At 32.3% G+C, this 115,279-nt stretch carries 111 protein-coding genes, 5 tRNA genes, 1 other RNA gene and 1 pseudogene (1 of these 118 cut by a window edge); 64 read left to right on the forward strand and 54 right to left on the reverse strand.

Annotated elements, in window-relative coordinates; translation table 11 throughout:
* On the reverse strand, positions 1-285 hold the beginning of the coding sequence (locus C8D80_RS02060; RefSeq protein ID WP_133606856.1) for a hypothetical protein. The gene continues 339 nt to the left of window position 1, outside the view; the window shows 285 of its 624 coding nt (coding positions 1-285); its start codon is at positions 283-285; the stop codon falls past the left edge of the window.
* Positions 286-372: 87 nt separating this feature from the next.
* Here C8D80_RS02060 and C8D80_RS02065 point away from each other — a divergent pair, with 87 nt between their 5' ends.
* From C8D80_RS02065 to hisIE, 21 genes are all read left to right on the forward strand, one after another.
* Entirely contained in the window at positions 373-723 is a 351-nt protein-coding gene (locus tag C8D80_RS02065) for a DUF1801 domain-containing protein (protein WP_133606858.1), read from the forward strand.
* Between the two features lie 80 nt (positions 724-803).
* Entirely contained in the window at positions 804-1,241 is a 438-nt protein-coding gene (locus C8D80_RS02070; protein WP_133606860.1) for a thioredoxin family protein, read from the forward strand.
* The gene (locus tag C8D80_RS02075) at positions 1,238-2,221 is read left to right on the forward strand and encodes an FAD:protein FMN transferase (protein WP_133606862.1); all 984 of its coding nucleotides are present in this window, start codon (positions 1,238-1,240) and stop codon (positions 2,219-2,221) included. Before C8D80_RS02070 ends, C8D80_RS02075 begins: the two co-directional genes overlap by 4 nt.
* A complete protein-coding gene (locus C8D80_RS02080) occupies positions 2,222-2,431 on the forward strand; it encodes a DUF4266 domain-containing protein (RefSeq protein ID WP_133606864.1) in 210 nt (69 codons plus the stop codon). It abuts the gene before it with no gap.
* A 9-nt stretch (positions 2,432-2,440) separates the two neighbouring features.
* Positions 2,441-3,763 carry a DUF3570 domain-containing protein gene (locus tag C8D80_RS02085; protein ID WP_133606867.1) on the forward strand — a complete coding sequence of 441 codons (1,323 nt, stop codon included), beginning with the start codon at positions 2,441-2,443 and terminating at the stop codon, positions 3,761-3,763.
* Between the two features lie 12 nt (positions 3,764-3,775).
* Entirely contained in the window at positions 3,776-4,441 is a 666-nt protein-coding gene (locus C8D80_RS02090) for a response regulator transcription factor (RefSeq protein ID WP_133606870.1), read from the forward strand.
* A 72-nt stretch (positions 4,442-4,513) separates the two neighbouring features.
* Entirely contained in the window at positions 4,514-5,959 is a 1,446-nt protein-coding gene (locus tag C8D80_RS02095; RefSeq protein ID WP_133606873.1) for a DUF3570 domain-containing protein, read from the forward strand.
* Between the two features lie 200 nt (positions 5,960-6,159).
* A complete protein-coding gene (locus C8D80_RS02100) occupies positions 6,160-7,044 on the forward strand; it encodes a cation diffusion facilitator family transporter (RefSeq protein ID WP_133606876.1) in 885 nt (294 codons plus the stop codon).
* 2 nt (positions 7,045-7,046) lie between these two features.
* Positions 7,047-8,435, forward strand: coding sequence for a sensor histidine kinase (locus C8D80_RS02105; RefSeq protein ID WP_133606878.1), 1,389 nt, complete (start codon positions 7,047-7,049; stop codon positions 8,433-8,435).
* An 81-nt stretch (positions 8,436-8,516) separates the two neighbouring features.
* Entirely contained in the window at positions 8,517-8,891 is a 375-nt protein-coding gene (locus C8D80_RS02110; protein WP_133606880.1) for a hypothetical protein, read from the forward strand.
* A gap of 88 nt (positions 8,892-8,979) precedes the next feature.
* Positions 8,980-13,314: a CusA/CzcA family heavy metal efflux RND transporter gene (locus C8D80_RS02115; RefSeq protein WP_133606882.1), complete on the forward strand. Its 4,335-nt coding sequence runs from the start codon at positions 8,980-8,982 to the stop codon at positions 13,312-13,314.
* Positions 13,315-13,322: 8 nt separating this feature from the next.
* Positions 13,323-14,435, forward strand: coding sequence for an efflux RND transporter periplasmic adaptor subunit (locus C8D80_RS02120; RefSeq protein WP_133606884.1), 1,113 nt, complete (start codon positions 13,323-13,325; stop codon positions 14,433-14,435).
* 12 nt (positions 14,436-14,447) lie between these two features.
* Positions 14,448-14,948 carry a hypothetical protein gene (locus tag C8D80_RS02125; protein WP_133606886.1) on the forward strand — a complete coding sequence of 167 codons (501 nt, stop codon included), beginning with the start codon at positions 14,448-14,450 and terminating at the stop codon, positions 14,946-14,948.
* A 252-nt stretch (positions 14,949-15,200) separates the two neighbouring features.
* Positions 15,201-16,058 carry an ATP phosphoribosyltransferase gene (hisG, locus tag C8D80_RS02130; protein WP_133606888.1) on the forward strand — a complete coding sequence of 286 codons (858 nt, stop codon included), beginning with the start codon at positions 15,201-15,203 and terminating at the stop codon, positions 16,056-16,058.
* A gap of 35 nt (positions 16,059-16,093) precedes the next feature.
* Positions 16,094-17,368 (forward strand): histidinol dehydrogenase, encoded by a 1,275-nt coding sequence (gene hisD / locus C8D80_RS02135; RefSeq protein WP_133606890.1) that lies wholly within the window; start codon positions 16,094-16,096, stop codon positions 17,366-17,368.
* A gap of 5 nt (positions 17,369-17,373) precedes the next feature.
* Positions 17,374-18,435, forward strand: a complete 1,062-nt coding sequence (gene hisC, locus C8D80_RS02140; protein WP_162845023.1) for a histidinol-phosphate transaminase — start codon at positions 17,374-17,376, stop codon at positions 18,433-18,435.
* Positions 18,407-19,546: a bifunctional histidinol-phosphatase/imidazoleglycerol-phosphate dehydratase HisB gene (gene hisB, locus C8D80_RS02145; RefSeq protein ID WP_133606895.1), complete on the forward strand. Its 1,140-nt coding sequence runs from the start codon at positions 18,407-18,409 to the stop codon at positions 19,544-19,546. The genes hisC and hisB overlap by 29 nt, the downstream gene beginning before the upstream one ends.
* Positions 19,546-20,127, forward strand: coding sequence for an imidazole glycerol phosphate synthase subunit HisH (gene hisH / locus C8D80_RS02150; RefSeq protein ID WP_133606898.1), 582 nt, complete (start codon positions 19,546-19,548; stop codon positions 20,125-20,127). The genes hisB and hisH overlap by 1 nt, the downstream gene beginning before the upstream one ends.
* Before the next feature lie 30 nt (positions 20,128-20,157).
* Positions 20,158-20,901 (forward strand): 1-(5-phosphoribosyl)-5-[(5-phosphoribosylamino)methylideneamino]imidazole-4-carboxamide isomerase, encoded by a 744-nt coding sequence (hisA, locus tag C8D80_RS02155; protein WP_133606900.1) that lies wholly within the window; start codon positions 20,158-20,160, stop codon positions 20,899-20,901.
* Positions 20,902-20,970: 69 nt separating this feature from the next.
* Positions 20,971-21,726: an imidazole glycerol phosphate synthase subunit HisF gene (gene hisF / locus C8D80_RS02160; protein ID WP_133606903.1), complete on the forward strand. Its 756-nt coding sequence runs from the start codon at positions 20,971-20,973 to the stop codon at positions 21,724-21,726.
* Positions 21,727-21,798: 72 nt separating this feature from the next.
* Entirely contained in the window at positions 21,799-22,398 is a 600-nt protein-coding gene (hisIE, locus tag C8D80_RS02165; protein ID WP_133606906.1) for a bifunctional phosphoribosyl-AMP cyclohydrolase/phosphoribosyl-ATP diphosphatase HisIE, read from the forward strand.
* Between the two features lie 81 nt (positions 22,399-22,479).
* Here the strand turns inward: hisIE and C8D80_RS02170 are convergent, their stop codons facing one another.
* On the reverse strand, positions 22,480-23,130 hold the full coding sequence (locus tag C8D80_RS02170; protein ID WP_133606909.1) for a hypothetical protein: 651 nt from the start codon (positions 23,128-23,130) through the stop codon (positions 22,480-22,482).
* Positions 23,131-23,201: 71 nt separating this feature from the next.
* On the opposite strand from C8D80_RS02170, the gene C8D80_RS02175 reads away from it, so the two are divergent.
* Together C8D80_RS02175 and C8D80_RS02180 are read left to right on the forward strand one after the other, a co-directional pair.
* Positions 23,202-23,591 (forward strand): acyl-CoA thioesterase, encoded by a 390-nt coding sequence (locus C8D80_RS02175; protein ID WP_133606912.1) that lies wholly within the window; start codon positions 23,202-23,204, stop codon positions 23,589-23,591.
* A 5-nt stretch (positions 23,592-23,596) separates the two neighbouring features.
* Positions 23,597-24,262, forward strand: a complete 666-nt coding sequence (locus tag C8D80_RS02180) for a DUF2461 domain-containing protein (RefSeq protein ID WP_133606915.1) — start codon at positions 23,597-23,599, stop codon at positions 24,260-24,262.
* Here C8D80_RS02180 and C8D80_RS02185 read toward each other — a convergent pair.
* The 6 genes from C8D80_RS02185 to C8D80_RS02210 all read right to left on the reverse strand — a co-directional run bounded on the left by C8D80_RS02185 (position 24,259) and on the right by C8D80_RS02210 (position 28,687).
* Entirely contained in the window at positions 24,259-24,645 is a 387-nt protein-coding gene (locus C8D80_RS02185; protein ID WP_133606918.1) for a glyoxalase, read from the reverse strand. The two genes, C8D80_RS02180 and C8D80_RS02185, sit on opposite strands and share 4 nt — an antisense overlap.
* An 89-nt stretch (positions 24,646-24,734) precedes the next feature.
* Positions 24,735-25,985 carry an OmpA family protein gene (locus C8D80_RS02190; protein ID WP_133606920.1) on the reverse strand — a complete coding sequence of 417 codons (1,251 nt, stop codon included), beginning with the start codon at positions 25,983-25,985 and terminating at the stop codon, positions 24,735-24,737.
* An 81-nt stretch (positions 25,986-26,066) separates the two neighbouring features.
* Positions 26,067-27,308 (reverse strand): mechanosensitive ion channel family protein, encoded by a 1,242-nt coding sequence (locus C8D80_RS02195; protein ID WP_133606922.1) that lies wholly within the window; start codon positions 27,306-27,308, stop codon positions 26,067-26,069.
* A gap of 3 nt (positions 27,309-27,311) precedes the next feature.
* On the reverse strand, positions 27,312-27,596 hold the full coding sequence (locus C8D80_RS02200; protein WP_133606924.1) for a DUF3817 domain-containing protein: 285 nt from the start codon (positions 27,594-27,596) through the stop codon (positions 27,312-27,314).
* The gene (locus C8D80_RS02205) at positions 27,593-28,201 is read right to left on the reverse strand and encodes a YqaA family protein (RefSeq protein WP_133606927.1); all 609 of its coding nucleotides are present in this window, start codon (positions 28,199-28,201) and stop codon (positions 27,593-27,595) included. The genes C8D80_RS02200 and C8D80_RS02205 overlap by 4 nt, the downstream gene beginning before the upstream one ends.
* A 117-nt stretch (positions 28,202-28,318) precedes the next feature.
* Positions 28,319-28,687, reverse strand: coding sequence for a hypothetical protein (locus C8D80_RS02210; protein ID WP_133606929.1), 369 nt, complete (start codon positions 28,685-28,687; stop codon positions 28,319-28,321).
* Between the two features lie 194 nt (positions 28,688-28,881).
* Between C8D80_RS02210 and C8D80_RS02215 the strand changes: the two genes are divergently transcribed.
* Together C8D80_RS02215 and C8D80_RS02220 are read left to right on the forward strand one after the other, a co-directional pair.
* Positions 28,882-30,801, forward strand: a complete 1,920-nt coding sequence (locus C8D80_RS02215; RefSeq protein ID WP_133606932.1) for a DUF294 nucleotidyltransferase-like domain-containing protein — start codon at positions 28,882-28,884, stop codon at positions 30,799-30,801.
* Position 30,802: 1 nt separating this feature from the next.
* Positions 30,803-31,411, forward strand: coding sequence for a 3'-5' exonuclease (locus C8D80_RS02220; protein ID WP_133606934.1), 609 nt, complete (start codon positions 30,803-30,805; stop codon positions 31,409-31,411).
* Between the two features lie 56 nt (positions 31,412-31,467).
* Here C8D80_RS02220 and acs read toward each other — a convergent pair whose 3' ends face one another.
* The 10 genes from acs to C8D80_RS02270 all read right to left on the reverse strand — a co-directional run bounded on the left by acs (position 31,468) and on the right by C8D80_RS02270 (position 43,549).
* A complete protein-coding gene (gene acs, locus C8D80_RS02225; RefSeq protein ID WP_133606936.1) occupies positions 31,468-33,375 on the reverse strand; it encodes an acetate--CoA ligase in 1,908 nt (635 codons plus the stop codon).
* Between the two features lie 121 nt (positions 33,376-33,496).
* Positions 33,497-35,392 (reverse strand): acetate--CoA ligase, encoded by a 1,896-nt coding sequence (locus C8D80_RS02230; protein ID WP_133606938.1) that lies wholly within the window; start codon positions 35,390-35,392, stop codon positions 33,497-33,499.
* 141 nt (positions 35,393-35,533) lie between these two features.
* Positions 35,534-36,256 (reverse strand): DKNYY domain-containing protein, encoded by a 723-nt coding sequence (locus C8D80_RS02235; RefSeq protein WP_158633778.1) that lies wholly within the window; start codon positions 36,254-36,256, stop codon positions 35,534-35,536.
* A 9-nt stretch (positions 36,257-36,265) separates the two neighbouring features.
* Positions 36,266-36,628 (reverse strand): response regulator transcription factor, encoded by a 363-nt coding sequence (locus tag C8D80_RS02240; RefSeq protein WP_133606942.1) that lies wholly within the window; start codon positions 36,626-36,628, stop codon positions 36,266-36,268.
* Positions 36,625-39,327: an ATP-binding protein gene (locus tag C8D80_RS02245; RefSeq protein ID WP_133606944.1), complete on the reverse strand. Its 2,703-nt coding sequence runs from the start codon at positions 39,325-39,327 to the stop codon at positions 36,625-36,627. The genes C8D80_RS02240 and C8D80_RS02245 overlap by 4 nt, the downstream gene beginning before the upstream one ends.
* Complete coding sequence (locus C8D80_RS02250; protein WP_133606946.1) at positions 39,320-39,514, reverse strand: hypothetical protein; 195 nt, start codon at positions 39,512-39,514, stop codon at positions 39,320-39,322. Before C8D80_RS02250 ends, C8D80_RS02245 begins: the two co-directional genes overlap by 8 nt.
* Positions 39,515-39,600: 86 nt before the next feature.
* Positions 39,601-41,349: a sodium:solute symporter family protein gene (locus C8D80_RS02255; RefSeq protein ID WP_133606948.1), complete on the reverse strand. Its 1,749-nt coding sequence runs from the start codon at positions 41,347-41,349 to the stop codon at positions 39,601-39,603.
* A 23-nt stretch (positions 41,350-41,372) separates the two neighbouring features.
* Complete coding sequence (locus tag C8D80_RS02260; RefSeq protein WP_133606950.1) at positions 41,373-41,633, reverse strand: DUF4212 domain-containing protein; 261 nt, start codon at positions 41,631-41,633, stop codon at positions 41,373-41,375.
* Between the two features lie 22 nt (positions 41,634-41,655).
* On the reverse strand, positions 41,656-43,032 hold the full coding sequence (locus C8D80_RS02265) for a porin (protein ID WP_133606952.1): 1,377 nt from the start codon (positions 43,030-43,032) through the stop codon (positions 41,656-41,658).
* Between the two features lie 97 nt (positions 43,033-43,129).
* A complete protein-coding gene (locus C8D80_RS02270; RefSeq protein WP_026725866.1) occupies positions 43,130-43,549 on the reverse strand; it encodes an IS1/IS1595 family N-terminal zinc-binding domain-containing protein in 420 nt (139 codons plus the stop codon).
* Between the two features lie 232 nt (positions 43,550-43,781).
* On the opposite strand from C8D80_RS02270, the gene C8D80_RS02275 reads away from it, so the two are divergent.
* The 8 genes from C8D80_RS02275 (at position 43,782) to C8D80_RS02310 (ending at position 52,794) form a co-directional block, all read left to right on the forward strand.
* Positions 43,782-44,387, forward strand: a complete 606-nt coding sequence (locus C8D80_RS02275) for a flavin reductase family protein (RefSeq protein WP_133606954.1) — start codon at positions 43,782-43,784, stop codon at positions 44,385-44,387.
* A gap of 64 nt (positions 44,388-44,451) precedes the next feature.
* Positions 44,452-46,746 carry an oxidoreductase gene (locus C8D80_RS02280; RefSeq protein WP_133606956.1) on the forward strand — a complete coding sequence of 765 codons (2,295 nt, stop codon included), beginning with the start codon at positions 44,452-44,454 and terminating at the stop codon, positions 46,744-46,746.
* Positions 46,747-46,755: 9 nt separating this feature from the next.
* The gene (locus tag C8D80_RS02285; RefSeq protein ID WP_133606958.1) at positions 46,756-48,345 is read left to right on the forward strand and encodes an AMP-binding protein; all 1,590 of its coding nucleotides are present in this window, start codon (positions 46,756-46,758) and stop codon (positions 48,343-48,345) included.
* A gap of 28 nt (positions 48,346-48,373) precedes the next feature.
* Positions 48,374-48,793 carry an acyl-CoA thioesterase gene (locus tag C8D80_RS02290; protein WP_133606960.1) on the forward strand — a complete coding sequence of 140 codons (420 nt, stop codon included), beginning with the start codon at positions 48,374-48,376 and terminating at the stop codon, positions 48,791-48,793.
* 61 nt (positions 48,794-48,854) lie between these two features.
* On the forward strand, positions 48,855-49,835 hold the full coding sequence (locus tag C8D80_RS02295) for a carbon-nitrogen hydrolase family protein (protein WP_133606962.1): 981 nt from the start codon (positions 48,855-48,857) through the stop codon (positions 49,833-49,835).
* A 48-nt stretch (positions 49,836-49,883) separates the two neighbouring features.
* Positions 49,884-50,996, forward strand: a complete 1,113-nt coding sequence (locus C8D80_RS02300; protein WP_133606964.1) for a cupin domain-containing protein — start codon at positions 49,884-49,886, stop codon at positions 50,994-50,996.
* A gap of 85 nt (positions 50,997-51,081) precedes the next feature.
* Complete coding sequence (locus C8D80_RS02305) at positions 51,082-51,990, forward strand: fumarylacetoacetate hydrolase family protein (protein ID WP_133606967.1); 909 nt, start codon at positions 51,082-51,084, stop codon at positions 51,988-51,990.
* A gap of 54 nt (positions 51,991-52,044) precedes the next feature.
* On the forward strand, positions 52,045-52,794 hold the full coding sequence (locus C8D80_RS02310; protein WP_317125863.1) for a maleate cis-trans isomerase family protein: 750 nt from the start codon (positions 52,045-52,047) through the stop codon (positions 52,792-52,794).
* On the opposite strand, the gene C8D80_RS02315 is transcribed toward C8D80_RS02310, so the two are convergent.
* Positions 52,791-53,408, reverse strand: coding sequence for a matrixin family metalloprotease (locus tag C8D80_RS02315; protein ID WP_133606969.1), 618 nt, complete (start codon positions 53,406-53,408; stop codon positions 52,791-52,793). The two genes, C8D80_RS02310 and C8D80_RS02315, sit on opposite strands and share 4 nt — an antisense overlap.
* 60 nt (positions 53,409-53,468) lie before the next feature.
* Between C8D80_RS02315 and C8D80_RS02320 the strand changes: the two genes are divergently transcribed.
* Together C8D80_RS02320 and C8D80_RS02325 are read left to right on the forward strand one after the other, a co-directional pair.
* On the forward strand, positions 53,469-54,044 hold the full coding sequence (locus tag C8D80_RS02320) for a Crp/Fnr family transcriptional regulator (protein ID WP_133606971.1): 576 nt from the start codon (positions 53,469-53,471) through the stop codon (positions 54,042-54,044).
* Positions 54,045-54,112: 68 nt separating this feature from the next.
* Positions 54,113-54,835 (forward strand): sterol desaturase family protein, encoded by a 723-nt coding sequence (locus tag C8D80_RS02325; RefSeq protein WP_133606973.1) that lies wholly within the window; start codon positions 54,113-54,115, stop codon positions 54,833-54,835.
* A 58-nt stretch (positions 54,836-54,893) separates the two neighbouring features.
* Here C8D80_RS02325 and C8D80_RS02330 read toward each other — a convergent pair whose 3' ends face one another.
* The 7 genes from C8D80_RS02330 to C8D80_RS02355 all read right to left on the reverse strand — a co-directional run bounded on the left by C8D80_RS02330 (position 54,894) and on the right by C8D80_RS02355 (position 60,358).
* Positions 54,894-55,583 (reverse strand): Bax inhibitor-1/YccA family protein, encoded by a 690-nt coding sequence (locus C8D80_RS02330; RefSeq protein WP_133606975.1) that lies wholly within the window; start codon positions 55,581-55,583, stop codon positions 54,894-54,896.
* Positions 55,584-55,673: 90 nt separating this feature from the next.
* Positions 55,674-56,636: a sodium-dependent bicarbonate transport family permease gene (locus C8D80_RS02335; RefSeq protein WP_133606977.1), complete on the reverse strand. Its 963-nt coding sequence runs from the start codon at positions 56,634-56,636 to the stop codon at positions 55,674-55,676.
* A gap of 24 nt (positions 56,637-56,660) precedes the next feature.
* On the reverse strand, positions 56,661-57,614 hold the full coding sequence (locus C8D80_RS02340) for an L-threonylcarbamoyladenylate synthase (RefSeq protein WP_133606979.1): 954 nt from the start codon (positions 57,612-57,614) through the stop codon (positions 56,661-56,663).
* Positions 57,615-57,618: 4 nt separating this feature from the next.
* Positions 57,619-58,473 carry a DUF6671 family protein gene (locus C8D80_RS02345; RefSeq protein WP_133606981.1) on the reverse strand — a complete coding sequence of 285 codons (855 nt, stop codon included), beginning with the start codon at positions 58,471-58,473 and terminating at the stop codon, positions 57,619-57,621.
* Complete coding sequence (locus C8D80_RS02350; protein ID WP_133606983.1) at positions 58,463-58,741, reverse strand: hypothetical protein; 279 nt, start codon at positions 58,739-58,741, stop codon at positions 58,463-58,465. Before C8D80_RS02350 ends, C8D80_RS02345 begins: the two co-directional genes overlap by 11 nt.
* A complete protein-coding gene (locus tag C8D80_RS12740) occupies positions 58,719-58,916 on the reverse strand; it encodes a hypothetical protein (protein WP_162845024.1) in 198 nt (65 codons plus the stop codon). The genes C8D80_RS02350 and C8D80_RS12740 overlap by 23 nt, the downstream gene beginning before the upstream one ends.
* An 11-nt stretch (positions 58,917-58,927) precedes the next feature.
* The gene (locus C8D80_RS02355) at positions 58,928-60,358 is read right to left on the reverse strand and encodes an NADP-dependent isocitrate dehydrogenase (RefSeq protein WP_133606985.1); all 1,431 of its coding nucleotides are present in this window, start codon (positions 60,356-60,358) and stop codon (positions 58,928-58,930) included.
* Positions 60,359-60,442: 84 nt separating this feature from the next.
* Here C8D80_RS02355 and C8D80_RS02360 point away from each other — a divergent pair, with 84 nt between their 5' ends.
* On the forward strand, positions 60,443-61,366 hold the full coding sequence (locus tag C8D80_RS02360; RefSeq protein WP_133606987.1) for a LysR family transcriptional regulator: 924 nt from the start codon (positions 60,443-60,445) through the stop codon (positions 61,364-61,366).
* Between the two features lie 163 nt (positions 61,367-61,529).
* On the opposite strand, the gene C8D80_RS02365 is transcribed toward C8D80_RS02360, so the two are convergent.
* From C8D80_RS02365 to C8D80_RS02410, 10 genes are all read right to left on the reverse strand, one after another.
* Entirely contained in the window at positions 61,530-62,627 is a 1,098-nt protein-coding gene (locus tag C8D80_RS02365) for a slipin family protein (protein ID WP_133606989.1), read from the reverse strand.
* A 258-nt stretch (positions 62,628-62,885) separates the two neighbouring features.
* Positions 62,886-62,961 (reverse strand) — tRNA-Lys (locus tag C8D80_RS02370).
* A gap of 10 nt (positions 62,962-62,971) precedes the next feature.
* Positions 62,972-63,039: transfer RNA gene (locus C8D80_RS02375), tRNA-Leu, on the reverse strand.
* A gap of 421 nt (positions 63,040-63,460) precedes the next feature.
* A tRNA-Pro gene (locus tag C8D80_RS02380) sits at positions 63,461-63,533 on the reverse strand.
* A 126-nt stretch (positions 63,534-63,659) separates the two neighbouring features.
* A tRNA-Arg gene (locus tag C8D80_RS02385) sits at positions 63,660-63,733 on the reverse strand.
* Between the two features lie 2 nt (positions 63,734-63,735).
* A tRNA-Asn gene (locus C8D80_RS02390) sits at positions 63,736-63,810 on the reverse strand.
* A 761-nt stretch (positions 63,811-64,571) separates the two neighbouring features.
* Complete coding sequence (locus tag C8D80_RS02395; protein ID WP_133606991.1) at positions 64,572-69,635, reverse strand: DUF5724 domain-containing protein; 5,064 nt, start codon at positions 69,633-69,635, stop codon at positions 64,572-64,574.
* 27 nt (positions 69,636-69,662) lie between these two features.
* Positions 69,663-70,097, reverse strand: coding sequence for a hypothetical protein (locus tag C8D80_RS02400; RefSeq protein WP_133606993.1), 435 nt, complete (start codon positions 70,095-70,097; stop codon positions 69,663-69,665).
* Positions 70,098-70,695: 598 nt separating this feature from the next.
* Positions 70,696-71,094 carry a hypothetical protein gene (locus tag C8D80_RS02405; RefSeq protein WP_133606995.1) on the reverse strand — a complete coding sequence of 133 codons (399 nt, stop codon included), beginning with the start codon at positions 71,092-71,094 and terminating at the stop codon, positions 70,696-70,698.
* 90 nt (positions 71,095-71,184) lie between these two features.
* Positions 71,185-72,606, reverse strand: coding sequence for an RtcB family protein (locus C8D80_RS02410; RefSeq protein WP_133606998.1), 1,422 nt, complete (start codon positions 72,604-72,606; stop codon positions 71,185-71,187).
* 171 nt (positions 72,607-72,777) lie between these two features.
* On the opposite strand from C8D80_RS02410, the gene C8D80_RS02415 reads away from it, so the two are divergent.
* Together C8D80_RS02415 and C8D80_RS02420 are read left to right on the forward strand one after the other, a co-directional pair.
* Positions 72,778-73,389 carry an HD domain-containing protein gene (locus C8D80_RS02415; RefSeq protein WP_133607000.1) on the forward strand — a complete coding sequence of 204 codons (612 nt, stop codon included), beginning with the start codon at positions 72,778-72,780 and terminating at the stop codon, positions 73,387-73,389.
* 40 nt (positions 73,390-73,429) lie between these two features.
* Positions 73,430-74,455 (forward strand): helix-turn-helix transcriptional regulator, encoded by a 1,026-nt coding sequence (locus C8D80_RS02420; RefSeq protein WP_133607002.1) that lies wholly within the window; start codon positions 73,430-73,432, stop codon positions 74,453-74,455.
* 155 nt (positions 74,456-74,610) lie between these two features.
* On the opposite strand, the gene C8D80_RS02425 is transcribed toward C8D80_RS02420, so the two are convergent.
* Entirely contained in the window at positions 74,611-76,587 is a 1,977-nt protein-coding gene (locus C8D80_RS02425) for an alpha-ketoacid dehydrogenase subunit alpha/beta (protein ID WP_133607004.1), read from the reverse strand.
* Positions 76,588-76,961: 374 nt separating this feature from the next.
* Between C8D80_RS02425 and C8D80_RS02430 the strand changes: the two genes are divergently transcribed.
* The 10 genes from C8D80_RS02430 to C8D80_RS02475 all read left to right on the forward strand — a co-directional run bounded on the left by C8D80_RS02430 (position 76,962) and on the right by C8D80_RS02475 (position 84,197).
* Positions 76,962-77,915 carry an isopenicillin N synthase family dioxygenase gene (locus C8D80_RS02430; protein WP_133607006.1) on the forward strand — a complete coding sequence of 318 codons (954 nt, stop codon included), beginning with the start codon at positions 76,962-76,964 and terminating at the stop codon, positions 77,913-77,915.
* A 118-nt stretch (positions 77,916-78,033) separates the two neighbouring features.
* Positions 78,034-78,363, forward strand: a complete 330-nt coding sequence (locus tag C8D80_RS02435; protein WP_133607008.1) for a translation initiation factor — start codon at positions 78,034-78,036, stop codon at positions 78,361-78,363.
* 75 nt (positions 78,364-78,438) lie between these two features.
* The gene (locus tag C8D80_RS02440; protein ID WP_133607010.1) at positions 78,439-79,305 is read left to right on the forward strand and encodes a nucleoside phosphorylase; all 867 of its coding nucleotides are present in this window, start codon (positions 78,439-78,441) and stop codon (positions 79,303-79,305) included.
* Positions 79,306-79,396: 91 nt separating this feature from the next.
* Positions 79,397-79,951: a GNAT family N-acetyltransferase gene (locus tag C8D80_RS02445; RefSeq protein WP_133607012.1), complete on the forward strand. Its 555-nt coding sequence runs from the start codon at positions 79,397-79,399 to the stop codon at positions 79,949-79,951.
* A 1-nt stretch (position 79,952) separates the two neighbouring features.
* On the forward strand, positions 79,953-80,450 hold the full coding sequence (locus C8D80_RS02450; protein ID WP_133607014.1) for a hypothetical protein: 498 nt from the start codon (positions 79,953-79,955) through the stop codon (positions 80,448-80,450).
* Between the two features lie 15 nt (positions 80,451-80,465).
* Positions 80,466-81,311, forward strand: a complete 846-nt coding sequence (locus tag C8D80_RS02455) for a substrate-binding domain-containing protein (RefSeq protein ID WP_133607016.1) — start codon at positions 80,466-80,468, stop codon at positions 81,309-81,311.
* Between the two features lie 27 nt (positions 81,312-81,338).
* The gene (locus C8D80_RS02460; protein WP_133607018.1) at positions 81,339-82,268 is read left to right on the forward strand and encodes a transglutaminase domain-containing protein; all 930 of its coding nucleotides are present in this window, start codon (positions 81,339-81,341) and stop codon (positions 82,266-82,268) included.
* Positions 82,269-82,306: 38 nt separating this feature from the next.
* Positions 82,307-82,900, forward strand: coding sequence for a hypothetical protein (locus C8D80_RS02465; protein WP_133607020.1), 594 nt, complete (start codon positions 82,307-82,309; stop codon positions 82,898-82,900).
* Positions 82,901-82,911: 11 nt separating this feature from the next.
* Positions 82,912-83,442: a hypothetical protein gene (locus C8D80_RS02470; protein ID WP_133607022.1), complete on the forward strand. Its 531-nt coding sequence runs from the start codon at positions 82,912-82,914 to the stop codon at positions 83,440-83,442.
* Positions 83,443-83,453: 11 nt separating this feature from the next.
* Positions 83,454-84,197, forward strand: a complete 744-nt coding sequence (locus C8D80_RS02475) for a DUF3667 domain-containing protein (RefSeq protein WP_133607024.1) — start codon at positions 83,454-83,456, stop codon at positions 84,195-84,197.
* A gap of 46 nt (positions 84,198-84,243) precedes the next feature.
* Here C8D80_RS02475 and ung read toward each other — a convergent pair whose 3' ends face one another.
* Positions 84,244-84,906 carry a uracil-DNA glycosylase gene (gene ung, locus C8D80_RS02480; protein ID WP_133607026.1) on the reverse strand — a complete coding sequence of 221 codons (663 nt, stop codon included), beginning with the start codon at positions 84,904-84,906 and terminating at the stop codon, positions 84,244-84,246.
* An 83-nt stretch (positions 84,907-84,989) separates the two neighbouring features.
* Between ung and C8D80_RS02485 the strand changes: the two genes are divergently transcribed.
* On the forward strand, positions 84,990-87,158 hold the full coding sequence (locus tag C8D80_RS02485) for an endonuclease MutS2 (protein WP_133607028.1): 2,169 nt from the start codon (positions 84,990-84,992) through the stop codon (positions 87,156-87,158).
* A gap of 16 nt (positions 87,159-87,174) precedes the next feature.
* A complete protein-coding gene (locus C8D80_RS02490) occupies positions 87,175-87,597 on the forward strand; it encodes a thiol-disulfide oxidoreductase DCC family protein (protein ID WP_133607030.1) in 423 nt (140 codons plus the stop codon).
* A gap of 251 nt (positions 87,598-87,848) precedes the next feature.
* On the opposite strand, the gene C8D80_RS02500 is transcribed toward C8D80_RS02490, so the two are convergent.
* Together C8D80_RS02500 and C8D80_RS02505 are read right to left on the reverse strand one after the other, a co-directional pair.
* The gene (locus C8D80_RS02500) at positions 87,849-88,595 is read right to left on the reverse strand and encodes a T9SS type A sorting domain-containing protein (RefSeq protein ID WP_133607032.1); all 747 of its coding nucleotides are present in this window, start codon (positions 88,593-88,595) and stop codon (positions 87,849-87,851) included.
* A 70-nt stretch (positions 88,596-88,665) separates the two neighbouring features.
* Positions 88,666-89,832 carry a proline dehydrogenase family protein gene (locus C8D80_RS02505; protein ID WP_133607034.1) on the reverse strand — a complete coding sequence of 389 codons (1,167 nt, stop codon included), beginning with the start codon at positions 89,830-89,832 and terminating at the stop codon, positions 88,666-88,668.
* Between the two features lie 95 nt (positions 89,833-89,927).
* On the opposite strand from C8D80_RS02505, the gene aroB reads away from it, so the two are divergent.
* The 4 genes from aroB to C8D80_RS02525 all read left to right on the forward strand — a co-directional run bounded on the left by aroB (position 89,928) and on the right by C8D80_RS02525 (position 94,149).
* Positions 89,928-90,995, forward strand: a complete 1,068-nt coding sequence (aroB, locus tag C8D80_RS02510) for a 3-dehydroquinate synthase (RefSeq protein WP_133607036.1) — start codon at positions 89,928-89,930, stop codon at positions 90,993-90,995.
* Between the two features lie 290 nt (positions 90,996-91,285).
* Positions 91,286-92,695, forward strand: coding sequence for an arginine decarboxylase (locus C8D80_RS02515; protein WP_133607038.1), 1,410 nt, complete (start codon positions 91,286-91,288; stop codon positions 92,693-92,695).
* A gap of 11 nt (positions 92,696-92,706) precedes the next feature.
* Positions 92,707-93,681 carry a deoxyhypusine synthase family protein gene (locus tag C8D80_RS02520; RefSeq protein ID WP_133607040.1) on the forward strand — a complete coding sequence of 325 codons (975 nt, stop codon included), beginning with the start codon at positions 92,707-92,709 and terminating at the stop codon, positions 93,679-93,681.
* Between the two features lie 87 nt (positions 93,682-93,768).
* A complete protein-coding gene (locus C8D80_RS02525) occupies positions 93,769-94,149 on the forward strand; it encodes a DNA primase (RefSeq protein ID WP_133607043.1) in 381 nt (126 codons plus the stop codon).
* A 41-nt stretch (positions 94,150-94,190) separates the two neighbouring features.
* Here C8D80_RS02525 and C8D80_RS02530 read toward each other — a convergent pair whose 3' ends face one another.
* From C8D80_RS02530 to C8D80_RS02540, 3 genes are read right to left on the reverse strand one after another with little or no spacing between them, the layout of a single operon-like run.
* Complete coding sequence (locus C8D80_RS02530) at positions 94,191-94,700, reverse strand: DinB family protein (protein WP_133607045.1); 510 nt, start codon at positions 94,698-94,700, stop codon at positions 94,191-94,193.
* A 46-nt stretch (positions 94,701-94,746) separates the two neighbouring features.
* Complete coding sequence (locus C8D80_RS02535) at positions 94,747-95,226, reverse strand: Lrp/AsnC family transcriptional regulator (protein WP_026726210.1); 480 nt, start codon at positions 95,224-95,226, stop codon at positions 94,747-94,749.
* Positions 95,227-95,283: 57 nt separating this feature from the next.
* Positions 95,284-96,438, reverse strand: a complete 1,155-nt coding sequence (locus tag C8D80_RS02540) for a M14 family metallopeptidase (RefSeq protein ID WP_133607987.1) — start codon at positions 96,436-96,438, stop codon at positions 95,284-95,286.
* A 301-nt stretch (positions 96,439-96,739) separates the two neighbouring features.
* Here C8D80_RS02540 and C8D80_RS02545 point away from each other — a divergent pair, with 301 nt between their 5' ends.
* The gene (locus C8D80_RS02545) at positions 96,740-97,201 is read left to right on the forward strand and encodes a helix-turn-helix domain-containing protein (protein WP_133607047.1); all 462 of its coding nucleotides are present in this window, start codon (positions 96,740-96,742) and stop codon (positions 97,199-97,201) included.
* A gap of 49 nt (positions 97,202-97,250) precedes the next feature.
* Here the strand turns inward: C8D80_RS02545 and C8D80_RS02550 are convergent, their stop codons facing one another.
* Both C8D80_RS02550 and C8D80_RS02555 read right to left on the reverse strand, forming a co-directional pair.
* Positions 97,251-98,288 carry a hypothetical protein gene (locus C8D80_RS02550; protein WP_133607049.1) on the reverse strand — a complete coding sequence of 346 codons (1,038 nt, stop codon included), beginning with the start codon at positions 98,286-98,288 and terminating at the stop codon, positions 97,251-97,253.
* A gap of 104 nt (positions 98,289-98,392) precedes the next feature.
* A complete protein-coding gene (locus tag C8D80_RS02555; protein ID WP_133607051.1) occupies positions 98,393-98,950 on the reverse strand; it encodes a 1-acyl-sn-glycerol-3-phosphate acyltransferase in 558 nt (185 codons plus the stop codon).
* A 56-nt stretch (positions 98,951-99,006) separates the two neighbouring features.
* On the opposite strand from C8D80_RS02555, the gene C8D80_RS02560 reads away from it, so the two are divergent.
* Together C8D80_RS02560 and C8D80_RS02565 are read left to right on the forward strand one after the other, a co-directional pair.
* Complete coding sequence (locus tag C8D80_RS02560; RefSeq protein WP_133607053.1) at positions 99,007-99,669, forward strand: spermidine synthase; 663 nt, start codon at positions 99,007-99,009, stop codon at positions 99,667-99,669.
* Positions 99,669-100,373 carry a potassium channel family protein gene (locus C8D80_RS02565; protein ID WP_133607055.1) on the forward strand — a complete coding sequence of 235 codons (705 nt, stop codon included), beginning with the start codon at positions 99,669-99,671 and terminating at the stop codon, positions 100,371-100,373. Before C8D80_RS02560 ends, C8D80_RS02565 begins: the two co-directional genes overlap by 1 nt.
* Here C8D80_RS02565 and kdsB read toward each other — a convergent pair.
* From kdsB to C8D80_RS02585, 4 genes are read right to left on the reverse strand one after another with little or no spacing between them, the layout of a single operon-like run.
* A complete protein-coding gene (gene kdsB / locus C8D80_RS02570) occupies positions 100,370-101,098 on the reverse strand; it encodes a 3-deoxy-manno-octulosonate cytidylyltransferase (RefSeq protein WP_133607057.1) in 729 nt (242 codons plus the stop codon). The two genes, C8D80_RS02565 and kdsB, sit on opposite strands and share 4 nt — an antisense overlap.
* A gap of 33 nt (positions 101,099-101,131) precedes the next feature.
* On the reverse strand, positions 101,132-101,503 hold the full coding sequence (locus tag C8D80_RS02575; RefSeq protein WP_133607059.1) for a hypothetical protein: 372 nt from the start codon (positions 101,501-101,503) through the stop codon (positions 101,132-101,134).
* Positions 101,500-102,066, reverse strand: a complete 567-nt coding sequence (locus C8D80_RS02580) for a DUF4126 domain-containing protein (protein WP_133607061.1) — start codon at positions 102,064-102,066, stop codon at positions 101,500-101,502. The genes C8D80_RS02575 and C8D80_RS02580 overlap by 4 nt, the downstream gene beginning before the upstream one ends.
* A 3-nt stretch (positions 102,067-102,069) precedes the next feature.
* Positions 102,070-103,494 (reverse strand): ATP-dependent DNA helicase, encoded by a 1,425-nt coding sequence (locus C8D80_RS02585; RefSeq protein ID WP_133607063.1) that lies wholly within the window; start codon positions 103,492-103,494, stop codon positions 102,070-102,072.
* Between the two features lie 122 nt (positions 103,495-103,616).
* Here C8D80_RS02585 and C8D80_RS02590 point away from each other — a divergent pair, with 122 nt between their 5' ends.
* The 3 genes from C8D80_RS02590 to rsmD are packed head-to-tail and all read left to right on the forward strand — an operon-like array spanning position 103,617 to position 105,749.
* Positions 103,617-104,378: a hypothetical protein gene (locus tag C8D80_RS02590; RefSeq protein WP_133607065.1), complete on the forward strand. Its 762-nt coding sequence runs from the start codon at positions 103,617-103,619 to the stop codon at positions 104,376-104,378.
* Positions 104,362-105,174 (forward strand): DUF3822 family protein, encoded by an 813-nt coding sequence (locus tag C8D80_RS02595; RefSeq protein WP_133607067.1) that lies wholly within the window; start codon positions 104,362-104,364, stop codon positions 105,172-105,174. Before C8D80_RS02590 ends, C8D80_RS02595 begins: the two co-directional genes overlap by 17 nt.
* Positions 105,171-105,749: a 16S rRNA (guanine(966)-N(2))-methyltransferase RsmD gene (gene rsmD / locus C8D80_RS02600; protein WP_133607069.1), complete on the forward strand. Its 579-nt coding sequence runs from the start codon at positions 105,171-105,173 to the stop codon at positions 105,747-105,749. Before C8D80_RS02595 ends, rsmD begins: the two co-directional genes overlap by 4 nt.
* 14 nt (positions 105,750-105,763) lie before the next feature.
* On the opposite strand, the gene rnpB is transcribed toward rsmD, so the two are convergent.
* Positions 105,764-106,087: RNase P RNA component class A (rnpB, locus tag C8D80_RS02605), an RNA gene on the reverse strand.
* Between the two features lie 117 nt (positions 106,088-106,204).
* Here rnpB and C8D80_RS02610 point away from each other — a divergent pair.
* The 3 genes from C8D80_RS02610 to C8D80_RS02620 all read left to right on the forward strand — a co-directional run bounded on the left by C8D80_RS02610 (position 106,205) and on the right by C8D80_RS02620 (position 108,390).
* Complete coding sequence (locus tag C8D80_RS02610; protein WP_133607071.1) at positions 106,205-106,513, forward strand: hypothetical protein; 309 nt, start codon at positions 106,205-106,207, stop codon at positions 106,511-106,513.
* A 114-nt stretch (positions 106,514-106,627) separates the two neighbouring features.
* Positions 106,628-107,701 (forward strand): DNA polymerase III subunit gamma/tau, encoded by a 1,074-nt coding sequence (gene dnaX, locus C8D80_RS02615; protein WP_133607073.1) that lies wholly within the window; start codon positions 106,628-106,630, stop codon positions 107,699-107,701.
* A 122-nt stretch (positions 107,702-107,823) separates the two neighbouring features.
* Positions 107,824-108,390 carry a DNA polymerase III subunit gamma/tau gene (locus tag C8D80_RS02620; RefSeq protein WP_242004788.1) on the forward strand — a complete coding sequence of 189 codons (567 nt, stop codon included), beginning with the start codon at positions 107,824-107,826 and terminating at the stop codon, positions 108,388-108,390.
* A 148-nt stretch (positions 108,391-108,538) separates the two neighbouring features.
* Here the strand turns inward: C8D80_RS02620 and C8D80_RS02625 are convergent, their stop codons facing one another.
* From C8D80_RS02625 to C8D80_RS02640, 4 genes are read right to left on the reverse strand one after another with little or no spacing between them, the layout of a single operon-like run.
* Positions 108,539-109,165, reverse strand: coding sequence for a hypothetical protein (locus C8D80_RS02625; RefSeq protein WP_133607077.1), 627 nt, complete (start codon positions 109,163-109,165; stop codon positions 108,539-108,541).
* Between the two features lie 27 nt (positions 109,166-109,192).
* Entirely contained in the window at positions 109,193-110,083 is an 891-nt protein-coding gene (locus C8D80_RS02630) for a Ppx/GppA phosphatase family protein (protein ID WP_133607079.1), read from the reverse strand.
* A 10-nt stretch (positions 110,084-110,093) separates the two neighbouring features.
* Positions 110,094-112,178, reverse strand: coding sequence for a polyphosphate kinase 1 (gene ppk1, locus C8D80_RS02635; RefSeq protein ID WP_133607081.1), 2,085 nt, complete (start codon positions 112,176-112,178; stop codon positions 110,094-110,096).
* Positions 112,159-112,662 carry a SixA phosphatase family protein gene (locus C8D80_RS02640; protein WP_133607083.1) on the reverse strand — a complete coding sequence of 168 codons (504 nt, stop codon included), beginning with the start codon at positions 112,660-112,662 and terminating at the stop codon, positions 112,159-112,161. Before C8D80_RS02640 ends, ppk1 begins: the two co-directional genes overlap by 20 nt.
* A gap of 350 nt (positions 112,663-113,012) precedes the next feature.
* Between C8D80_RS02640 and C8D80_RS12745 the strand changes: the two are divergent.
* A pseudogene (locus C8D80_RS12745) lies at positions 113,013-115,279 on the forward strand (hypothetical protein); the annotation flags it as partial.

Here is a 115,279-nt window from a genome sequence, read left to right on the forward strand (position 1 = left end):
CGCTTTACTGATGCTTAACACAATTCCAGTTACAATTGACAACACCAAAACGGATGTTGCTATTATCAATAATCGAATTACAGCAGCTTCAGAAATGATTAAATCACGATAAGCACCCATTGTTGAAGTATCAAAGTAAATGGTTTTATAAGCTAACCATGCTCCAATTAAAGCATAAAAACCTGCTAAAATTCCAGATAAACCACTCAAAGATATAAAACGTGATGATTTGTTCATCAAATTTTTGATTTCGGTAATGTCGTTAAGATATTTCTCGTTTTCCATTTTTAAAGTACTTTGAAAAACAAAGTAAATGATAAATAATTAGTTGACCAAACATTTTTTACATTATTTTTGAAAAAATCATTTTCTATGAAACCCACAGAAGCATATATACTCCGTCAACCCGAACAATACCAAGCGATGATGTTACATGTATTAGCTGTAGTAGAGCAGGAGTTACCCCATTCAGAATTACTTTTCAAATGGGGCATTCCGTATGTGTATTATAAAAAAAAGCCATTTTGTTATTTGGCTCCCAATCATAAAAAATGTTTTTTAGATCTTGGCTTTGCCAAAGGTTTTGAATTAAAAAGAAACCAGAGAATACTAGTTGATGAAAAGAGAAATACAGTTAAATCGTTGCGTTATTTTTCTATTGAAGAAATAGATAATGCTGTTTTAATAGATGTAATTTCGGAAGCGAAAGGCTTATACACCTAACTTAATTTTCGCTTAATTTCCTTTTAATAAAATACAAATCAACAGATATTCTCGTTACATTTGATATAAATTTAAATGAAATGAGAAAGTTACTTCTATTATTTGCATTAGCAATTTCCAATTTCGCCGCTTCACAAGAATGGCAAACTAATTTTGAAGAAGCAAAAAAAATAGCAACCGAACAAGATAAAAATGTAGTAATTGTTTTTTCAGGTTCAGATTGGTGTGCACCTTGCATCAAATTAGATAAAAATATTTGGCAATCTGAAGCTTTTAAAAAAGAGGCAAAAGAAGAATGGGTTTTGGTTAAAGCCAATTTTCCAAGAAAGAAAGCCAATGAATTACCAAAAGAACAAACAGAACACAACAGAAAATTAGCAGAAAAATACAATATGGAAGGTAGTTTTCCATTAGTTGTAGTTTTGGATAAAAACGGAAAAGTATTAGGGAAAATGGGATTTAAAAATGTTTCTCCTGAAGAATATATCAAAATGATTCACGCATTAGAGAAAAAATGAGAGTAGTAGCAATTCTTTTATTTGCTTTAGCAACAAGTAGTTCATTTGGTCAACAAATTTTTAAGAAAAAACAAAATTTGTTAGGAAGTCCATTTGAAATTACGGTTGTCGCTACTGATTCAATTCAGGGAAATCAATACACTGATTTGGCTATAGCCGAAGTAAAACGAATTGAAAATTTAATTTCTGATTGGATTCCAACGACTCAAATTTCAAAAGTGAATCAAAATGCTGGAATTACTCCAGTTAAAGTAGATAAAGAAGTATATGATTTGGTTGAAAGAGCTACTAAAATTTCAAAATTAACTTCAGGAGCATTTGATATTAGCTATGCATCAATGGATAAAATTTGGAAATTTGACGGAAGTATGAAGGAAATGCCATCTCCAGAAGCTATTAAAAAATCGGTTGAAAGAGTTGGTTATCAAAACATAATTCTAAATCCAAAAGACACCACAATTTTCCTTAAAAACAAAGGAATGAAGTTGGGTCTTGGTGGAATTGGTCAAGGTTATATAGCAGATAAGATTAAAGTTTTACTTCAAGAAAAAGGGTGTAAAAGCGGAATAGTCAATGTTTCAGGCGATATCAATACTTGGGGAAAACAACCAAGTGGTGAACTTTGGACAGTTGGAATTATTAATCCAATGAACAAAAATAAAGTATTTGCCACGTTTCCATTAGATAATAGTGCGGTTGAAACTTCAGGAAGTTATGAAAAGTTTGTTACCTTCAATGGAAAACGCTATTCACATATTATCGACCCGAGAACTGGTTATCCTGCCTCAGGAATTGTAAGTGTTTCCGTTTTTTCAAAACAAACCGAATTAGCAGATGCTTTAGCCACAGGAATTTTCGTTTTAGGAGTTGAAGTTGGTTTAGATTTAATCAATCAATTAAACGGAATAGGTTGCATTATTGTTGATGATAAAGGCACAATTCACGTATCAAAAAATATAGACATTAAAAAATATCAGTAAATGAAAAAGATAATTTTAGTTGTAATAGTTGTTTTTTCAGCTATTTCATGCAATTCAGTAAAAGAATACGACAAACAATATATCAATGATCCAGAAATGAAACTTTCTGCCAGAAGTTCAGAGCGTTTTGAAACTACTTTTCAAGTGTATCGCGAAGCTGCTTCTGGTGCAAATGGTGGAAAAACAGGTGGTGGTTGTGGATGCAATTAATTGAAAAAAATGAAAAATAAAATAACCCTACTATTTGCATTTTGTGCGCTAATTGGTTTTTCTCAAGAGAAAGATTCAACTGATGTAGCGTATAAAAAACGTGTTTTGGAATCTATCGAGGTAGATTTTTTAATGAGTTATTATAAACAAGACGGTATTCATTCTGCAGTTTCTGGTGGAAATGGTATGGAAGAATTAACAAATCTTACCCCAACATTTGTAGTAGCAATTCCTTTAAATGACGATGACGTATTAACCGTTGATGCCGGAATTTCAGCGTATTCGTCAGCTTCCTCAGGAAATATTAATCCGTTTGATAGTAATACGCCAAGTCCGTGGCAAGCGAGTTCTGGAGCTTCTGCTCAAGATGTGTTAACTTCTTTGGTTTTAAATTACAGTCATAGTTCTGATGATAGAAATACCATTTGGAACGGACATATTTCGGGTTCAGTGGAATACGATTATTCATCCATTGGTTTTGGTGGTGGTGTTTCGAGATTATTTAACGGAAAAAACTCTGAAGTTTCAGTTGCTGCAAACGTTTATTTAGATACTTGGAAGCCTATCTACCCAAAAGAATTACAGGATTTTGTCGATTATGGTGGAATGAATGGTGGAATTTATGACGATTTCGTAATTACACCAGGTCAAATTTCTTCAGAAGTTTACAATCCTGCTAATTTCAAAGAGCACAATCAAAAAAATAGAAATTCATTTGCTTTGAGTTTAGGTTTTTCGCAAGTGGTGACTAAAAAAATACAGGGTTCGTTTTTCTTAGATGTTTTATATCAAAATGGCTTACTTTCAACACCATACCAACGTGTTTATTTTGCTGACAAAGATGATTTCTTTATTAATGAATTCCAATTAGCAGATGACATTGAACGTTTACCAGATTCGAGATTTAAATTACCAATTGGTACACGATGGAATTTCTATTTGAATGAAAAATTAACATTGCGAACTTATTATCGTTATTATTTTGATAATTGGGATATTACATCACACACGCTTAATGTTGAATTACCTTATAAATTGACAGAGAAATTTACTGTAATCCCGATGTATCGCTTTTATTCGCAAGGAGCTTCAAAGTATTTTGCGCCATATGAAGGTCATATTTCAACAGATGAATATTATACTTCAGATTATGACTTGTCGACTTTTAACGCGCATCAATATGGTGTTGGGATTAGTTATACCGACATTTTTACCAATGCAAAAATTTGGAAGTTTGGACTAAAAAATATCGATTTACGTTTTAATCATTACGACAGAAATGATGGTTTAAGTGCTAATATTGTTAGCTTTGGGGTTAAATTTGTACAATAACATTAATTTATCATGCATATTCTAATTATTGAAGACGAAAAAGGAATTGTTGATTTTCTAAAACAAGGTTTAGAAGAGGAAAATTATACCGTTTCTTCAGCTTTTGATGGTGCAGATGGATTAAAAAAAGCCTTAGAACTTCCAATTGATTTAGTTTTATTAGATTGGATGTTGCCAAAAATGCAAGGAGTAGAGGTTTGTAAAAACATCCGTAGAGAAAAATCAAATTTGCCTATTATTTTTTTAACGGCTAAAGATACAGTTCAAGAAACCATTGAAGGTTTAAAAGCAGGTGCAAATGATTACATAAAAAAGCCTTTTTCGTTTGATGAATTGCTTGAAAGAATCAAAATTCATTTCCGAACAAAAGATGAAATAAAAGTTTTAACTTTAGGAAATATTAAAATTGATAAATCAAAATTTCAAGTTTTTGTAGACAATAAAGAAGTATCATTGACACAACGAGAATTTGAATTACTTGAATATCTAATTAAAAATAAAGGTCAAGTTTGCACCCGAACCAATATTATTGAAGATGTTTGGGATATTCATTTTGAATACGATACAGGAGTCATTGATGTTTTTATGAATGCTATTCGCAAAAAATTAAATCTTACAAAAGACCAAGAATTAATTAAAACCATTAGAGGAGTAGGCTATATCGCTAATGAAATTTAGCATATAGAACACCGAAATCAAAATCAAATCTACCATACATAAACAACGGTTAGTTGATGAAATTAAGCTAAGATGATTCATAGAATAATTTTTTTATTTACTCTAATTAATAGTTTTGCTTTTTCTCAAGAAAGTGACTCAACTGGTGTGGCTTATAAAAAAAGAGTTTTAGAAGGAATTGAGGTTGATTTTTTAGTAAGTTATTACAAACAAAATGGAGTTCATTCTTCTGTTTCGGGAGGGATAGGTTCTGAAAAACTAACAGATTTGGCTTCAAATATTGTTGTCGCAATTCCTTTAAACGAGGATGATGTATTAACAGTTGATATGGGAATTTCAGCTTATACCTCTGCTTCATCTAGTAATATTAATCCATTTAATGCTTCAGGTGCATCTGGTGGTGGTGACGATGATGATGACGATGATGATGACAGAGTAAATCCTATTGGTCCATATGGTACACCGTGGCAAGCTTCTTCTGGAGCTTCAGCACAAGATGCCTTGGGCACTGTTGTAGTAAATTATAGCCATAGTTCTGACGACAGAAATCTAATTTGGAATGCTGATGTGGCATTTTCAAACGAATATGATTATACTTCTATTGGTTTTGGAGGTGGAATTAGTAAATTATTCAACAATAAAAATTCGGAAGTAAGTATTAAAGGCAATGTTTATTTAGATCAATGGCGTCCTATTTATCCAACAGAGTTACACGAATATGCACAATACGGAAACAATTTTTTAAATGAAGGTTTTTTTCAAGGTATTATCGTTTTAGATCAAAATGAAAATGCTACAACAAGTTACCTTCCTAGCGATTTTAATCAATGGGATAAAACAAATAGAAACTCATATTCACTTTCTTTTGGTTTTTCACAAGTAGCTACAAGAAAAATGCAATTTTCAGTATTCTTTGATGTTTTGCATCAAGAAGGAATGCTTTCAACACCATATCACAGAGTCTATTTTGCAGATAAAGCCAATTATTACATTGGAGAAGCACAATACATTCCAGTTTATGAAACTACCCAAAACACAGGAGTTTATCAACTAGCTGATGATATAGAGCGTTTACCTGGAACTCGTTTTAAATTACCATTTGGAGGTAGATTAAACTATTACCTAAATGAAAGATTAACAATAAGAACTTATTATCGCTATTATTGGGATGATTGGGGAATTACTTCTCATACCGCAAGTATTGAGTTGCCTATTAAATTAACGGATAGATTTACGGTATTCCCAATGTATCGTTATTATGTGCAAGTTGCATCTAAATATTTTGCTCCTTTTGAAACGCATTTATCTACAGAAAAATATTATACGTCTGATTATGATTTGTCAACTTTTAACGCAAATCAATATGGATTTGGAGTTGGATATACTGATATTCTTACCAATGCTAAAATTTGGAAATTCGGTTTAAAAAGTATGGATTTGAGATTCAATCACTATGATAGAAATGATGGTTTAAATGCGAATATTGTCACTTTTGGAATTAAATTTGTTCAACAATAAACTATTTTAGGATAAAAAGAGTAGTAGTAAAAGATTAAATCAAAATGCAATTCTCGTTTAGTGAATTATTAAATCGGATTAAAATGTTTTTACTAAAATAGATGAAATAAAAGTTTTAACTTTAGGAAATATTAAAATTGATAAACAAAATTTTAAGTTTTTGTGGACAATAAAGAAGTATATAGCAAACGAAATTTAGCATGCCAAACACAGAAAAAGCAATCAAAGCCACTTACTTTAGCATCATTGGAAACACCTTATTAGCATTAATAAAAGGAATAACGGGTTATTTTGGTAATTCTTATGCAATGATTGCCGATGCAATTGAATCTACGACTGATATTTTTGCTTCGTTTTTAGTGCTTTTCGGTATCAAATATTCTAATCGACCTGCCGATGAAAATCATCCGTATGGACATGGTAGGGCAGAGCCTTTGATTACATTTTTAGTTGTTGGGTTTTTAATAATTTCAGCTACAATTATTGCTTACGAAAGTATTAATAATATTGGAACACCACACGAATTACCAAAGCCTTTCACACTTTTTGTTTTAGGTGCAATCATTATCTGGAAAGAAATTTCTTTTCAAATTGTAATGAAGAAAAGCATAGAAACTAAAAGTAGTTCATTAAAAGCCGATGCTTGGCATCATAGAAGTGATGCTATTACCTCTGTTGCCGCTTTTATTGGTATTTCAATTGCACTAATTTTAGGAAAAGGTTATGAATCAGCTGATGATTGGGCGGCTTTATTAGCTTCTGTTTTTATTCTGTATAACTGCTATAAAATTTTTCGTCCAGCTTTAGGAGAAATTATGGATGAGCATTTGTATCATGATTTAGAAGCCGATATCAAACGTATCTCTCAAACAGTAAATGGTGTAATTTGCATCGAAAAATGCTTTATTAGAAAAGCTGGTATGAAGTATCACGTCGATTTACACGTTATGGTTGATGGTACTATTTCGGTAAAAGAAGGACATGATATCTCACATATTCTGAAAGATACACTACGAGAACAACTAATGGAATTAGGTCATGTTTTAATACATATTGAGCCTAATTTTGAATCCATCGAACGCTAATTATGTTATCTTTTTCATTTAAAAATAGAATTGCTTTTAACTACATTGTAAGTGGTTCCATTCTTATTGCTATAGTTTTTTTATTCATTTATAATATTGTAAAGTATAGTGTTAATAAACACGTTAATGAAGAAATTCAGGAAGAATTATACAAACATTTAGATGATGTTTCTACAGATTCAAATGATACTTATTTAATTCAGGTGGACCAATGGAGAGCAAGAGAACACAATTCTATTAGCGTGAATCCTGTTTTTGTTGAATTTTACGATAATAACAAACTTCTAATTGATAAATCTCCAAATCTAAAAAGTTCGAACCTAAAACTTTTTCCAAATAGCAACAACGAATTTATCGATACCAAGTTAAATAATATTCCGGTAAGACAAATACAAACTGCAATTATAAATAAAGGGGAAGTTGTTGGTTATTTAGTAGTTGCGATGTCATTAGAAGATTTTGAAATTGTTCTGATTTTAAAGAATATTCTACTAATTACCTTTCCATTAATCCTCATTTTACTGTTCTTAATTGCTCGATTTTTTGCAGGAAGAAGTATTAAACCTGTCCGAACAATTATAGAAACTTCAAGCCAAATCACCAAAGATAATTTACAAACTCGTATTCCGTTACCTCAAAATAAAGACGAATTATTCGTTTTATCTGAAAACATAAATAATCTGCTTAGTCGTATTGAAAACGCCATTGACCGCGAAAAACAATTCACTTCTGATGCTTCGCATGAATTAAGAACACCTCTAGCGGTGATTAAAGGAACAATGGAGGTTTTAATCAGAAAGCCTAGAAATCAACAAGAATATGAAGAAAAAATTCAATTCTGTATTTCTGAAGTCGATCGATTAAATCATATGGTAGACCAATTATTGCTTTTGGCTCGTTTTGAAAATCAAAAGCAAAATGTAAAGCAAGAAACTATTTATCTGAATGCTTTGGTTTTAGATAATTTAACTCGTTTTTCGGAGAAATCGGAAAGTAAAAAACTTAAAATTAAAACCCAGTTTTCAGAAGATTATTACCTGATTTCTGACAATTATTTAGTTTCAATCATTATTAGTAATTTAATTTCAAACGCCATAAAATACTCAAACCCTAATGGTGAAATTGCAATTGAATTAGAAAAAACAAGTGATGTAGTTACTTTTTCAATTACCGATTATGGTGTTGGAATTGCCAAAAATGATTTGGATAAAATTTTCAATTCGTTCTATCGTTCCGATGTTTCTAATCATCCAGAAATTAAAGGAACTGGGTTAGGTTTGTCTATTGTAAAAAGACTTTGCGATTTATTGAAACTGGAAATCACAGTTGAAAGCAAATTAAACCAAGGAACAAAATTTGTTTTAAACTTTCCTTTATCTAAACTTAAGTAGCTCTTAAGTTTTTTCTTATTTTTATTCTTTAGATTTGTAATGTAGTTTTTAGTATATTTATAACTACTTAAAAAATATAAAGTGAATAAGTTAATTGTCTATTTCCTAATTTCAGTATTTATGTGTGCCAACACATCGATAGGACAATTATTGAAGGTTCCTAACTTAATTGAACATTACAACGAGCATAAAAATGAATTGACAACAGATTCAATTTCATTTATTGATTACATTGTTTCGCATTATTCTAAAAATGCCGAAAACAATCATGATCATCAAGATTTACCTTTTAAAACATTTGATAATTCGTCAAGCATACTATTTGTGTTTTCTATGATTACCTATCAAATTCAAGTAGTAAAGCCTTTAATTTCAGCTAAAAAGAAATTCTTCTATAATATATCTTTTGAATCCAATTTGATTGCTTCAATTTGGTTACCGCCTAAATTATTCTAATATTTTTTTTAATTGATTCATTTATGATGATTCAGTTGTGTTTATCTTAAAATGATAAATGCTATTTGTTTATTTTAAATTTAATAAAATGTTAGAAAAAATAATTGCTTTTAGTTTACGAAACAAACTTATTGTTTTACTCTTTACTTTAGGAGTATTTGGGTTTGGATTGTTTTCTGTTTTTCAAATTTCTATTGGTGCTGTTCCAGATGTAACAAACAATCAGGTGCAGGTTATTACAACATCTCGAAATTTATCAACTCAAGACATTGAACAATATATTACGTATCCGGTAGAAATTGAAATGGCCAATTTGCCAAGTGTGAAAGAAATTCGTTCTATTTCAAAATTTGGTTTATCTGTTGTAACCATAGTTTTTGAAGACGAAATAGGAACTTACTTACCAAGACAACTTATCGCCGAGAAAATAAAAACCGCTTCAGAGAAAATTCCTGAAGGATTTGGAACTCCAGAAATGGGACCAATCACAACAGGTTTAGGCGAAATTTACCAATATACTTTAGAAGTCAAACCAGAATTCAAAAATCAATATTCTGTTACCGATTTACGTACCATTCAAGATTGGGTAGTAAAGCGTCAATTGTCTGGAATAAAAGGAGTTGTTGAAATTAATACTTGGGGAGGTTTTTTAAAACAATATGAAATTGCTATTAATTCAGCTAGTTTAAAAGCTATGAATATTTCAACTTCTGATGTGTTTACAGCTTTAGAAAAAAATAACAGCATCGCAGGAGGTTCGTATATTGAAAAAACCAATGAAAGTTATTTTATTCGTGGTGAAGGGAAAGTCAACTCAATTGAAGACATTGAAAATATAGTTGTTAAAAACGAATCAGGAACTCCTATTTACATTAAAAATGTGGCGAAAGTACAATTTGGTCATGCCAATCGTTTTGGTGCGATAACTGGAAATGGAGAAGGAGAAAAAGTATTAGGACAAGTCATGATGCTTAAAGATGGAAATTCAAAAAAAGTAATTGAAGATGTAAAACATAGAGTAGCAGAAATTGAAAAAACATTACCAGATGGCGTTTACATCAACGGATTCTTAGAACGAAGTGAATTAGTAGGAAAAACAACATTTACCGTTGCCGAAAACTTAATTTTAGGTTGTTTAATCGTAATTTTTGTTGTTGTTCTTTTATTAGGTAACTGGCGTTCTGGATTAGTCGTAGCTTCCGTAATTCCGCTTTGTTTGTTGTTTGCAATTTCGTTTATGAATATTTTTAATATTGATGCCAACCTAATGAGTTTAGGAGCAATCGATTTCGGAATTATTATTGATGGAGCTGTAATTATTGTAGAATTCATTGCTTTTCAAATCGTAAGTAAGTCAAGTCATTTGGTTGGTTTGGATAAAAAAGAACGTCAATATGAAATTGATCAAATTACGTATAAAAGTGCTTCTAAAATGATGAATTCGGCCATATTTGGTCAGTTAATTATTTTGATTGTATTTATCCCGATTTTATCGCTTTCTGGAGTAGAAGGAAAAATGTTCAAACCAATGGCAATGACCTTTAGTTTTGCGTTATTAGGAGCTATGTTGTTCTGCTTTACTTATGTTCCAGTGGCAGCATCATTATTTCTAAAACCACAAAAGGAAAATCCAAATTCGTTTTCACAACGATTAATCAATAAATTAAATTCATGGTATCTGCCTGTAATCAAATGGGCTTTACACAATACCAAAAAAGTTTTATATGGTGCGGTTGCATTACTTTTCATGGCGATAGCTTTATTTTCAACCATGGGTGGCGAATTTATTCCTCAATTAGATGAAGGTGATTTTGTAATTCAACCCGTTTTAAAAACAGGAACTTCACTATCTAAAACCATTGAAACTACGACTAAAATCGAGAAAATAATTCTTAAAAATTTCCCTGAAGTTGAACAAGTGGTGAGTAGAATTGGTGCTGCCGAAGTACCAACCGATCCAATGAGTATGGAAGAAAGTGATGTCATTATAAAACTAAAACCAAAATCAGAATGGGTTTCAGCTGAAACAAAAGATGAATTGGCAGATAAAATTAAGGAAGCTTTAGAAAAACAAATTCCAAATATGGAAATCGAGTTTACGCAACCTATCGAAATGCGTTTTAACGAATTAATTTCAGGTTCTCGTTCTGATGTGGCGATTAAAATATTTGGTGAAGATTTAGATATTTTAGCCAAAAAAGCGCATGAAGTAGAAAAAGCTATACGAAATGTAGAAGGTGCATCGGATATCATCATTGAAAAAACAGAAGGTTTACCACAAATGTTTGTGCAATACGATAGAAGTAAAATCGCTCGCTATGGCTTAAATATTGCCGATTTGAATGAAATGATTGCTTTAGGTTTTGCTGGAAAAGTAGTAGGAAATGTATTTGAAGGCGAAAAACGTTTTGATATGGTCATTCGTTTAGATAAAACCAATAGAACGGATATTGAAGATTTACGCAATTTATATGTTTCTACTCCAAATGGAGCGCAACTTCCATTACGAGAACTAGCTAAAATTGAATATACAGAAGGGCCAGCAAAAATTTCAAGAGATAACACCAATAGAAGAATTGTGGTAGGAATAAACGTAAGAAACCGCGATTTACAAAGTGTTGTTGATGACGTTAAGAAAATTATTGAAGCTAAAGTTGATTTGCCTCCAGGATATCGTGTTACTTACGGTGGTCAATTTGAAAACTTAGAAAGCGCTAAAGCTAGATTAATGATTGCCGTTCCAATTGCTTTGTTTTTAATTTTTATCTTACTGCATTTTGCTTTTGGTTCTATCAAAGAAGCAATGATGGTTTATACCGCTATTCCGCTTTCTGCTGTAGGAGGAATTTTATTTCTATGGATACGCGATTTACCATTTAGTATTTCAGCGGGTGTTGGTTTTATCGCTCTTTTCGGAATTGCAGTGCTAAACGGGATTGTATTAATTGAACATTTCAAAGAATTAAAACACAGCGGCATGAAAAACATGAATGAACTGATTTTAAAAGGAACAACAGATAGACTTCGTCCAGTATTATTAACAGCCGCCGCAGCTGCATTAGGATTTTTACCAATGGCCATTTCAACAGGAGCAGGAGCAGAGGTGCAACGTCCGTTAGCAACCGTTGTAATTGGTGGATTAATAACTGCAACTCTTTTAACATTAATAGTTTTACCTGTTTTATTCAAAATTTATGACGAAAAAGAAGAGAAAAAACTAAAATTCAAAAAAATGAAAAACAATAATATCATCATCTTTTTGTTATTCAGTTCGTTATTAGGCTATAGCCAACAAAGTAATCCAGAATTAGATAGTTTGGTTTCAAAGGCAATTACCAACAATAAAAATATAAAATCTGGTCAATTGCAAGTTGATAAAGCAAAAGAAGCAATAAAACTAGCATATGATTTTGAAAAAACGAATGTGTATTACAGTTACGATCAGAATAATTTAGCTTTAAATAATCAGCCTTTGAAAGTATTTGGAGCGCAACAATCATTTGCTTTTCCAACAGTTTATGGTGCACAACGAAAAGTATATTCGGCTGAGTATGAAAAAGAAAAAGCAGGTTTTGAAATCCAGAAGAATAAACTTTCTCTTGAAGTTTCAAAAGTATATAATGAAATCGTTTATTTAAAGCATCAAGAAAAATTGTACCAGTATTTGGATAGTTTGTATCAAAATTTCTCTAAAGCAAGCGGCAGAAGATTTGAATTAGGCGAAACTAACTACTTAGAAAAAATTACAGCTGAAGCAAAATTTAGACAGATTAGAACCAAGTTATCTCAAATAGATAAAGCCAAAGCAGCTCAGTTAGAATTGTTACAATCATTAGTACAAAGTGATGAAAAAATAGTGATAGAATCATTAGAAATTAAACCATTAATTAATTTAAAAAATACTTCAAGTAAAGAATTATATACTTCTTATTTAGAAAGTGTTACAAAAAAGTATAAATCAAATGAAAGTTTACAAAAGCAAAACTGGTTACCCAATTTAAATCTGGAATATTTTCAAGGGAAAAATACTGGAATTTCACAATCTTTGTATGGTTTTCAAGTTGGATTATCAGTTCCAATTTTGTTTAATGGAAACATAGCCAAATCAAAAGTAGCTAAATTAGAATCTCAAGCTTGGGAGCAACAAAAGCAAAACGAACAAACAAAAATTGATGCTTATATTAATCAAAAGAGTAGCGAGTTAAATCAATACCAACAAGCCATCGATTACTATAATCAATACGGAAAGAAAGTATCTGAAGAAATTATTAAAGTTGCCAATAGTAGCTATAAACATGGTGAAATTGACTTTTTTCAATACATTTTAAGTTTAGAAAATGCTACAACTATTCAAGTGGAATATTTAGACGCAGTTATTCAATACAACAAGACACAATTAGATTTACAATATATCAATTTATAAAAATTCAAATGAAAAAGATTTTATACATACTAGCTTTAGTAACTTTTACTATTTCATGTAAAAACGAAGTAGTAGAAGAAACGGTAAAAGATGATGGATTAATAACGGTTACTGCAGAACAATTTAAATCCTCAGGAATGCTTGTTGGTTCACCATCAGAACAAGATTTTGATGTTACAGTAAAAGCATCAGGTAAAATAGATGTTCCACCACAATATCGAGCTAAAATAACACCTTTTATTGGCGGTTATGTAAAAGCAACTAAGTTATTGGTTGGTGATAAAGTTTCAAAAGGACAAGCTTTAATAACATTGGAAAACACAGAATATTTAGACATTCAAAAAGACTATGTAGAAGTAGCTGAACAAATTAATTATTTAAAATCAGAATTTGAGCGTCAGAAAACGTTGTATAATGAAAAAATTACATCACAAAAGAATTACCTAAAAGCAGAAAGCGATTACCGCCAAGCAAAAGGAATGTATCAAGGATTACGCGAAAAATTACTTTTACTAAACATCAATCCAGCAAATGTTGAAAAGGGAAGATTTACATCCGTTATCACGTTAACATCACCAATTTCGGGAGACATTACCGTTATGAATGCTAATGTTGGGATGTTCATGTCACCATCTGATGTAATTTTAGAAGTTGTAGATACCAACTATTTACACTTAAATTTAAGCATTTTCGAAAAAGATATTTTACATGTAAAACAAGGCCAAAATATTAGTTTTACCATTCCAGAGGCTAGTAAGGATGTTTTTACTTCAAAAGTACAATTGGTTGGAAAATCGATTGAAAATAAAGATAGAACCATCTCCGTTTTTGGAGTTTTAAATCCAACTGACAAAGTTAAATTACTATCAGGAATGTTTGTTGAAGCTGGAATAGTGATTAGTTCTAAAAAAGGGTTAGGAATTCCTATTGATGCATTAATCACTGAAAACAACAAAAATTTCGTACTTTTATTACAAGAAAATAAAGGCAATTATATTTTTAAGAAAACATTGGTAAACATTGGCGAAAAATCAGAACAATTCGTTGAGATTTTATCAAACGAAGCCATCAATGAAAACTCAAAAATTCTAACCAAAGGAGTTTTCGATTTAACTAATTAAAAAATAAAAATTATGAACGACGCACATTTACACATGGTTTTTAACCATTTTCCGATTATTGGATTATTCTTTGGAATAGGAATTTTAGCTTATGGAATCATTAAAAAACAAACTATTTTAGTTAATACAGCTTATGTCATTTTTATTGTTTGTATGATTATGGCAAAAGCTACTATGATGACAGGAGAAGGAGCTGAAGAAATTGTTGAAGAATTAGGTATTTCAAAAGAAATCATCCACGAACATGAAGAAATTGCTGAAACCTTTATGAAAGTTCTTTATGTTTTAGGAATTCTTTCGATTTTAGGCTTAGTTGCCAATGTGAAAAAACATGCAAAAGCATCAATTGTTTCTTATGTTGTCTTGGTTTTAGCAATTGGCGCTGCAGTTTTGTCTAAGTCTGTTGGAACTTCTGGTGGTGAAATTCGTCATACCGAAATTAGAGCTAATGCTAATAATAGCAACGCTTCAATAGAAAATAAAGAGCAAGAATTAGACAACGATGATCACTAAACAAAATATAAATTTTCAAAAACTTTTGTTTATTCGAAAAATTAGTTGTTACATTTGCAGTGTTAAATAATAACAGAAATTATGTTTTTAAATCAATTACATCATCATCATCATACCTCCGCTCAAGCGAAGTAATGATGCTATGTAATTAATCCATATAATCAGTAACCCGTTTGAGTACATCAAGCGGGTTTTTTGTTGTTAAGCATTTTTAAAATCCCTTGGTGTACTTTTTTAAAACAAAAATTAAAAATGAACACATTAAAAATTGCTATTCAAAAATCAGGCCGCCTTCACGATGAAAGTATTCAAATCTTAAAAGATTGTGGAATTTCAGTGTACAATGGAAATGACCAACTCAAAGTTACCGCTTCCAATTTTCCTTTAGAAGTGTATTATTTACGTAATTCCGATATTCCTCAATATTTGATTGATGGTGTAGTTGATATTGCAATTGTAGGCGATAATCTTTTGGTTGAAAAAGGTCAAAATATTCAAATTGCAGAAAAATTAGGTTTCTCCAAATGTAAAGTTTCGGTAGCGGTTCCAAAGAATTTCAACTACAATTCTATTCAAGATTTAAACGGACTACGTGTTGCCACTTCATATCCAAAAACGGTTGTGGATTATTTTTCTTCAAAAGGAATTTCTGTAGACATTCACCAAATCTCAGGTTCGGTTGAAATTGCCCCAAACATCGGACTTTCAGATGCGATTGTAGATATCGTTTCAAGCGGAAGTACATTATTTAAAAACGGTTTAAAAGAGGTAGAAGTGATCTTAAAAAGTGAAGCTGTTTTAGCGGTTTCACCTCAAATTACAGAGGAAGCTAAACAAGTAGTAGCTAAATTACAATTTAGAATCCAATCGGTTTTACGTTCAAGAAAATCAAAATATATTTTGATGAATGTACCCAATGATAAAATCTCAGAAATCAGTAAAATTCTTCCTGTATTGAAAAGTCCAACAGTTATGCCATTAGCAGAAGAAGGTTGGAGCAGCGTTCATTCTGTTATCGATGAAGATAAATTTTGGGAAGTCATCGACCAACTAAAAGAAGCTGGAGCAGAAGGAATTTTAGTCTGCCCAATTGAGAAAATGGTCCTTTAAAAGAGAAACGAGAATAGAATTAAGAATATAGACTTATGAAAAAAATATATAATCCACAACCTGAAACTTGGTCAGAAATTTGCAAAAGACCAACGCAAACATTTTCAGATGTTGAAGAAACGGTAAAGCAAATCTTCAAAGAAGTACAGCAAAAAGGTGATAAAGCCATAGCAAAATATGCATCTTTCTTTGATGGTGTAACTTTAGAAAATATTCAAGTAACTCCAGAAGAAATTGAAATAGCTAAAAAAGAAGTTTCTGCCGAATTAAAAGAAGCGATTCAATTAGCCAAATCGAATATCGAACAATTTCACGCAGCTCAAAGAACAGATAAAATTGTAGTTGAAACTACTATTGGAGTTACGTGTTGGCAAGAAAAACGTCCAATTCAAAAAATCGGTTTATACATTCCAGGTGGAACGGCTCCTTTGTTTTCTACGGTTTTAATGTTAGCAGTTCCAGCAAAATTAGCAGGTTGTAAAGAAATTATTATGTGTTCGCCTTCTGATAAAAATGGAAAAATTAATTCTGCAATTTTGTATGCTGCTGATTTATGTGGTGTAACTAAAATCTATAAAGTGGGCGGAATTCAAGCGATTGCCGGAATGACATTTGGAACAGAAACTATTCCACAAGTATATAAAATTTTCGGACCTGGAAACCAATTTGTAACGATAGCTAAACAATTTGCTTCTCAAAATGGTGTAGCTATTGATATGCCTGCTGGTCCAAGTGAATTGCTAGTGTATGCAGATGAAACAGCCATTCCAAGTTTCGTAGCCTCTGATTTGCTAAGTCAAGCCGAACACGGAAAAGATAGCCAAGTGATTTTGGTTACAACCAATAAAAATGTTTTAAACGATGTTGAAGAAGAAGTGTACAAACAATTAAAAGAACTTCCGAGACAAGAAATCGCTCAAGTTGCTATTAATAATTCCAAATTAATCTTCGTTGAAACCGAAAAGACAGCTTTATCGTTAATTAACGAATACGGTCCAGAGCATTTTATCGTATGTTCCAAGAATGAAGATTATTTCGTTGATGGCATTCAAAATGCAGGTTCGATTTTTATTGGAAATTATACTCCAGAAAGCGCAGGAGATTATGCTTCAGGAACCAATCACACTTTACCAACAAACGGCTATTCCAAGAGTTATAGCGGTGTAAATCTAGATAGTTTCTTAAAAGCGATGACATTCCAAAAAATATCAAATGAAGGAATTCAAAACATCGGAAAAGCGATAGAAACAATGGCAGAAGCCGAAGGTTTACAAGCACACAAAAATGCAGTTACATTAAGATTAAAATAAGAGCTATGAATTTAGAAAATCTAATCAGAGAAAACGTAAAAAAACTGAGTCCCTATTCCTCAGCACGTGATGAATTTGAACAGTTTACCAAACCAATGATTTATTTGGATGCCAATGAAAATCCATTCACAAATGGAATGAATCGCTATCCAGATCCGCAACAAAAAGAATTAAAAACTATTATAGCGGATAAAAATAACGTTCAAAAAGAAAATATTCTTTTAGGAAATGGTAGCGATGAAGTCTTAGATTTGATTTTCAGAGTTTTTTGCGAACCGAATCGCGATAATATCATTACATTGCCACCAACGTACGGAATGTATGGCGTTTTAGCAAATATCAACGCTATTGAAAATCGTGAAGTATTTTTAAATGAAGAATTTCAACCCAATGTAGATGCTATTTTGAATGCAGTTGATAGTAATACAAAAATCATCTTTTTGTGTTCGCCAAACAACCCAACTGGAAATTCTTTTGATGATTCGGCAGTAATAAAGATTCTGAATCAATTTAAGGGTTTGGTGGTGATTGATGAAGCGTATATTGATTTTTCAAATGAAGTAAGTTGGTTAACCGTTTTGAAAGATTTTCCGAATTTGATTATTACGCAAACTTTATCAAAAGCCTATGCAATGGCAGGTTTACGTATTGGAATTTTATATGCATCAAGAGAAATTATTTCGGTTTTGAATAAAATTAAGCCTCCTTACAATATCAACGGTTTATCGCAAGAAACTGCGGTGAAAAAATTATTGCAAAACACTTTGTCAACTCAAGTTAGAAAGATACTAGTGGAACGAAATAAGTTAATTGAAGCACTTTCAAAATGTGAATTTGTTGAAAAAATTTATCCATCAGATGCTAATTTTATTTTGATTAAAGTAGATGATGCTAATTTCAGATACCAACAATTTATAGATAATGGAGTAGTGGTTCGCAACAGAAGCAATCAACCATTATGCGAAAATTGCTTACGAATTAGTATTGGAACGAAAGAAGAAACCGAACAAATTATTGAATTATTAAAAACCTTCAACAATGCCGAAAAGAGTATTATTTATAGATAGAGATGGAACTTTGGTTTTAGAACCAGAAAATTATCAATTAGATTGTTTATCCAAATTAGAATTTTATCCAAAGGCTTTTCAATTCTTGAGTAAAATAGCTAAAGAATTGGATTTTGAATTGGCAATGGTAACCAATCAAGATGGTTTGGGAACAACTAGCTTTCCAGAAGAAACGTTTTGGCCAACCCAAAATTTTATTGTAAAAGCATTCGAAAATGAAGGTGTAACATTTGATGAAATTTTTATCGATAAAAGTTTTCCAGAAGACAATGCTCCAACCAGAAAGCCAAGAACAGGAATGTTAACGAAGTATTTGAATAATCCTGAATATGATTTGGAAAATTCATTTGTAATTGGTGATAGAATTACCGATGTGGAATTGGCAAAAAACTTAGGTTCAAAAGCGATTTTTATTAAAAACGAAGAGAATTTGGGCGGAAATGAAATCGCAACTTCATTGGAAGAATTACAAAATGTAATAGCTTTACAAACTATGGATTGGCAGAAAATTTACGAGTTTTTAAAATTGGATGAAAGAACGGCTTCTATTTCCAGAACCACAAATGAAACGGATATCGCTATCTCTTTAAACTTAGACGGAACAGGAAAAAGCAACATCAACACTGGAATTTCCTTTTTCGATCACATGTTAGACCAAATTGCACGTCACGGTCAAATGGATTTAGACATTCAAGTAAAAGGCGATCTAGAAGTTGACGAACACCACACGATAGAAGACACTGCGATTGCTTTAGGAGAAGTTTTTGCAAAAGCTTTAGGAAATAAATTAGGCATCGAACGTTACGGATTTTGTTTACCAATGGACGATTGTTTAGCGCAAGTAGCTATTGATTTTGGTGGAAGAAATTGGTTAGTTTGGGAAGCCGAATTTAAACGTGAAATGATTGGTCAAATGCCAACGGAAATGTTTTTTCACTTCTTCAAATCATTCACAGATGGCGCAAAAGCCAATTTAAATATCAAAGCTGAAGGCACAAACGAACACCACAAAATTGAAGCGATTTTTAAAGCCTTCGCAAAAGCAATAAAATTAGCGGTAAAACGCGATACAGAAAAAATGATTTTACCTTCAACCAAAGGAATGTTGTAATGAAAATAGCTATTATAGATTACGGAGCAGGAAATGTTCAAAGTGTTTTATTCGCTTTGGAACGACTTGGCTTTGTAGGAATTGTTACGAACGATTGGATTACCATAAAATCAGCCGATAAAGTTATTTTTCCTGGTGTAGGCGAGGCGAGTAGTGCTATGAAAATGTTACAAGAAAGTGGTTTAGATGTATTAATTCCAACATTAAAACAACCGGTTTTAGGAATTTGTTTAGGCATGCAATTGATGTGTAAACATTCTGAAGAAGGTAACACAAACGGATTAGGAATTTTTGATGTTAATGTTGTGAAATTTTCTCAAGAAGTAAAAGTGCCTCAAATGGGTTGGAATACGATTTATAATCTGAAAACGCCATTATTTGAAGGAATTAAAGAAAACGAATTCATGTATTTGGTTCATAGTTATTATGCATCTCTATCTGATAACACAATTGCCACTACGAATTACGAACTCGAATATAGCACGGCATTGCAACGCGAAAACTTTTTCGGAGTACAATTTCACCCAGAAAAAAGTGGAATCTTCGGAGAACAAATTTTGAAAAACTTTTTAAACTTATAATTTGAGCTTGAAATTGCTCTTGAAATTGATATGAGAATAATCCCAGCCATAGACATTATCGACGGAAAATGTGTCCGACTTTCTAAAGGCGATTACGATACGAAGAAAATATACAACGAAAATCCGTTAGAAGTAGCCAAATCATTTGAAGCACACGGCATTGAGTATTTGCATTTAGTAGATTTAGATGGCGCAAAATCAAGTCGAATTGTGAATTATAAAGTTTTGGAACAAATAGCTTCGAAAACGAATTTAAAAATCGATTTTGGTGGTGGTTTAAAATCTGATTCCGATTTAAAAATTGCTTTTGAAAATGGTGCAAATCAAATTACAGGAGGAAGTATTGCCATAAAACAACCAGAGGTTTTCAAAAGTTGGATTCAGCAATACGGAGCAGATAAAATCATTTTAGGAGCTGATGCTATGAATGAAAAAGTAGCTATTTCAGGGTGGTTAGAAGAATCTAAAGAAGAAGTTATTCCTTTTATTCAAAGTTATCAACAAGAAGGTATTCAATACGTAATTTGTACCGATATTTCAAAAGACGGTATGCTTGAAGGCCCAAGTTTTGAATTATACCAAAGAATTTTAGATTCCGATTTGTCAAATCGAGCGGAGTCGAGATTAAAACTAATCGCTTCTGGAGGAATTTCCACTTTCGATGAATTGCCCAAGTTAGCCGAATTAGGTTGCGAAGGCACCATCATCGGAAAAGCCATTTACGAAGGCAGAATTACTTTAAAGCAATTAGAAAACTATATTATTAATAAGTAAAAAGTGAAAAGGAAATAGTGAAAAGTTTGGAAAGCTAATCACTATTTACTTATCACTAATCACTAAATCATGTTGACAAAAAGAATCATTCCCTGCTTAGACATCAAAAACGGGCGAACCGTTAAAGGTGTCAATTTTCTGGATTTAAAAGATGCTGGTGATCCAGTAGAATTGGCAAAGAAATATGCAGAAACAGGTGCTGACGAACTTGTTTTTCTAGACATTTCCGCAACAGAAGAACGTCGCGCCACTTTAATCGACTTGGTTCGAAAGGTTGCTGCTGCGATTAATATTCCATTTACGGTTGGTGGTGGCATTTCATCAGTTGCTGATGTGGATGTATTGCTTCGTAATGGCGCAGATAAAGTTTCGATCAATTCCTTAGCTGTTAAAAATCCAAACTTGATTAATGAAATTGCAGCAAAATACGGAAGTCAGTGCGTGGTTGTTGCTATAGATGCCAAACAAATTGATGGCGATTGGATTGTACATTTAGTTGGTGGAAAAGTACCTACAGAATTGAATTTATTTGATTGGGCAAAAGAAGTAGAGCAACGTGGTGCTGGTGAAATTCTGTTCACTTCCATGAATAATGACGGAACTAAAAATGGATTCGCTAATGAAGCTTTAGCCAAGTTATCCGAAATTGTAAACATTCCCATTATCGCTTCTGGTGGTGCGGGAACTATGGAACATTTCGCGGAAACATTTATCATCGGAAAAGCAGATGCCGCTTTAGCAGCTAGTGTTTTTCACTATCAAGAAATCGAAATTCCAGAATTAAAACAGTTTTTAAAGAATCAAAATATTGCAATTAGAGTGTAACTTTTATGAACTTAAAGACCAACTCAATTTAACGAATCAACTTATATGACTTATATGTTTAAAAATAAAACTATGAATATCAATTTCAACAAAACTCCAGACAACCTTATCCCAGCCATCATTCAAGACAGCGAAACCAAAAACGTCTTAATGTTGGGCTACATGAACCAAGAAGCATTAGACCAAACGTTGGCAACCAATAAAGTAACTTTTTTCAGTCGTACTAAAAACCGATTATGGACAAAAGGCGAGGAGAGTGGCAATTTCTTAGAACTGATTTCTATTAAAGAAGATTGTGATAACGACACCCTTTTAGTAAAAGTAAAACCTGCTGGTCCAACTTGCCACACAGGTTCAGATACTTGCTGGCAAGAAGCTAATAATCAAGATTTTGGCTTTTTATCAAAATTAGAAAACACAATTGCAAAACGCAAAGAAAATGCCGATGCTGAAAAGAGTTATGTTGCCTCATTATTTGCAAAAGGCATTAATAAAATAGCACAAAAAGTCGGTGAAGAAGCAGTTGAAGTAGTCATTGAAGCCAAAGACAATAACAACGATTTGTTCTTATCTGAAAGTGCCGATTTATTGTTTCACTACTTAATTTTATTGCAGGCGAAAGGTTTTCAGTTGAAAGATGTTGTGGATGTTTTGAAGGGAAGGGAGAAATAAGGTTTTATATTTTGTTTTTAACAAATACTTTGAAAATCAATTTCGTTTAGGAATATTTACAAAAACAAGTTTTTTAAATATTTAAAAAGAGAAAGTTTTTATAATTTTATTATCTGGAACAACAACATTAATATTGGCTTCATCAACTGAATTAAGTTCAACCGTAACATTTATTTCTCCATTGAAAAAAGTCGTGCTTTTTACAATTCCTCCCATTTCGATATTAAGATTTTTACTATTTTCATAAGGATGAATACACATAAATCTATAAATATTGAAATAGTTGATGTCGCCTTTTAAAACAGTAATACCATGTTTGTTAACCATTTTTTTCTTTTTCTTGTCCTTGTAAATTTTTATAAAACCCTTTGACTGGATAGAATCTTCTGTAATTATTTCATATTCAAATGTTTGATTTCCAATTTCATAAGTTTTAATCTTATTAGTATATTCATATATAAAATTTAGATGAAGATTATTTTCTACTCTTGTGGTATCAATTTTAAATCTATGATATTCGTTTTTATTCAAATCTGTAAGTGACGCATATAATCCATAAACGTCATTTCTAATTTCTAGAAAAATATTTTTATCAATAGAATTACAATAAACGTTTCTAGGTTCTTTCTGTAAGGAAGATTGATAAGTAAATAGCTTGTTAAATTTGTAGTCTTGAGAAAAACCAGAAATGTGTGTTAAAGTTATAATAACTAGAAGTAGTATTTTATTCATGTTTTTTAAATGATTTCTCAAATATATCCAAATTTCTCCAAAAATTCTTACCTTTAAAATAAAAATTCAAGATGCGATTTCATACGAGAAAATGGGTTAAACCCGAAGATTTGAATGCCAACGGAACTTTATTCGGTGGTAAATTATTAGCTTGGATAGACGAAGAAGCTGCTTTGTATTCGATTGTACAATTGGAAAATCCTAAAGTGGTAACCAAGTTTATGAGTGAAATTAATTTCATGAGTGCCGCCAAACAAGGAGATATAGTTGAGATTGGTTTGGATGTGGCGCACTTTGGAAAATCATCGTTAGTATTGAAATGTGAAGTTCGTAATATGATGACCCGTGAAAAAATCATCACGATTGATAACATTACGATGGTCAACTTAGGTGAAGATGGAAAACCAAAACCACATGGCAAAACTCAAATTGAATTTATTGAAGACCGATTGAAAAAATAAAGAATATGCTACAAAAATCAACCTTAGAATTCCTAACGCAGCTTAAAGAAAACAACGACCGCGATTGGTTTGCGGCTAATAAAAAAGCCTTTGAAACCGAACAAAAGTTAGCTAAATCGTTTTTTACATCGGTTGGTGAGCAATTGGGAAAGATTGATAGTATTGAACGCGTTCAAATTTTTAGAATTTATCGCGATGTGCGATTTTCAAAAGATAAAGCGCCTTATAAAAATCATTTCAGCGTTGGGTTCACTCGAACAAAACCCATGCTTCGTGGCGGTTATTATTTGCATATTGAACCTGGAGGAAGTTTTGTAGGTGGCGGTTTTTGGGAACCAAATGCTGCCGATTTGAATCGCATTCGTAAAGAATTTGAAATGGATGATGAAGAAATCAGGACTATCATAGCTGATGAAACATTCAAGAAATTCTTTGGAGAATTGAAAGGCGAGGAGTTAAAAACAGCGCCAAAAGGTTTCGATAAAACGCATCCAGCTATTGATTTGATTCGTAAAAAGCAATATTTATTGACTCGAAACTTTTCGGATAAAGAAGTATTGGCTCCTAATTTTCAAGAAGAAGTTTTAGCTACTTTCCAAGCCATGCGACCTTTCTTCGATTATATGAGCGAAGTATTGAGCACCGATTTGAATGGAGAATCGATTTATTAAATAATCTGAATTTGACTTTTTAAGCGTTCAATTAGTAAATTCATCATTCTTTTGTTTAAGTTAGATGAATTTTGAATGTATTCTTTGTATTCCGAAACGGTAAACATTCCAAAAACAATTCCTTTTAATGAATTTCGGAATTTAATATCGCGTTGTATAGCGTTTTCAATGTAATTTTCTTTCTTTTCTGGAGAAAGTGTGAAATATACACCTTTTTGTTTGACAGCGTAATTTCTAAAAACTTCAATAAACAATTCATTTTGGAATTTCAAAATAGGTCGCAATGTCTGATTTTGAAACTTTTCTTCGGAACTTGATTGTTCGGTAATTACACCAATACTTGCCCCTCTAATTTCTAAAAGCGATTCGTCTTTCGTTTTCATAATAAAGTGAATTATTTTGTATTAAAGTTAAAAAAAATAACCTTCAAGAAATTGAAGGTTATTTTAAGTTATTAAGAATCAGTTGTTAATTACTTCAACTTGAAAATTACTTTTCTAACTAATCTTCTTGCATCTGCAGATGAAGCGTCAACTGAAGTATCTTCTCCTTGACCTGCAACGGTTAATCTTGAAGCATTAATTCCTGCTTTTGTAATTACATCTTTTACGAAATTTGCTCTTGAAGCAGAAAGTGTTTTATTGTATTCTGAATTTCCAATTTCATCTGCATATCCAACGATTTCAACACTTGAATTTGGATTTGATTTTAAGTATTGTGTAACAAAATTGATTGCACTGTATGAATCAGCTGTTGGTTTAGAAGAATTAAAGTCGAATAAAACCGTAATGTAACCACCATTAATCATGTCTTCAATAGATTGACCTTCAGTAGGCGTAACTTTAGTTTTACCATCTACATAAGCTTCAACCTTATCGTCTACACCATTATTGTTTCCATCAATAGTTCTTCCTTTTGTATCAACAATTGCATTTTGAGCTGAATTTTTTTCTTCGTCTAAATAATCTGCAACTCCATCCTTATCTGTATCTAAAAGTTTTGTTTCTAATTCCGTAACTCTTCTTTCTAATTCGTCTAATTTAGAGTTTGAAGTAACCCAATCCGCGTGTTTTCCATGTTTTCCTAAATATATAGATAAACCAATACTAGCGTTATAAATAGTACTATTAAAACCTCTATCTTCTTTAACAACTGGCTCTTCAATACCATCAAAAGTATATTGTTGGTTTACATTGTTAATCATTGAGAAGTCCGCATTTAAAGCCACTCTATTAGATAATTTGAATTGTGCTGTTAATCCTAATATGAAATTAGTCATATCATCGTTACCTTCAAAATTATCATTAGTCATGAATGAAAATCCAACACCCGAATGCGCTTGAAGATTAATTGTATTAGTCCAATCTTCAAAATTTAAAACTCTACCTAAGTTTACAACACCTTGAATGCTTGTTCTGTAGTATTTACCTTCAAATTCAAAACTTTCTGAATCATTTTTGAATGAATCTAAACCAAAGTCTAATTTAAGACCAAATTTATTATTCATCATGTAACGAACACCTAAGTCACCATGGATAAAATTTGTGTTACTTGAATAATAATTCGTTGAAAATGGAGCAGTTGGTTTGCTGAATCCAGCGTTAACATCGATTGACCATTTGTTGAATTCAGAAGAAGTGGTTTCTTTTTGAATTTTAGTTTCTTGAGCGTTAATCTCTGTTATTGCTACTAATAGTGTAGCTATAAAAATAATTTTCTTCATTGTTATGATTATTTGGGGAGCAAAAGTAGTCTTTTTATGTTTTATTTTACAATTTATGTAAGATAAGTTTGTCTAAATTAACTAATTATTATTTTTTTGGTTTGTTATGGATTCGAAAATTTCTAAATCAAAATGTGCAACTGAAGCCATGATATGATCAAAAATATCCGCCATAATGTGTTCGTAATTGAGCCACGTTTTATCTTTAGAGAAACAATATATTTCTAAAGGAATTCCTTTTTCTGTAGGTTGTAAATGACGCACCATCATGTGCATATCTTTATTAATTCCTGGATGAGATTGAATGTATTGATTAATGTATTTTCTAAACAAGCCTAAATTAGTTAGATTTCTTCCGTTTACAATTACAGATTTATCGATTCCGTTATTGGCATTGTATTTATCAATATCCGCTTGACGATGTTCTATATAAGCTGTTAAATGTTGTATTTTTTTGAAATTTTCTAATTCTTCTGATTGAATGAATCGAACCGAATTAGCTTTTATCAAAATATGGCGTTTTATTCTTCTTCCATCCGAATCTAACATACCACGCCAGTTTTTAAAACTATCCGATATTAAGCTATAGGTTGGAATAGTCGTAGTCGTATTATCAAAATTACGAACTTTTACAGTTGCTAAGTTAATCTCAATAACATCACCATCGGCACCAAATTTATCCATTGTAATCCAATCGCCAATTCGAACCATATCATTCACAGAAACCGAAATACTGGCTACAAAACCAAGAATTGTATCTTTAAAAATAAGGAAAATTAAGGCAGAAATGGCTCCGAAAGTAGTTACTAATGTTTTTACATTGGTATCAAACATTATCAATACAAAGGAAGTAATTCCGAAAATCCATAAAACAATCATAATTACTTGAATGTAACTATCAATTGGTTTGTCACTAAAACGAGGCTTTTGTTTTAAATAATCTTTCAACGCATTGAAAATACTTCGCGTAATCCAAAGTGAAAGTATAATGATGTAAATTTTTACTCCTTTTTCAAAAAAATCTTCCCAATACGTGAATTTTTTTAGGATTACTGGTACAGTTTTATAAATAAAAAGAAGCGGCAGTAAATGGGCTAAATATTTTGCGGTTTTGTTTGCTACTAAAAAATCGTCAAAAGAGGATTTTGTTTTTGCTGCAACAATAGCTAGAATAATAATAAATACCTTTTTAAATATAAAATCTAAAATATAGGATACAACAACTAATATGATAATATTTACTCCCAAATTTAAATAGGAAGAAACATCATCACTAAAGTTAAGACTTTTAAATATGTCGTATGCCCAGTTAAAGATTTTCAAGTTTTACACTTCTTTAGGTTGTAAATATTTTTTGTCAATATAAAAAGTTGCAAACGGAAATAAAGATGCTAAACAAATGATAGCAAATTCTTTAAGTGTCCATTTTTGAGGATTTTTATTCAAAATTGCAAAAGCAATATATAACATAAAAAGAACACCGTGAGCCATTCCTATGTTTTTTACATAAATAGGATCACCAGCAATGTATTTCATTGGCATTGCAAAAAAGTATAATGCAAGAGTAGAAATACCTTCTAAAAGAGCAATTGATCTAAATGATTTCATCATGATAAAGCAGAATATATTACAAATCCATAAATAGCAAACCTAAAAAAGCGAAGTAAACCAAACAAGAAGAAGTGTTTTCTTGAGTAATTAATCATTCCTGCGGCCAAACAAGCAATAGCAAAAGGTAATGGAAGTAAAGCACCAACAGCAATTAAAAATCCGCCCCATTTTTGCATATTAATAATATGTTTAGACATTTTGCCATATAAATGCTTATTTACAGAAGGAATTGCCACGATAGCCATTCCCATAAAATAAGCAATTACTCCGCCTAAATACGATAAAAAAGCTAAAATAGATAAGTAGAGTAGTGGTGATTCGGTATTTTTTGTCCAAGCGATAAAAATATCTGGTGGAATTAATCCTAAAACGCTTTCAGAGGCTAGGAAAACACCAAATATGAATAAATCACTAAAGTTTTGTGTAATATATAATAATCCTTCATTTAGGTTGATTACCTTGTAATTGACATAAAAAAGAACAGCAACTACAATTACAGTTGGCAATATAGCACTTTTAACACCTTGCCATATAAAGGAATAGAAACCAGTATATTTATAGTATTGATGTAGTAGTTTTACTCTCGATTTTTTTACTTTAGACATTGGGTAATTATATTTACTACAAAATTAGTTAGTTTGTTAGAATAATAGCGTTAAGGAAAACAAAAAAATCGGTAAATACTTTTACCGATTTATATTATGTAAAATAGAATTTAGGACTTAGTAAGCTAAAAACGCTTTGTTATATTCTTTTAAGTCTAAAACATTATTTTTCTTTTCTAAATCAGTTAATAATGATAGGAAATAATTGAAACTTTCTACATTATTTTCATCTGAAATTTTCACTTCTAATTCAGCATCTTTGCTGTCAATTGGTTCATCATCTGGAATACCAATAAAAAATCCATTATTATTTTCTAAATGTTCGTAGGCTAAACGTAATGCTTTAGTTACAACTGGATTATTTAGTTCTAAAGTAATCTCTCTAAGTTTTTTTAAATCGGTTACAATTTCAGAAACTTCAAAATTATCTTTAAATAATTCTTTCTGAATCTTTTCGATTAATTTAAGGGCTTGTCTGTTTTCCATGATTCGTAATAATATAGAATGCAAAACTAAACTTTCTCATAGTTTTAAACAAACGTTTTGAGTAGTATTTTAACAAATTTTGAAGTAATTCATATTTGACTTATAATATACATTATGTAAAATAGAAAATTTAAACAATTACTTCTATAAGCCAAACAAACTTTGTATCTTCGTTTAATAAATTAACAGTGTTTATGAAAAACCCTATTGCCGAACGCATCACCGATTTTTTAAAGCATTATCCACCCTTTTCAAGTTTATCCTATCTAAACTTATTAGAGATTGCTAAAACATGCCAAGTAATTTACTTAGAAAAAAATCAAACTTTATTCAAAATTAATGATGCTACGCATTCCTTTTTTTATGTTGTAGCTTCTGGTGCTGTTGGTTTATCTGTAACTTCTGATGCTGATGATGTATTAATAGATAAATGTGATGAAGGCGATATTTTAGGTTTGAGACCCTTTTTTGCTAAGAATAATTACTTAATGACGGCAAAAGCTCGTGAAGAAAGTATTATTTATGCTATTCCTATTGAAACATTTAAACCTTATGTAATTGCAAATCCAGAAGTTTTAAGCTTCTTATTAGAGAGTTTTGCATCTAACACTAGAAATCCATACGATAAAAATAACAAAGGTAAATTGATTTCAGAAAACGTTATTTACAATGACCAAAGCTCTGAGATTCAGTATTACCAACCCATAAAATATACTTCTAATCCGATAACTGCTTCTCCTAATGATGTTGTGAAATTTGTTGCACAAACTATGTCGAGTAGCAAAATTGGAAGTATGATTATTCACGAAAATAGAAAACCAATCGGAATTGTAACTGATAAAGATTTGCGTTCTAAAATAGCAACCGGACTTTATTCTATTGATGTTACGATTGATAAAATTATGTCTTCTCCTGTAATTACAGTAGCTGACAACTTGTCTATTGCTGAAGCACAAATTATAATGCTTAAGAATAATGTATCGCATTTATGTGTTACAAAAGATGGTTCTACTGATTCTGAAATTACTGGAATTATTACCGAACACGATATTGTAGTGGCTCAAGCAAACAATCCTGGTGTACTTTTAAAACAATCAAAACGCGCACAAAAATCAGCTGATTTAAAAGAAGTTAGGGAAAAATTAGCCGATTTGATTCAGCATTCGTTAGATAAAAATGTACCTATTAATCATATTGGTTCTATTGTAGGCGAAATTAATTTAGCGATTACCAAACGTGCTATCGAATTAGCTATTGAAAAAATAGGAACTCCTCCTCCAGCCCAATTTGCTTGGATGAACATTGGAAGTCAAGGTAGAAAAGAACAACTTTTACTAACGGATCAAGATAATGCCATTGTTTTTGAAGATGTTCCAGAAGATAAATACGATACTGTTAAACAATATTTTATCGAATTAGCTGAAAAAGTAACTAAAACACTTAATAAAGTTGGTTACGAATATTGTCCTGCCGAAATGATGGCTAGCAATCCGCTTTGGTGTAAATCGGTTAGCGATTGGCAAAATCAATTTAAAGGTTGGATTACAGCTCCGGGTGAAAAAGGTATTCTGATGTGTACCATTTTCTTCGATTACGATTTTGTGTACGGAAATGAAACTTTAGTAGATGCTATTACCAAAACAATTCACGAAGAAACTCATGAAAATCAGTTGTTTTTTGCCTATTTAGGTGCAGATGCATTGAAAAATCCGCCACCATTAGGTTTCTTCCGTCAGTTTTTAGTAGAAAGCGATGGCGAACACAAAGATACTTTCGATTTAAAAGGAAGAGCTTTAATGCCTTTGATTGATGCTGCACGAATTTTATCATTGAGTAAAGGAATTAAAAACACAGCCAATACCATTTCGAGATATGCAAAACTAGCTGAATTAGAACCGCAAAACGCTCCAATTTATGAAGCTTGTGGTGATGCTTTTGCTGAATTATTAAAGTTTAGAACAGAAGAAGGTTTGAAAAGTGAATCCGATGGTAGGTATTTGAATTTAAGTGAGTTATCGAAGTTAGATAAAGTAAAACTTAAAAACGATTTCCAACCAATAAATGATATTCAGGAAGTGATTAAAAACCGATTCCAATTAACTTATTTTACGTAATATGAAGTTCAATTGGTTTAAGAAAATAGTAAAAGATTATCCTAAATTTTGGGAAACTTACCTAAGTTACTTTAATGAAAATCAGAGTAAAGAAAAGCGTTATGTAGTTTTTGATTGCGAAACTACCGGATTGGATTATAAATCGGATAGAATTTTATCTATCGGTGCAGTTGCTATTCAAAACAACCAAATTATTGTAGGGGATTTTATGGAAGTTTTTCTACAACAAGACGTTTTTAAACCAGAATCGGTGCCAATTCATGGTATTTTAAGAGAAGGAAAAGAAGAAAAAATCGTGGAAGCCGAAGCTGTAATACGTTTTTTAGATTTTATTAAAGATGCAACATTAATAGGTCATCACGTAGATTTTGATATTGAAATGATTAATCAAGCATTGAATCGTTTGGATGTTGGAAAATTACAAAATCAAGCTATGGATACTGATATTATGTATCAGAAATTGAAATACTTACCACAAGAACAGCACAGTTCTTTAGATGAATTATGTGATATCTACAAAATCAAAAAATCAGATAGACACACAGCAAGTGGTGATGCGTTTATAACTGGTTTGTTATTTTTAAAGTTGAAGAGAAAATTAGAGATTTAAAATAAAAAAAACTGCCCCATTGCTGAAGCAGTTTCTTAACCAATAAAACTAAAAAACTAGAGCTTGCCGTTTTTAATTTCTTCCACTATTTCAGGATTCAATAAAGTGGAAATATCTCCAAAATTAGAGAAATCTCCTTCAGCAATCTTTCTTAATATTCTACGCATGATTTTACCTGAACGTGTTTTTGGTAAACCACTTACAAATTGTATTTTATCTAATTTCGCAATTGGACCTATTTGGTCAGAAATCAATTGATTAATCTCTTTTGCTAGGTTAGCTCTATCACGTCCTTCACCCGTTTCTTTCAAAATAATGAAACCATATAATGCATTTCCTTTTATATCGTGAGGGAAACCTACAATTGCACTTTCTGCAACAGCTGGATGTTCGTTGATAGCATCTTCAATTGGCGCCGTTCCTAAATTATGTCCAGAAACAATGATAACATCATCTACTCTACCGGTAATTCTATAATACCCAACTTCATCGCGTAAAGCCCCATCACCAGTGAAATATTTACCTGGGAAAGCTGTAAAATACGTTTCTTTATAACGTTGGTGATCGCCCCAAATTGTTCTTGCCATTGAAGGCCAAGGAAATTTAATACATAAACTTCCGGTTACTTGATTACCTTCAATTTCATTACGTAATTCATCCATTAAAACAGGCTGAATTCCAGGCAATGGTAACGAAGCATATGTTGGTTTTGTAGGTGTTACAAATGGAATTGGTGAAATCATAATTCCTCCAGTTTCGGTTTGCCACCAAGTATCTACTAGTGGACAGCGCTTTCCTCCTACGTGGTCGTTGTACCAGTGCCATGCTTCTTCATTAATAGGCTCACCTACTGAACCAATGACTTTTAATGAACTTAGTGGGAATTTTTGAACATAATCTAAACTTTCTTTTGCTAAAGCACGAATTGCTGTTGGAGCGGTATAAAACTGTGTAACTTTATGTTTTTCAATCACTTCCCAAAAGCGACTAAAATCTGGATAAGAAGGAACACCTTCAAAAATTACAGTTGTAGCACCATTTAAAAGTGGTCCGTATAAAATATAAGAGTGACCTGTAATCCAACCAATATCTGCGGTACACCAATACACGTCGTTTTCTTCGTAATTGAATACGTTTTTGAAGGTATAAGCGGTGTAAACCATATATCCGGCAGTAGAATGTACCATTCCTTTTGGTTTCCCTGTAGAACCCGAAGTATACAGTATAAATAACGGATCTTCCGCATCCATAATTTCAGCGACATTGTTACCTATAGCAGCATCCATTAATGGTTGTAACCATAAATCTCTGCCTTCTTTCATAGTTACTTCTGTATTGGTTCTATTTACTACCAAAACAGTTTCTACACAAGGACATTTTTCTAAAGCTTCATCAACAATTCCTTTCAAATCAATTGATTTATTACCTCTATAACTTCCGTCAGAAGTAATCACCATTTTACATTCACTATCATTAATACGACTAGCAACTGCCGAAGATGAAAATCCAGCAAAAACAACAGAATGTATAGCACCAATTCGAGCACAAGCTAATACAGCAACGGCTAATTCTGGAATCATTGGTAAATAAATACAAACTCTATCGCCTTTTTTGATACCTTGATCGCGCAAAACATTTGCCATTTTAGACACACGAACGTATAATTCGTTGTACGAAATATGTTGTGCTGCTTCGCTTGGATCATTTGATTCAAAAATGATAGCGGTTTTATCACCTCTTTTTGCTAAATGTCTGTCGATACAGTTTTTAGTGATATTTACTTTTGCATTCAAAAACCATTTAAAGTTGGCTTCTTGCATATCTACTTCAAAAACTTTGTCCCATTTTTGGTACCAAGTAAAGTTTTCATCAGCAATACGATCCCAAAATTTTCTTGGTTCACGCACCGATTTCTTATACATTTTAAAGTAATTTTCTAAATCGTGTATTTTATAATAACTCATTTTTTAGCTTTATTTTAATTGATAATGTAAAGATAACCAATCTGTTTTAAGAATTTTATATTTTCTTGCTAAATAGATATAGTTAAGTGATTAGTAAAAAGTAATTAGTGATAGGTCAAAATTATTTAAAACAACCAATTTTAGCATGTTCTAAAACATCTCTAATTTCATCGATAATAGCTTCATCATCAATAGTTGATGGAACTTGAAATTGTTCACCATCAGCAATGCTTCGCATCATTTTACGAAGAATTTTTCCAGAACGTGTTTTGGGTAAACGTTGAACAATAACTACATCACGCAATGAAGCCACCGCTCCAATTTGCTCACGAACTAAATGCACCACTTCATGTTGTAATTGAAAATGTTCAATATCTTCTCCAGATTTAGCTACTACTAATGCTAAAGGAATTTGACCTTTTAATTCATCATTAATACCAATAACTGCACATTCTGCTACGGAATGATGTGAAGCTACAATTTCTTCCATTTCAGCAGTTGAAAGTCGGTGACCTGCTACATTAATGACATCATCTACTCTACCTGTGATGTAAATATAATCGTCAGTATCTTTAAATCCGCCATCACCTGAGAAATAATAACCCGGAAACTTGTTTAAATATCCTGCTTTAAAACGTTCGTTGTCTTTCCATAAATCTAATAAAGTTCCTGGCGGTAATGGCAATTTGATAACTACATATCCTTCTTCATTTGGACCTAATTCTTGTCCGTTTTCTCCAAAAATTCTAATATCATAACCTGTAACCGCTTTTCCTGCCGAGCCTGGTTTTATAGGCAAATACTCTACTCCCATCATGTTAGCAATCATTGGCCAACCTGATTCTGTTTGCCACCAATGGTCGATAGCTGGAACTGGAATATGTTCGCGATACCATTCTAAAGTTGCTACATCACAACGTTCACCTGCTAAGAATTGAATTCGTAAACTACTTAAATCATATTGTTTGATGAACTCTCCATTTGGATCTTCTTTTTTAATAGCACGAATGGCTGTTGGAGCCGTAAACATGATATTTACTTTATGTTCAGCAATAACACGCCAAAATGTACTCGCATCAGGAGTTCGGATTGGTTTTCCTTCGAAAAGAACCGTAGTATTTCTATTCATTAAAGGTCCGTAGACAATATAACTATGTCCAACTACCCAACCCACATCAGAAGCTGCCCAAAAAACATCACCTTCTTTTGCATCGTAAATATGTTGCATTGAAAATTTAAGTGCGGTAGCATAACCACCTGTATCTCTTACAATTCCTTTTGGTTTCCCTGTTGTTCCAGAAGTATATAAAATATATAAAGGATGCGTAGCATTTACAGGAATACAAGGCGTTTCTTCGGAACCATAAACTAAAGCATCGTAATCGACATCGTATTTTTTAAAGGGAACTCTTGCTCCTAATTTTCTATTGAAAACTACCACTTTTTCAGGTTTGTGATTGGCTAATTCAATAGCTTCATCTACTAAAGGTTTGTAGGCAATTAATCTGTCGATTTCAATTCCAGATGATGCGGTAATAATGGCTTTAGGTTCGCAATCATCAATACGTATGGCTAATTCATGCGGTGCAAAACCTCCAAAAACTACGGAATGCGTTACTCCTATTCGAGCGCAAGCTAACATAGCAAAAGCTGCTTGAGGAATCATTGGCATGTAAATTACAGCGGTGTCGCCTTTTTCTAATCCAAGTGATAATAAACCGCCAGCTAATTTAGCTACTTCGGTTTTAACTTCATTAAATGTATACTTTTTAACAGTTTGTGTAACGGGTGAATCGTAGATGATAGCTACTTGATCTCCATAACCATCTTGGATGTGTTTGTCTACTGCAAGATAGCAAGCATTCAAATCTCCATCGGTAAACCAAAGTGGATAACCGTTTTCATCGGTTGATAAAATGTTGGAAGGTTGATTATACCATTCTAATTGATTGGCTTGTTCTTTCCAGAATTCTTCAGAAGAAGTTATACTTTTATTATAAATATCGCAATAATTCATTTGTATTATTCAATTTATGTGATTTATTTTCTTTAGTAAATGTAGAAAATAAAATAATGCTAAATGAATTAATCTTGCTAAATAGGTATAGATTAAAGGTAAAAAAACAAAATAATTTTTGAATATTACTGATAAAGGGTTTTACTCACATTTTTCTCTTCCATGGTAAACGTTGAAACAACTAAACTTGTCTCTACATTCTATATAACCGGTAACTTTGAAAGAAGCTACATCAATAGTATCTACAACTTTCTTTCCTTCAATATTATAATTAAGCTTATGATCTAGAAAATAAACCCAATTTTTATCTTTTGAAATCCCTCCACTTTTTGGATAAATTGTTAAATTATCATAATCATCCGATGGTACTTTATATTGATTGTAATAATAATATTTTCCGTCTGTTGTCCAAGTATCGTTATTATTTTCACCTTCAACAATTTTAAAATTTTTAGGTTCAATCATTTTTAAAGGTTCAGTAGTATAAAATACGTCATTTCCATCTGTAGAAAAATAACTATTAATCACTTTAAAAGTCTTACCATTTGAAGTTTTTATTGTATCAGAACCATACCAACCGTAGTTTTTATCTTTTGCATAAAATTCATCAATTGCTTCAAAAGTTTTTGCGTCTGCACCAATTATCTTTACACCTTGATAGAAAACGAATTTGTCATCTTTTGCATAATTACTGAATTCTAAAACTTTAAAAGTTTTTGGATTAGCATCAAGTATTTTTTTATGTTGTCCGCTTCCTTCATTCCAATGTTCATAATAAACTACATCTCCATCGTTTTCATAACCAGTTGAGCAGCTTACAAATAAGAAAGAAAAAACAATAGTGATTATTAATAATATTCTCATACTTTTCATTTAACTCAATAACTCCTCCACTTTCTCCACCACTTTCTTAATCGAAAACGGCTTCGTCATATAAGCATCAGCACCAAGTGCTAAACCTTTTTCAATGTCACTTTCTTTATTTTTTGCGGATAAAAACATGACTTTGGTATGTTGTAAATTAGCGTCTTTTCTGATTTGTTCTAAAGTGGCAAAACCGTCAACCATGGGCATCATGATATCTAAAATAATAACATCAGGGAAATTAGTTTTTAAAATATCTAAAGCTTCTTGCCCGTCGCGCGCTATGAAAACTTCGTAATTACTTTTCTTGAAGGTGTATTCCAGCGTCATTACGATATTAGGTTCGTCGTCTACTATTAAAATCTTTTTCATAAATCTGTATTTTCAATATTTTTTATCGGCAAAGTGAATACAATACAAGCGCCTTTTACACTTGGTTCTACCCAAATTCTACCTTTGTGATGTTCTATAATTTGCTTACAAATCGCCAATCCTAATCCGCTACCCACCGGTTTTTTGAAATTCTGGTTGGAAGCTTGATAAAATTTGTCAAATATAACGTCAAAATCGTTAGGATTTATACCTTTTCCGTTGTCTTGAACCGAAGTTTCTATGAAATTATCTTTCTTTTTGACTTGAATCGTGATTAAGCCATCAGTTTCGGGACAGAATTTAATGGCGTTTGAAAGTAAATTGGTAACCACTTGAATGATTCTGTCTTCATCATAAAAAGCCAAAACCGTATCTTTACTTTCAACATAAACGCTGATATTTCGGTTTTTAATTAATTGTTTTAGAGGTTCTATCGAATGTTCAATCGTTGCAATTAAGTTGTTTTGACTTGGATGAATGGTTTGTTTTCCGGTTTCGAATTTTTCTAAATCCAAAATTTTATCAATCAAACGATTCAATCGGTCGGATTCGGAAATGATATTTTGTAAAAACTGTTTTCGTAATTCTTCTGGAATTTCGTCATCATCATGTAAAATCTCACTCGCAGCACGAATAGCAGTAATTGGCGTACGAAGTTCGTGAGTTACCGTGTCTAAAAATTCGTCTTTTTGAACATCTTTTCGAACCAAAGTTTCATTCGCTTTTTGTAATTCCGAAGTGATTTTTTGGAGTTGGTTCGAAGTTTCGGTCAATTTTTTATTGATGGTGATATTTTCTTTCGATTCTTCCAGAATTTTCAAAACTTCAGGTAAAGTGACTTTTTCTTCTTTCACCACACTCGAAATCAGAATTCGCGCGGAAGCCGTTCCAATGTGACCCGTTAATAAATTCTCAGCGAATTTGACCAAACGAGCATCAGCCAATTCTTGATCTTTGTCCACATTGTACTTCACATTAAAGATATTCATAGCGCGTTTGGTACGTTCTTCTCCTAAAAATCGGATTAAGACTTTTTCAATATCGCGTGTATAAGCCGTTCCTTTCCAAACAAAAGCGTTTTCATGATTGGTACTGTATTTATCGATGTCAACGTACATTTCGGCATAATTGCGTTCGCGATAATTTCCTTTAAAACTCACCGAAACCGCGAAATAAGTCAGCGTATTGAACAACATACTCCAAAACAAAGCATGAGGAACAGGTTGCAAATAATCCAATCCAAAAAGTTGGAATGGTTTTAAAAGCCCAATTTTCATGAAACCTTCGGAAATAAACGAACTTTCATTATTGGTTAACCCAATAGCATAAGGCAATAACAACGTATAAATACAAATTAAAAATCCTATTAAAATTCCATAAATAGCTCCCATTCTTGAACCTCTTCTCCAAAAAATGGCTCCGAAAAAGGCTGGTGCTAATTGAGCAATAATCACAAACGAAATCAATCCAATAGAAACCAAACTGTAATCTAATGCGAAGAATCGGTAAATGAAATAAGCTCCGATAATTAATGAAAAGATTCCGATTTTACGAATGTTGACAATCTTTTTGTTGTTGATAATTTGTTCTTCGTTCTTTAATTTTCCTAAGAAAGTATACGGAATTAATAAATTGTTACTCAACATCGTAGACAAACTGATACTCGAAACAACAATCATTGATATCGCAGCTGAAAATCCGCCAAGAAAAACTAAAACAGTTAAGGTTTTATTATCGAAAAATTGAGGAATTAAAAGTGAATACGTATCAGCATTTACATTTTGACCTTCAAATAAAACATTTCCACCCCAAGCAATTGGGTAGACAAAAAGGTTGAACAATAATAAGTACAAAGGAAATAACCAAATCGCGGTTTTAATATGGCGTTCTCTGTTATTTTCCACTACCGACATTTGGAATTGTCTTGGCAATAAGAAAATAGCAAAAAGCGAAACCATACTCAAAAAGAACCAGTTTAATCCTTGTTCTAATCCACCAATGGTATTTTTCTCTTTGAAGTTTTGTAAAAGAGAGGCTTTAGCATAAATATCATCGTATCCATCAAAAACGAAGAAAGTAACGTAAACTCCAACGATTAAGAAGAATACTAACTTTAGAATACTTTCTAAAGCTACAGCAGTTACAATTCCTTTACGTTTTTCCGAAGCATCTACATAGCGTGTTCCATAATAAGAAGCAAATAAGGCTAAAGCGATGGCGACATAAGTCGTGGTGTCATCAAAAATATAAGAACTTGTATTCGTTTTTGTTACAATATGAAATGTTTCTGAGATTGCTTTTAATTGTAAAGCGATGTAAGGAGTAATTCCGGCCAAACAAACGACAGTTACAATGGCTCCTAAAAAACGACTATTACCATAACGAAGGGAAATAAAATCAGCAATACTTGAAATTTTATTCACTCGAGAAATGCGAATGATTTTCTTTAAAATAATAATCCATGCGGGAATTATGATGATAGGTCCAATATATATAGGCAAATATCCTAAACCCGAATTTGCTGCTACTCCAATACTTCCATAGTACGTCCAAGCCGTACAATACACCGCTAATGATAAAGAATAGATGTATGAATTATTAGTCCATTTGATATTTTCTTTTTTTTCAGCCCAATGCGCTATAAAAAAAAGAATACCCAAGTAGCCTAATAAAATAAGTAATAAAACAGCACTATTCATAATAACGTTGTACTACAATCCATGACATTAAAACCGAAAATAACCAAACTGAAAAAATGTAAATGTAAATTACAGGTAATCCCAATACATTATCGGCACTATCAAATAGTAAAACGATTGGTAAATTGAGTACCAATAGTAATAAAAGTGATAATACAACTAATTTTTGCTGATGTCTTTTTTTCATATTGAATTGCTTACATTTTTTAAAAATACAAACTCTGCTCTCGAAAAACAAGAGCAGAGTTATAAAATAGTAGGTAAACCAAAAAATTAATGTGCAGCCCCAGCTTCTGCAGCACCAGAAGGAATACGGATATTTTCAACAATATCTTGTACTTCTTGAGGTGGAGCTGGAGTAAATTTACTTACTACTAAAGCAACAATAAAGTTAGCAATCATCGCAACCGTTCCAAAACCTTCTGGAGAAATTCCAAACCACCATTCTGATTTGTCTGGCATTTCGCCTATCCATCCTAATTTGAATTTAGCCATATAGTATAACATTAATGCCATACCAACAACCATACCTGCAACAGCTCCTTCTTTGTTCATTCTTTTATTAAAAATTCCCAAAATAATAGCTGGGAAGAAAGATGCAGCAGCTAATCCGAAGGCTAATGCTACCACAGCCGCAACGAATCCTGGTGGATTAATTCCAAAATATCCAGCTATAATTACAGCCACAGCAGCAGAAATACGTGCTGTCCATAATTCCCCTTTTTCAGAGATATTTGGATTCACCATTTTCTTGATTAAATCATGAGAAACAGCAGCAGAAATTACTAATAATAATCCAGCAGCAGTTGAAAGTGCAGCTGCTAAAGCTCCAGCAGCAACTAATGCAATAACCCAGTTAGGTAATTTAGCAATCTCTGGATTTGCTAACACCATAATATCATTATCAATATATAATTCGTTTTTACTTTCAACGTTTGGTTGGTCTTTTTGTGGTTTACCATCTTTCAACATAAAAGCATCACCTTTTACATATTGGATTTTACCATCGGCATTCTTATCATTAAACATTAAAAGCCCCGTTTTTTCCCAGTTTTTGAACCATTGAGGCATTTCTGCATACTCTTTATTACTTACAGTTTCGATTAAATTAGTTCTTGCAAAAACAGATACAGCAGGTGCAGTTGTATATAAAATAACAATAAACACTAAAGCTAAACCTGCAGATTTACGAGCATCTTTAACGTTTTTTACAGTAAAGAAACGAACAATTACGTGTGGTAATCCTGCTGTTCCAACCATTAAAGCTAAAGTAATTGCAAATACGTCTAACATTGATTTTGAACCATCTGTATATTCTGCAAAACCTAATTCTGTAGATAAACCATTTAATTTATCAAGTAAATAAGTGTCTGTTCCTACTACCGTTCCACCCATTCCTAATTGTGGAATTGGGTTACCTGTCATTTGAATCGAGATAAAAATCGCAGGTACCATGAAAGCGAAAATCAATACACAATATTGTGCTACTTGAGTATAGGTAATACCTTTCATTCCTCCTAAAACAGCATAGAATAAAACAATTATCATCCCGATGATTACACCAGTATTAATTTCAACTTCTAAAAATCTTGAAAATACAACTCCTACTCCACGCATTTGACCAGCTACATAAGTAAACGATACAATCAAAGCACAGAAAACAGCTACTGAACGCGCAGTTTTTGAGTAATATCTATCTCCAATGAAATCAGGCACTGTGAATTTTCCAAATTTTCTCAAATAAGGTGCTAAAAGTAATGCTAAAAGCACATATCCTCCGGTCCAACCCATTAAGTAAACAGCACCATCGTAACCAGCAAAAGAAATAATTCCGGCCATTGAAATAAATGATGCGGCAGACATCCAATCGGCAGCAGTTGCCATACCATTTGCTAATGGGGAAACGCCTCCACCAGCTACATAAAACTCTTTAGTAGAACCCGCTCTGGTCCAGATTGCAATTCCAATATATATAGCAAACGTAATTCCTACGATAATATAGGTCCAAATTTTTACATCCATGATTTTAATATTTTAAAGTTAAATTAATCGTTATCAAAACCATATTTTTTATCTAATTTGTTCATCAAACGAACATAGACAAAAATTAAGATTACGAAAACATACATTGATCCTTGTTGGGCAAACCAAAATCCTAATGGAAATCCACCTAATTTGATTGCGTTTAATTGGTCTACAAATAGAATTCCTGCTCCGTACGAACATAGAAACCAAATGCTTAATAAAATTAGAAGGTATCGTAAATTTTCCTTCCAATATGCCGTAGCGTGTTTTTGATCACTCATAATGAATAGTTTTATTAGTTGTTTATAAATAGATTTGTAATTGTATGATGAATTCTCCTTTATACTTGTCAATTTTATCAACTGCTGTGTAAACAGGTCGTGTTGAATATTGGGTAGTAATTTTTGCATGATGACCGTCTAAGAAAAAGTTAGCACCTAAGTCAAATTGGCTACTTGCTTTTTCTAAAGCTTCAAAGTTTTTATAAGTATAAGCTCCAAATGGTTGAATTCTTACTTTTGGTTTTTCACTTTTGCTTGGCAATAAAACCCCTGCTTGTGTGTACCAAATATTTCCTGTACCAATCATAGGTTGTAAATTCCCTGCTCCTGCTAATGCTGGTGAACCTGAAAATGATGGATCCGCAATACTTTCATTCATAATTCCAAGATTTCTTAAATAATTTGGTCCGAAATTATAATTATAGAAAACACTGTAAGCAGTAATTGCCATTTTTTTCTCTTTAGCTCCAATTGGCATATCCAAGAAAACATCACCAGCAAATAAGTTGATTGGATGTTCTTCAATTACTCCGTTTACTGAAGTTTGCGTTCCTTTTGGTGCATTGTAAAAACCTGCTCCAATATTGAACATTTTTTTAGTTCCTAAATAAGTTCCCACTTTATAAGGTAAAAAGTTAGCTTCTTTATCAAAGAATTGATATTCCACATAACCCGCTTTTGACCATTGAGTAACATTGTTATTATCTACAGCTCTTGCAATGCTTGCATCGGTAACATTTGTTGGTGTTTGATTTGTAGAAAAAGGTTTATTGATACTAAAACGATATTCGAATTTGTTATATTTTCCTTTAGCGAAAATTCCAATTTGTCTTGCAAATTGATCTGAATTTTCAATTAAAGGCCAATTGAAAATCGGAGCATCAACAGTTAAATAATTTAAAGTGGAAGACATAGTCATGCGAGATAATCCCATATAATAATGTAATCCAGCTCCAATAGATAAACTAAAAGGTTTTGATTCTTGAGGTAAAACTACAGCATATTCATTCCACGCATCATGGAAAAATATTCCCGGTTTTTTTCCTGCTCCATATCCACCAGTTCCAGCCGAACCTGAAGCACCACCATTAATAAAAGTTTGATTGTTAATCCCAATATGAGTCAAAATCATATAACGAGGTGAAATTTGCGCATAAGCTAACAATCGTAAACGACGTAAGCCAGCATCTTCATAAGAAGAAACAGATTCATCTCCAATCATAGAACCTGGATTCAAATCGGTTGAACGAAGCCAAACTTGATTCCATGCAATAAAACGCATGTATTTGCTTCCTTCTGGATTTAAATTAAATTTTAAACCTCCACCGTAATCAGGTGAACCCTGAGCAGATACTAGCAGAGATAAAAATAATCCTGAAATAGTTAGTAATTTTTTCATAATTAAAATTTGGTTAGTTGGGCATTTCTGCATGACCAAATTCTGAATTTCTGTTAACGAAAAAAATTACGGTATATATTTTTGTAAACTGCTATAGTTAATCTTTAAATCGTTCCCATTTTATCAACATGAATTTATCCCCAAGTTCAGTAATAATCATACCTGCACCAGATAGTTGGTCTTTATTCTGTAGGAATTCAACCAATTCATTATGTTTAAAAATCTTATATGTTGGATGGTAATTAGGATGTGGCGGCTTCTTGATTTTAAATTCTTTTACCCAATTACTAATTGAAACGTGCGAAACCCCAATAATACGCTCAATTTCTCTAAAACTTAAACCTTCTAGATACAATTGCAAAGCCTTGGTTACATAGTAATCATCTATCTTTTTTCCTAATTTATTGACAGTGAAGTAATAATTACAGGATTTACATAAATAGCGCTGTCTATCTTTGATGATACCACTTTTAACGATATTGTCGCTTTGACACTTTGGACAGGATAAAATCTCCATATATATAATTTTTGCATAAATATACTAATTTTGCAAAATATACAAAAAATAATATGATAAAAATTTCAATTCATTTTTTTACTTCTTTCAATTTTTAGGTTTTAAAATTGTGAATAGTATAAATTAAACTCAAAATCACTACATTTTTAATTTTGTTAAAATGAAAAAAAATGCATTTTTGTTATGAAATAGTATAGTTATTTTATTTAATTTGTAGAAACAACACTAAACCATGCAATTCGATATTACTAATACGGAATCTTCCGCTTTATATAAACTATTAACAGGAACTGTAATTCCTAGACCAATAGGTTGGATTTCAACAATTGATGCCAATGGAATTAATAACCTTGCGCCTTTTTCCTTTTTTAATGTAGTAAGCGAAGATCCGCCACACGTTATGTTTTCAACTGTTAGAACTGGAAACAAAAACAAAGACACCTTAAATAATATACTAGACAACAAACAATTCGTTGTCAATTTAGTCACTGAAGATATAGTTGAACAAATGAATACTACGTCTCAGTCTGTAGCCTCTGATATTGATGAATTTGAATTGGCAAATGTAACACCAATGAATTCAGTATATATTCAACCAAAACGAGTAAAAGAAAGCTTAGTCCATTTTGAATGTGAAATGGTACATCATTATTTCATTGAAAAGCATCAAAATGGTGGTGCTTGTATTATTATTGGTAAAATTATCACAATGCATATCGATGATTCTATTCTAATGGAAAATCACAGAATCAACTTAGACAAATACAAACCTGTTGCTCGTTTAGCAGGTTCAAATTATAGTAAATTAGGAGAAATTTTTTCAATCAAAAGACAATAAATTAAAAATCTGCGGAAATCAGGGTTTTGCAAAGCAAATCAGTTTTATCCGCGTGCTAATCAATATGAAAATAACAGTTATAGGTGGTGGTCCAGGCGGACTTTACTTTTCGATATTAACCAAAAAAGCAATGCCTCATTGCCAAATCGATATTTACGAACGCAATAAACCTGATGATAGTTTTGGTTTTGGAGTCGTTTTTTCAGACGAAACGCTAGGTGAATTCCTAAAACGCGATATGCAATCCTATGAATTAATTCGTAGCAAATTTGCGTATTGGGACGATATTATCGTGGCTCGTGATGGTGAATCAGTAAACATTGCTGGAAATGGCTTTTGTGGTTGTTCGAGAAAAACATTGTTACAATTATTACAACAACGTTGTATTGAAGAAGGTGTGAATTTGCATTTCGAACAAAATGTAGAAGACTTATCGCAATTCGCAGATTCTGATATAATTCTTGCAACAGATGGAATTGCAAGTGCTATTCGAACAAAATACCAAAAGGAATTCGGAACTAAAATCGAATTAAAGAAAAACCGCTTTGTTTGGTTAGGTTCTACAAAACCGCTGGATGCATTTACTTATTTCTTCAGAAGTACACCTCACGGAACTATAGTTGCTCACTCCTACCAATATGAAGAAGACATGAGTACATGGATTTTTGAATGTTCAGATGAAACGTGGCAAAAACACGGCTTTGAAGTCACAAATGAAGAAGATACGATGACCAAAATCGCAGAAATCTTCAAAGAAGAATTAGATGGTCATCCGCTAATCTCAAACAAATCACATTGGCGTCAATTTCCGCATGTAACGAATGAAAATTGGTATCATAATAATATTGTTTTGTTAGGCGATGCAAAAGCAACCGCCCACTACTCTATTGGCTCAGGAACCAAATTAGCAATGGATTGTGCTATCGGATTATCAGATGCCGTAATTGCGAATCCAAATAACGTGCAAGCGGCTTTTGAGCAATATGATAAAACCAGAAGAAATACAGTAGAAATGATTCAATATGCCGCAATCGTTTCTTTAGATTGGTTCGAAAATATGGATCGTCACATGCAACATTCCTTCCAACAATTTGCTTTTGGATGCATGACCCGATCTAAAAAAGTGACGTATGAAAATTTACGTTTAAGAGATAGTTCGTTTACAGATAAAGTTTTAGAAGAATTCAATGACAATTGCAAAGTCAATGAAAAAAATCAATCAGCAGCTTTTTCAAAATTCAAATTAAGAGAACTAGAACTCCCAAACCGCATCGTTATGGCGCCAATGGGACAATATTCCGCTACTGACGGATTGGTTTCTGATTGGCATTTAGTACATTACGGAGGTCGCGCTACGGGTGGTGTAGGATTAATCATTACCGAAATGACCGCCATTTCTGAAACTGGAAGAATCACAGAAGGTTGTGCAGGAATTTACAATGCAGAACAATTGAACCAATGGAAAAAAATCACCGATTTTATTCATGATAATACTTCAACTAAAATCGGAATTCAATTAGGACACTCAGGACGAAAAGGTGCTACTAAAAAACCTTGGGAAGGCAACAGACCATTGGAAACACCTTGGAATTTAATTTCCGCCTCTCCTATTCCTTTCAATGAAAATTTTGCTACTCCAAAGGAAATGACTTTGGAAGATATGGAGGAAATCAAAGCACAATTCGTACAAGCTACTAAAAATGCAGACGAAGCAGGATTTGATATGATTGAATTACAAACGCACCACGGATTTTTATTAGCTTCATTCTTATCGCCATTGACTAATATCCGTACGGACGAATTTGGGGGAAGTATCGATAATCGTTTGAAATATCCATTAGAAGTATTTAAAGCGATTCGTGAAGTATTTCCAACTGAAAAACCTATTTCAGTGCGGATTTCAGCAACAGATTGGGCAGAAAACGGAATTTCGGAACAAGAAGTTATCACTATTGCAACTGCTTTTAAATCTGCTGGAGCTGACATTATTAATGTTTCAACGGGAAATACGGTCGCAGGTCAAAAACCATTAACGGGTAGAATGTGGCAAACACCTTTTTCGGATGCTGTTCGAAATACCGTTCATATTCCAACCATTACCACTGGATATATTCAAGATATTGACCAAATCAATACCATTCTTTTAAACGGAAGAGCCGATTTAGTAGCTTTAGGAAGACCTTTATTGTTAGATGCTAATTTCGTTAGAAACGCACAAGCTTACGAACAATTTCAAGCGAATGATATCCCAAATCCATACAAAATGGGAATTTCGCATTTGTATCCGCTAAAAGCTTCGGAAAGAAAACAAGTGGAAGGAATGAAAAAAGCATTAAAACCGAAAAGTAATAAGAAGTAATTAGGGATTATGAAACATTACGAAGATAATTTCGCTCACAATAGCTTACCTGCTCTGGAATTACAACCAGAATATACCTTTTTGGATTTACCTCAATTCCAACATTCAGAAATGCTGAATTGCGTAGAAAGATTGTTAGATAGCCATGTTCGAGAAGGTCGCGGAAATAACATTTGCATTCGTACGTTTGAGGAAACTTGGACGTATCAAGATTTATATGAAAAAGCGAATCAAATTGCTCACGTTTTGGTGGATGATTTAGGATTAAAATCGGGTAATCGTGTTTTGATTCGTTCGGCTAATAATCCGATGATGGTGGCGTGTTGGTTCGCTATTTTAAAAGCGGGTGGAATTGTTGTGGCAACCATGCCATTGCTTCGTTCTAAAGAATTGACTACAATTATCGATTGTGCTGAAATTTCGCATGTGATGTGTGATAAGGAATTGGAAGAGGAAATCCATTTGGTAAAATCCGATTTCTTAAAACAAACGTGTTTTTATGGGAATTCACAATTAGAAGTATTAATGGCTTCTAAGTCTAAAATATTCGACAATTATCATTCAAAATCAGATTCGGTGGCTTTGATTGGTTTCACTTCTGGAACAACAGGTTTACCCAAAATGACGGCACATTATCACAAAGATATTTTGAATATTTGCGAAGCGTTTCCACAATATTCACTACAAGCCACTCCAAATGATATTTTTACAGGAAGTCCACCTTTAGGATTTACTTTTGGTTTAGGCGGATTAGTATTATTTCCAATGTATTTCGGAGCTTCAACATTTCTTATCGAAAAACCAAGTCCAGATTTATTGTTGAAAGCGATTCAAGACTTCAAAATCACGATTTGCTTTACCGCTCCTACTGCTTGGCGCATCATCACTACAAAAGTTCAGGATTACGATATTTCGAGTTTGAGAAAATGTGTATCTGCTGGTGAAACCTTGCCTTTGAAAGTTTGGCAAGATTGGTACGACGCTACAGGTTTAAAAATCATTGACGGAATTGGCGCTACAGAAATGTTGCATATTTTTATTTCGTCAAATGAAGAAAATATGAAACCAGGCGCTACAGGAAAAGCGATTACAGGTTACGAAGCTAAAATCATAGACCAACAAGGCAACGAATTACCAAGAAACGAAGCCGGAAGGTTAGCAGTTCGAGGAATTACAGGTTGTAAATACCTAAACCGAGAAGAAAAACAACGAGAATATGTAGAAAAGGGTTGGAACATCACAGGCGATATTTTCCGTCAAGATGAAGAAGGTTATTTTCATTTTGTGGCTCGTGGCGATGATATGATAATTTCTTCTGGTTACAATATTGCGGCAATTGAAGTAGAATCCGTACTTTTAACCCACGAAGATATTTTGGAATGTGCCGTAGTAGGTTTACCCGATGAAGAACGAGGCATGTTAGTTTGCGCTCATATTGTATTACATGACAATGCTAAAGCAACAGATGTAATGAGAAATCGTATTCAACACTGGTTCAAAGAAGTAGCTGCTCCGTATAAATATCCAAGATTAATTAATTTTGTGGAATGTTTGCCGAAAACAGAGACTGGGAAAATACAGCGATTTAAGTTGAAATAAATTAGAAATAGTAACAGAAAGACATATAATGAGTCAATTCACAAAAGAAGAAAAAGTACGTTTCCAACATGTTGATTATGCTGGAATTGTCTTCTATCCAAGATTTTTAGAAATGCTAAATTGTTTAGTAGAAGATTGGTTTGAAGAAGCCTTAGATCGTCCTTTTTCAAAAATGCACGAAACCAATGGTATTCCGACGGTTGATTTAAAAATTCAATTCAAAAATGCTGCAAGATTGGGAGAAATCTTAACCAAAAAACTTTGGGTAAAAGAATTAAAAAACTCGTCAATACTCTGCGGATTTCAGTTTGTAAATGAATCAGAAAACACCGTTTTAGAAGGCGAAGTTACCTTAGTAAACGTAGCTTTCAATCCGGAAAGAAACGGTATTAAAGCTGAACCTTTCACAGAAGAAATGAAGAATAAAATTATGAATTACCAATTATGAATTACGACTTAATCTCGTTTCTATTCATAATTCGTAATTTTAAATTCGTAATTATATAACTATGGAATTCAAAAAATTCAAAGCCGCAACCGTTCAAACTTCTCCTGTATTTCTTAATGTTGAAAAAACAGTGGATAAAGCCATTTCTTTTATTAAAGAAGCTAGTAATAACGGAGCAAAATTAATCGCTTTTCCAGAAGTATTTATCGCTGGATATCCGTATTGGAATTGGATTATGACGCCTGTTCAAGGTAGCAAATGGTACGAAGAATTATATAAAAATTCGGTTGATGTAGCAGGTCCTGAAATCAAGAAACTTTGCTTAGCTGCCAAAGATAACGATATCCATATAGTGATGGGAATCAACGAACGTGGCAAAAGCTATGGAGAAATATACAATACCAATTTAATCATCGACAACAAAGGCGTTATCGTTGGAAAACACAGAAAGTTAGTCCCAACATGGGCCGAAAAACTAACCTGGTCTTCAGGTGATGGTTCATCTTTAAAAGTCTACAATACCGAAATCGGACCAATCGGAACTTTAGCTTGTGGCGAAAACACCAATACTTTAGCGCGTTTTACGCTACTTTCTCAAGGCGAATTAATTCATATTGCGAATTATATTTCGCTTCCTGTAGCACCACCGGATTACGATATGGCGGAAGCAATTAAAATTCGTGCCGCTGCACATTCGTTTGAAGGGAAATTATTTACGATTGTTTCTTGTTCGACTGTTTCGCAAGAAATCAAAGATGCTTTACGTGCCGATGTTCCGAATGTAGATGAATTATTGGATAGAAAAAGTTCCGCTTTCTCTGGATTTATAGGTCCAAATGGCGCTGTTATTGGGCAACCCCTAATCGACGAAGAAGGAATGGTATATGCCGAAATTGACTTAGCAAAATGCATCCAACCCAAACAAATGCACGATATTTTAGGACATTATAATCGTTTTGATATTTTTGATTTGCGTGTAAACACTGCGCCTACAAGAAAAATTACGTTTATTGATAATCCCGAAGAATTTAATAAAAGATAAATAATTGGCGACTGAGGCTCTCGAAGTCACCAATTAAAATATAAGATTATGGAAGAAAACAACTATTCAGACGACCAATACGGAAGAGCTCGAGTTCAAGACTCTCCCGAATTAATTGCGTACTACAAAGAATTAGAAACACTTGGCGCTGGTGCCTTATGGACAGTTGCTAATGATATAGAACCTTGGGAACCACGTTCTTCATCCGTTCCAATGCTTTGGAAATATGACGATTTACGCGATTTAGTGCTAAAATCATCCGAATTAGTAACACCTGAACAAGCTGGAAGACGCGTAGTGTATTTGGTTAACGATAACCGAAAAGATGTTTCGGCAGCTGTAGGTTGGTTGTATACTGGAATTCAAGTCACTCGCCCTGGAGAAAGTACTTCGGCACATCGTCATCGTGCTTCTGCCCTACGTTTTATTATGGAAGGCGAAAAAGGATATACCGTTGTAGATGGGAATAAAATTATGTTGGAAGTGAATGATTTTGTCATTACTCCTAATTCCACTTGGCACGAACATGGCGTGGAAGAAGGCGGAAAAACCTGTATTTGGCAAGATGGATTGGATATTCCCTTAGTAAATGCTTTAGAAGCTAATGATTATGCGGTTTATGATGGAAAACAACCCTTAACAGCACCATTAAACTTCTCACCCATGACTTATGGTGGTGCAGGATTAATTCCAGCAGATAAAACTTGGGACAAACCCTATTCTCCACTATTCAAATATTCTTGGAAAAACGTTTATCCAGCGTTATTAGAAGCCCAAAAAGTCAATGAAGTCAATCCGTTTGATGGGATTTTTATGCAATATTCGAATCCGTTAACTGGCGGACACGTAATGCAAACTATGGGAGCTTCTATGCAATTATTACCAGCAGGATTCAAAGGAAAAGCACACAAACACACGGGTTCATTTGTGTACCAATGTGCGAAAGGAAAAGGCTACACCATTATCAACGGAAAACGTTTTGATTGGAAAGAGCGCGATATTTTCTGTGTTCCGAGTTGGGCTTGGCACGAACATCACAATCTTTCTGAAACAGAAGATGCTTGCCTTTTCAATTTCAATGATTTACCGGTGATTGAAGGTTTAGGATTATTTCAAGGAAGAGAATTAACAGAAAACAACGGACATCAACAAGTTCAATAACAATATCAAGTTCAAAAATCAATAATAATTAAAACTTTGCGAACTTAGCGCAAAACTTAGCGCTCTTTGCGTTTAAATAAAGAATATGAAACTACTTACTTACAAAACACAAGACACCGAGCCACGTTTAGGCTTCATTCATAACAATCAAGTAATTGACATGGAAGATTTTGGAGAGATATCAAATTTCCCATTACCTAACGATATGTTGGAATTAATTGATATGGGATTTGAAATTATTCCAGAAATCACAGAAATGATTGCGGAGACACCTGAAAATTTCTTCGAAGAAATCGCTTATGAAATGAACGAAGTAACGATTTTAGCACCAATCGAAAAACCAAGAAAAAATATCATCGGAATTGGTTTGAATTATACCGAACATGTGGCAGAAAGTGCTCGTACTTTAGATACCACTGGAAAACTTCCAACAAAACCAATTATCTTCTCAAAACCACCAACAACAGTTACGGCTACGAATACTGAAATCATCAAAAATACGAAGTTGACTTCGCAATTAGATTGGGAATGTGAATTAGCTGTAATTGTCTCAAAGAAAGGAAAATACGTGCCAAAATCTGAAGCATTAGATTATGTATTTGGTTACACAGTTATCAACGATATCTCAGCGCGTGATTGTCGTCGTGAAGGACAATGGATTGTTTCCAAAGGACAAGATACTTTTGCTCCAATGGGGCCAGTTATCGTAACAAAGGACGAAATTGAAAATCCACACAACTTGAATTTGTCATTAAAAGTAAACGGAGTTGAAAAACAAAATTCGAATACTAAATTAATGTTATTCAACATCAACGATTTAATTGAAGATTTAAGTACCGTTTTTACTTTAGATGCTGGCGACATCATCGCAACAGGAACACCAGCAGGTGTTGGAGCAGGAAGAGATCCTCAAGAATGGATGTATGATGGAGATGTTGTGGAAGCTACTGTGGAAGGAATTGGTACAATAGTAAATACAATTAGAGAAATATAAAAACTTTGCGAACTTTGCGAAAACCTTTGTGTCTTTGCGGTTAAAATAAGAATAATGAAAAAATACAGAATAGGCCAAATAGTTCCATCATCAAACGTAACGATGGAAACCGAAATACCAGCAATCTTTCGTTCACGCGAAACCATTTTACCAGAACGTTTTACGTTTCACAGCAGTAGAATGCGCATGAAAAAAGTTACCAAAGAAGAATTGGAAGCTATGGATGCCATGAGTTTAAAATGTGCGCAAGAATTATCTGATGCTCATGTTGACGTAATGGGTTATGCTTGTTTAGTAGCCATTATGAGTATGGGTCGCGGTTATCATTGTGTATCAGAAGTAAATTTACATCAAGAAACGGTAGCAAACGACTTCCCTACTCCAATTGTAACTTCGGCTGGTGCTTTGATTAATGGATTGAAAGTTTTAGGTGCGAAACAAATTTCAATTATCACACCATATATGCGTCCATTAACCGACATGGTGGTGGATTATATCGAAAATCAAGGTATCAAAGTAAAACAAAGCATTGCATTGGAAATTCCAGATAACTTAGAAGTGGCTGCTCAAAATCCGATGAATTTATTGGAGATTTATAAACAATTGGATTTAACCGATGTGGATGTTTTGGTTGCTTCAGCTTGTGTACAAATGCCATCGCTAGAAGCGATTGATTTAATACAAGCAGAATGCGGAATTCCTGTCACTTCAGCAGCGGTTTGCACAACATACGAAATGATGAAGAAATTAGGAATCGAAGCCAAATCAGCTATTGGTGGTGAATTGTTAAGTGGAAAGTATTAATTCAATTGCGCTTTACATTTCCCACACAACGCCAATTTCGCATGATCAATAGTTTTCACACTTTCCACAGCATCTGTCATAACGCAGGTTTTGTCTGGACAATGCGGTAATCCTAAATTATGCCCAAATTCATGAACTGCAACTTTCTTAAAACGTGTAAAATGTGTTTTTGAATTGGGATGTTGAATGCGAAAAGTCGAAACAATACAACTATTCCCTGGGCAATACGCCAAACCCATAATTCCCCAATCAGCATATTTGTAGGTTGGGGTTTTTATTTTTCCCCATTTGTCTTTCTTTGTTACCGAAATATCTTTTGAAGTCAATCCTAAAACAAAATCTATCGAATCTACTATATTCTTTTTCTGTAAATTAATCATTTTATCTGCACGATAACGAGGTGATTTCACTTCTGTAAAAGCTTCTTTATATAATTCTTTAGCAGGAAGAATAACCGTTTTAATCTGATAAAAATCGGCAATTGTCTTAGCGATAGTGTCAGTTTTATCTTCTGGAAATATGCCATAAGGTTGAATGCCAACGGTTAACTTTTCGGTTTCGTTGGATTGGCAACTAAAAAATAGAATCGCAAGAATAATTATAAACTTTTTCATACTTTTATGAAACGTGAAAACAATTAAAAAAGTATTTCTCAATTCAACTTCAATGACTTTATGCAAAATTCTGATATTCTTTTACAAACATTAAAACAGATTACCAATTTAGAAGCCCATGAAGAACAATTGTTCTTAGATGCTTTCAAACCTTACAAGTTGAAAAAGAATGAACACTTTTTACAAGCTACAGAAGTGTGTACTAAACTTGGTTTTTTGTGTAAAGGATTGGTTCGTTATTACGTTTTTAGAAATGATGAAGAAGCAACTTTGGAATTTACCAAAGAAGGTGAATTTGTTGCAGATTATGGAAGTTTTATTTCTAAAGAACCGTCAATACAAAATATTCAAGCATTAGAGGATTGTGAATTTTTAGTTATTGATTATGATAAATTACAAGAACTCTATAAGATTTCAAAAAATGCCAATTTATTAGGGAGAATTATTATTGAGCATCGATTTATTATCATGGTGAATCAATTGTTGACGGTTCATCGTTATAATCCAGAAGATCGTTACCGCTATTTTTTGGAACATTACAAGGATTTGACCCAACGTATTCCTCAATATTTAATTGCTTCCTATGTTGGAGTAAAACCGCAATCGTTAAGCCGCATCCGAAAACGCATTTATTAACTTAGGTGCATCAATTGTATCTTTAGTGGATAGTAATTTTGGTATAGAAATCAATTAAAAAAATTACTATGACACTTACCATCATCTTTATCGTTTTTGGAGGTTGCTTTTTATTAGAGCGATTAATTCCGGGTTGGAAATTACCAGAAGTTCCTACTTGGACTATCAGAGTTTTAGCAGTAAACTTTATTCAATTAGGTGTTGTGACTTTAGCAGGTTATACTTGGGAAATTTGGCTTTCACAATATTCCTTATTCCATCTTTCAAATCATGTAAACCCATTTTTAGGCGGACTTATCGCCTACTTTATTGCAACATTTATCTTTTATTGGTGGCACAGATGGAGACACAAAATCGATTATTTATGGACGCATTTTCACCAAATTCATCATAGTCCACAACGTTTAGAAGTTATTACTTCATTTTATAAGCATCCTCTGGAAATGACTGTAAATTCAATTATTGGAAGTCTATTAGTGTTTACCACTTTAGGATTAGATGTTGAAGCTGGCGCTGTTTATACACTATTTACAGCTTTGGGTGAATTCTTTTATCATACTAATGTAAAAACACCGCAATGGGTTGGGTATATTTTTCAACGTCCAGAAATGCATAGAATTCACCATGAATACAATAAGCATACGAATAATTATGGCGATATTGTTTGGTGGGACATGCTTTTTGGAACTTATGAAAATCCAAAAGAATTCAAATCAACATGTGGATTTGACAATGAAAAAGAACAACGATTATTTGAAATGCTTCAATTTAAAGATGTTCATAAAGAGTAAAAAACGAAAAACCCTGAAATTTAGTATTTCAGGGTTTTAAATATCTTTTGAAAATCAATTATTTTCTGCTCATTAATATTCTTAAAATATACCAGAACAATAACATAATCGAAGCAAACAATTGTAATGAAGCACCTACGTATTGATCTGTACTGAATTGGTCTTTAATTTGACTAGTTTGATATAAAATACTTGCCGAAGCCAATACCACCATACCAACAGAAAACCATAATCCTAAATTAAATCCAAAAATTGCACCTACAACAATTACTCCTAAAGCTACAAAACCACCGATAGTTATTGCAGTTCTTAAAAAAGAAAAGTCCGTTTTTGTCATAAAAACAACAGCGGTTAATCCAGAAAACATGAATAAGGTGATAATCGCTGCTTGCATAATCATTTCGCTACCAGAATATAAAACAGCCATAGCAATCATTGGTAAGAAAACAATTGCTTGTAATAGCACGTATAATCCTAAACCTAAATATTGTTTGTCTCTATCAGGATGAAAAACCAATCGGTCTGATAAGGTAGAACCCAACCAAAATAATCCTAAAATAAATAACCAAACGAATTTCCCACCCATCATAGCTAATATCCAATCCATAGGAACAATTCGCAATAAAATTGATTCTACTAGCATAAAAGCTAAAATAGCGTAAGCAACATGACTATACGTCTTTTTAAAAAAAGTAGCTCTGTCCGCATCGGTTGCATAAGAAACCACCACATTGTTTTCTGAGTTCATAAAATTTAGTTTAAAGTTTATCGAATTTAAGATTTTCAATCAAATAAAAAAACTTTAAATCTATTTTAATCCTTGAAAAGTATCTAAAATTTAAAAATGTTGAGCTATGTAAAAGTATATAGGCATTCCAATGGTAATATTAACAGGAAATGTTATGGCTAATGCCATGGGTAAAAACAAACCTGGATTAGCTTTAGGAACCGTTATTTTCATAGCCGCAGGAACAGCAATATAAGAAGCACTTGCTGCAAGAATGGCAAAAATGAAGCGATTAGATACATCATCCGTGACAAATCCACTCAACCAAGCAAAAATACCTCCATTTACTAACGGAATTAATAAGGCAAAAGCAAACGGAAACCAACCATGAGCAAAGAAGGATTTCAATTTTTTTCCGCTTGTGATTCCCATATCCAATAAGAAAATAGCTAAAAACCCTTTAAACAAATCATTGGTAAAAGGTTGAATTCCTTGTGCTTCTTTGGCACTTGTAAGATAACCAATAATCAAACTTCCCAAAATCAACAACACGCTTCCATTGGTAAACGAGTGGCGTAAAATTTCAGTTTTATTAATTTTTTGCGTTTTTTCTTTATTAAAAATCGATATTAATACCAAACCTACAATAATGGCAGGCGATTCCATGAGCGCCATAATAGCTACCATATAACCGTGAAGTTCCAATTGATGTGATTCTAAATAGGAAACAGCAGTTACAAAAGTTACGGCACTAATTGAACCATAAGCTGCAGCAATGGCTCCAGCATCATATACATTCAATTTACGTTTTAGTATGAAAAAGGTATACAATGGAATCACTATTGCAATGGACATTCCGAATAGCATGGACCAAATAATTTCACTGTTAATCGTTTCATGTGATAATTCTTGACCTCCTTTAAATCCAATAGCAAACAGTAAGTATAAAGAAATGAATTTAGACGAATTATTAGGAATTTCTAAGTCACTTTTTAAGCTAACTGCAATAATTCCTAAGATAAAATAAAGTAAGGCCGGATTGGTTAAATTTTCAAATAATAAGCTAAAATCCATTTTATAATTTTTATTTTGTTTTGTTTATTTTTTTGAGGCTCTTTCTAATCTGTCGTTTATTGAAATACCTAATCCATATTCAGGTAAGCGTTCTGCAATGATTAAATCCAAATTCATTTTATCCAATTTATGCATCGCATGGTATAATTTGGATGCCGCAATTTTTAAATCGCTTTCCTCCGATAAAACGATTTGATTTTTTCTCTCAAAATCAGGCATGAAAGAATTGTAAAGAAGCAATCCAATTTTCTTATCAGAATACCAATCTAATTCTTCTTGAACATTTCGAGTTAGAATAAAATCGGTTTTTGGAGCGTAATGTTTCAGTAACATTCCGGGTGCGATTGGTTTTTTATCTTTTTTGTTTAATAATGTTACACTTCCTGATACTTTTTCAATTTCTTCCAATGCCAATGCTCCCAAGCGATATACTACTACTCTATTATTTTCAAATCCAATAATAGTTGATTCTATTCCTGCCGAACATTCGCCGCCTTCTAAAACCATATTGATTTGATTTCCAAAGTAATTTTCAACATGTTCAGCGCTTGTTGGACTTATGCTCTTAAAAGGATTCGCACTTGGAGCTACCAAAGGAAAATCTAATTGATGCAAAAGTTCTAAAGCCACAGGATGATTAGGCACTCGAACCGCTACTGTATCTTGATTGGCTGTAACTAAATCTGGGATATAAGGTTGTTTTTTTAATATTAAAGTTAAAGGTCCTGGCCAAAAAGCATTAGCTAATTCATAAGCTATTGGTGGTATTTCTGTAGCGACTTGTGTTAAATCTTCAATTCCTTTAATATGAACAATTAAAGGATTAAAAGTAGGACGTTTTTTTACTTCAAATATTTTATGAATGGCTTCTGTGTCAAAAGCATTTCCTGCCAAACCGTAAACAGTTTCTGTTGGAAAACCTATTATGCCGTTTTGGTTGAGATGCTGAACAGCTAAACTAATATCTTTACTAATCATTTTTTTATGGGTTACAAAAATCACAATACATTGGGTCTTCCGTTTTCTTTCCGTTAGGATATAAAACTTTCGATTTGTAATTGCAATGTTGACATTGGTAAATATGTGCTGATGTGGAACGTGTAGGCATTGAACAACTACTACATAATAAACCGGCTTCGGCACCAACCACGCCAAAGCCGGGGAAAAGGCATTCGGGACAAACCGATTGCGCCTTTTTTATTAACTTTAAACTAACTTCCTTTATAATTTTAATTCGAGTTGGATTGAACATAGCACGCATATCCGTTTCTATAAAACACGAATTACTCGAAACAACTATTTCATTATATATCTTTTCAACCGAATCATAATCAGTAATTCCTTTGTAAATTTTAGTCCAATTTTCAGCAGCATTTTTCATAATAACAGCATGCGAAGGAAATTGAACTTTATCTAAAAATGCCTTTAATTCTTCCTTTGTATGAATTTCAGAACTATCAAAATTGGTATCCATACTCAATACTCGTTCAACAATTTCGAGATTATTTTTTTGGTCTACCAGCATGATTAATTCGTCATTTGCAGGTGCGAAAAAAACAGTAGGATGATTCCCAAACGAACCCTCAGTTGCTATTGCCAAATCAAAACCTTCTGATTGCATACCTTCCAAACATTTTTTTCTGAGCGTAGTTAAAGCATCATCTTTTCTTGCGATTTCTCCCGAAAAGGTGCCTAAACTATCCGTATCAAAGTCTTTCGAAACAAAACAAGTTACTCCAAGAGCTTCTTCAAGTAAAGGAGCAATAACTTCTTCCTTTTGATGTTTCGTCACGATGAGCAAACGTCGACCAGAAAAAAAATCGGAATTAGTCTTCATACTCGATTTCGATGAATGATTTTATTTTGAGTTTTCTATTATGTGCTTTCGCTTCTTCTAAAATTTCAGAAATATGAGCCACACTTTCTTTTAATTGATCAATTCGATGAAGGGCTTGTTCGTCATCTTCACCAAAACGAATTTGAGAACTAAAATTTTGAACCTTATTAAAATTGATATTTTTATTACACATATCCATCAATATTTCACGCGCTTCAAACGAATTAAATTCGCCATTAATCAAATTAATTTTCTTCAGGGTTTCCATAAGTAATGTCTGTTAAATTATGTATTAAACGAATTATTGTAAGCAAAACCAAAATAGCTAAACCAGCGTAAAACTCTTGGTAGATGATGTCTGGTGATTCCATCATTTTAAAAACAAGCACTGATTCGACAATCACACATAAAATCAAAACGAGTTGTATTGTTATTTTTTTCATGATGTTTTTATTTATTGACCTTGTCCCATGGAATATGCTTTCACACCATTGAATTGGTAAAGATTTTCAGTTTTAATAACATCAATTCCTAAATCAATTGCTTTACCTAACAGCGTAACAATTACAATCTTTTCTAGAGGTTGGTTGGATTGAAAACGACATCTCCAATGATCGGTACAAAATGTTTCCGAAAATCCGTTTGGCCAAACTTTAACGCCTCGGTTAGAAATCATAACCAAATCCATGCTCTCAGTAGTTAAAGCTTTCAGTTTTTCAGCTAAAACATTGGCATCCAATCCACTCCAGTGAACAAACAAATCTACACCTAGCAAATCTTTTTGAGATGCTTCTTTTCTTTTGTATTCCGGTAATTGAATTACTGAATTTTTTGGAGGTGTTACAGCTTTTAAAATATTTGGTACTTTATCAAAGTTCGCAATTACGGCATCAGCAAATTCAGAAGTTCCTACCAATTGCTTGCTTAAAGCATCATTATAAACATCGGCCGTGTGAATTCCATCTTCTAACGTTTTTAACCAAGCGTTTTGAATTCGAGTAGCTTCTGTGGTAAAACCTAAGTGATAAAGCATCGCAATCGCCGCTTGAAGTAAACCTGATGGATTGGCAATGTTTTGTTCAGCAATATCAGGAGCAGAACCGTGAATTGCTTCAAACATCGAACATTCACTTCCAATGTTTACGGAACCAGCTAAACCAACTGAACCTGCAATTTGTGCTGCAACATCTGAAATGATATCACCATATAAATTCGAAGTCACAATGACATCAAATTTCTCTGGATGATCCGCTAAATAAGCGGTTCCGATATCGATAATCATATGATTTGCTTCGATGTTTGGATATTCCATCGCAATTTCTTTGAAAACTTGGTGAAATAAACCATCGGTTTGCTTCATGATGTTATCTTTACTAAAACAAGTCACTTTTTTACGGCCGTAGTTTTGCGCATATTCAAAGGCATAACGAATGATTTTTTCGCAACCTGGGCGACTAATCAATTTTAAACATTGTACTACTTCGTCGGTTTGTTGATGTTCAATTCCAGCATATAAATCTTCTTCATTTTCACGAACAATTACTACATCTAAATTTGGAAAATTTGTGGCAACAAAAGGATGTAACGATACACAAGGTCGAATGTTAGCAAATAAACCTAGAGCTTTTCGCATAGTAACATTTAAGCTTTTATATCCTCCACCTTGAGGAGTTGTGATAGGCGCTTTTAATAACACTTTGTTTTTTCGAATGACATCCCATGAAGCATCAGAAATACCTGAAGTATTACCCGCCAAATACACTTTTTCTCCTATTTCAATTTCTTCAAAATCAATTGGAGCATTCGATTTTTTGATTATCTTTAGAACAGCTTCCATAATTTCTGGACCAATTCCGTCTCCTTTAGCAATCGTTACTTTTTTCATGATTTGATTATTTTTATGCAAATCTCCATACTTTATTTCATATATTTTTATTTATCTTTGCTATACATTATATAAAATATTTTTATGAATTACACTTTAAACCAATTACGAATTTTCTTGAAAGTAGTACAAAATCAGAGTGTTACCAAGGCTTCTGAGGAACTACATTTGACCCAACCAGCGGTGTCAATTCAATTAAAAAATTTTCAAGATCAATTTGAAATTCCCTTAACCGAAGTTGTGGGTAGAAAAATTTACGTAACTGATTTTGGTAAAGAAATAGCAGAAGCAGCCGAACAAATATTGCAGCAAGTCAATACTATCGATTATAAAACCTTGGCTTATAAAGGACAGCTTTTTGGGAAAATAAAAATCTCGGTTGTATCAACAGGTAAATATGTAATGCCTTACTTCTTAGCTGATTTTTTAAAAATGCATCCTGGAGTAGAATTAGAAATGGATGTAACCAATAAAAATAAAGTAGTTAAAAGTATGCAAAACAATGAAGTAGATTTTGCTTTGGTTTCGATACTTCCCGATAAAATGAAAGTAGAAAAAATAGATTTGATGCAAAACAAATTGTTTTTGGTTGGGAATATGGAAGAAGATTTTACCAAGAAAAAGAAAATTGAAGATATACTACAAAATCGTCCATTATTGTTTAGAGAAAACGGTTCTGGAACACGTCAAACCATGGAACGTTTCATTGTACAACAAGATTTTAAGATTAGTAAACGAATGGAATTAACCTCAAATGAAGCAGTTAAGCAAGCAATTTTAGCAGGTCTAGGATATTCAATTATGCCTTTAATTGGGATTCGTAAAGAAATACAAAACAAGGACTTACAAATCATTCCGTTAAAAGGATTACCTATTAAAACCGACTGGAGTTTGATTTGGGTAAAAGGTAAAAACCACAACCCAGCCGCCCTAGCCTATTTAGATTATTTAAAAAAAGAAAAAGAAGCAATTATCCATTCCAAATTTAGTTGGTACGAGACGATGTAGCTTCTTTTTTTCAGTTATTTTCAATCCAATTGGCTCAACACCATTGCAATTTTTACAAACATGATAGCGACTTTTATCAACGTCATTATCATATCGTTATTATTATTTTCTTTCATTTTTCTTAGTTTTTAAAAACCTCGAAAAATAAATTCCGAGGTTTTGATTATTTAACGAAAATGTCTTTCAATTGACTGATTACGTTACCACTTCCTGAAATGGTGATTTCACCAATTCTATCTGCGATTTTTTCTACGTATTCCATCTCTTTTAATTTCCACAACATTTCGTTTTCTTCCATTAATTTAGCGGTATTCAACATGCTACGCATCGCAGCTGTTTCTTCCCGTCTCATAATACTGTTGGCTTGTGCTTTTTTCTCTGCTACCAATACCTGATTCATGATTTCTTTCATATCACCAGGCAAAATAACATCTCTAATTCCAGCATCGGCAACACTTAAACCTAAGGCATTGATTTTATCCAACATGTTTTCCAAAATTTCTTTTGAAATTGTGTCTTTTTTGTTCAACAACTCATCTAATGTGTAGCTACCAACTAAAGCTCGTAAAGCCAATTGCATTAACACATACAACTGTTTGTCGTATTCTTTGTTGTTTACCAAAGCTTTAACCGCGTCAATTACTTGGTAACGAACAAAGAAGTTAATCCGCAACGTTGCTTTATCTTTTGTCAATAATTCTTGACCTGCAATTTCCATTTGTTGTTGACGAATATCTACGTTTTTAACTTCAATTGGAATGGCGTTGTTCCAGAAATAGTAATTTCCAGCGGCCAATTCTTTTACAAAAGCACCATTTACAAACAACAAACCTTTTTCAAAGTTCAATACTTGATATTTTCTGGTGTACGCTCGCACTTTGATGTTTTCTAACAAAGCCACTGGAACCGCTTCCGTAATTTCTACCTTAGACAAATCAATATTTGTAAAAGTATTGTCTAAATATCCTTTCCAAAAGGCATATCTACCAGTAGTTAATACCTCTTTAAACATGCCATTTACATAGTATAAAGCGATTTCGTTATCGGCAATTTCGATTACTTCTAATAGAGAAGCTAATTTTTCATTTTGCAATAAAATGGTCAATTCTATTGGCGCTACAAACGATTGTTTCATTTCATATATATGAACTTGTTTATTGCCAAAAATCCAATAAGAACCGGCTTCTAATACGTTAATTAATTTTCCTTTTTCAAATACCAAACCTACTTGGTATGCTTGAATTGTAATTCTGTTGATCATAATTTATATAGTTATCATTAAACATTCTTTTAAAAAGAAAACCTTCAGTTCTTCGTCCAAAGTCCAAAACGGAAAAAAGTTAGTAATCAAAAGCATTCTAATGGGTTTCTATTCTATTTTGAAGTTAGCCTTAGCGAACAACAAGCAAATACAAAAGCAAAAGAACGGTTAGGAATACGAAGCCTTTTTCAGGTCTTTTCCTAAGTGTTTCTTTACGAACAAGTCGAGCAAAACTGACAAAGTCCGAAGATTTTCTTATGGTGCATCATTTTTAGGAGTGATGCCACTCACCTACATTAAAAGTGTAGTGCTCTACCAACTGAGCTAACGCATCCTGAATTGCGTACGGGAATCGAACCCGCGCCACCTAACTGTTACAAGAACCTAAATCTTGCGCGTCTACCATTCCGCCATACTACTTTCGTAACAGCAGGATTCGAACCTGCATAACATTGAGGATGATTTTTTGGAAAACCACCAAAACCTCCAACCCAAGTTGAACAGTACAACATCATCCGCAACTGCGAAACGAATACTGCAATAGTGCTATACCGAAACACCCAACAAGACTTGCTTGATATTTTATTTCTCAATCCTCCTAACGACTGTCATTTCGAGCGAAGTCGAGAAAGACAAGAAAGACGAGAATCTATTATTTTCAAATTCAAAGAACGATTTCTTTATTGCTGAACAAAGATTCAAAACCTACTGCGCAATTAATCTGCGTAGAAAAAAATAGTTTGTGGAAGTAGTAGGATTCGAACCTACTCAGTCATAAGACAACGGTTTTACAGACCGCCCCAACTCTCCTACTTTGGCGTACTTCCATTTTGTCTGGGAAACAGGACTCGAACCTGTAACCTCCTGCATCCAAAGCAGGTAAACAACCAATCGTTATCTTCCCAGATGTAACTAATCAAAAGATCAGTTAATTGCGGCTTATACGGGGATCGAACCCGTTTCTCCCGAGAGACAGTCGGGAAGGTTAGCCAGTAACCCCAATAAGCCTTGTTCCTTTCTAAAGAACTCGTGTGATTTTGGAAGGACTCGAACCTTCAACCCTTTGCTTCGTAGGCAAATACTCTTTCCAATTGAGCTACAAAATCAGTGGCGATTCTGGTAAGATTCGAACTTACAACCTTTGAGTTAACAGCTCACTGCTCTACCCTTGAGCTACAGAATCAATATTTTTGGACATAAAAAAAGCACCTCGTAAAAGGTGCTTCATATCATAACAATGGAATACTACTATTCCAAATACCTACTAGTTTGCACCTGTTTATTCTTATATCCGAAATCAAATTTCGGAGCTACATTACGTGAAGGATTAAAACAATCTATCATTGTTGTAATATTTAGTTTTTGAATGTTATATCGTGTTCTCATTATTATTTGTTTTTTTAAATCAATTCTGATTTTTGAATTCTAAATTCTTACTTCTAATTTTCTGTGGCAAAGATAAAGTCAAAAAAAAGTAACTTCCAAATCTTTTTTAAAATTATTTTATTGACTTTCAGGTAGTTATGATTAAATTTAGGCATTACAAATCCTGTCCGTTTTCCAACAGATACTTCAGATTTTACAAATGACTGTCTCTCATTTGGTTACGCATTTACCCTTATTTTTTACTATTTCGTTTAATCATGAAACATTTTTTTACTTTTTTTTCTATTTCTGTCATGCTGAACTCGATTCAGCATCTAAAACTCTACTTTCAATCATTTTTTAAACAAAAAAAACGCCCTTTTTGCAAAGGACGTTTCGTATATTTTGGTGAAATTTTACTAAAAACAATAACTATTCTTCATAAAAACACATACAACGTCCATTATTCTCCATAGGAAAATCTATCGAAGAGCGATATAGATTTAGACTATTATGTTGCTTTTGTGTTTTCATTTCGAGGGCAAATGTAGGGATTTTTTTAAAAAACTACATTTTTATTTATTTTCTATCAATTTGACTCAGTACTGTTGGGTCTTGAATTTCATTGTCTTTTGCTAACATTAAAACTTTAGACATTACTTCTGCTGATTTAGGATCATCATCTGCAAATGGCAAAAATAATCTACCTCTATGCTGAGATTGGACTGGTAAAATTGATAAATACTTACCTGGAATTTGATGCACAATAGCACTACCTAAGTGAACGCTATATTTAGCAATTGTACCTTCTATTAATGCATGATTTTCAATAATTTCAACATTTTTCACTTTGAATAATCGTAAAGTTTCTCGTAATAAGACACTTCGCATTTCAATTGATGAATGACTTGCTTCTGGGTCTACTCCACCAACATGAGCCACACTAACAACCAAATCAATATCACGCATTACTTCAGAAAACAGCCTTGGGTTAACAGCTTCAAAAGGAATGTTTTTATAATCTTTTAAAGAGTGAAACTCAATTGTTTCGAGAGTTGGGCTTTCAACATCTGCCGGTGAAAACCAATCAGCCATAGCATATAATTTGACCTGATATCCTTCTTTATGAAATACTTTTTGAAGCCCTTCTTCATAATCAACTTTCCAACCTCTAGTTTTTAATAATGCTAAAGTTTGCTTTGGATGTACTTGATGACCAGCATATCGACGAGAAATTGATTTCTCCTTCAATTCGTCTGGTGTTGGAACATATAGTTCTCTAAAAATTTGTTTGAAAGGTTGTTTTAATTTGTTATCAAAACAATAGCTTTGAAAATCAGTCCATACATTATTCTTATGTAAATCATAACAATGAGCTATTCGGAAAGTTGTATCATCATTAGCTTCAAATACTTCTCCTTTAGCCGAAGTCAATTTTCCATCTATAAAAAATCCGATTTTATCCTCATTTGAAATAAAAACCAGTTTTTCTAGATGTTTTGCAATTACTGGATGCTCTAATAAATTAATAATTTCAGAGTATGAAAATACATCACCACGTATCATTGCTTCTTCTAAACCTTTTTTAGAACGAGTCCACTGTTCGCGTAATACTTTTCTGTGTTTATTCAATTCTAAAACATCAGGATTCTTCTTAAATTTTGCCGGAATAGCTTTTAATTCTTTACCATCTTTCAAAGCCACTACATCAGCTTTTCCTTCTTTATCTATGGTAAGACCGATAGTTGTATCTTCAATGGTGAATTGTGTATCTTTTGACAAAATACTCTGAACTTGCTTGGTCTCCATAGCCCAAGTTAATCTTACGGGATCAGGATAGCCAGCATTTCTTGCTAAATTTTCCAAAGCAACTACAACAGCTAAAGCTTCACTTGTTTGCTTCATAGAACCAAACTCTTTACTTTCTTTCTTGAACTGTTGTAAATATTCATATCTATTTAAAACATCTTTTTCAGGATTTGTTTTACTTAACGGAACTAAACCATATACTCGCAAATAATCCTGATCTCTTTTTTCTTTTACTTTAGCAGTAACTTCTCTAATTTTTAAATCACCAGTTAAAGCATCCGCATATAATCTTGCTCTTCTATGTCCATTTCCTTCCGAAACATATTTTGCTGCGTCATATAAAAGTTCCCATTTAACTTTACCAAGCTTTTTATAGGCTGACATAAACCAATCTTTATCAACCGCTCCATCTTTAAAATCTTGAATATCAACAGCTGAGTATTTTGCGATTTCACTCTCTAATTCAGAATTTACTTCACTATAACTTGGAGTCTTAGTATGTGCGTGCAGCCACCAAATTCCTTCATCTAATCCTTTCCAATCTAAATACTGACTAATAAATTTCTGCCATTGTGGAGCATAGATTGCAGCTTGTATTAAACGCTCTTCTGTAAATTTTTTATCTTTTATTGCAACTTCAAAATCTGCATAAGTTTCTGTATCTTTAGGAAAACAGGATTTAATCAAAGAACTAAACAATCTGTATTTTGATAAATCTTCGTTACTCCAATAATAGATATATCCTTTATGTAAATTATTTTTACCTAATCCTTGCAACAAATCAACAAAACGGTTAATACCATAAATTCTTTGAAAACTTGTTACAAATTGAGTCACAGCAGTACTGGAATCACCTCGTTTTAATTCAATATCTAAACATACATCACGAACATGATCTATCATGGGCTGTAAAAACTCATATTTTTTTAACAAATCTTCTGTATTACAATTCGTATAATGAACACGTCTATTTTTCTTGTCAGTTATTAATCTTAGATTTTCTGTGTTTACAATAGCCTCATAAATTTCACTTTGTGTGATTAAATTTTGCTCATAGGCTTCGCAATATAAATGCAAAGGTGGCATACTATATTTCTCATTCTCTTTTAACCCCGAAAATTGTCTCCAACGATACAACTGCCACATTTTTGCTTTCTCGGCTGTAGTAAGTGCATCATAATCATTGATAGCTTTTAAGTACACATCAAAATCGCCTTCTGATTGCCAACCATTTCCTTCACGATTATAATAGTAATCTCCTTTTTTAGGAACAAATTTATAGTTTAGTATCGATTTAGGTAAATTCGAATACAAATAGGAACAAGCATCAATAATAAAAGCGTTTTCTTCTTCAAATGGAAATTTAAAACGTAAACACTCTAATATATTGACGATAGGATTGTTCCAATAATAACCATCTTTGTTAGGGTTTACAATAAAATCTTTATAGTAGAACACAAAAGGCTTAAGAACAGCTCTAAATTCCTTTTTATCACATTCAGTAGTAAAAGTTAAAAGAAATAAATCGCTACCTGTTAATCCAGAAGTTTCCATCCATTCCTGCCATACATCGTGTAGAGGATAATTTTTAAATCGCTGTTCTGCCGTCATAGCATCAGTTTTACGATTAAATGGAGAAAAGTCGTTACCTAAAAGAACAGTTTCTTTGCTTCCATTCCAATTTTCAGTAACATACTCATAATTTACATTTGATTTATATAACTGAGTTAATCGTTCAATCTCCTTTTTAATTTTAGAAAGTGGTTGAGAAAAGCCATAAGATTCGTTTTTAGTGAGTTGTAAATAAATGGAATTGGCTTCAAGTTTAGGTAATGAATAGGGAGAAATACAAGTAGGATCATAAAAACCATAACCGTTTGCTTCAGACAGTTGTTCTTTAGCACTCGAAGGCGAAATTTGATCTAAAAACTTACTTTCTTTCTCAGATAATTTTGGACGTTCTGCATATAAGGTAACCCATGATTTAATTTTTGAAGTTAACTTATTATTTTTTTGAAACTGTAATATGATATCTAAAGCTGATAAACGTTGTTCTAAATCTCCATTTTCAATTAAACTATAAATAAAATCTTCTATTACAGATTCTTTTTGTTGCAATAAAATTGAAATGAGATGCTTCTTTAGAGTAGAATTCTTCCTTTTAAATAATTGTTGAAAAAAATCTAATTCGACAGAACTTAAAGCTACTTTTTTCAAAGTACAAAGTGCAGAAGCTACAATGGCTTCTCCTCTATCTTTTAAAATGCGAAGTGCAAAATCTCGTTGTTCTGTTGTTGGTAATTTTTGTGCTTTATTTTCACTTATATAGTAGTAGGAATAACAATAAAAATCACCTAAAACTTCTCTTGTTAGTTTTTCTCTAATAGGTAAAGATAAGTTTTCAAAATCTTTCAAAATAAGATTGAAGTGTGTTTTATTAGATCCCATTAAATGGATAGCACAAGAATTCAAAACATCTTTTTGAAACTTAACTGTTAACCAAGAAAATACTTTTCCTTCAAAAGTTTTTTCTTTTTCATTTATTTTTTGGGTTAATTCGTATACTTTATTGAAAAAGTTGGGATAATCTAAGTTATCAATAAAAAATTTAGATTTTGAATTAGCATCTAATAAGGCTTCCATTCTATGTTGAGCAAATGCTAAAACTTGAAGATTATCAGCTTCTAAAGCTTTATAATACAATGGCATTTCGATATAAGGATCATTTGTTTCACCAGCAAACTTTAGCGCCAAACATTTCTTTTCTATAGAACCGTTTTCCATTAAATCTTTTAAATACGGAACTGTTTTTTCAATATCTAAAACACCTTGTGCCCAAAGTGCCATATAAACTTCAGTATTATTTTTACTCTGTATAGCAATGGCTATTGTTTCTGGATTTGTTAAATAACCATTAGCCAATTGGATAATATTACGTACTGTGGTTTCTTTCTCTGATTCCCAACCTAAACCTGTCCAAGTATCAATTGCACGAACAACAGATGAAAATCGAGTAAGTTTATTAGTAACCAAAACATCAATCATATGAGTTAAAGCACCAATACTAGTTTCATCTAAAGATTCTAAAATGGTTTGGCGTAATCCTTCTTGACGTTGAGCAGCAAGAAGTAACTTTTCTACTAATTCCCAACATTCTTTTTTGTCACTGTTCAACAAGGCTTTGATAATTCCTCTTGATACCTTACCAACTGCGTCTTTATTAAAAATAATGTCCTCCATTAATTGGTAAACTTGGGAATTACCAGCATCCAAAGCAGCAGACCATATTTTAAATTGGTTGGTATTATTGGTTACATCATTATCATAACGTACTTGTTCTAAAAGCGTTAAATTGTAATAAGTAGATTCTGCATAATTATAAATATGTGGCGCTTCAATTAATGAACGAAGTAAATTTACCTGACTTACTAAAAGCTCACGATGATTATTTGGCGCTCTAAAGGATCTCCTATCATAACCTGTTTGGTACATTTGATAAGGTAATTTACTCCAAGCGAGTTTAACATATGGAGCTTGCTCAGCACCATAAAAATAAACCAAAAGCTCATAATAGTTTTTATTGTCCCAAACATTTTGACTTAAATGTTTACTAAAAAAATTCAGCTTTTCAGAACCCAAGTAAACATAAGTTCCTGAATAACTATGATCTAATTTTAATAGCGCCAAACCTAATTCTGCTACCTCTTTTTTGAGCTTAGATTTAGAAAATAACTTCGTTAGTATATTTCCTTCAACAATTTCTTTTAATTCCTTCTTAAATTCCTTTACAGGATTTTTAATTTTTTTTGCGGCTAAAATGTTTTCCAATGACATAATATTTTGAGCTTTGTTCCATTCGATTTACCAATAACTTCCTACTAAAAAAGTTAATCGAATAAAAGTTAGTGTTTTGTTTTCTTCTAAATCTATTGTTTGTTTTAATGTTTCCAAAGCATCATCACCATAAAAAACGGCAAACATTCCATCTTCAAATGCTTGAATGGCTGTTTCTTGTGCCTTTTTTAAATCAGGAAGGTTATGATTGTAAATAGCACCAAAACTCATTTTTCCCGAATCTAAAAGAATAGGTAAATAATGATCGTTTGGTAAATGGGTTTTATCTTCATCATCAACTTCAAAAGACGATTTTGAAAATTGATCTACTTGTTGCGCAACAACTAATTCTAATAATTGCGTCACTGTGACTACTGTGGATGTAGTAGCTAAAACTATAACATTATCCTGAAGTATCGGATGTTTTTTTCCTAATTGTTTGACTGAAATAGTGAGGTTCATATTCAATACACTAAGTTTTTATTGGTTCAACAAGATATGGTTTTTTTAGTAACTGTTTATAGAGTTATATTAAAAAAATATTATTTTTTTCTAAATAATTCCTCTCTCATTTGATTACGCATTCACTCTTATTTTTTACTATCTCGTTTAATCATGAAACATTTTTTTACTTTTTTTCTATTTCTGTCATGCTGAACTCGATTCAGCATCTAAAACCCTATTTTCAATCATTCATAAAACAAAAAAACGCCCTTTTTGCAAAGGACGTTTCGTATATTTTGGTGAAATTTTACTAAAAACAATAACTATTCTTCATAAAAACACATACAACGTCCGTTATGCTCCATAGGAAAATCTATCGCAGAGCGATATAAATTGTTGTTTTTGTGTTTTCATTTCTAGGGCAAATATATTAGAACTGGCGGACTTTTATATAAAAAAGCGCTACTTTTTCAATATCATCATATAACTTGAATACAACATAATACCAATTCAGTTCTGGAACATCAACTGTGAAGATATCTCCTTTTTTATGTTTTTTTACTGCTTGTCTAAATGTTGATTCAACATCCAATTCATCTCTCCAACCAAAATTCCCTCATGGTTTTACATTATGATCCATAGTAAATTGAGCAACTAAATCATCTGAAGAACTTCCTTTTTGATGCATACTCAAAATTTCTTTACGTTTAGAATCTATTGCCTTTTTTGAAAGTTTTGTACCATCAAAAAAAATGTAATTTACTTTTATAGCTACAATAGCTTTTGATTCTAAAAACTTAATATTTTCATTTTTTGCTCTTTGTTGCAATTGGCTTTGGTAATACGTTAAACTATCTTTTGTAGTAGCAATGTAATCAACAAACGCAAAAACAGTTGAATCTCTTTTAATGAATTCTTCTGCATCGGCAACTGAATTTAAATTACTTAAATCAACATTCTGAGCATTTGATATTGAAAATGCAATTAGTAAAACTATCTTATAAAGTTGTTTCATTTTATTTTTAAGATTAATCCAAATATACCAAAAACCCAACTACAAACCGTAAGTAAATACAACGATTTATAATTGAGTTTTCAACATTTTTTAATCCTCTCTTCTCCCATCATCCGCCATTCGTACCATTTTTGGCATAAACTTCGCAACCACATCTACCAAATCTTCTTGGGCAGCCATAACTTGATGAATATCTTTGTAAGCCATTGGCGCTTCGTCTTTTCCTGCTCCAAGAAGCGTTACACCATGATCTTTCAAAATGGCTTGCATTTCGTTTTTAGTAATGGTTTTAATGGCTTGGGTTCTACTCATTTGTCTTCCAGCACCATGCGAAGCAGAGTTGATAGCGTTTTCTTCGCCTTTTCCACGCACTAAAAATCCAGGTGCCGTCATACTTCCTGGGATAATTCCCATTACACCTTTTGCGGCAGGAGTAGCTCCTTTTCTATGCACAATTACTTCTTCTCCATTGTAGGTTTCTTTCCAAGCAAAATTATGATGGTTCTCTACTTTGGCTAAAACAGTTGCTCCCAACGCTTTTTCCATTTTTGTATGAATAATTTCATGACAAGCCGAAGCGTAATCTCCTGCCAAATTCATCGCAATCCAATATTCTTGTCCTAAATCAGAACCTAAATCCAAATAGGCTAGGTTTCTGGCTACTTCTGGAAGTTTACAAGTTTCTTTTGCAATTTTAGTATAATGTCCAGCAATGGTAGCTCCAAATCCTCTCGAACCTGAATGCGTCAACAAAGCCACATATTTTCCTTTCGGAATATTTAATGCAGCATCATCGGTTGCAAATTCTATAATACCAAATTCCACAAAGTGATTTCCACCACCAGAAGAACCCAATTGCGACCAAGCCTTATCTTTTAAGTTTTTAATAAAAGTGTGTTCCGCAAACTCATTTCTATCCAAAACTTCATGATTCGATTTGTATTGTCCCTGAAAACCGTGTCCCGCTCCAAATTTAGAATGGGCAACCAATTCTCTTTTGAATTTTGCTTCATTTTCATAATAAAATAACTCCGGAATATCATAAATTGACAATGCCATTCTACAACCAATATCCACTCCCACACCAAAAGGAATCACCGCATTATTAGTCGCTAAAACGCCACCAATTGGCAATCCATAACCTTGATGCGCATCAGGCATTAAAGCGCCCGCAACAGTAATAGGTAACTGCATAGCAACTTGCATTTGTTTAATAGCACCTTCTTCAATTTTATCGGCACCATACAAAGCAAAATCAGCTGGATTTGGATTTAAAGCGATGAAATCTTCTGGTTTTTCATTGTCTTTTTCAATAATGGCTTGTGCTAATTTTCCAAAGATTTTATGTTCTAAAAATGCTTCAGGATTTTCTAATACCAAGGCATAATTAGATAACATTTCCTCTTTAGTAAATCCTGTTCTTTTGGCATTAGCTTTCAAAGCTACACCTATTAAAGATCCCTCTGGATATCCTAAGGCTAATAAATCGGTTCCGTTAATTTTAGTTTCCATGACGTTAAATTTATATTTTTTATTTGAATTTTATTGCTTTCGAGAGCCTGATGCATGTCCAACGATACATCAGGCTAACTACCCTTTGTTTGATGAAGCAAAGGTTTTACAGTTCTACGCAATTATTTTGCGCACTAAAAAAAGAATTGTATTTTTGAATAAATTCTGATTATGAATCTAAAAGAAATATATACAAACCTATTGCTTAAAATAGGCTTTACTCCCAATGAAATCAATACTTTATGGTTGGATTTAGAGAAAGCGTATTCCAAAAAATCACGATACTATCACAATCTGACTCATTTGGAAGAAATGGTGTTTTGGTTCTCGAAATACAAAGAGCAACTACAACAGCCAAGCGAAGTACTTTTCAGTGTATTTTATCACGATTATGTGTACAAAGTCACGAGAAAAGACAACGAGTTAAAAAGCGCTGAACACGCAATTGCACTATTAAAATCAAATCATAAACTCAACAAAAAGCAGGTTTTTGACCATATTCTAGCTACACAATTGCACCAACACAACGAAAACGAAGATAGCAACTGGTTAATCGATTTTGATTTAAAAATCCTTTCTAAAGATTGGGAAGATTATAAAATCTATTGCCAGCAAATCAGAAAAGAATACAAAATCTATCCCGATTTTCTCTACAATCCCGGCAGAAAAAAGGCTTTAGAACATTTCCTAGAAAACAAAAACATATATCAAACCCAAGAATTCAGAACACTTTTTGAAGCTAAAGCAAGAGAAAATATCCAAAAAGAAATAGCTACTCTGTAGAACTGAACACTAAAAACTGAACACTGAACACTTCAAAAAAATGGCTCAAAATAAAAACGCTCTCATCCGCTACAAAACCATTGACAAATGTTTGCAAAACAACTACCGTCAATGGACTTTAGAAGATTTAATGAACGCTTGTAGCGAAACTTTGTACGAATACGAAGGCAAAGAAAATCCAGTAAGCAAACGCACCATTCAATTGGATATTCAAATGATGCGCAGCGAAAAGTTGGGCTACAATGCCCCTATTGAAGTCTATGACAAAAAGTATTACCATTATGCCGAAGAAGATTTCTCCATTACCGATATTCCCTTAACCGAAACCGATATTAATGTCCTAAGTGAAACGGTTTCTATGTTGAAGCAATTCAAAGATTTTTCTTTATTCAATGATGTTTCAGACATTCTGCAACGCTTAGAAGATAAAATCTATGCCGAAAAATCACATACCCAACCCGTAATTCATTTGGACAAAAATGAGAGTCTAAAAGGCTTGCATTTTTTAGATGAAATTTATCAAGCGATAGTTAAAAAAATAGTTTTAGTAATTACCTATAAGTCATTCAAATCCAAAGAAGAAAATCAATTTCACTTTCATCCCTTCATTTTAAAAGAATTCAATAATCGTTGGTTTGTAGTAGGGCGAAAAAAAGTCAGTCAACCAATCGCTAATTTAGCCTTAGACCGTATTATTAAAATTGATTACGATTTTCAAATGCCATTTTTGGAGCAACCTTTTAATCCAGAGAACTATTATAAAAATGTAATTGGTGTTACTGTAAATTCAGGCTTACAGCCAAAACCTATTCAACTTTGGATAGATCAATACAACGCACCTTATGTACTAACCAAGCCACTCCACCGTTCCCAAAGATTACTAAAACAAAACGAAGACGGAAGCATTATTATCAACCTATTTCTAATCGAAAACTACGAAATGGAGCGCATTCTTCTAGGTTTCGGAGATGGCTTAGAAGTCCTAAAACCAGAACGTTTACGATTACGAATGAAAAGTATTTTAGAAAAATCATTAAAACGATATGAAAGAAGCCCGGAACTCTAAAAATTTCTTTTCTTTCATAAAGTTATAGGTAGACACTAGGTAGATACTCCGTACATACTCCATAGATAGTGTATAGATAAAGTATGGATAGTGTATGCAAACCAAAATAAAAAAAGACACCCGAAAGTGTCTTTTAAATTATTTATGATGATGAATTAATAAGCTAATAATTCCTTTAATTCGGTTTCAAATCTAACCTTTGGTAAATATTGATCTTCTAATGATTTCATAAACGGAATAGCCGATTCTAAACTTCCAACTCTTCTAACTGGAGCGTCTAAGTATTCGAAACAGTTTTCCATAATCATTGCTGAAATATCGCTGGCAACACCACCAAATAAAGTATCTTCTTGTAAAATGATTACTTTGTTTGTTTTCTTAACCGAAGCGTAAATCGCATCCCAATCCATTGGTTGTAAAGTTCTTAAATCTAATAAGTCTGCTTTAATTTCTGGATTTTTAGCCAAAGTTTCTAAAGCCCAATGAACTCCTGCTCCAAATGAAATAATCGTAACATCTGTTCCTTCTTTAATCAATGACGCTTTTCCGAAAGGTAACGTGTAATAATCTTTTGGTACATCTTGATACACACTTCTATACAATTGTTTGTGTTCGAAGAATAATACTGGATTTGGGTCATTAATTGCGGTATTCAATAATCCTTTCGCATCATGAGGAAATGCTGGATAAACTACTTTTAATCCTGGTGTTTTGGTAAACCAAGCTTCGTTGGTTTGTGAGTGGAAAGGTCCTGCTTGAGTACCACCACCACAAGGCATACGCACCACTACATCCGACTTTTCTTGCCATCTGTAATGTTGCTTAGCTAATAAGTTTACGATTGGATTAAAACCAGTAGAAACAAAATCCGCAAATTGCATTTCCATTACAGCTTTAAATCCGTTTATTGACAATCCGTTAGCTGCTGAAACTACAGCACTTTCACAGATTGGTGTATTTCTAACTCTTTCTTTTCCAAATTGCGCTACGAATCCGTCCGTAATTTTGAAAGCACCACCATATTCTGCAATATCTTGTCCCATGATTACTAAATTCTCATGGCGTTCCATCGACTGACGTAAACCATTCGAAATAGCATCAATCACACGTATATTTTCAACTTCCGAAGATGGATTAAATTCTTCAAACGTATAAGGTTGATAAACATCACCTAACTCTTCTTCTAATGAAGCTACAATTTCTGGCTCTTCTTGAACTTTTGCCCAATCCGTATCGATTTCTTTCTTAATTTCAGCTCTAATTGCTTCATCTTCTTCCTCTGATAAAACTGCTGTAGCTTTTAAGTAGTTTCTATAATTCTCTACTGGATCTTTGATTGCCCACATGTCCATTAATTCTTGAGGAACGTATTTCGTTCCACTCGCCTCTTCATGTCCACGCATTCTAAACGTTTTGAACTCTAATAACACCGGACGCGGATTTTCTACCATTGAAGCTTTTAATTCCGATATCAAATGCACTACTTCTAATAAGTTATTTCCATCTACAATGTGGCTTTCCATTCCGTAACCTACACCTTTATCTGCAAGGTTTTCGCAACGGTATTGCTCATTGGTTGGAGTTGATAATCCGTAACCGTTATTTTCAATCACGAATAAAACTGGTAATTCCCATACTGCAGCAATATTCAAAGCTTCGTGAAAATCTCCTTCCGAAGTAGCTCCTTCACCAGTAAAAACTGCAGTTACTTTTCCGTTTTTTCTTAATTTATTGGCCAAAGCAATTCCGTCAGCAATCCCTAATTGAGGACCTAAATGCGAAATCATACCAATAATCTTATATTCTTGCGTTCCAAAGTGGAAACTTCTATCACGACCTTTTGTAAATCCGTTTTTCTTTCCTTGCCATTGAGAAAACAAACGGTGCAACGGAATTTCACGAGTAGTAAACACTCCTAAATTACGGTGCATTGGTAAAATATATTCATCTTTATCCAAAACCGAAGTGATTCCGACAGAAATTGCTTCTTGTCCAATTCCAGAGAACCATTTCGATACTTTTCCTTGACGGATTAGAATCAACATTTTCTCTTCAATCAAACGCGGTTTTAAGATTTTCTTATATAAATCAAGTAGTTGCGAATTCGATAATTCTTTTCTTTCAAAGTTCATGATAGTGGAACGATTAAATTTTGCTCAAAAGTAATAAAAATAACATTTTGAAAGCGAATTGTTATAAAAAAAGAAAGTTAAAAAATCAAAGTCAAGGACAAGAACAAATTCAAGTTCAAATTTTAAACGCAAAGTCGCAAAGTTTTTTTTGCAAAGTTTACAAATGAATTAATCATAAAAGTAAAACCTCTCTGTGTAGCTCTCTAAACACAAAGTATTTCAAAAAAACTCAGTGTAGCTCTGTGTAATCAAACTTTTTACTTTTCACTTTTCCAATTGTTAATAACTTTACTTTTTTGAATTTAAAATATTTAATTACATTTGTATTTACTTGGGTTATAACCCAAATGATTTATTAACAACAAAGCTTAAGTATGCAACAAATTCCTAGTGTTGACTTACGTGATTTCCTGTCGGATGATCCGGCACGTAAACAAAAATTTGTAAATGAAATCGGAAAAGCCTACGAAGAAATCGGATTCGTAGCATTAAAAGGTCATTTTTTAGATGACAAATTAGTTGAAGGATTGTATTCAGAAGTGAGAAACTTCTTTACACTTCCTTTAGAAACCAAAGCAAAATACGAAATCCCAGGCATTGGAGGACAACGTGGTTATGTTTCTTTTGGTAAAGAACATGCTAAAGGTCGCTCTGCTGGAGATTTGAAAGAGTTTTGGCATTTTGGACAATACGTTAGCGAAGGCTCAAAGTACGCTGGCGAATATCCAGACAACGTGGAAGTAACGGAATTACCTAAATTCAATGAAGTAGGTAAAGAAGCTTACCAAATGTTAGAAAAAACAGGTGTATATGTGTTAAGAGCGTTAGCACTTTACATTGGTTTAGACGAATTCTACTTTGATAAATTTATTAAAGACGGAAACAGTATTTTACGTCCAATCCACTACCCACCTATTACTGACGAACCTAAAGACGGAGCCGTTCGTGCAGCAGCACATGGTGACATCAACTTGATTACCTTATTAATGGGAGCTCAAGGAAAAGGATTACAAGTACAAAATCACAATGGAGAATGGATTGATGCTATGGCACAACCAGACGAGTTGATGATTAATGTTGGGGATATGTTATCAAGACATACCAACAACAAGTTGAAATCAACGATTCACCAAGTGGTAAATCCACCAAGAGAATTGTGGGGTTCTTCTCGTTATTCAATTCCTTTTTTCATGCATCCAGTAAGCGACATGAGTTTAAATTGCTTACCAGAATGTATCGATGAAAATAATCCAAAATTATATGAAGATATCACCGCTGGTGAATTTTTACATGAACGTTTGGTAGAATTAGGATTGATTAAGAAGTAATTTATTTTAAAATAGATAGAAAAGGCATTAAGTTTTCTTGATGTCTTTTTTGTTTTTTATAAAATCTACCATAAAACACACTAACTTTGTCATTAAAGAACTTGTTAACTTATCAAAAATGGATTTAAGCGAACAATTAAAAAAACTATTTCCAGATCATCAACCTTTAGAAGAAGAAAAAAAAGAAATTCTTCCTCACGAATTATTCGTTCAAAAAGAACCAATGATTTGCAAATATGAGAAGCGTAAAGGAAAACCTACCACGATTATTTCAGGATATGAAGGCGAAGACGAAGATTTTAAAATCTTAGCGAAGGAAATCAAAAGCAAATTAGCCGTTGGTGGCACTTTTAAAGATGGTGAAATCATCATTCAAGGTGATTATCGTGATAAAATCATGAAAATACTACAAGACAAAGGATTCAAAACAAAACGAGTTGGAGGTTAAATTCAATAAGTGAATTTAAAATTATGAAATAAAAATGGCTTAAAGCGTATAGCCTAAAGCATAATACAAAAACAAATGATAGCAGCATCAGAATTAATATTAAATCCAGACGGAAGTGTATATCACATCAATTTAAAACCTGGACAAATCGCTAACGACATTATCTTCGTTGGTGACCAAAACCGTGTAGAAAAAATCACAAAACACTTTGATTCTATTGAGTTTACTACTCAAAAACGTGAATTCAAAACTCAAACCGGAACTTACAAAGGAAAAAGAATTACGGTTATGTCATCAGGAATTGGTCCAGATAACATCGACATAGTAATGAACGAATTAGACGCTTTGGTAAACGTTGATTTAGCAACTAGAACCGTTAAAAATGAATTGACTTCATTGAATATAGTTCGTATCGGAACTTCAGGTTCGTTACAAGCGGATATTCCTTGCGATAGTTTTGTAATGAGTCAGTATGGATTAGGATTGGATAACATGCTTCGCTCCTATTTAATTGATGAAATTTCGGAAACCGAAATGGAAGAAGCTTTTATCAAGCAAACGAATTGGGACATGAGAAAAGGTCGTCCATACGTAATTGCAGGAAGCAAAACGTTAGAACAAAGATTAGAAAGTGATAAAATTTTTAAAGGATTCACAGGAACCGCTGGTGGATTTTACGGTCCACAAGGTCGTGTAGTGCGTTTAGGAATTCAAGATCCAGAATTAAATTCTAAAATGGATAGTTTCAATTTTAATGGAACTAGAATGACTAATTTAGAAATGGAAACTGGTGCTATTTATGGTTTAGGAAAACTATTAGGTCACAACTGTTTATCTTTAAATGCTATCATCGCTAACCGTGCAACTGGAACTTTCAGTGAAGACCCATACAAAGCTGTAGATGAATTAATTGAATATACTTTAAATAAGTTAGCAGAATAACCAAAACTTCAATATTCGTTGTTCAAAATTGACTATTCCAAGTTTAAACGTTGAGTATCGAATAACGAATGTTGAATGATGAAATTATAAAATGGATTTAATACTAGAAACACCAAGACTAATTCTAAGAGAAATGCGACATGAAGATGCGAATTCTTTATTTGAAATGGATTGCAACACTAATGTTCATAAATATTTATGGCAAAAACCAGTTGTTCAAATTGACGAAGTTTACGCTTACATTGATATGGTTAGACAACAATACATCAATAACGGAATTGGACGTTTTGTAGCTATTACTAAAGATACTAATGAATTAATAGGTTGGACAGGAATTAAATTTGTAAACGACCATGTAGAAAACGGAAACACCAATTTCTATGATTACGGTTATCGTTTAAATGAAAAATTTTGGAACAAAGGTTTCGCTACGGAAGCTTCAAATGCTTGGTTAGACTATGGTTTCAATCAAATGAAAATTCAAGAAATGAATGCTTACACCCATTCCCAAAACGGTGCTTCTAATCATGTTTTGCAAAAAGTAGGTTTCAATTTTATGGAAGATTATCCTGATGAAAATGGTATAACTTGGAAATGGTGGCAGTTAAAAAATTTAGAATTTAGAAATCAGAATTTAGAACGTTAGAATGAATTTTGAAGAGCTAATTGATAAAGTAAAAAACATTCCTTATGGAAGAAATGCTAATAGGTATGATTTTACATTAGTACTTTCTGAAAATAAAGGAACTTGCAGTTCGAAACACGCTTTCTTAAAGGATTTTGCTGATAAAAATGAAATTAAAAATGTAAAGCTATACATTGGAATATTCAAAATGAATGAAGTAAATACACCAAAACTAGGTGATTTACTCTCAAAAAATAATATCAATTACATTCCTGAAGCACATTGTTATTTAAAGATTAATCAAATTCCAGTTGATGCTACAACATCGGATTCTTTTTATGATAAAATAAAGCACGATATTTTAGAAGAAATCGAAATCATTCCAAATCAAGTAAGTGATTTTAAAGTAGCATATCACAAGGCTTTTTTAAAAAAATGGATTGAAGAAACCAATCAAAATAATACCTTTGAAGAAATTTGGAAAATTAGAGAACAATGTATCTCAAAATTATCTGAATAATCTAATAAAACCATAATGAAAACAATTAAAATAGCTGGAGTTCCAGAGCATTTCAATTTACCTTGGCACATGTGTATTGAAGATGGCGAATTTGAAGCCGTTGGAATCGATTTGCAATGGAGAGATGTTCCAGAAGGAACAGGTAAAATGTGCCAAATGTTACGCGATGGCGAAACCGATATTGCCGTAATTCTGACTGAAGGCATCATAAAAGATATTGCCGCTGGAAATCCAAGTAAAATTGTGCAAGTTTATGTGCAAAGTCCATTAATTTGGGGAATTCATGTAGCAGCAAATTCTAGTTATAATTCACTTTCCGATTTAGAAAACAAAAAAGTAGCAATTTCTCGAATGGGTTCGGGTTCGCATTTGATGAGTATTGTGAATGCTCAAAATCAGAATTGGAATACAGAAAATCTACAATTCGAAATCGTAAATACCATTGATGGCGCAGTTGAAAGTCTAACTTCAGGAAAAGCAGATTATTTCATGTGGGAACGTTTTATGACGCAACCTCTTGTTGATAATGGAATTTTTAGAAGAATTGCCGATTGCCCTACTCCATGGCCTTGTTTTGTTATTGCTGTTCGTAATGAAGTTTTGGAACAACATCCAAAAATCATCGAACAAATTTTAGACATTATCAATACAACTACAGAAGAATTCAAGTTAATTCCTAGCATTGACAGAACTTTAGCTTCAAATTATAATCAGAAAGTTGAAGCAATTCAAGAATGGTTAAAATTAACCCGTTGGTCGCAAAAACAAATGACAGCTCCAACATTTGATAAAATAATGGAACAACTTTTGAAGCTTCAAATTATCGATAAAAAATTACCAAAAGAATCGATACTTAAATAATTCCGTATTTTTATCATTTTAAACGAAATGACAATTAAAATTCCTACTATCGCTGAACTAAAAGAAAAGCTTTCTTTACCAAAGCCATGGGATATTGTTGTCATTTTTTTATTGAATATCTTAATTGCAATTCCTACTTTTCTAATTGCTCATCAAAATTTAATCGATTTAGAATGGATAATTCATTTAGATAGAATTATCATTTTTATTATCATTTTAGTAATAATTCAACTTCTTTTACGATTGGTAAAAACAATTATTATTCTAATTGTCTTCTTGTATCTAATTGCTTTATTGTACGGAACTTTATTTGGAAATTACGGATTTAATAGAGTCTTTGAAGATTATCGTTATATGGTTTATTCTATGAGCGAAACTCCCAATCCACAAGATATAATAGTTGCAAAACTGCTTCCATTTCCCAACAAATCGAAAATTATTAATGCTGTTGATTTTGCAAATCCAAAAGTTAGAAATTTTGCACTATCAGCAACTACAAAACATTTTAAAGAATTTAGACAAACAGGTGATAGGCGAAGAATGATTCAATGTTTTGCTGTTTTTAAGGAAATTAGAAACCGTTGGAATTACGTCAACGACCCAAAAGGAAGAGAATATATTGCTTATGCTTCTGAAAGTTTACAACATTTCTCTGGTGATTGTGATGATCATGCGGTTTTAATGGCTGCTTGCATTAAGGCTGTTGGCGGAACACCTAGAATTATTCATACGGGTGGTCATTTGTATCCGGAAATGCTAATTGGAAATAAAAACGATCTAGAAACTGCTATCTATCTAATTAAGGAAGAGCTTTTTAAACAAGAAAGCCACAACCAGCAAATTCATTATCATATTGACGAAAGAGGTCAAATTTGGCTGAATTTAGACTACACAGCAACCTATCCTGGAGGTAAATTTATGAGCGAAGAAATTCTGGGAGAGCTCACTTTTAATTGATTAAATTTTTCTATATTTACAAAAAATAACAACCTTTTATGAAGAAAATAAGCTATTTATTAGGATTATTTCTATCGGTAAGTGCTTTTGCGCAAACAAATAACAACACTGCAACTGATACCATTGTATCGCCTATCTTAGCTAAGAAAAACGAAGTTAAAGTAGATGTTTTAAATGGTATAGCTAATGGAAAATTAGGCATTTCTTACGAACGTTTTATAAACAAAGATTTCTCAGTAGGTATAACAGGTATGATGTTTAACAAAAACAGCAAAACCGATGATTTCCTTACAGATGACACTCGTACTTTGATTGACTATCAAGTAATTCCATATGTGCGTTATGCCATGTCAAAAAGTGCAACTAATTTATATTATTTAGAAGGTTTCGTTAATTTTAACGGTGGTGAATTTAAAGAACTAACTACGTTAAATAATGGCGTTGCTGATTATGTTGTAGTTACACGAAACGACTATAGCGATATTGCATTAGGAGGTTCCGTTGGTTATAAATTATACTTTAAAGAAAGTTTTGTAGTTGATTTGAATGTTGGTATTGGAAAAAACTTATTTAATGAAGATAGTCCATCAACAGTAGCACGATTAGGAATTAATTTAGGTTATAGATTTTAAAAAGAAAACATATGAAAAAATATATTCAATATATATCAGTAGCTATAATAGCTTTAATTTTTACAGGTTGTACCGAAAGCGATGATGAATTTTTTGCTTCTAAAATTGTTACTTCAAATGAATTAATTGAAGTTAATGTTACTAGTAATGAATTAAACGTATCTTGTTATGTACCGAGATTATTACCTCAAGATACAAATCCATTTGATATTTATTTGACAAGTAATTCTAGAAAAATGTTTTTTAATTATACATTAGAAAAGAAAAACACAAATGGCGCATGGGAATACATTACACCTACTAGCGTAACTACGGTTGAAGGCGAAAACGAAATAGGAGACTATATTTCTGGAATAGCGGTTTTAGACGCTTTAGATACCACGTATGAATACGAATCAGATATTACTTTAGCAGCTGGTCAATATCGTATTCTTATTGATCCTGAAATTGTTTCTTTAAACTCACAAAATGCAGTAATGGTAACCGTTAAAACAAGTACATTCGGAATTCCATCAAACGCTTTAGAATTTACTGTGAATTAAATCCAATTACAATGCAAGTAACTTGTAAAAATTGTGATCAAACCTATTCCGGACACTTTTGTAATAATTGTGGACAACCGGCTGATACACATAAATTAAATTTACATTTTATTTTGCATGATATACAACACGCTTTTTTTCATTTTGATAAAGGCGTTTTATTCACTGCTAAAGAATTATTTACTCGACCTGGAGATTCGATAAGAGAATTTATTGAAGGAAAACGAGTTAAACATTTCAAGCCTATTTCTTTAGTAATTATTTTAGCTACTTTGTATGGCGTTTTACGCCATTTATTTCATTTTAGTGTTTTAGACAAAAAAGTGGTATCTGAAATTCAAGGTGTGGAATATGAAAGTTTAAACGAATGGATTTCACATCATTATTATTGGATAATATTATTGTCTATTCCAATGTTTTCAATAGCTTCTTATTTAGTTTTTAGAAAACAAGGGTACAATTTTATAGAGCATTTTGTCTTAAATGCTTACATGGCTTCACAACGTTTAATTCTTAGAATTGCTATTTTTCCAATTACCAAATACTACACTGAATCTAGCTACAATAAACTATTTGTTGATATCTTAATGCTAATGGATATCGTTTTGATTTTTTGGACGTACATCACCTTTTTCAATAATTTATCAAGAATTAAATCCTTTTTATATTCCATCTATAGCTATTTATTGTTTTTGGTAATATTCTTTATTTTGCTGCTACTAAGTGTTTTAATTTTTGATATTCATGTGGGGTAATGTGTCAACTATTTTTAAATTCTAATTAATTGGATCTTTTAGTCCACTACCACTCTATTTCCTCTATCCCTTTTTCTCTCAAATAGTCATTCGTCAATTTAAAATGATTATGACCAAACCATTTTTTATGCGAATACGCAAACGAAGGATGTCCGCTTTCTAAAACCAAATGCTTATTCCTATCTATTAGTTTACCTTTTTTCTGTGCAAAACTGCCCCAAAGTAAAAAAACCACATTTTCAGATTGTTCGTTAATCAAATCAATCACAGCATCGGTAAAAACGTTCCATTTTAAGTGTTTGTGGCTGTTAGCTTCGTCTTTTCTTACGGTTAAACCTGCATTTAACAACAAAATGCCTTGTTTTGCCCATCGTTCTAAATTACCCGATGTTGGGAATAGAATTCTATCGTATTCGTTATTAATTTCCGTATAAATATTTTTCAAAGATGGCGGAATCGCCACACCATCATTCACTGAAAAACACAAACCATTCGCCTCACCTGTTCCATGATACGGATCTTGTCCAATAATTACCACTTTCGTATCTTGAAAATCAAATTGTTCAAAAGCTGAAAAAATCAGTTCTTTTGGCGGGAAACAAGTCGTATTAGTGTATTCTTGTTCCACTTGTTGCATCAATTCTACAAAATATGGCTTCTGAGATTCAGTTACTAATAAGGTTTGCCAAGACTCGTTTTTGATAAACATTTTATAATTTTTACCAAAAATATAAATTTCTATTGCAATATGCCTTTATTACTTTGTAACTTTGACCTAACAGAAAAAGAAAAATGATTTCGATTACCCAAAAAACGCTACAAGATTTAGAATTTAATACCGTTTTAGAAACGATTGCCAGCCGTTGCAACACCGATATTGGTGAAGCAAAAGCATTGGCAATAACACCTTTTAAAAACAAAGAAGAACTGCTTATTAATTTGAAGCAAACTTCTGAATATTTGTCTTCGTTTTCCAACAATAACGCCATTCCGAATCACGGATTTGAAAACATTAACTACGAATTAAAATTCCTAGCTATCGAAGATAGTTTCTTGGAAGTAGGTAGTTTTAAAAAGATTGCCAACCTTTCGGAAACTGCCATTACGTTGATTCAGTTTTTAAAGAAATTTGAAGAGTATTATCCAAATTTATATCAAAAAGCTTCCCAAATTGACATTGTAAAACTGATTTTGCAACGTATTGACGAAGTGGTAGATAAATTCGGTATCATCAAAGACAACGCTTCACCTGATCTGATTGATATTCGAAGAAATATAAACGTGGTTCGAGGCAAAATAAACCAAAGTTTTGGTATGGCTTTAAGCCAATATAATTCACTTGGCTATTTAGATGACATTAAAGAAACAGTTGTTGAAAATCGCAGAGTTTTAGCGGTTTTAGCCATGTATCGAAGAAAAGTAAAAGGCTCTATTTTGGGAAATTCTAAAACAGGAAGTATTGCCTATATCGAACCCGAAGCGGCACAACGTTATTCTCGCGAATTAAACAATCTAGAGTTTGAAGAACGCGAAGAAATCATGCGAATTTTGAAACGTTTAACTAATGAAATTCGTCCGTTTACTGAAACTATTGCGGCTTATCAAGACTTTTTAAGTGATGTTGATGTGATTGCTGCTAAAGCCAAATACGCATATAAAATCAATGGAATTCTTCCTAATATTATCGAAGAAAAGCGACTTTTTTTTAGAGAAGCCTTCCATCCTATTTTGTATTTGAACAATAAAGAAAAAAAGGCAATTACCTATCCACAAACCATCGAATTACACAACGAAAGTCGCATTATTGTGATTTCGGGACCCAATGCTGGTGGAAAAACGATTTCCTTAAAAACCGTAGGATTACTACAATTAATGTTGCAAAGTGGGATATTAATTCCAGTCCATGAACGCAGCGAAACCTTTTTATTCGACAGAATCTTAACAGATATCGGAGATAATCAATCTATTGAAAATCATTTAAGTACATACAGTTACCGATTAAAGAACATGAACTACTTCTTAAAGAAATGTAACGAAAAAACATTGTTCTTAATTGATGAATTTGGAACTGGTTCTGATCCTGAATTAGGAGGTGCTTTGGCTGAAACTTTCTTAGAAGAATTTTATGCCCGTGAAGCTTTCGGAATTATTACTACGCATTACAGCAATTTAAAAATATTAGCAAACGAATTACCTTTTGCTTCCAACGCGAACATGATGTTTGATGAGAAATCATTAGAACCTATGTACAAATTGATTTTGGGTCAAGCCGGAAGTTCGTTTACATTCGAAGTCGCACAGAAAAATGGTATTCCATTCGGTTTAATCAATCGTGCGAAAAAGAAAATTGAAGGCGGAAAAGTTCGCTTTGACAAAACGATTGCTACACTTCAAAAAGAGCGTTCAAAATTGGAAAAAACGTCTTTAAATTTAAAAGAAGAAGAAACCAAAGCACGTGAAGAAAGTAAGAAAATGGAAACCATCAACGCTAAAATTCAGGATAAATTAGAACGTTATCAGGAATTGTACGATGCAAACCAGCGTTTGATTTACATCGGGCAAAAGATTGATGATATTTCGGAAAGTTACTTCAATAATAAAGACAAAAAGACATTAATTGGTGAGTTTTTGAAAATGGTTGAAATCGAAAATTCGAAACGTAAAAAACTTTCGGTTAAAGAAAAGAAAGTTAAAGAAGTTATCCAGAAAAAAGTAGAAGAAGAAGTTAAGGTGATTGTGGAGGAAATTCGTGTGGTTAAGAAGGAAAAGAAAATCAAAGCCAAAATTGAAGAAGAAAACAAACCAAAAGTTACTTTAAAAGTTGGCGACAGAGTTCGCATGATAGATGGAAAAGCGATTGGAACCATTGATGTAATCGAAAAAACAAAAGCAACAGTGAATTACGGAATTTTCACCTCAAAAGTAAGTTTAGACCAATTAGAATACGTGCAACCTGCATAACATTTAGAAGCATATTATGGAAATACAAGATTTGCCACAAGATAAAAAAATAATATTGTTTGATGGCGTTTGCAACCTTTGCGATTCGTCGGTTCAATATGTAATCAAACACGACAAAAAAGATATTTTCCGATTTGTCTCGCTTCAATCGGAATTAGGTCAAAACATTTTAAAACACATCGGAATTAATCCAATTCATACTGATAGTATTGTTTTATATGAACCAGGAATTTCTTATTATTATAAATCAACAGCTGCTTTACATATCGCAAAAGGATTAAGTGGAATTTTTACTTTTGCAACGGTCTTTCAGATATTACCAACAGGATTAAGAGATTTCGTTTACGATTACGTAGCAAAAAATCGTTACAAATGGTATGGCAAAAAAGAAGCCTGTATGATTCCATCACCTGAATTAAAAGCGAAGTTTTTAGATTAAGTTTATATGATAATTATCAGGTAATAAACAATTGCTACCCTTTATCTTTGTGTAAATTCTAACCTTTGTAACTATGGCAAATTTATTATTACCACTTTATTCGCATAGCAACGGAACTTTCATTATGATTATTGTTTTTGCGCTTGTGTGTCTAGGCTTAGTTGGCGCAGTAATGCTAATGATGAATAGTGATAAAAAGAAAAAAAACGACCAGTAAATCTGGTCGTTTTTAGTTATAAGTAGTATAAAAATTAATTTTTTACTAATTTCTTTACTGCGTTACCTTGTTCAGTATCGATTACTAAAAAGTAAACACCAGTATTTAAACTTGAAATATCTAACGTCATTTCGTTTGAAGCAATACTAGGAATTTCAGTTCTGATTGCTCTGCCGTTAATATCAATAATTCCTATTTTTCTTATCGGCATATTGTTACCCGAAATAGTTACTAAACTTGATGAGGGATTTGGATAAACATTAAAAGTAGAAGAAACAAAATCATCATTTGATGCAGGTGTTTCAGAAACACCAGTTAAGGTTATCGTTAGATTAGTCCAAGTTCCAGATGCACCTGCCCCGCTATATGCGTTACCTAACCAAACATTATACGTAGGGTTGGTAGTAAAGTCCAAAGGGGTTAATAAAGTATAAGTACTATTTAATACTGTGCCAAGTGTCGAACTATTTCCACTTGCCCATTGATGTCTTTCTGTAGCTCCTAAATTACTAAAACCACCTGCCTGTAATAACCCATTTAGAGCTAGAGTAGAAGTTGGTGTAACATAAATAGCTAAATCATTTGCGTAAGTATCCGCCAATGTTGCAGTCAATGTAGCTTGCAATGCAACCGCAGTCAAAGTTCCTTGTAACTCATTGTCAGTGTATAACTGACCGAATTGAGTAGCTGTATAAGTTATTGGACCAGGGGCATTTAAAACAATCTGACCTTGTAAGTTAAACAACGTAAAAAAAGAAAATAAAAGTAATGTTTTTTTCATAATTAAAATTTTTATAATTGATTATCAAAATTAAGCATTAAATTAATACAAAAACAACTTTAAGAAAAAATTATAACTTTCTTCTTTCCTTCTCTTTTTTAATCAACGTTAGCTCCCTACTCGTTTGTCCAGCTACTGAAGTATTTTCTTCTGCTCTTCTTATTAAGTAAGGCATCACATCTCTAACTGGACCAAACGGCAAATACTTAGCAACATTATAACCGTTTTCTGCTAAATTAAAACTAATGTTATCACTCATTCCAAGTAATTGACCAAAAAAGATACGTTTATCGTTTTTAGAGATTCCTTTTTCAGACATTAATTGCATTAACTTATACGAACTTTCTTCATTGTGAGTTCCTGCAAAAATTGCCATTTTATCTATATTTTCAACCATATACAATACGGCAGCATCATAATTAATATCGGTAGCTTCTTTAGAAACACAAATTGGCGATTTTAATCCACGTTCAGTAGCTCTATCATTTTCTTTTTCCATATAAGCACCACGAACTAATTTCATTCCAATATAAAAACCTTCCGATTTTGCTTGTTCGTGCAAACTTTTCAAATAATCTAATCTGTCCCAACGGTACATTTGTAACGTATTAAAAACAATGGCTTTTTGTTTATTGTATTTGCGCATCATATCGGTAACAATAGTATCTGCCGCATCTTGCATCCAACTTTCTTCAGCGTCAATTAATAACAAAACGTCTTTTTCATGCGCAGTTTTACAAGCCAAATCGAAACGTGCAATTACTCGATTCCATTCTTTTTGTTCAGCTTCTGTTAAAACCGACTTCTCTCCTACTTTTTCATATAAATCTAAACGACCAAAACCAGTTGGTTTAAAAACCGCAAACGGAATAGCTTCACGTTCTCTTGCAAATTCAATTGTTTTTAAAGTCATTTCTAAAGCAGCGTCAAACTGAGCTTCTTCTTCTTTTCCTTCCACAGAATAATCCAAAACCGAAGAAACTCCTTTGGTAAACATATTATCCACTACTTTTAAACAATCAACCTCATTTACACCACCACAAAAATGATCAAAAACGGTTGAACGAATTAATCCTTCAACAGGCAAATGAGCTTTAAGGGCGAAATTAGTAACGGCGGTTCCTATTTTTACAAGTGGTTGACTTGCAATTAGTTTAAAAAGAAAATAAGCTCTTTCTAATTCGGTATCACTCTTTAAAGAAAAAGCAACTTGGGTATTGTCAAATATTTTATTCATGATATTTTTGATAAAAAGCGACACAAATATACATCAGTTTTTACGAATTTTAAATAAAAAATGCCTTATTTTGCAATAAAATTCAAGCTTTTTACATGCAAACAATTACAGCCAACAATTATAATGTTTACTTTGATTCTAAAGGATATGAAACTTTGGCAGAAATGCTAAAACCATCTCATTATTCTAAGATTTTTATTTTAGTAGACGAAAACACATCTCAATATTGTTTACCACATTTATTAAATAATTTGGCAACTGAAATCGAAATTGAAATAATCGAATTAGAGGTTGGAGAAATTCATAAAAATATTACTACTTGTACTGAAGTTTGGGGCGCCTTGTCGGATTTAGGTGGTGATAGAAAAAGTATTCTTATAAATTTAGGCGGTGGTGTAATTTCTGATTTAGGTGGATTTGTGGCTTGCACATTTAAAAGAGGAATTGACTTTATTAATATTCCAACTACTTTACTTTCTATGGTTGATGCGTCAATTGGTGGAAAAAATGGAGTGGATTTAGGAAATTTAAAAAATCAAATTGGAATCATTCGAGAACCCAAAGCTGTGATTGTTGATACACAATTTTTAAATACTTTACCTCAAAACGAAATGCGTTCTGGGTTAGCCGAAATGCTGAAACATGGATTGATTTTTGATAAAAAATATTGGGATAAATTTAAAAATTTAAAAGATTTAAGCACAGAGGATTTAAATCATTTAATTCATCAATCTATTCAAATAAAAAACACTATTGTATGTGAAGATTTAACCGAAAATGGGATTAGAAAATCTTTGAATTTTGGTCACACTTTAGGTCATGCAATTGAAAGCTATTTCTTAGAAAATAAAGATAAAACAAGTTTACTTCATGGTGAAGCAATTGCGGTTGGGATGATTTTAGAAAGCTATATTTCCAGAGAAAAAGGATTATTAAAAAACGAAGAATATCAGGAAATCAAATACATTATCAATGATATTTTTGAACGAATTGAATTCACTCAAAACGAAATTGAAAAAATCATTGAATTGCTGATTTTTGACAAAAAAAATGAGTTTGGAAAAGTACAATTTGCCTTGCTTGACGGAATTGGGAAAATTAAAATCAATCAAGAATCAGATAACGAATTGATTTACAAAGCTTTTAGAGATTATTCCGTGTAATTATTTTTTTATTTTTTCTTTATTTATTAGCCATTTTATTTTTTAACTTTGCCCTAATGAAAGAAAACAAAAAACAATCAAATTTCAATAGAACACTCGATAATAGAAATGCTGACATCTCTATAATTGGGAGGTTGTTTTTTTCTATTTTTAGTTTTCATATTATCGATTTGTTTGAAATATCAAAGGCTTTTAGTGAGAAATTACTAATTCGCTTTGCCAATATTAGGGTTTGAAAATTGTGATTAAAAAACAATTAGTAACTTTTTAATTTAATCCAAATTTTCAAAATGAACACAAAATATTACGACTTAATTAATCAAACTTTTTATTTTCCTCAAGAAGAATTTACTCTAAATAAAGATGAACTTCAGTTTCATGGTATTGATTTAATGAAATTGGTTGAAGAATATGGAACTCCATTGAAGTTTACTTATTTACCTAAAATTTCACAAAACATCAACCGTGCAAAAATGTGGTTTAGAAATGCCATGGAAAAGCACGATTATGATGCTAAGTATTTCTATTGCTACTGTACAAAAAGTTCTCATTTTCAATTCATTTTAAATGAAGCTTTAAAAAATAACATTCACATTGAAACTTCTTCTGCTTTCGACATTAATATTGTAGAAACATTAATGGAAGAAGGCAAAATAAATAAAAACACTTTTATTGTTTGTAATGGTTTCAAACGCGATCAATATGTAACTAATATTGCACGTTTAATCAACAACGGACATAAAAACACCATTCCAGTAATTGATAATTTTGAAGAATTAGATTTATTACAAGAAGAAATTGATGGTAAGTTTAAAATCGGAATTCGTATTGCTGCGGAAGAAGAACCAAAATTTGAGTTCTATACATCTCGTCTAGGAATTGGTTATAAAGATATTGTTCCATTTTACCGTAAACAAATTGCTGAAAATAAGAAAGTTGAGTTAAAAATGCTTCACTTTTTTATTAATGCTGGTATTCGTGATACAGCTTATTATTGGAACGAATTATTAAAATGTATGAAAGTGTACATTGCTTTGAAAAAGGAATGTCCAACTTTAGACAGTTTGAATATTGGTGGTGGTTTCCCAATTAAAAATTCATTAGCATTTGATTATGATTACCAATATATGGTAGACGAAATCTTAAATCAAATCAAAATTGCTTGTGACGAAGCAGAAGTTCCTGTTCCACATATTTTCACTGAATTTGGTTCGTTTACAGTAGGGGAAGCTGGTGGTGCTTTGTACCAAGTTTTATATCAAAAGAAACAAAATGACCGTGAAAACTGGAACATGATTGATTCATCTTTCATTACTACACTTCCAGATACTTGGGCCATTAATAAACGTTTTGTAATGATAGCCGTAAACCGATGGAATGATACTTACGAACGGGTATTACTTGGTGGATTAACTTGTGATGGAGACGATTATTACAATTCAGAACAACACATGAATGCGGTTTATTTACCAAAATACAACAAAGAAAAACCTTTATATATCGGATTCTTTAACACAGGAGCATATCAAGAGACAATTGGTGGTTTTGGCGGATTAAGTCACTGTATTTTACCACAACCAAAACACATTTTAATTGATAAAGATAAAAACGGAATTATTGCTACTGAAGTTTTTTCGGAACAACAAAAAGCAGAAGACGTTTTAGAAATTTTAGGTTACAACAAAAGAAAAGAACAATAAAATAAGAAATAATGAGTAAAGGACCTGTTAGTCAGTTTATAGAGAAACATTATCTTCACTTTAACTCTGCCGCTTTAGTAGATGCAGCAAAAGGGTATGAAGAACATTTATTAGACAACGGAAAAATGATGATTACTTTAGCTGGTGCGATGAGTACAGCTGAATTAGGAAAATCGTTAGCCGAAATGATTCGTCAAGATAAAGTACATATTATTTCTTGTACTGGAGCTAATTTAGAAGAAGATATCATGAATTTGGTAGCTCATAATTCATACAAAAGAGTTCCAAATTACAGAGATTTATCACCACAAGAAGAGTGGGATTTATTAGAAAACCATTACAACCGCGTTACTGATACTTGTATTCCAGAAGAAGAAGCTTTTAGACGTTTACAACAACATTTATTTGATATTTGGAACAATGCAGATTCTAAAGGAGAACGTTATTTTCCACATGAATTCATGTACCAAATGATTAATTCTGGAGTATTAAAACAATACTACGAAATTGATCCAGCTGATTCTTGGATGGTTGCTGCAGCTGAAAAGAATTTACCAATTGTAGTTCCTGGATGGGAAGATAGTACAATGGGTAACATTTTCTCTTCTTACTGTATCAAAGGTGAATTTAAAGCTACCACAATGAAAAGCGGAATTGAATACATGATGTGGTTAGCAGATTGGTATCCAAAAAATTGTGCAGGAAAAGGAATTGGTTTCTTCCAAATTGGTGGAGGAATTGCAGGAGATTTCCCTATTTGTGTAGTTCCAATGTTATATCAAGATATGGAAATGCATGACGTGCCGTTTTGGAGTTATTTCTGTCAGATTTCTGACTCAACAACAAGTTATGGTTCGTACTCTGGAGCTGTTCCAAACGAAAAAATTACTTGGGGTAAATTAGATATTCACACACCAAAATTCATTGTAGAGTCTGACGCTACGATAGTTGCACCATTAATGTTTGCTTACATTTTAGGCTGGTAAAAAAAATTAAAAAAAAAATTTATTTTACTTGAAAATATAAGTTTAGGATAGTACATTTGACCAAAATACAAGATTAAAACCTACCCAATGAAAAGAGTTATTGTTGATTACGCAAAATTAACAAATGAAATCTTAACCTTACTAGTTGAGAAATTTCCTGACGGATATGATGATTCGGATATTATTCGTTTTAAAAACGCTAAGAATGAAACAATTGAGGCAGTTGAAGTACGAACTGAAGACACTATTTTTTTAGTAAAAGTTAGTACAAAACTATCTGACCGAATTGAAAACTATGACGAAGACGACATTATTGAAGATGATGTGGTAGTTGTACCAGATGAAAAAATCGGAAGTCTTAAAGATTTAGATATTGAAGAAGATGACGACGACGATGACATTTCAAATGATTCTGACGATATTGTAGATTCTGATGAAGATTCAGACGACGATGACGACGAAGATTAATACACAAAAAAAGGGATTCAAAATTTGAATCCCTTTTTTTATTATAAATAGCGTTCTAAAATCACATTCTTGTGATGCAATTCATGACCTAGTGTTATATATCCAATAGCTCTAACAGATACACTGCAATTTGAAGCTGTTCCCAAACGTAGTAAATCTTCACCTGAAAGAGTTTCAAATAGACTTATTGTAGCATTTCGAACACTTTCATATTCCGCTAACAAACTTTCGTATTCTCTATTATTTGCATTAGCCGTAATTACATAATCATTTTCCTCAAATCCTGGCAAAGCAGTTTTGTCATTTCTTGCGATTCGTAAAGCGCGGTAAGCAAATATTCTCTCCGCATCAATTAAGTGCAGGATTATATCTTTGACAGTCCATTTCCCTTCTGCATATCGAAATTCATGCTTAAAAACTGGAACCGATTTAAAGAAATGTAACATTTCTTCTTTTTGTATTGTAAGTCCTTTAATAATATCTTGCTCTGGAACTAATTTGATATAATTCTCATAATAGGGAGCAAATTCGTTTGGTTGTAAATTTTTCATAACAATATAAGATATAAAAAAAGCCTCATTAAGAGGCTTTCGTATTTTACAATTCTTTAAAAATCGTATGCATTAAACGTTTTTTATCGTTGATGCTCTCTTCTAAAGAAATCATGGTTTCTGTTCTGTAAACACCTTCAATATCGTCAATCATGAAGATAACTTCTTTAGCGTGTTTAGTGTCTTTAGCTCTAATTTTGCAGAAAATATTGAATTTTCCTGTAGTCACGTGAGCAACTGTTACGAATGGAATCTGATTGATACGTTCTAAAACGAATTTAGTTTGTGACGTGTTGTGCAAGAAAACTCCAACATAAGCAATGAAAGAATAACCTAATTTTTCATAATCTAATGTCAAAGAAGAACCTTGAATGATTCCTGCATCTTCCATTTTTTTCACCCTAACATGTACCGTTCCTGCAGAAATTAATAATTTTTTTGCAATATCTGTAAAAGGAACTCTCGTGTTATCAATCAACATGTCCAAAATTTGATGATCTACTTCATCTAAACGAAACTTACTCATAAGTGCTTATAATATTTGTTAAATTTTTAATTTTTATTCAAATATGAAGCAAATTTATCAAATAATTTTTACACCATTGTTAAATTCTGTTAAATTATTGATAAAAAAATCAGCTTTTTCTTCTATTATTGGAAAATGCTTTCCTTTAGAAGTAAATAAACCATTTTTGCAATCGTATTCTAAATGTCCTTTAAAATCTTGTAAATCATCAATTTTAACGATTTTTGCTACAAATTTTAACTGACCATCTTGCACTACTTCAGTATATTGAGCTGCAAAGTTAATTATTTTTTCTTCACTATTATCAATAATTTTGACATTTTTGTAAATAAAATCATAAAAACATTTGTTATTTTGAGGAATATTCAAATAATACATCAATTCGTTATCAACTATAACGTTTTCGTAACTCACATCAAATGAACTTAAAAGCGAAATAAAAATATAATTTCGAACAATATCTCTATCATAATCATTTGCATAATGTCCCGCTTCAAATAAAATAGTTGGCGTATTTTGAGTAGTGAAATAATCACCTGTACAATTTACATTATAACTATCATCAAAACGTCCAACTTGATTAGGAATGTATTGTTGTAACGCATTATTCATCTTGTTTATTATATGAATTGCTTTTAAGCGAACATCGTTGTATTCTGTCTCTTTATTGTAAGCTGGCGATAAAAAAGAAACCGTAGCAGGTAAATTAAAACCTTCTGTACCAAAAATAGTTCTTTGATCGTGTAAATTATAGCAATAATCAGGTTGAAAACTTTTACAAACACTATGTAAGACTTGCATTTCTGGTTGAGTAGCATTAAAAGCATCTCTATTCAAATCAATTGTATTCGCATTTTCCCTTGTATATAAGAATGCTCCGTCTGGATTCAACATAGGAATACATAATAAGGTGTATTCGTTTTTAATGCGATTCGCAATTTCGTTATCCGATTGTAAAAAATTAAAGAAGTCAAATAACCCTTTTGTCGTGGTAGATTCGTTTCCATGCATTTGCGACCACATCAAAATTTTTGTTTTTCCTGTTCCTGTTTTTACTTGATAGATCTCTCGTTCTTGAACTGATTTTCCAATTTCAGTAATCTCAAAATCTGAATTTAATGATTCTAATATTGGTAAAATAATATCTAAATGAATATACTTTCCTTTGAGTTTTGGTTCTAAATATTGAGTTGCTAATTGTAAATAATTCATGGCTTTCTTTTGATTTACAAATGTAAACAACTTATATTTTACATTTGTAAACATGTAAAAACACCACATAATTTACTTTTGTAAACTATTGTAATACCTTTAATAACTCCCTAGTATTAGTCATGTTTACAAGATTAATACTAGTCTAATTAAAATGATTATATTATTGTAAATCAGTTTATTAATATTACTTACATTAAGTCTTTATTTATATTAAAATCTTCTATTTACATTTGTAAACTTGCTTAATTCACTATTATTGTTTACATTTGTAATTCTTTAAATCTATTCACTATTTACAATGGTAAACATCGATGATTTTATTAAACGTTTAGAAATTATACTCGATTATTATAATTTATCTGCTTCTGCATTTGCGGATAAAATCAATGTGCAGCGTTCGAGTTTGTCTCACCTACTCTCTGGGAGAAATAAACCTAGCTTAGATTTTATCATCAAAGTAATTGAGGTTTTTCCTGAAGTAGATTTGTATTGGATTTTAAATGGAAAAGGAAATTTTCCGAAATCAGAAATTGTGGCTCATTCAGTTTTAGAAATTGAAAAAAATAATGCTTCAACTCCAATAATAGAATCTACATTTTCTGAACCTGATTTATTTTCGACTGTAGAAAAAGGAATTCCTCCTACTCTTCCAGAAACTAATCCTGTAGAATCGATTAAAACAGAAAATAATTCTCCTGAAGAAATTGAGCGCATTGTAGTGTTTTTTAAAAACGGAACTTTCAAAAACTATAAACCATAAAAAAACTCTGAATTCCTCCAGAGTTCTTAAATAATTAAATAACTAACCTTTATCTTCGGTGTAAATAAACTGCTGTTACTCCTGCTTCTGCTCTACTCATTTGAGGTGTTGCATCTGCTGACATTGTTGGGAAAGCAAATTTTAAAACTAAACCGCCTGAATTCAAGCGTTCTGCTACATAAATTGCATTTGTTACGTGGTCATAAGCAACATCGACAGGGTTTCCTAACATAGAATTAGGTCCGTACACTCTAATTTGATTGTTCATAGCAATTGTTCCCAAATTATTTGTCATGTTTAGTACAGAAGTAAAGTTATTAATAACCACTAAACCACCGTCGGTTGCGCTTGAAGCTAATCCTACATCAGATAAAACCATTACATTATCTTGCGGAGAATAAGTAATTCCGTGTGTTCTAACTAAGCCTTCAATAGTTACTCTTTTTGAAGCCGAAATTGACCCTGTAGCATTTGAAAAGAAATTGTTGTAAACTACTAAATCGCTAGTATTATCAGCAATAGCATACATGGTAGTTCCATCTAAATGAATTCCCCAAAGTTTGATATCTACAGTATAGGTATTTAAAAGTGTAAATCCAGTTGTATTTCTTTGGTACACATAAAATTTGCTGATATTTCCATTACCAGCATTTTGATCTTGAGCTACCACTACTTTATCTCCTGAAACCGCAATTTCACGAGCGTTTGTAAAATCTACTGAAGAAGAAAACGATAAATCTAATGTTGTTGCAGAAGAAATGATGGCATTTCTTAATCCGTTATAAGCTTCTACTCTATTATTGGTTCGAGAAGCCAAAACTACTTGATCTTTAAATGTATCATAGTAAACACCATCTGCATCCGTTGAACTAATTGTAAAACTTTTTGCAGTAGGAGTTGTCGCTAGTAAATCTGTAAATGATATTTTTCCTGATGTGTTACTGGTGGTTACCAATTTTAATTCCTGAGCCGGAGTTGGTGTTTGATCAATTGGTTCTGGTTCAGGAGTTACCATTGAAGAATCGTCGTCATTACAAGAAGTAAATAAAACTGCTACTAAAGCAAGAGGTAAAAATAGTTTTTTCATTTGTTAAAAGTTTTGGTTTCTTCTATCTACGAAAAACTATTCTTCTTAGTTTTATTTTGAGTGAAATTTATTTTATCTTCCTAATAATAAACACTTTAAATAGATTATTCCTTTGGAACATAACTCAATTCTGGAACTTTTCCAATGACTCCTTTATAATACGATTCTAAAAATTTAATATCAGCTTCGATATTTCCGGTTGGATAAAAAGGTTCGTTGTAAACCACTTCTTTTCTTCCGTAATCAAAAGCAACGGGAACAATTGGTACATTTGCTTTTAAAGCCATGTAATAAAAACCTGTTTTCCATTCGGTTACTTTTTTTCGAGTTCCTTCTGGCGCGATTGCTAATCTAAAAATTTCTTTTTCTTGAAATATTTTGGCAATTGTATCTACTTTGTTCTCGTTTTTTTGACGATTTAAAGGTGTTCCTCCTGTCCAAGTGAAAAAATAATTAAACGGAAACACGAATAATTCCTTTTTAGCCACATAATTAATTTCAATATTTAGAATACCTCGTGAAAAAATACCAAGGAAAAAATCCCACCAACTCGTGTGAGGAACAGCAATAATTACACATTTTTTTACTATTGGAGCTATGGAGCCAACTACTTTCCATCCAAAAATTTTACAGAAAATAAATTTGTATATAATTTGTTTCATATGAGACTATTTTGAGACAAAAATAAAATTATATTTACGATAACAAACAAAAATACATGATTAAGCGTTTATTGAGTTATTTATTACCTATAAAAATTCACCAAAAGAAATCGGTTTACAGTAAAAATCTAGAAGTTACCTGGAATAATGGGTATTTGGTTTTAGATTCTGAAAATACCAATTATTCTTTTGGAAGTTTACAGCGCGTGTTAAAAAAAGGATTAAAATACATTGGTTACGAGCGTATTCAAAATTTTGAATCGATATTAGTTTTAGGCGTTGCTGGTGGAAGCGTCATTGAGACGCTGAAAAAAGAAGTGAAATTTGAAGGAAAAATTACAGGCGTAGAAATTGATGCGGCTGTTGTAGAATTGGCAACAAAATACTTTGGATTAGGAAAGCACGACAATGTTTCAATCGTAATTGATGATGCATTTGAATTCGTTTTAAAAACCAAAGAAAAATACGATTTAATTATAATTGACATTTTCCAAGATACAACAATGCCGAATTTTTTATTTGAAGATTTCTTTATTAATCGCATTAATTTTTTACTTAATGTAAATGGATTTATCTTATTTAATACCATGGTTTTAGATTATCAAGATAGAAGAAGAAATGCAATTTATAAAAGCAAATTTGACAACAACTACTCTGTTAGATTGTATCCAAAAATTGAAGTCCACAACGAATTATTTACCATTAAAAAATTAGCCTAATGCGAGTAGTAAAAAAACTTTTAGTGGGAAAAGTCAGTGAAAAGCATTCTCATCCAATTAGTCCACTTCATAAGAGAATTTCTAATATTCAATCTATTTGGAACAATGATCATGAAGATGATAATGGGATTGAGAAGATTGTTCGTTTGTTTTTATCGATTTCTCAATTGTTCTTTTTGGGAATTTATATTAAACATTTTGCCAATAAATTCGGTCATGAATATAAGGATTTGGCCATGGATTTATATGTTTTGTCTAAGGTTATCTTTCCATTCTTAATTCTGATAAATGACTGGCAAAATCATGATTATGTAATTTGGATATTGGTCTTTTTATTATTAGAAACCATACTGTATATTCCAACATTGATTTTTGCCTCCGATCTATTTTCAAGACCTCGATCTTATAAACGTTCAATGTTATTATTGTTCTTTAATTACATTGAAGTTGTAGTTTCGTTTGCAGTTTTGTATACTTTGGGAGATAATATGAATAAACCTTTTGAACACTGGTTCGATTCGGTTTATTTTAGCTTAATAAGTTCAAATTCAATTGGATACGGAGATTACTACCCTGTTACCACTTTTGGAAAAGTATTGGTTAGTTTACAAGCATTATTCTTTTTATCGTTTGTAATCTTATTTTTAAATTTTTTCTCAACAAAAGTTAAAAGTAAAGGCTATTTTGAAGACGAAGAAATTTAAGACAATAACTTTCTAGCTTTTTCTAAATCTTCAAAAGTGTCAATTCCAATACTTCCATGCGAAGTTTCCACCATTTTAATGCGTTTTCCGTATTCTAAATAACGAAGTTGCTCTAGTTTTTCAGAAGCCTCTAATGATAACATAGGTAATCGAAAAAAATCCATCAAAGCTTCTTTTCTGAAAGCATAAATTCCGATGTGTTTCATATAACGAACACCTGCATTTTCATCTCGTGGAAACGGAATTACTGAACGCGAAAAGTAAAGAGCAAAACCTTGTTGGTCCGTAATTACTTTTACGTTATTAGGATTGTTAATCTCTTCTTTATCAGTTATTTGAAACATTAGCGAACCCAAATCAACTTTCTTTTCAGTATCGTTTTTGAAGACTTCGATTAATTCTTCTAAAGGCTTTTTATTAATAAATGGTTCATCACCTTGCACGTTAATTACAACATCAACATCCATGTTTTCAACTGCTTCCGCAATTCTGTCACTTCCGCTTTCGTGTTCTTTTATAGACATGATGGCTTTGCCTCCATTCGAAATAATTTCGTTGAAAATTAAATTGGAATCCGTAACCACGAAAACATCATCAAATAAATTTGTTGACATAGCTGCTTCATAGGTTCTAAGAATTACAGTTTTGCCACCTAAATCTTGCATTAATTTTGCAGGGAAACGTGTGGATGCATAACGAGCAGGAATTACAGCTATTATTTTCATGGTTGATTTATAATTATCGCCTAAGGCATAAATTTAATTTTTAAATATCAATTCTGTTTTCTCATTATTTTTTAAAAGAATGGCGTCTTTTATAGTAAAATCGGTTTTTGTTTCACTAATTTCAAACTGATATACTTCTATTTTTTTATTAGAATAATCTAAAAGATGTTTCATACAATCATCAATTGTAACAAAAATTTCATCATCTAATTTTTGTATTAAACCAGCTTCTTTATTATCAACAATTATAAAGTAATTATCAGATTTATCAATTTCATAATATAATTCTTGAAAAACTCCGTATTTATCTTCAATACTCATTAAATATAGTCCATAACAAATATATAAGAAGAATAAAAAAAGGGTTAAACAAATACCTATAATTATTTTAGTTTTTAATTTCATTTCTCTTTTTTAGAAAAAAACTTTTTGAACAATCTAATCCCGACAAAAATAATAAGGATAACCACAATAAAAGCAACAATAGGCAAGAAAATAGCCAAAACGGATACAAAAGATGCCGTTGCTGTTTCTGTAGTAGAAACTAAATGATTTCCTATTCCGCCAGTAGTTACCGTTGATGTTGCCCTTGTTACGGCTGTTGCTGAATTTATAGCAGTAGCAGTTCCTCCTCCTGCAATGATGGCTAATCCCCAAGTTATCATTGGATCTAAATCGACTAAAGTTGAAGCCATCACAACCGTTCCGGCAATTCCTGCCAAAGGAACAGCTAGAGTATCTAATAAATTATCTATATACGGAATGTAATAAGCCAAAATTTCGATTACTGTGGCTATTCCCAAACAAATAATTGCGGTTAAACTTCCAATCCAAGCAAACGAATCGCCCACAGGAACGTATCCAAAATGTGTGGCTAAACTTAGCACAAACAAAGGAACAAACACTCTAAAACCAGCCGAAGCGGCTAATCCAATTCCTAAACAAACACTAATTATGGTTTCTAACATAGCTTAATTGTGAAAATATTCATCTTTAAATCCTATTAAATATAACTTTTCTTCTGCACGTGTAATGGCTGTATACAACCATCTCACATAATCAATATCTATACCATTTGGCAAATAAGGTTGCTCTACAAAAACGGTTTTCCATTGGCCACCTTGCGATTTATGACACGTTATCGCATAAGAGAATTTAACTTGTAAGGCATTGAAATACTCATTTTCCTTAACTTTCTGCAATTTTTTATATTGCTGACGTTCTTCTTCATAATCCAATAACACTTCTTGATACAATTTATTCGATTCTTCATACGTTAACGAAGGTGATTCGCTCATAATTGTATCTAACATGATAACTGTATCAAACGGAATTTGATTGGGATAATCAACCATTCTGACTTTTACAGTTGCAAATTTGAATCCGTATAACTCTTGAATTTTTCTGATTTCTAATATTTCAATGATATCACCATTCGCAATAAATCCGGCTTCTGATTCTTCTTTTAACCAAAAATAATTATTTTTTACAACCATCATATAATCTCCAGTTGAAATTTCACTTTCCTTGGATAAAATGGAAGTTCTAATTTGTTGGTTATACTGGTTGGCTCTTTTATTGGAACGTAAAATAAAAACAGTATCTTCAATACTATAATTATCATACGCCTGATGAATAGCATCTTGAATTTCATATCCATCTTGCAAACGCACAATATCTTTAAATCCATTTAGCTTAAATTGAAACGTATCAATAAAATGTGAATGTAATAATTCGCGTAATTCAGTAGCATTATACAAAATTCCAGAATGTTCTGCCTGACGCATCACTTCATCTAATTCAATATGATGCACATTTTTTTGATAATGTAATGAAAGTGAATCAATATCTAAAGCTGGACTCACACTCATATTTACTGGCGGCAACTGGGCTGTATCTCCAATTAATAAAAGTTTGCAGTTTTTTCCAGCTTCTACATAAAAGAACAAATCATCTAACAAAGAACCATTTTCATATAATTTAGAATCCTGATTGGTATCTGAAATCATTGAAGATTCATCAACAATAAATAAGGTGTTTTTAAATTTATTTTGTTGTAGAGTAAAACTCACTCCTCCCGTTTTATTTTTTTTAGGATAATAAATTCTCTTATGAATTGTAAATGCTGGCTTTCCTGAATAATTACTAATCACTTTTGCAGCTCTTCCTGTGGGAGCTAATAGCACAGCTTTCATATCAACTTCACTCAAATGATTAATCACAGTCGAAATTATGGTTGTTTTACCCGTTCCGGCATAACCTTTGAGAACAAAAATATCATCAGATGTTGAATTCAAAATAAAATCAGCAATTTTCTGAAAAAAAACTTCTTGTTTTTGTGTGGGTTGATGCGGAAAATTATTTTGTAATAAATTGTAAAACAGCTTATAAGTCATGAAAATGGATTTGGCCAATATTAATTTTTCAAATATACTGATGATTTTTACAAGAAATTCTTTTGTGTAGAAAAAAAAATTGTAGATTTGCGTACCTATTTAACTAAAAATAAATTATTCAAATGTTAGAAATTGCTATTTATTTAGTCGTATTAATTATTTTAATCTTTGCAATGGTTAAACTAATTGATAAATTTGTTACACCTGGAAATAAAAAAATATTCACTGCAGTATTGTGGGGAATTTCTATTTTTCTTGTATATTTAATATATTCTTCTATTATGAAACCTATTGCGTTTCAGAATGAAAAAGAAGCTCGTTATGAAGTTGCTGTTAAAACTATGTTAGACATTAAAAAACTTCAAACTGGTTATAAATCTGTTAACGGGAAATATGCAGATACTTTTGAGGAATTAATCAAATTTGTAGAAAACGGACAATTTGAAATTATTTCTAGAAAAGATACTGCTGTTATTGATGCTGCTAAAAATGCTGCTTTTGGTATCACTGTTGGTGCTGATGGTGTTGGTGGTTTCTTTAAAGATGAAGTAATCATTACTAAATTAGGTTCTGTATCTGTTAAAGATTCATTATTCAAAAACTCTGATCGTTACAAAAGACTTAATGTTGTAAAAGTTGGTGGAGTTGAAGTTCCAGTATCTATGAAAACAGGAGTTGTTAGTAGAAACGATATGAATCTTTCTGTATTCCAAGCTATTATTGACAAAAATGCTTTATTAAAAGATTTAGATCAAGAATTAGTAAAACAAGAAAATAAAGTTGAGTCTATTGACGAAATCAATGGTCCACAAATTATTTTAGGTTCACTAGAAGAAGTAACTCTTACTGGAAACTGGCCAAAAAAATATGGTAATAACGAATAACGACATTACTCAAAAAACATACAAAAAGTTGTCCATTCAGGTTTCCTTGAGTGGACTTTCTTTTTGTGTCTTTGATTTAATTTCTAATAAGGTAATGACCACTATGTCAATTCCCTTTGAGAAAAATAAAGTAATGGAAGAACAATTGTGGCGAACTTTTGTCGATTATCCAATTCTTACCAAATCATATGACGAGGTAATGGTTATACATGACAACAACCTAAATGCTTTTGTTCCTACTTCCCTATTCGACGCTAACTTTTTAGCGAGTTATTTGCAATACAATACCAAAGTTTTTGAAACTGATTTTTTTACACATGATGTTATTTTTCCATATGAAATGAATAACATTTATGTCCCTTTCGTTAATATCAACAACTTCCTTTTAGATCAATATGAAACTTTTGAATACCAAAATTCGAATTCTGTTTTGGTAAAACAACTACTCGATTCATCTAAAAACAAAGAAGAAAAGCAAGTTTTTGTTCATGTACAAAAAGAACATTTTGAACTAATTGTGGTTAAAAATCAACAATTGATTCTTTTCAACTCTTTTCAATACAAAACACCAGAAGATTTTATTTACTATATTTTATTCACTTGCGAACAATTACAACTAAATCCTGAAACAATTTTGGTTCAAATATTAGGAAATTGTTCTGAAGACGATGCTTACTTTAAAATAGCTTTCCAATACATTAGAAATTGTAGTTTATTAGATGTTTCTAACAAAACTTCAATCTTAGATGTTACGCCCACTGCTTTAAGAAATCACTTTATATTATATCATTCATGAGAATTATCTCCGGAAAACACAAAGGGCGTAGATTAGTTGCTCCTAAAAATTTACCTGTTCGTCCTACAACAGATATGTGTAAGGAATCGTTGTTCAATATTCTGAATAACTATTTTAATTTACATGGATTAAAAGTGCTTGACTTATTTGCAGGAACTGGTAATATCAGTTACGAATTTGCTTCTCGTGGTGCTGGACCAATTACAAGTGTGGATGGCGATATGGGTTGTGTAAATTTCATTAAAAAAACTTCAACCGATTTAGATTTAGATATCAGCGTTATCAAAAGTGATGTTTTTAAATTCTTAGAAAAAAGTAAAACGAGTTATGACATCATTTTTGCTGATCCTCCTTATGATTTAGGTCAAGAAAATTTTGAAAAAATTATTCAGCTTATTTTTGAAAACGAAATTTTAGACGAAGAAGGTATGTTGATTGTAGAACATTCAAAACATACGAAACTAGAACACCTAACAAATTTCTCATTTTCGAAAAGTTATGGCGGTTCAGTATTTTCTTTTTATGAATTTGAAAGCGACGAAGAAGAAGATATTGAAGAGGAAGATGAAGGGTAAAATCTTCAAAAAATAAAAAAAGCAGACCTATAAGCCGGATTCTGTCTCCGATAAATCGGAGCCTTATCATTTATCTAGATCCCGCATTACTACGTGACTCAAGCTGTCTACCCTTCAACATCGGACGAGTCGCCCTTATTCTGATTGCTCAGAAACTGCTGATATACTTGACATTTCACCGCATAGAGTTTACCTGGTTTCACTACAGCATTACCTGTACATACTTTCTGTTGCACTTGTCCTCGCCTTTCAACGGACGGGCGTTACCCGCTATGCTACTCTTTGGTGTCCGGACTTTCCTACCATGCTTACACACGGACGATAAGGCGGTCTGCGGTGCAAACTTACAATAAAATATAATGGTTTTTTAACTTTTATTCAAAGAGTTTAACGTTTTATAGGGTATTTGCCCAAATTAAAAACTGTAAATTTATATGCCCTTAACAATCAATATCATGACAAACATATATAAGTACGCATCCGTTTCAGTTGCATTAAAACAATTGAGAAAAGAAGGTTTTACATACGATTTTAATCAAAATTCAGAAGAAATTATTTTACATCCCGAAAATTATATTGTAAATCAAATTTATCAATATGAAGGAAATTCAAGTCCAGATGATAGTGCAATCGTTTATGCTATTGTTTCAAAATTTGGACTAAAAGGTGTTTTTGTGACAGGTTCTTCTGCAAATTCTGTAGATGAAAATGCTCATTTTATTTCAAAATTAGTAATAAAAAACAGAAACGACACCCATTTATAATCCCAATTTTTCTTAGTAAATTGTGAATAACTTTTATAAAGATTCTTTTTAAATTGGATTTTGGAACTTGCTTTTTGGAATTTCACAACCTATATTTGTAAATCAATAATTCGTATGGAACAATTTATAGTATCTGCCAGAAAATACCGTCCGCAAACATTTAAAGATGTTGTCGGTCAGCAGGCTATTACCAATACTTTATTGAATGCTATTGAAACCAATCACTTAGCACAAGCCTTATTGTTTACTGGACCTCGTGGGGTTGGAAAAACTACTTGTGCCCGTATTTTAGCTCGAAAAATCAATCAAGAAGGTTATGATGACCCGTATGAAGATTTTTCGTTTAATGTATTCGAATTAGATGCAGCTTCTAACAATGGTGTTGATGATATTAGAAGTATTATCGACCAAGTGAGAATACCTCCACAAACTGGAAAATATAAGGTTTATATCATCGACGAGGTGCATATGCTTTCTCAAGCGGCTTTTAATGCTTTCCTGAAAACATTAGAAGAACCGCCTAAACATGCCATTTTTATTTTAGCGACTACTGAAAAACATAAAATTATTCCGACGATTTTATCGCGTTGTCAAATATTTGATTTCAAAAGAATTACGGTTAAAGATGCGAAAGAACATTTAGCCGAAATTGCTAAAGAACAAGGTGTTGCTTACGAAGATGATGCTTTGCACATTATTGCTCAAAAGGCAGATGGCGCTATGCGTGATGCTTTGTCGATTTTTGACCGAGTAGTTTCGTATTGTGGGAATAATTTAACTAGACAAGCCGTTACCGAAAATTTAAACGTTTTAGATTTTGAATATTACATCAGAATCACCGATTTAATTTTAGAAAATAAAATTCCGGATTTATTAGTTGCTTATAATGATATTTTAGCAAAAGGTTTTGACGGACATCATTTTATTGCAGGTTTGGCATCGCATTTTAGAGATTTATTGGTTTGTAAAAATCCGGCAACTTTACCTTTATTAGAAGCTGGCGAACAAGCGCAAGCTTTATATGCAGCACAATCGCACAAAGCCATGCACGATTTCTTGATAAAAGGAATTGAATTAGCAAACGAATGCGATTTGAAATTTAAAGTCAGTCAAAATCAGCGACTTTTAGTTGAACTTTGTTTGATGCAATTAGCCTCTATCACTTTTGATGGAGAAAAAAAAAAGTAGCTAAATTTATCATTCCGGCTACTTATTACAAGAACAACTCCTACTCTATTACTGAAGTTCCAACGATTAAAACGCAAATTCCAACAGAGGAAACAAAACCTGTTGTAGTTGCTGAAACAGTTGTGAAAGAACCTGAAGTTGCAGAAATACCTCAAATTCAAAATGAAGTAGTTGCTCCAATTGTTCCTGAAATTCCAAAACCGGTTTTAACGAATTTAAATCCGACAGGAACAAAAGTTTCGGCACTTTCATTAGCGAGTATTAAAGCTAAAAAAGACTTAGAAGCCCAACAAAATCAGCATCAAAAGCACAAAGAAGAATTGCCTTCGGAAGTTTTTAACGAAACTGATATGTTGTTGCAATGGAATAAATTTGCGCAAAAAATGACGGATTCTGGAAAGCGTTTAATGGCGACTTACATGCAAATGAACGATCCAACCTTAAACGGAACCACCATAACTTTAGAACTTCCAAATCAAAGTACAAAAGAGGAATTTTTAACGGGTTGTCATGAATTAATAGGTTATTTAAGAGGAAAATTACACAACCACGATATAACCATTGAAGTAGTGGTTAATGAAACCGTTGAAAACAAATACGCTTTTACACCACAAGAAAAATTTGAACGTTTAAAACAAATTAATCCTACGATTGAATTGTTGAGAAAGACGTTTGATTTGGATGTTTAAGGAAAATATACTAGTTGTTAAATTTCTGCTGCTCGATATTAGAGATGTTTACAAAATGATAATTTTCTGTGAAAGATAAATATTTTTGTGAAAAATGTCAAGATAATAAAGCAATCCATTCATTGTTACAGATCATTTTTATATGGAGTTATTGTAGAGGCTCTTTTTTTTCAAACTTTTTAGTTGTCTCATTAAGAATGTAAATTTCAGGCTTACAAAATATACAGTCATTATAATAATAATTTTCTTCTTCTGGCGGATTGATAATTAACATTCTACTGTTTTTTTTATACTCTGAACCAACTGACGAATCCGGAGCATCATATATTTTTCCGGTTCTTCTGTCAATAAGTACATTCATTTGACAAGGACTTCCACAGCCCCATGTCGCAAAAGTGTAATGTCCGGCAAAAAGATTTTCAGAATCATTATAACATTCTCTAATTACAGTTCTGAATTGTTTTCCTAATTCATGAGAATCTAAGTCAAGTTTAGCTTTGACATTTTCAATATTAACTTTATAATCATCAAAAGCTATATATGGTTCAAATTTTATTAGAACTCTTCTAATTTTATCTTTCTGAATAGTTGTATCTCCATAAAGAATTACATTACCTTCATTTAATATAGTATCAAATAAAGGTTTTGTTTTCTCTTTCTTGTGATATGATTTAGTAGTATCTGATTTAATTTCTGATGTAAAGATTTTATCATTTTTATCAGTGCATGACAAAAATAAAAGAAGTATAGCTAAACAAAAGAAGTGTTTTGACATAATTACATATAATTAATATAAACAACATCAAATCTTCCCATAATACATCGCTTTCACGATACCATCGGATAACCCAATTTTTGGCACATAGATGTTTCTTGCTCCACTCCATTTCATGGCATTTAGATAAATACGTGTTGCTGGAATAATTACATCGGCGCGGTCTGGGTTAAGACCTAAATCGGCAATACGTTGTTCGTATGTCATGCTGTTCAACTTTTGATATTGCGATTGCACATACATGTATGACAGCGGTTTGTCTTGGTTTTTCTCCGATAATTTGAATAATTTATTGATGTTTCCACCAGAACCAATTAGCGTAATATTTTCAAATGGTTCCACATTGGCTTTAATCCATTTTTCCATTTCTTGCCAAACGATATCGTTAACCATTTCATTTAACAAACGAACGGTTCCGTTTTTAAATGATTTGGAGGCAATAATTTTTCCTTCAAAAAATAGAGAAAATTCGGTGCTTCCACCACCAACATCTACATATAAATAGGCTTTATCAGAAGTTATGAATTGTTTTAAATCGGAAGCGGCAATAATAGCTGCTTCTTTTTTACCATCAATAACATCAATTTTAATATCGGCTTTTTTCTTAATGATTTCGACAACTTCTTTTCCATTATAGGCTTCTCGCATAGCTGAAGTAGCACAAGCACGATATTGTTCTACTTTATGAACTTTCATTAATAGTTTGAAAGCTTTCATAGCATCAACCATTCGGTCAATATTTTCTTCCGAAATTTCGCCAACCGTAAACGCATCTTGACCCAAACGGATTGGAACACGAACTAAGGAACTTTTGTTGAATTGTGGAGCGCAACCTTCTTGCTCTACGATATTAGTTACCAACAACCTCATGGCATTGGAACCGATATCGATAGCCGCATATTTTTTTATTGTAATCATTTATTTGTAATTATTGCAACTCTTCTGCAATTACTTCTAATTTGTTTTGGTAATAATTGTACATTTCTTGTTGGGCTCTGAATGGTTTTTCATCGCCACGTTTTCTGTACTGATTTAGTAAATCGGCTGAATGAATACGGGCTTTCACATTAGCTTTCCAACCTATTTCGAACGTTTCGATTAATTCTTTTTTAATCTCTGGGTCATAAATCGGACACGTTACTTCTACCCTTGCATCTAAATTACGAGTCATAAAATCGGCTGATGAAATGAAAACTTCAGGATCGCCTGCATTTCCGAAAATATAAATTCGGGAATGTTCTAAATAATTATCAACGATACTTATCGCTTCAATATTTTCGCTTAATCCTTTTACACCTGGAATTAAACAGCAAATTCCTCTAATGATCAATTGAACTTTTACTCCAGCTTTACTGGCTTCATACAATTTATCCGTCATTTTAAAATCAGATATACTGTTCATTTTCAATTTGATATAGGCTTCTCTTCCAGAAAGGGCATTTAAAATTTCTCTGTCGATTAACTTGTTAAAACGAGTTCGGGTATAATGTGGCGAAACTATTAAATGTTTGTAACGATGAACTCGATAATTCACATCAAAGAAATCGAAAATCTTTGCAGCGTCTTTCAAAATTTCAACATTACTTGTAAAAAGCGTAACATCAGTATACACTTTTGCCGAATTTTCATTGAAATTTCCAGTTGAAACTAATCCGTAACGTTTAACTCTTCCATCTTCAATGCGTTCGATTACACAAATTTTACTGTGAACTTTTAAACCTTTAACTCCAAAAATCAATTCGATGCCTTCGGTTTGCATTTGTTCGGAATACGAAATGTTGCTTTCTTCATCAAAACGCGCTTGTAATTCGATTTGAACGGTTACTTTTTTTCCGTTTTTAGCAGCATTAATCAAAGAACTCACGATTTGCGAATTCTTAGCCAAACGATATAAGGTAATTTTTATAGAAGCTACTTTTGGATCTAAAGCGGCTTCACGTAAAAATTTAATGATATAGGAAAAAGACTGATATGGTGCATAAAGCAAGTAATCTTTCTTTTTGATTCGTTCTAAAATACTACCTTCTAATGATAATCCTGGAACTGGTAATGGTAGATTTTCTCTGTATAATAAATCGTATCGTCCTAAATTTGGGAAGTTCATATAATCTCTACGATTGTGATATCTTCCTCCTGGAATAATACTATCAGAACTTAAAATGTTCATTCCTTTTAGGAAAAACTCCAAAGTATCTTTTCCAATAGCTTGATCGTAAACAAAACGAACAGGTTCTCCAACTCTTCTTTCTTTAACCGAGTTGGAAATCTTTTCCATTAAACTTTTACTCAAATCACTATCGAATTCCAACTGAGCATCACGGGTAATTTTAATCATGTTAGCCGAAATGCTTTCATAATCAAAAATATTAAATATACTATTTAAGTTAAGACGTATAACATCATCTAAAAGAATAATATACTGCTTTTCAGAATTTGAAGGTAAAACTACAAATCGGTTTATTGTATGCGGAATTTCGATAACAGCGTAACGGACTTCTTTTTGCGAAGTTTCCGAATTCATTACTAATTTTATGGCTAAATATCCAGAAGTATCTTTTAAAAGAGGAAATTCTTCTAAGTCATTTAACATGATGGTTACTACAGCCGGACTTACCTTTTGAATGAAATAATCGTGAATAAAAATCTCTTGGTCTTTAGTTACTTGCTTTTCGTTAATAATATAGATATTCTCTTTCTCTAGCTTTTTTTCAATTTCACTTAATATGCGTAAACTTTCCGATTGTTGTTCGATTACAATGTCGGTAATTTCTTTAAGTAATTGCTCAGCTGGAACACCCAGAATTTTTTCGGTTTCAGTAGTTTCAAGGCTCATACGACGAATGGCCGCGTAACGAACTCTGAAAAACTCATCTAAATTATTGGAAAAAATTCCAAGAAAACGAAATCTATCTAATAAAGGTACATTCTCATCATTAGCTTCTTGAAGTACTCTTGCGTTAAATGTTAACCAACTTTTTTCTCTATCTATATAGTTATTTGTAGGATTGTTCATTTTTAAACTGGCTTGGAAATAATGTTGCTTTAGTTTGTCCTTTTGATATGTTATTCCAATCATCGGTATCAAATTGCAAAGCAACCACTCCAGATGTTGGTACATTATCTATATAAAGGTCTCCAAATTTATTAACAAATTTTGTAATAGCTTCATTATGTCCGAAAAGAATTAGACTATCATATGAATTTTCACATTTTTTTATGCTTTTTTCTAAGCTCTTAGCATCAAAAGTGTACAAATCCTCTGAAAAACGAATCGTTTCTAAAGGAATAGACAAGTATTGTGAAAAAATAAAAGCCGTTTCTTGTGTTCGTTTTGCTTTACTACACCAAACAATATACGAATTAGGTAAAATTTCTGGTGTTTTTGAAGCAATTAGATGTGCATCCTTAACACCTCGTTGAGAGATAGATCTATCAATATCCTGAACTGGAGCATCCCAACTTGATTTAGAATGTCTAATAAGTATTAAATTTTTCATAGTTATTAGTTTAGAAAATTAAATTACTCATTTTTTTTGAATTAGAAGTTAAAGCTTTTGCCAATTTTAAGTTAGTTAGTAGATTTTTTTAAACACTTTATCGAAAACACTGACCTAATTGTAGCTAACTATTAGTTTTTGAGTAATTTAGCTCTAAGAAATTTCTACAATAGTTGCCCTAACTAGAACTTTAATTACTTTTTATAAGTAATAGATATGTGTTAAAAAAGTTAATTTAAATTATTTTAAAAAAAAGATTACTCCCGTTTTAATTTCCCCCAACTATTAATCATTCACTACTCGTTTTTGGTCTATTTTTTCAATTATTGTTAAATTAAATCAAAACGTTCATGAAAACAAAAATTACCATTTCGATATTTCTTATCTGTCTTGGCTTTAATTTTGTTCATTCGCAATTTACAACAAATAAGCCCGATTTAAGATTGTGTGGTACTGCCCCTAATTATTATCAGGATTACTATAATTGTACGTCAAATAATTACACTTTAGATGATGTATTTTTAAGTTTAACTGATGTTAATGGTGTACCATTAAATAATACTACATGTACGCCAGGTGTGCCTGAAACTATGTATGTAATGCTAAATTACACCTCAAATTCAAACAGTAATATTAATCATGCGAGAATGTTTGCTGATTTGATTATTGATGGTGTTGTAACTCCGTTAAATGTGCATTTAGGAACTGTTGCTCCGGGTTCTGGACAACGTTTGCTTTATGGCCCTTTTACCTGGGTTTGTGGTCAAGAAATGATTTTAGACAGAATTTTAATCGTTTGGAAAACTAACGGTAATAATACGGAACTAATTCCTTACAATTGTAGCACCTATAACAAATCGCAATGTGAATTTCCAACTAGTGTAATTATTACTGCGCCTTTAGCCGTTCAATTTGAGTATTCTGGTTGTACTAATGGAGGGATTTCTACAATTAATTTTGATTCTACAACAAATGGAGGAACACCTCCTTATAGTTATGCTTGGGATTTTGACTCCAATGGAACAACTGATTCTACACAAGAAAATCCGATTTTCAATTACAATAATTCTTCATCCAACACAGCTACTCTAACGGTAACTGACGCAATGGGATTGACTAATACTTTTTCAGTTCCAATTGTTTATCCTAGTGAAGTTATTGTAAATGCTAATGTTCAAGGCTTAACTTGTATACTAGGTTCAACTGCTTCAATAGATTTGACAATTTCTGGAGGAACTGCTCCTTATACCGTTTTATGGAATACTGGTGCAACTTCTCAAGATTTATCAAACTTAGGAATTGGGACATATTCTGCAACAATTACTGATGCTTTAGGATGTATTAAAAATTATTCAACTACAATATCTGCTATTGTTTGTTGTGAGTTTTTAGTAACCTGTCCAACTTTTTCACCAATAAGCTTACAATGTTATGATTTATTACCTCAAGCAACTTCTTTAACAGAGTTAGAATTTGAAGCTTTAGGAAATGGTAATGGTATAATTGGGAATAATCCTTGTGGTGTAATCCAAATAACTGCTTCTAATAGTGCTTATTTAGGTTGTAATACACAAGTAACACGAACTTATACAATAACCGAATACTTAGACACAAATGACAACGGAATAAGAGATGCGGGAGAAAATACAATTTTAAATGTTGTAACATGTTCTCAAATTTTTACTATCAATGATACTACAGATCCAACTATCACAACTCAAGCTTCAAATTTAGAAGTACAATGTGATGGTGCTGGAAATACCGCTCAACTAAACGCTTGGTTAGCTTCAAACGGTGGAGCTGTAGCTTCTGATGTTTGTTCTAATGTAACTTGGACCAATAACTTCGCTTCAGTATCTGATACTTGTGGAACAACTGGTTCAGCTACGGTAACTTTTACTGCTACTGATAACTGTGGAAATGCTTCTACTACTTCAGCAACATTTACTATCATTGACGATACAGATCCAACTATCACCACTCAAGCTTCAAATTTAGAAGTACAATGTGATGGTGCTGGAAATACCGCTCAACTAAACGCTTGGTTAGCTTCCAATGGTGGCGCTGTAGCTTCGGATGTTTGTTCGAATATAACTTGGACTAACAACTTCGCTTCAGTATCTGATACTTGTGGAGCAACGGGTTCAGCTACAGTGACTTTTACTGCTACTGATAACTGTGGAAATTCTTCTACGACTTCAGCAACATTTACAATCATTGACGATACAGATCCAACAATCACAACTCAAGCTGCTAACTTAGAAGTACAATGTGATGGTGCTGGAAATACCGCTCAACTAAACGCTTGGTTAGCTTCAAACGGTGGCGCTGTAGCTTCTGATGTTTGTTCTAATGTAACTTGGACCAATAACTTCGCTTCAGTATCTGATACTTGTGGAACAACTGGTTCAGCTACGGTAACTTTTACTGCTACTGATAACTGTGGAAATGCTTCTACTACTTCAGCAACATTTACTATCATTGACGATACAGATCCAACTATCACCACTCAAGCTTCAAATTTAGAAGTACAATGTGATGGTGCTGGAAATACCGCTCAACTAAACGCTTGGTTAGCTTCCAATGGTGGCGCTGTAGCTTCGGATGTTTGTTCTAA

This window comes from Flavobacterium cheniae (genome assembly GCF_004363695.1).
Lineage (GTDB): Bacteria > Bacteroidota > Bacteroidia > Flavobacteriales > Flavobacteriaceae > Flavobacterium > Flavobacterium cheniae.

Bases quoted from the DNA above. Each gene is read 5' to 3' on its own strand.
- C8D80_RS02065 (WP_133606858.1), top strand. From the start codon at position 373: ATGAAACCCACAGAAGCATATATACTCCGTCAACCCGAACAATACCAA.
- C8D80_RS02070 (WP_133606860.1), top strand. From the start codon at position 804: ATGAGAAAGTTACTTCTATTATTTGCATTAGCAATTTCCAATTTCGCC.
- C8D80_RS02075 (WP_133606862.1), top strand. From the start codon at position 1,238: ATGAGAGTAGTAGCAATTCTTTTATTTGCTTTAGCAACAAGTAGTTCA.
- C8D80_RS02080 (WP_133606864.1), top strand. From the start codon at position 2,222: ATGAAAAAGATAATTTTAGTTGTAATAGTTGTTTTTTCAGCTATTTCA.
- C8D80_RS02085 (WP_133606867.1), top strand. From the start codon at position 2,441: ATGAAAAATAAAATAACCCTACTATTTGCATTTTGTGCGCTAATTGGT.
- C8D80_RS02090 (WP_133606870.1), top strand. From the start codon at position 3,776: ATGCATATTCTAATTATTGAAGACGAAAAAGGAATTGTTGATTTTCTA.
- C8D80_RS02095 (WP_133606873.1), top strand. From the start codon at position 4,514: ATGATTCATAGAATAATTTTTTTATTTACTCTAATTAATAGTTTTGCT.
- C8D80_RS02100 (WP_133606876.1), top strand. From the start codon at position 6,160: ATGCCAAACACAGAAAAAGCAATCAAAGCCACTTACTTTAGCATCATT.
- C8D80_RS02105 (WP_133606878.1), top strand. From the start codon at position 7,047: ATGTTATCTTTTTCATTTAAAAATAGAATTGCTTTTAACTACATTGTA.
- C8D80_RS02115 (WP_133606882.1), top strand. From the start codon at position 8,980: ATGTTAGAAAAAATAATTGCTTTTAGTTTACGAAACAAACTTATTGTT.
- C8D80_RS02120 (WP_133606884.1), top strand. From the start codon at position 13,323: ATGAAAAAGATTTTATACATACTAGCTTTAGTAACTTTTACTATTTCA.
- C8D80_RS02125 (WP_133606886.1), top strand. From the start codon at position 14,448: ATGAACGACGCACATTTACACATGGTTTTTAACCATTTTCCGATTATT.
- hisG (WP_133606888.1), top strand. From the start codon at position 15,201: ATGAACACATTAAAAATTGCTATTCAAAAATCAGGCCGCCTTCACGAT.
- hisD (WP_133606890.1), top strand. From the start codon at position 16,094: ATGAAAAAAATATATAATCCACAACCTGAAACTTGGTCAGAAATTTGC.
- hisC (WP_162845023.1), top strand. From the start codon at position 17,374: ATGAATTTAGAAAATCTAATCAGAGAAAACGTAAAAAAACTGAGTCCC.
- hisB (WP_133606895.1), top strand. From the start codon at position 18,407: ATGCCGAAAAGAGTATTATTTATAGATAGAGATGGAACTTTGGTTTTA.
- hisH (WP_133606898.1), top strand. From the start codon at position 19,546: ATGAAAATAGCTATTATAGATTACGGAGCAGGAAATGTTCAAAGTGTT.
- hisA (WP_133606900.1), top strand. From the start codon at position 20,158: ATGAGAATAATCCCAGCCATAGACATTATCGACGGAAAATGTGTCCGA.
- hisF (WP_133606903.1), top strand. From the start codon at position 20,971: ATGTTGACAAAAAGAATCATTCCCTGCTTAGACATCAAAAACGGGCGA.
- hisIE (WP_133606906.1), top strand. From the start codon at position 21,799: ATGAATATCAATTTCAACAAAACTCCAGACAACCTTATCCCAGCCATC.
- C8D80_RS02170 (WP_133606909.1), bottom strand. From the start codon at position 23,130: ATGAATAAAATACTACTTCTAGTTATTATAACTTTAACACACATTTCT.
- C8D80_RS02175 (WP_133606912.1), top strand. From the start codon at position 23,202: ATGCGATTTCATACGAGAAAATGGGTTAAACCCGAAGATTTGAATGCC.
- C8D80_RS02180 (WP_133606915.1), top strand. From the start codon at position 23,597: ATGCTACAAAAATCAACCTTAGAATTCCTAACGCAGCTTAAAGAAAAC.
- C8D80_RS02185 (WP_133606918.1), bottom strand. From the start codon at position 24,645: ATGAAAACGAAAGACGAATCGCTTTTAGAAATTAGAGGGGCAAGTATT.
- C8D80_RS02190 (WP_133606920.1), bottom strand. From the start codon at position 25,985: ATGAAGAAAATTATTTTTATAGCTACACTATTAGTAGCAATAACAGAG.
- C8D80_RS02200 (WP_133606924.1), bottom strand. From the start codon at position 27,596: ATGATGAAATCATTTAGATCAATTGCTCTTTTAGAAGGTATTTCTACT.
- C8D80_RS02205 (WP_133606927.1), bottom strand. From the start codon at position 28,201: ATGTCTAAAGTAAAAAAATCGAGAGTAAAACTACTACATCAATACTAT.
- C8D80_RS02210 (WP_133606929.1), bottom strand. From the start codon at position 28,687: ATGGAAAACAGACAAGCCCTTAAATTAATCGAAAAGATTCAGAAAGAA.
- C8D80_RS02215 (WP_133606932.1), top strand. From the start codon at position 28,882: ATGAAAAACCCTATTGCCGAACGCATCACCGATTTTTTAAAGCATTAT.
- C8D80_RS02220 (WP_133606934.1), top strand. From the start codon at position 30,803: ATGAAGTTCAATTGGTTTAAGAAAATAGTAAAAGATTATCCTAAATTT.
- acs (WP_133606936.1), bottom strand. From the start codon at position 33,375: ATGAGTTATTATAAAATACACGATTTAGAAAATTACTTTAAAATGTAT.
- C8D80_RS02230 (WP_133606938.1), bottom strand. From the start codon at position 35,392: ATGAATTATTGCGATATTTATAATAAAAGTATAACTTCTTCTGAAGAA.
- C8D80_RS02235 (WP_158633778.1), bottom strand. From the start codon at position 36,256: ATGAGAATATTATTAATAATCACTATTGTTTTTTCTTTCTTATTTGTA.
- C8D80_RS02240 (WP_133606942.1), bottom strand. From the start codon at position 36,628: ATGAAAAAGATTTTAATAGTAGACGACGAACCTAATATCGTAATGACG.
- C8D80_RS02245 (WP_133606944.1), bottom strand. From the start codon at position 39,327: ATGAATAGTGCTGTTTTATTACTTATTTTATTAGGCTACTTGGGTATT.
- C8D80_RS02250 (WP_133606946.1), bottom strand. From the start codon at position 39,514: ATGAAAAAAAGACATCAGCAAAAATTAGTTGTATTATCACTTTTATTA.
- C8D80_RS02255 (WP_133606948.1), bottom strand. From the start codon at position 41,349: ATGGATGTAAAAATTTGGACCTATATTATCGTAGGAATTACGTTTGCT.
- C8D80_RS02260 (WP_133606950.1), bottom strand. From the start codon at position 41,633: ATGAGTGATCAAAAACACGCTACGGCATATTGGAAGGAAAATTTACGA.
- C8D80_RS02265 (WP_133606952.1), bottom strand. From the start codon at position 43,032: ATGAAAAAATTACTAACTATTTCAGGATTATTTTTATCTCTGCTAGTA.
- C8D80_RS02270 (WP_026725866.1), bottom strand. From the start codon at position 43,549: ATGGAGATTTTATCCTGTCCAAAGTGTCAAAGCGACAATATCGTTAAA.
- C8D80_RS02275 (WP_133606954.1), top strand. From the start codon at position 43,782: ATGCAATTCGATATTACTAATACGGAATCTTCCGCTTTATATAAACTA.
- C8D80_RS02280 (WP_133606956.1), top strand. From the start codon at position 44,452: ATGAAAATAACAGTTATAGGTGGTGGTCCAGGCGGACTTTACTTTTCG.
- C8D80_RS02285 (WP_133606958.1), top strand. From the start codon at position 46,756: ATGAAACATTACGAAGATAATTTCGCTCACAATAGCTTACCTGCTCTG.
- C8D80_RS02290 (WP_133606960.1), top strand. From the start codon at position 48,374: ATGAGTCAATTCACAAAAGAAGAAAAAGTACGTTTCCAACATGTTGAT.
- C8D80_RS02295 (WP_133606962.1), top strand. From the start codon at position 48,855: ATGGAATTCAAAAAATTCAAAGCCGCAACCGTTCAAACTTCTCCTGTA.
- C8D80_RS02300 (WP_133606964.1), top strand. From the start codon at position 49,884: ATGGAAGAAAACAACTATTCAGACGACCAATACGGAAGAGCTCGAGTT.
- C8D80_RS02305 (WP_133606967.1), top strand. From the start codon at position 51,082: ATGAAACTACTTACTTACAAAACACAAGACACCGAGCCACGTTTAGGC.
- C8D80_RS02310 (WP_317125863.1), top strand. From the start codon at position 52,045: ATGAAAAAATACAGAATAGGCCAAATAGTTCCATCATCAAACGTAACG.
- C8D80_RS02315 (WP_133606969.1), bottom strand. From the start codon at position 53,408: ATGAAAAAGTTTATAATTATTCTTGCGATTCTATTTTTTAGTTGCCAA.
- C8D80_RS02320 (WP_133606971.1), top strand. From the start codon at position 53,469: ATGCAAAATTCTGATATTCTTTTACAAACATTAAAACAGATTACCAAT.
- C8D80_RS02325 (WP_133606973.1), top strand. From the start codon at position 54,113: ATGACACTTACCATCATCTTTATCGTTTTTGGAGGTTGCTTTTTATTA.
- C8D80_RS02330 (WP_133606975.1), bottom strand. From the start codon at position 55,583: ATGAACTCAGAAAACAATGTGGTGGTTTCTTATGCAACCGATGCGGAC.
- C8D80_RS02335 (WP_133606977.1), bottom strand. From the start codon at position 56,636: ATGGATTTTAGCTTATTATTTGAAAATTTAACCAATCCGGCCTTACTT.
- C8D80_RS02340 (WP_133606979.1), bottom strand. From the start codon at position 57,614: ATGATTAGTAAAGATATTAGTTTAGCTGTTCAGCATCTCAACCAAAAC.
- C8D80_RS02345 (WP_133606981.1), bottom strand. From the start codon at position 58,473: ATGAAGACTAATTCCGATTTTTTTTCTGGTCGACGTTTGCTCATCGTG.
- C8D80_RS02350 (WP_133606983.1), bottom strand. From the start codon at position 58,741: ATGGAAACCCTGAAGAAAATTAATTTGATTAATGGCGAATTTAATTCG.
- C8D80_RS12740 (WP_162845024.1), bottom strand. From the start codon at position 58,916: ATGAAAAAAATAACAATACAACTCGTTTTGATTTTATGTGTGATTGTC.
- C8D80_RS02355 (WP_133606985.1), bottom strand. From the start codon at position 60,358: ATGAAAAAAGTAACGATTGCTAAAGGAGACGGAATTGGTCCAGAAATT.
- C8D80_RS02360 (WP_133606987.1), top strand. From the start codon at position 60,443: ATGAATTACACTTTAAACCAATTACGAATTTTCTTGAAAGTAGTACAA.
- C8D80_RS02365 (WP_133606989.1), bottom strand. From the start codon at position 62,627: ATGATCAACAGAATTACAATTCAAGCATACCAAGTAGGTTTGGTATTT.
- C8D80_RS02395 (WP_133606991.1), bottom strand. From the start codon at position 69,635: ATGTCATTGGAAAACATTTTAGCCGCAAAAAAAATTAAAAATCCTGTA.
- C8D80_RS02400 (WP_133606993.1), bottom strand. From the start codon at position 70,097: ATGAACCTCACTATTTCAGTCAAACAATTAGGAAAAAAACATCCGATA.
- C8D80_RS02405 (WP_133606995.1), bottom strand. From the start codon at position 71,094: ATGAAACAACTTTATAAGATAGTTTTACTAATTGCATTTTCAATATCA.
- C8D80_RS02410 (WP_133606998.1), bottom strand. From the start codon at position 72,606: ATGGAAACTAAAATTAACGGAACCGATTTATTAGCCTTAGGATATCCA.
- C8D80_RS02415 (WP_133607000.1), top strand. From the start codon at position 72,778: ATGAATCTAAAAGAAATATATACAAACCTATTGCTTAAAATAGGCTTT.
- C8D80_RS02420 (WP_133607002.1), top strand. From the start codon at position 73,430: ATGGCTCAAAATAAAAACGCTCTCATCCGCTACAAAACCATTGACAAA.
- C8D80_RS02425 (WP_133607004.1), bottom strand. From the start codon at position 76,587: ATGAACTTTGAAAGAAAAGAATTATCGAATTCGCAACTACTTGATTTA.
- C8D80_RS02430 (WP_133607006.1), top strand. From the start codon at position 76,962: ATGCAACAAATTCCTAGTGTTGACTTACGTGATTTCCTGTCGGATGAT.
- C8D80_RS02435 (WP_133607008.1), top strand. From the start codon at position 78,034: ATGGATTTAAGCGAACAATTAAAAAAACTATTTCCAGATCATCAACCT.
- C8D80_RS02440 (WP_133607010.1), top strand. From the start codon at position 78,439: ATGATAGCAGCATCAGAATTAATATTAAATCCAGACGGAAGTGTATAT.
- C8D80_RS02445 (WP_133607012.1), top strand. From the start codon at position 79,397: ATGGATTTAATACTAGAAACACCAAGACTAATTCTAAGAGAAATGCGA.
- C8D80_RS02450 (WP_133607014.1), top strand. From the start codon at position 79,953: ATGAATTTTGAAGAGCTAATTGATAAAGTAAAAAACATTCCTTATGGA.
- C8D80_RS02455 (WP_133607016.1), top strand. From the start codon at position 80,466: ATGAAAACAATTAAAATAGCTGGAGTTCCAGAGCATTTCAATTTACCT.
- C8D80_RS02460 (WP_133607018.1), top strand. From the start codon at position 81,339: ATGACAATTAAAATTCCTACTATCGCTGAACTAAAAGAAAAGCTTTCT.
- C8D80_RS02465 (WP_133607020.1), top strand. From the start codon at position 82,307: ATGAAGAAAATAAGCTATTTATTAGGATTATTTCTATCGGTAAGTGCT.
- C8D80_RS02470 (WP_133607022.1), top strand. From the start codon at position 82,912: ATGAAAAAATATATTCAATATATATCAGTAGCTATAATAGCTTTAATT.
- C8D80_RS02475 (WP_133607024.1), top strand. From the start codon at position 83,454: ATGCAAGTAACTTGTAAAAATTGTGATCAAACCTATTCCGGACACTTT.
- ung (WP_133607026.1), bottom strand. From the start codon at position 84,906: ATGTTTATCAAAAACGAGTCTTGGCAAACCTTATTAGTAACTGAATCT.
- C8D80_RS02485 (WP_133607028.1), top strand. From the start codon at position 84,990: ATGATTTCGATTACCCAAAAAACGCTACAAGATTTAGAATTTAATACC.
- C8D80_RS02490 (WP_133607030.1), top strand. From the start codon at position 87,175: ATGGAAATACAAGATTTGCCACAAGATAAAAAAATAATATTGTTTGAT.
- C8D80_RS02500 (WP_133607032.1), bottom strand. From the start codon at position 88,595: ATGAAAAAAACATTACTTTTATTTTCTTTTTTTACGTTGTTTAACTTA.
- C8D80_RS02505 (WP_133607034.1), bottom strand. From the start codon at position 89,832: ATGAATAAAATATTTGACAATACCCAAGTTGCTTTTTCTTTAAAGAGT.
- aroB (WP_133607036.1), top strand. From the start codon at position 89,928: ATGCAAACAATTACAGCCAACAATTATAATGTTTACTTTGATTCTAAA.
- C8D80_RS02515 (WP_133607038.1), top strand. From the start codon at position 91,286: ATGAACACAAAATATTACGACTTAATTAATCAAACTTTTTATTTTCCT.
- C8D80_RS02520 (WP_133607040.1), top strand. From the start codon at position 92,707: ATGAGTAAAGGACCTGTTAGTCAGTTTATAGAGAAACATTATCTTCAC.
- C8D80_RS02525 (WP_133607043.1), top strand. From the start codon at position 93,769: ATGAAAAGAGTTATTGTTGATTACGCAAAATTAACAAATGAAATCTTA.
- C8D80_RS02530 (WP_133607045.1), bottom strand. From the start codon at position 94,700: ATGAAAAATTTACAACCAAACGAATTTGCTCCCTATTATGAGAATTAT.
- C8D80_RS02535 (WP_026726210.1), bottom strand. From the start codon at position 95,226: ATGAGTAAGTTTCGTTTAGATGAAGTAGATCATCAAATTTTGGACATG.
- C8D80_RS02540 (WP_133607987.1), bottom strand. From the start codon at position 96,438: ATGAATTATTTACAATTAGCAACTCAATATTTAGAACCAAAACTCAAA.
- C8D80_RS02545 (WP_133607047.1), top strand. From the start codon at position 96,740: ATGGTAAACATCGATGATTTTATTAAACGTTTAGAAATTATACTCGAT.
- C8D80_RS02550 (WP_133607049.1), bottom strand. From the start codon at position 98,288: ATGAAAAAACTATTTTTACCTCTTGCTTTAGTAGCAGTTTTATTTACT.
- C8D80_RS02555 (WP_133607051.1), bottom strand. From the start codon at position 98,950: ATGAAACAAATTATATACAAATTTATTTTCTGTAAAATTTTTGGATGG.
- C8D80_RS02560 (WP_133607053.1), top strand. From the start codon at position 99,007: ATGATTAAGCGTTTATTGAGTTATTTATTACCTATAAAAATTCACCAA.
- C8D80_RS02565 (WP_133607055.1), top strand. From the start codon at position 99,669: ATGCGAGTAGTAAAAAAACTTTTAGTGGGAAAAGTCAGTGAAAAGCAT.
- kdsB (WP_133607057.1), bottom strand. From the start codon at position 101,098: ATGAAAATAATAGCTGTAATTCCTGCTCGTTATGCATCCACACGTTTC.
- C8D80_RS02575 (WP_133607059.1), bottom strand. From the start codon at position 101,503: ATGAAATTAAAAACTAAAATAATTATAGGTATTTGTTTAACCCTTTTT.
- C8D80_RS02580 (WP_133607061.1), bottom strand. From the start codon at position 102,066: ATGTTAGAAACCATAATTAGTGTTTGTTTAGGAATTGGATTAGCCGCT.
- C8D80_RS02585 (WP_133607063.1), bottom strand. From the start codon at position 103,494: ATGACTTATAAGCTGTTTTACAATTTATTACAAAATAATTTTCCGCAT.
- C8D80_RS02590 (WP_133607065.1), top strand. From the start codon at position 103,617: ATGTTAGAAATTGCTATTTATTTAGTCGTATTAATTATTTTAATCTTT.
- C8D80_RS02595 (WP_133607067.1), top strand. From the start codon at position 104,362: ATGGTAATAACGAATAACGACATTACTCAAAAAACATACAAAAAGTTG.
- rsmD (WP_133607069.1), top strand. From the start codon at position 105,171: ATGAGAATTATCTCCGGAAAACACAAAGGGCGTAGATTAGTTGCTCCT.
- C8D80_RS02610 (WP_133607071.1), top strand. From the start codon at position 106,205: ATGACAAACATATATAAGTACGCATCCGTTTCAGTTGCATTAAAACAA.
- dnaX (WP_133607073.1), top strand. From the start codon at position 106,628: ATGGAACAATTTATAGTATCTGCCAGAAAATACCGTCCGCAAACATTT.
- C8D80_RS02625 (WP_133607077.1), bottom strand. From the start codon at position 109,165: ATGTCAAAACACTTCTTTTGTTTAGCTATACTTCTTTTATTTTTGTCA.
- C8D80_RS02630 (WP_133607079.1), bottom strand. From the start codon at position 110,083: ATGATTACAATAAAAAAATATGCGGCTATCGATATCGGTTCCAATGCC.
- ppk1 (WP_133607081.1), bottom strand. From the start codon at position 112,178: ATGAACAATCCTACAAATAACTATATAGATAGAGAAAAAAGTTGGTTA.
- C8D80_RS02640 (WP_133607083.1), bottom strand. From the start codon at position 112,662: ATGAAAAATTTAATACTTATTAGACATTCTAAATCAAGTTGGGATGCT.